General features: G+C 63.7%; 100 protein-coding genes, 1 tRNA gene and 1 pseudogene. 46 read left to right on the top strand and 56 right to left on the bottom strand.

What is annotated here, in order from left to right; genetic code table 11:
* Positions 1–110: 110 nt before the first annotated feature.
* From U5A67_RS35980 to U5A67_RS35945, 8 genes are all read right to left on the bottom strand, one after another.
* On the bottom strand, positions 111–1,823 hold the full coding sequence (locus U5A67_RS35980; protein WP_321818057.1) for a dihydroxyacetone kinase family protein: 1,713 nt from the start codon (positions 1,821–1,823) through the stop codon (positions 111–113).
* A gap of 150 nt (positions 1,824–1,973) precedes the next feature.
* On the bottom strand, positions 1,974–2,858 hold the full coding sequence (locus U5A67_RS35975; protein ID WP_321818056.1) for an alpha/beta fold hydrolase: 885 nt from the start codon (positions 2,856–2,858) through the stop codon (positions 1,974–1,976).
* Between the two features lie 71 nt (positions 2,859–2,929).
* A complete protein-coding gene (gene mhpT, locus U5A67_RS35970) occupies positions 2,930–4,168 on the bottom strand; it encodes a 3-(3-hydroxy-phenyl)propionate transporter MhpT (RefSeq protein WP_321818055.1) in 1,239 nt (412 codons plus the stop codon).
* A 112-nt stretch (positions 4,169–4,280) separates the two neighbouring features.
* Complete coding sequence (dmpG, locus tag U5A67_RS35965) at positions 4,281–5,312, bottom strand: 4-hydroxy-2-oxovalerate aldolase (RefSeq protein WP_321818054.1); 1,032 nt, start codon at positions 5,310–5,312, stop codon at positions 4,281–4,283.
* A gap of 4 nt (positions 5,313–5,316) precedes the next feature.
* Positions 5,317–6,267: an acetaldehyde dehydrogenase (acetylating) gene (locus U5A67_RS35960; RefSeq protein WP_321818053.1), complete on the bottom strand. Its 951-nt coding sequence runs from the start codon at positions 6,265–6,267 to the stop codon at positions 5,317–5,319.
* 13 nt (positions 6,268–6,280) lie between these two features.
* A complete protein-coding gene (gene mhpD / locus U5A67_RS35955) occupies positions 6,281–7,069 on the bottom strand; it encodes a 2-keto-4-pentenoate hydratase (protein WP_321818052.1) in 789 nt (262 codons plus the stop codon).
* Between the two features lie 36 nt (positions 7,070–7,105).
* Positions 7,106–8,053 carry a 3-carboxyethylcatechol 2,3-dioxygenase gene (locus tag U5A67_RS35950; RefSeq protein WP_321818051.1) on the bottom strand — a complete coding sequence of 316 codons (948 nt, stop codon included), beginning with the start codon at positions 8,051–8,053 and terminating at the stop codon, positions 7,106–7,108.
* Positions 8,054–8,079: 26 nt separating this feature from the next.
* Complete coding sequence (locus tag U5A67_RS35945; protein WP_321818063.1) at positions 8,080–9,909, bottom strand: bifunctional 3-(3-hydroxy-phenyl)propionate/3-hydroxycinnamic acid hydroxylase; 1,830 nt, start codon at positions 9,907–9,909, stop codon at positions 8,080–8,082.
* Positions 9,910–10,087: 178 nt separating this feature from the next.
* Here U5A67_RS35945 and U5A67_RS35940 point away from each other — a divergent pair, with 178 nt between their 5' ends.
* Together U5A67_RS35940 and U5A67_RS35935 are read left to right on the top strand one after the other, a co-directional pair.
* Positions 10,088–10,912, top strand: a complete 825-nt coding sequence (locus U5A67_RS35940) for a DNA-binding transcriptional regulator (protein ID WP_321818050.1) — start codon at positions 10,088–10,090, stop codon at positions 10,910–10,912.
* A 93-nt stretch (positions 10,913–11,005) separates the two neighbouring features.
* Positions 11,006–11,082: transfer RNA gene (locus U5A67_RS35935), tRNA-Val, on the top strand.
* Between the two features lie 118 nt (positions 11,083–11,200).
* Here U5A67_RS35935 and U5A67_RS35930 read toward each other — a convergent pair.
* The 3 genes from U5A67_RS35930 to U5A67_RS35920 all read right to left on the bottom strand — a co-directional run bounded on the left by U5A67_RS35930 (position 11,201) and on the right by U5A67_RS35920 (position 15,148).
* Complete coding sequence (locus U5A67_RS35930; protein WP_205986662.1) at positions 11,201–12,100, bottom strand: glutamate/aspartate ABC transporter substrate-binding protein; 900 nt, start codon at positions 12,098–12,100, stop codon at positions 11,201–11,203.
* Positions 12,101–12,176: 76 nt separating this feature from the next.
* Positions 12,177–13,424: a D-amino acid dehydrogenase gene (locus U5A67_RS35925; protein WP_321818049.1), complete on the bottom strand. Its 1,248-nt coding sequence runs from the start codon at positions 13,422–13,424 to the stop codon at positions 12,177–12,179.
* 113 nt (positions 13,425–13,537) lie between these two features.
* Positions 13,538–15,148: a methyl-accepting chemotaxis protein gene (locus U5A67_RS35920; RefSeq protein WP_321818048.1), complete on the bottom strand. Its 1,611-nt coding sequence runs from the start codon at positions 15,146–15,148 to the stop codon at positions 13,538–13,540.
* Between the two features lie 324 nt (positions 15,149–15,472).
* Between U5A67_RS35920 and U5A67_RS35915 the strand changes: the two genes are divergently transcribed.
* Positions 15,473–16,699 (top strand): YeeE/YedE family protein, encoded by a 1,227-nt coding sequence (locus U5A67_RS35915; protein ID WP_321818047.1) that lies wholly within the window; start codon positions 15,473–15,475, stop codon positions 16,697–16,699.
* A gap of 107 nt (positions 16,700–16,806) precedes the next feature.
* On the opposite strand, the gene U5A67_RS35910 is transcribed toward U5A67_RS35915, so the two are convergent.
* The 7 genes from U5A67_RS35910 to U5A67_RS35880 all read right to left on the bottom strand — a co-directional run bounded on the left by U5A67_RS35910 (position 16,807) and on the right by U5A67_RS35880 (position 24,310).
* A complete protein-coding gene (locus U5A67_RS35910; RefSeq protein ID WP_205986654.1) occupies positions 16,807–17,394 on the bottom strand; it encodes a YSC84-related protein in 588 nt (195 codons plus the stop codon).
* Positions 17,395–17,708: 314 nt separating this feature from the next.
* On the bottom strand, positions 17,709–18,668 hold the full coding sequence (locus tag U5A67_RS35905; protein WP_205986652.1) for a DUF2950 domain-containing protein: 960 nt from the start codon (positions 18,666–18,668) through the stop codon (positions 17,709–17,711).
* A 20-nt stretch (positions 18,669–18,688) separates the two neighbouring features.
* Positions 18,689–20,101 (bottom strand): DUF3300 domain-containing protein, encoded by a 1,413-nt coding sequence (locus U5A67_RS35900; RefSeq protein ID WP_415768112.1) that lies wholly within the window; start codon positions 20,099–20,101, stop codon positions 18,689–18,691.
* A 285-nt stretch (positions 20,102–20,386) separates the two neighbouring features.
* The gene (locus U5A67_RS35895) at positions 20,387–21,745 is read right to left on the bottom strand and encodes a TAXI family TRAP transporter solute-binding subunit (protein ID WP_321818046.1); all 1,359 of its coding nucleotides are present in this window, start codon (positions 21,743–21,745) and stop codon (positions 20,387–20,389) included.
* Between the two features lie 162 nt (positions 21,746–21,907).
* Positions 21,908–22,339: a MarR family winged helix-turn-helix transcriptional regulator gene (locus U5A67_RS35890; RefSeq protein WP_205986648.1), complete on the bottom strand. Its 432-nt coding sequence runs from the start codon at positions 22,337–22,339 to the stop codon at positions 21,908–21,910.
* Between the two features lie 64 nt (positions 22,340–22,403).
* Entirely contained in the window at positions 22,404–23,591 is a 1,188-nt protein-coding gene (locus U5A67_RS35885; protein ID WP_321818061.1) for a thiolase family protein, read from the bottom strand.
* Positions 23,592–23,773: 182 nt separating this feature from the next.
* Complete coding sequence (locus tag U5A67_RS35880; protein ID WP_321818045.1) at positions 23,774–24,310, bottom strand: carboxymuconolactone decarboxylase family protein; 537 nt, start codon at positions 24,308–24,310, stop codon at positions 23,774–23,776.
* 126 nt (positions 24,311–24,436) lie between these two features.
* Between U5A67_RS35880 and U5A67_RS35875 the strand changes: the two genes are divergently transcribed.
* On the top strand, positions 24,437–25,390 hold the full coding sequence (locus tag U5A67_RS35875; RefSeq protein WP_321818044.1) for an AraC family transcriptional regulator: 954 nt from the start codon (positions 24,437–24,439) through the stop codon (positions 25,388–25,390).
* 29 nt (positions 25,391–25,419) lie between these two features.
* Here the strand turns inward: U5A67_RS35875 and U5A67_RS35870 are convergent, their stop codons facing one another.
* The 7 genes from U5A67_RS35870 to U5A67_RS35840 all read right to left on the bottom strand — a co-directional run bounded on the left by U5A67_RS35870 (position 25,420) and on the right by U5A67_RS35840 (position 33,102).
* Positions 25,420–26,886, bottom strand: a complete 1,467-nt coding sequence (locus U5A67_RS35870) for an efflux transporter outer membrane subunit (RefSeq protein WP_321818043.1) — start codon at positions 26,884–26,886, stop codon at positions 25,420–25,422.
* A 16-nt stretch (positions 26,887–26,902) separates the two neighbouring features.
* Complete coding sequence (locus U5A67_RS35865; protein ID WP_321818042.1) at positions 26,903–28,546, bottom strand: DHA2 family efflux MFS transporter permease subunit; 1,644 nt, start codon at positions 28,544–28,546, stop codon at positions 26,903–26,905.
* Between the two features lie 18 nt (positions 28,547–28,564).
* Positions 28,565–29,662 (bottom strand): HlyD family secretion protein, encoded by a 1,098-nt coding sequence (locus U5A67_RS35860; protein WP_321818041.1) that lies wholly within the window; start codon positions 29,660–29,662, stop codon positions 28,565–28,567.
* A gap of 97 nt (positions 29,663–29,759) precedes the next feature.
* Positions 29,760–30,227 (bottom strand): MarR family winged helix-turn-helix transcriptional regulator, encoded by a 468-nt coding sequence (locus U5A67_RS35855; protein WP_321818040.1) that lies wholly within the window; start codon positions 30,225–30,227, stop codon positions 29,760–29,762.
* 101 nt (positions 30,228–30,328) lie between these two features.
* Positions 30,329–31,249: a LysR family transcriptional regulator gene (locus tag U5A67_RS35850; RefSeq protein ID WP_205986644.1), complete on the bottom strand. Its 921-nt coding sequence runs from the start codon at positions 31,247–31,249 to the stop codon at positions 30,329–30,331.
* A gap of 87 nt (positions 31,250–31,336) precedes the next feature.
* Positions 31,337–31,633 carry a helix-turn-helix domain-containing protein gene (locus U5A67_RS35845; RefSeq protein ID WP_415768108.1) on the bottom strand — a complete coding sequence of 99 codons (297 nt, stop codon included), beginning with the start codon at positions 31,631–31,633 and terminating at the stop codon, positions 31,337–31,339.
* Positions 31,634–31,644: 11 nt separating this feature from the next.
* Entirely contained in the window at positions 31,645–33,102 is a 1,458-nt protein-coding gene (locus U5A67_RS35840; RefSeq protein ID WP_321818059.1) for a PLP-dependent aminotransferase family protein, read from the bottom strand.
* 196 nt (positions 33,103–33,298) lie between these two features.
* On the opposite strand from U5A67_RS35840, the gene U5A67_RS35835 reads away from it, so the two are divergent.
* Complete coding sequence (locus U5A67_RS35835) at positions 33,299–35,614, top strand: FdhF/YdeP family oxidoreductase (RefSeq protein ID WP_205986641.1); 2,316 nt, start codon at positions 33,299–33,301, stop codon at positions 35,612–35,614.
* Between the two features lie 148 nt (positions 35,615–35,762).
* Here the strand turns inward: U5A67_RS35835 and U5A67_RS35830 are convergent, their stop codons facing one another.
* From U5A67_RS35830 to U5A67_RS35785, 10 genes are all read right to left on the bottom strand, one after another.
* Positions 35,763–37,304 carry an amino acid permease gene (locus U5A67_RS35830; protein WP_321818039.1) on the bottom strand — a complete coding sequence of 514 codons (1,542 nt, stop codon included), beginning with the start codon at positions 37,302–37,304 and terminating at the stop codon, positions 35,763–35,765.
* A 334-nt stretch (positions 37,305–37,638) separates the two neighbouring features.
* Positions 37,639–38,121, bottom strand: a complete 483-nt coding sequence (locus U5A67_RS35825) for a hypothetical protein (protein WP_321818038.1) — start codon at positions 38,119–38,121, stop codon at positions 37,639–37,641.
* Positions 38,118–38,792 carry a M35 family metallo-endopeptidase gene (locus U5A67_RS35820; protein ID WP_321818037.1) on the bottom strand — a complete coding sequence of 225 codons (675 nt, stop codon included), beginning with the start codon at positions 38,790–38,792 and terminating at the stop codon, positions 38,118–38,120. The genes U5A67_RS35825 and U5A67_RS35820 overlap by 4 nt, the downstream gene beginning before the upstream one ends.
* 63 nt (positions 38,793–38,855) lie before the next feature.
* Complete coding sequence (locus U5A67_RS35815; RefSeq protein ID WP_321959795.1) at positions 38,856–39,380, bottom strand: PAAR domain-containing protein; 525 nt, start codon at positions 39,378–39,380, stop codon at positions 38,856–38,858.
* Positions 39,381–39,794: 414 nt separating this feature from the next.
* A complete protein-coding gene (locus U5A67_RS35810; protein ID WP_027820075.1) occupies positions 39,795–40,160 on the bottom strand; it encodes a response regulator in 366 nt (121 codons plus the stop codon).
* A gap of 51 nt (positions 40,161–40,211) precedes the next feature.
* The gene (locus tag U5A67_RS35805; protein ID WP_205986631.1) at positions 40,212–41,201 is read right to left on the bottom strand and encodes a chemotaxis protein CheX; all 990 of its coding nucleotides are present in this window, start codon (positions 41,199–41,201) and stop codon (positions 40,212–40,214) included.
* A gap of 72 nt (positions 41,202–41,273) precedes the next feature.
* A complete protein-coding gene (locus tag U5A67_RS35800) occupies positions 41,274–41,804 on the bottom strand; it encodes a hypothetical protein (protein ID WP_205986630.1) in 531 nt (176 codons plus the stop codon).
* The gene (locus U5A67_RS35795) at positions 41,801–42,547 is read right to left on the bottom strand and encodes a methyl-accepting chemotaxis protein (RefSeq protein WP_321818035.1); all 747 of its coding nucleotides are present in this window, start codon (positions 42,545–42,547) and stop codon (positions 41,801–41,803) included. Before U5A67_RS35795 ends, U5A67_RS35800 begins: the two co-directional genes overlap by 4 nt.
* 17 nt (positions 42,548–42,564) lie before the next feature.
* A complete protein-coding gene (locus tag U5A67_RS35790) occupies positions 42,565–44,916 on the bottom strand; it encodes an ATP-binding protein (RefSeq protein WP_321818034.1) in 2,352 nt (783 codons plus the stop codon).
* A 180-nt stretch (positions 44,917–45,096) separates the two neighbouring features.
* The gene (locus U5A67_RS35785) at positions 45,097–45,612 is read right to left on the bottom strand and encodes an N-acetyltransferase (protein ID WP_321818033.1); all 516 of its coding nucleotides are present in this window, start codon (positions 45,610–45,612) and stop codon (positions 45,097–45,099) included.
* A gap of 148 nt (positions 45,613–45,760) precedes the next feature.
* Here U5A67_RS35785 and U5A67_RS35780 point away from each other — a divergent pair.
* Positions 45,761–46,590, top strand: a pseudogene (locus tag U5A67_RS35780) (AraC family transcriptional regulator).
* A gap of 8 nt (positions 46,591–46,598) precedes the next feature.
* Here U5A67_RS35780 and U5A67_RS35775 read toward each other — a convergent pair.
* Positions 46,599–47,186, bottom strand: a complete 588-nt coding sequence (locus U5A67_RS35775) for a LysE family translocator (RefSeq protein WP_321818031.1) — start codon at positions 47,184–47,186, stop codon at positions 46,599–46,601.
* A gap of 126 nt (positions 47,187–47,312) precedes the next feature.
* Complete coding sequence (gene metE / locus U5A67_RS35770; protein ID WP_321818030.1) at positions 47,313–49,616, bottom strand: 5-methyltetrahydropteroyltriglutamate--homocysteine S-methyltransferase; 2,304 nt, start codon at positions 49,614–49,616, stop codon at positions 47,313–47,315.
* A gap of 143 nt (positions 49,617–49,759) precedes the next feature.
* On the opposite strand from metE, the gene U5A67_RS35765 reads away from it, so the two are divergent.
* Both U5A67_RS35765 and cobF read left to right on the top strand, forming a co-directional pair.
* The gene (locus tag U5A67_RS35765; RefSeq protein WP_321818029.1) at positions 49,760–50,701 is read left to right on the top strand and encodes a LysR family transcriptional regulator; all 942 of its coding nucleotides are present in this window, start codon (positions 49,760–49,762) and stop codon (positions 50,699–50,701) included.
* A complete protein-coding gene (gene cobF, locus U5A67_RS35760; RefSeq protein WP_321818028.1) occupies positions 50,698–51,468 on the top strand; it encodes a precorrin-6A synthase (deacetylating) in 771 nt (256 codons plus the stop codon). Before U5A67_RS35765 ends, cobF begins: the two co-directional genes overlap by 4 nt.
* Positions 51,469–51,481: 13 nt before the next feature.
* On the opposite strand, the gene U5A67_RS35755 is transcribed toward cobF, so the two are convergent.
* A complete protein-coding gene (locus U5A67_RS35755) occupies positions 51,482–52,393 on the bottom strand; it encodes a DMT family transporter (protein WP_321818027.1) in 912 nt (303 codons plus the stop codon).
* Between the two features lie 101 nt (positions 52,394–52,494).
* On the opposite strand from U5A67_RS35755, the gene U5A67_RS35750 reads away from it, so the two are divergent.
* Positions 52,495–53,430 (top strand): LysR family transcriptional regulator, encoded by a 936-nt coding sequence (locus tag U5A67_RS35750; RefSeq protein ID WP_321818026.1) that lies wholly within the window; start codon positions 52,495–52,497, stop codon positions 53,428–53,430.
* Between the two features lie 9 nt (positions 53,431–53,439).
* Here U5A67_RS35750 and U5A67_RS35745 read toward each other — a convergent pair whose 3' ends face one another.
* The 3 genes from U5A67_RS35745 to U5A67_RS35735 all read right to left on the bottom strand — a co-directional run bounded on the left by U5A67_RS35745 (position 53,440) and on the right by U5A67_RS35735 (position 57,153).
* Positions 53,440–54,123 (bottom strand): PepSY-associated TM helix domain-containing protein, encoded by a 684-nt coding sequence (locus U5A67_RS35745; protein WP_205986619.1) that lies wholly within the window; start codon positions 54,121–54,123, stop codon positions 53,440–53,442.
* A complete protein-coding gene (locus tag U5A67_RS35740) occupies positions 54,120–54,803 on the bottom strand; it encodes a Fe2+-dependent dioxygenase (protein WP_321818025.1) in 684 nt (227 codons plus the stop codon). The genes U5A67_RS35745 and U5A67_RS35740 overlap by 4 nt, the downstream gene beginning before the upstream one ends.
* A gap of 145 nt (positions 54,804–54,948) precedes the next feature.
* Entirely contained in the window at positions 54,949–57,153 is a 2,205-nt protein-coding gene (locus tag U5A67_RS35735) for a TonB-dependent siderophore receptor (RefSeq protein ID WP_321818024.1), read from the bottom strand.
* Positions 57,154–57,650: 497 nt separating this feature from the next.
* On the opposite strand from U5A67_RS35735, the gene U5A67_RS35730 reads away from it, so the two are divergent.
* The 5 genes from U5A67_RS35730 to U5A67_RS35710 all read left to right on the top strand — a co-directional run bounded on the left by U5A67_RS35730 (position 57,651) and on the right by U5A67_RS35710 (position 58,977).
* Entirely contained in the window at positions 57,651–57,842 is a 192-nt protein-coding gene (locus U5A67_RS35730) for a hypothetical protein (protein ID WP_205986616.1), read from the top strand.
* 23 nt (positions 57,843–57,865) lie between these two features.
* Positions 57,866–58,090 carry a hypothetical protein gene (locus U5A67_RS35725; RefSeq protein ID WP_321818023.1) on the top strand — a complete coding sequence of 75 codons (225 nt, stop codon included), beginning with the start codon at positions 57,866–57,868 and terminating at the stop codon, positions 58,088–58,090.
* The gene (locus tag U5A67_RS35720; protein ID WP_205986614.1) at positions 58,087–58,395 is read left to right on the top strand and encodes a hypothetical protein; all 309 of its coding nucleotides are present in this window, start codon (positions 58,087–58,089) and stop codon (positions 58,393–58,395) included. Before U5A67_RS35725 ends, U5A67_RS35720 begins: the two co-directional genes overlap by 4 nt.
* 117 nt (positions 58,396–58,512) lie before the next feature.
* On the top strand, positions 58,513–58,695 hold the full coding sequence (locus U5A67_RS35715) for a hypothetical protein (protein ID WP_321818022.1): 183 nt from the start codon (positions 58,513–58,515) through the stop codon (positions 58,693–58,695).
* 93 nt (positions 58,696–58,788) lie between these two features.
* Positions 58,789–58,977, top strand: coding sequence for a hypothetical protein (locus U5A67_RS35710; protein WP_321818021.1), 189 nt, complete (start codon positions 58,789–58,791; stop codon positions 58,975–58,977).
* 10 nt (positions 58,978–58,987) lie between these two features.
* Here the strand turns inward: U5A67_RS35710 and U5A67_RS35705 are convergent, their stop codons facing one another.
* Positions 58,988–59,407, bottom strand: a complete 420-nt coding sequence (locus tag U5A67_RS35705; RefSeq protein ID WP_205986611.1) for a helix-turn-helix domain-containing protein — start codon at positions 59,405–59,407, stop codon at positions 58,988–58,990.
* Between the two features lie 411 nt (positions 59,408–59,818).
* On the opposite strand from U5A67_RS35705, the gene U5A67_RS35700 reads away from it, so the two are divergent.
* The 5 genes from U5A67_RS35700 to U5A67_RS35680 all read left to right on the top strand — a co-directional run bounded on the left by U5A67_RS35700 (position 59,819) and on the right by U5A67_RS35680 (position 66,767).
* A complete protein-coding gene (locus tag U5A67_RS35700) occupies positions 59,819–61,498 on the top strand; it encodes a methyl-accepting chemotaxis protein (RefSeq protein WP_321818020.1) in 1,680 nt (559 codons plus the stop codon).
* Between the two features lie 533 nt (positions 61,499–62,031).
* Positions 62,032–62,277: a hypothetical protein gene (locus tag U5A67_RS35695; protein ID WP_205986599.1), complete on the top strand. Its 246-nt coding sequence runs from the start codon at positions 62,032–62,034 to the stop codon at positions 62,275–62,277.
* A gap of 390 nt (positions 62,278–62,667) precedes the next feature.
* Positions 62,668–63,657 carry a DedA family protein/thiosulfate sulfurtransferase GlpE gene (locus U5A67_RS35690; RefSeq protein ID WP_205986598.1) on the top strand — a complete coding sequence of 330 codons (990 nt, stop codon included), beginning with the start codon at positions 62,668–62,670 and terminating at the stop codon, positions 63,655–63,657.
* Between the two features lie 58 nt (positions 63,658–63,715).
* On the top strand, positions 63,716–65,488 hold the full coding sequence (locus tag U5A67_RS35685; protein WP_321818019.1) for an FAD-dependent oxidoreductase: 1,773 nt from the start codon (positions 63,716–63,718) through the stop codon (positions 65,486–65,488).
* Positions 65,481–66,767 (top strand): winged helix-turn-helix domain-containing protein, encoded by a 1,287-nt coding sequence (locus U5A67_RS35680; protein WP_321818018.1) that lies wholly within the window; start codon positions 65,481–65,483, stop codon positions 66,765–66,767. Before U5A67_RS35685 ends, U5A67_RS35680 begins: the two co-directional genes overlap by 8 nt.
* Before the next feature lie 25 nt (positions 66,768–66,792).
* On the opposite strand, the gene U5A67_RS35675 is transcribed toward U5A67_RS35680, so the two are convergent.
* On the bottom strand, positions 66,793–67,068 hold the full coding sequence (locus U5A67_RS35675; RefSeq protein ID WP_321818017.1) for a hypothetical protein: 276 nt from the start codon (positions 67,066–67,068) through the stop codon (positions 66,793–66,795).
* Between the two features lie 558 nt (positions 67,069–67,626).
* Here U5A67_RS35675 and U5A67_RS35670 point away from each other — a divergent pair.
* Both U5A67_RS35670 and U5A67_RS35665 read left to right on the top strand, forming a co-directional pair.
* Positions 67,627–68,427 carry a class I SAM-dependent methyltransferase gene (locus U5A67_RS35670; RefSeq protein ID WP_321818016.1) on the top strand — a complete coding sequence of 267 codons (801 nt, stop codon included), beginning with the start codon at positions 67,627–67,629 and terminating at the stop codon, positions 68,425–68,427.
* Positions 68,428–68,511: 84 nt separating this feature from the next.
* On the top strand, positions 68,512–68,823 hold the full coding sequence (locus U5A67_RS35665; protein ID WP_205986593.1) for a thioredoxin family protein: 312 nt from the start codon (positions 68,512–68,514) through the stop codon (positions 68,821–68,823).
* A 68-nt stretch (positions 68,824–68,891) separates the two neighbouring features.
* Here U5A67_RS35665 and hpaR read toward each other — a convergent pair whose 3' ends face one another.
* Positions 68,892–69,287, bottom strand: coding sequence for a homoprotocatechuate degradation operon regulator HpaR (gene hpaR, locus U5A67_RS35660; RefSeq protein ID WP_321818058.1), 396 nt, complete (start codon positions 69,285–69,287; stop codon positions 68,892–68,894).
* Positions 69,288–69,479: 192 nt separating this feature from the next.
* Here hpaR and U5A67_RS35655 point away from each other — a divergent pair, with 192 nt between their 5' ends.
* The 7 genes from U5A67_RS35655 to hpaI are packed head-to-tail and all read left to right on the top strand — an operon-like array spanning position 69,480 to position 75,405.
* Positions 69,480–70,238, top strand: coding sequence for a fumarylacetoacetate hydrolase family protein (locus U5A67_RS35655; protein ID WP_321818015.1), 759 nt, complete (start codon positions 69,480–69,482; stop codon positions 70,236–70,238).
* Positions 70,235–71,008 (top strand): fumarylacetoacetate hydrolase family protein, encoded by a 774-nt coding sequence (locus U5A67_RS35650; protein WP_321818014.1) that lies wholly within the window; start codon positions 70,235–70,237, stop codon positions 71,006–71,008. Before U5A67_RS35655 ends, U5A67_RS35650 begins: the two co-directional genes overlap by 4 nt.
* 7 nt (positions 71,009–71,015) lie before the next feature.
* Positions 71,016–72,482: a 5-carboxymethyl-2-hydroxymuconate semialdehyde dehydrogenase gene (gene hpaE, locus U5A67_RS35645; RefSeq protein ID WP_321818013.1), complete on the top strand. Its 1,467-nt coding sequence runs from the start codon at positions 71,016–71,018 to the stop codon at positions 72,480–72,482.
* A gap of 41 nt (positions 72,483–72,523) precedes the next feature.
* Positions 72,524–73,387, top strand: a complete 864-nt coding sequence (gene hpaD / locus U5A67_RS35640) for a 3,4-dihydroxyphenylacetate 2,3-dioxygenase (RefSeq protein ID WP_205986590.1) — start codon at positions 72,524–72,526, stop codon at positions 73,385–73,387.
* A gap of 17 nt (positions 73,388–73,404) precedes the next feature.
* Positions 73,405–73,815 (top strand): 5-carboxymethyl-2-hydroxymuconate Delta-isomerase, encoded by a 411-nt coding sequence (locus U5A67_RS35635; protein WP_321818012.1) that lies wholly within the window; start codon positions 73,405–73,407, stop codon positions 73,813–73,815.
* The gene (hpaH, locus tag U5A67_RS35630) at positions 73,809–74,612 is read left to right on the top strand and encodes a 2-oxo-hept-4-ene-1,7-dioate hydratase (protein WP_321818011.1); all 804 of its coding nucleotides are present in this window, start codon (positions 73,809–73,811) and stop codon (positions 74,610–74,612) included. Before U5A67_RS35635 ends, hpaH begins: the two co-directional genes overlap by 7 nt.
* A 28-nt stretch (positions 74,613–74,640) precedes the next feature.
* Positions 74,641–75,405, top strand: coding sequence for a 4-hydroxy-2-oxoheptanedioate aldolase (hpaI, locus tag U5A67_RS35625; RefSeq protein ID WP_321818010.1), 765 nt, complete (start codon positions 74,641–74,643; stop codon positions 75,403–75,405).
* A 45-nt stretch (positions 75,406–75,450) separates the two neighbouring features.
* Here hpaI and U5A67_RS35620 read toward each other — a convergent pair whose 3' ends face one another.
* On the bottom strand, positions 75,451–75,897 hold the full coding sequence (locus U5A67_RS35620) for a MarR family winged helix-turn-helix transcriptional regulator (RefSeq protein ID WP_321818009.1): 447 nt from the start codon (positions 75,895–75,897) through the stop codon (positions 75,451–75,453).
* Positions 75,898–76,087: 190 nt separating this feature from the next.
* On the opposite strand from U5A67_RS35620, the gene U5A67_RS35615 reads away from it, so the two are divergent.
* The 3 genes from U5A67_RS35615 (at position 76,088) to U5A67_RS35605 (ending at position 80,974) form a co-directional block, all read left to right on the top strand.
* Positions 76,088–76,858: a class II aldolase/adducin family protein gene (locus U5A67_RS35615; RefSeq protein ID WP_205986585.1), complete on the top strand. Its 771-nt coding sequence runs from the start codon at positions 76,088–76,090 to the stop codon at positions 76,856–76,858.
* A 3-nt stretch (positions 76,859–76,861) separates the two neighbouring features.
* Complete coding sequence (locus tag U5A67_RS35610) at positions 76,862–77,875, top strand: 2-dehydropantoate 2-reductase (protein ID WP_321818008.1); 1,014 nt, start codon at positions 76,862–76,864, stop codon at positions 77,873–77,875.
* Between the two features lie 456 nt (positions 77,876–78,331).
* A complete protein-coding gene (locus U5A67_RS35605) occupies positions 78,332–80,974 on the top strand; it encodes a mechanosensitive ion channel domain-containing protein (RefSeq protein WP_321818007.1) in 2,643 nt (880 codons plus the stop codon).
* A gap of 785 nt (positions 80,975–81,759) precedes the next feature.
* On the opposite strand, the gene U5A67_RS35600 is transcribed toward U5A67_RS35605, so the two are convergent.
* The 6 genes from U5A67_RS35600 to U5A67_RS35575 all read right to left on the bottom strand — a co-directional run bounded on the left by U5A67_RS35600 (position 81,760) and on the right by U5A67_RS35575 (position 88,552).
* The gene (locus U5A67_RS35600; RefSeq protein ID WP_205987837.1) at positions 81,760–83,094 is read right to left on the bottom strand and encodes an AAA-associated domain-containing protein; all 1,335 of its coding nucleotides are present in this window, start codon (positions 83,092–83,094) and stop codon (positions 81,760–81,762) included.
* Positions 83,095–83,110: 16 nt separating this feature from the next.
* Complete coding sequence (locus tag U5A67_RS35595) at positions 83,111–84,862, bottom strand: ABC transporter permease subunit (protein WP_321818006.1); 1,752 nt, start codon at positions 84,860–84,862, stop codon at positions 83,111–83,113.
* A gap of 210 nt (positions 84,863–85,072) precedes the next feature.
* Positions 85,073–85,336, bottom strand: a complete 264-nt coding sequence (locus U5A67_RS35590; protein ID WP_321818005.1) for a hypothetical protein — start codon at positions 85,334–85,336, stop codon at positions 85,073–85,075.
* Between the two features lie 722 nt (positions 85,337–86,058).
* The gene (locus tag U5A67_RS35585; protein WP_205987840.1) at positions 86,059–86,523 is read right to left on the bottom strand and encodes a hypothetical protein; all 465 of its coding nucleotides are present in this window, start codon (positions 86,521–86,523) and stop codon (positions 86,059–86,061) included.
* 156 nt (positions 86,524–86,679) lie between these two features.
* Entirely contained in the window at positions 86,680–87,132 is a 453-nt protein-coding gene (locus tag U5A67_RS35580; protein ID WP_321818004.1) for a zinc-finger-containing protein, read from the bottom strand.
* A gap of 154 nt (positions 87,133–87,286) precedes the next feature.
* Positions 87,287–88,552: an MFS transporter gene (locus U5A67_RS35575; protein WP_321818003.1), complete on the bottom strand. Its 1,266-nt coding sequence runs from the start codon at positions 88,550–88,552 to the stop codon at positions 87,287–87,289.
* Positions 88,553–88,804: 252 nt separating this feature from the next.
* Here U5A67_RS35575 and U5A67_RS35570 point away from each other — a divergent pair, with 252 nt between their 5' ends.
* Both U5A67_RS35570 and U5A67_RS35565 read left to right on the top strand, forming a co-directional pair.
* Positions 88,805–89,335 carry a hypothetical protein gene (locus U5A67_RS35570; protein WP_321959794.1) on the top strand — a complete coding sequence of 177 codons (531 nt, stop codon included), beginning with the start codon at positions 88,805–88,807 and terminating at the stop codon, positions 89,333–89,335.
* A gap of 77 nt (positions 89,336–89,412) precedes the next feature.
* On the top strand, positions 89,413–90,756 hold the full coding sequence (locus tag U5A67_RS35565) for a DUF2325 domain-containing protein (protein WP_321818001.1): 1,344 nt from the start codon (positions 89,413–89,415) through the stop codon (positions 90,754–90,756).
* 21 nt (positions 90,757–90,777) lie between these two features.
* Here U5A67_RS35565 and U5A67_RS35560 read toward each other — a convergent pair whose 3' ends face one another.
* The 3 genes from U5A67_RS35560 to U5A67_RS35550 all read right to left on the bottom strand — a co-directional run bounded on the left by U5A67_RS35560 (position 90,778) and on the right by U5A67_RS35550 (position 92,407).
* On the bottom strand, positions 90,778–91,101 hold the full coding sequence (locus U5A67_RS35560; protein ID WP_205987862.1) for a winged helix-turn-helix domain-containing protein: 324 nt from the start codon (positions 91,099–91,101) through the stop codon (positions 90,778–90,780).
* A 209-nt stretch (positions 91,102–91,310) separates the two neighbouring features.
* Positions 91,311–91,952 (bottom strand): nitrogen fixation protein NifQ, encoded by a 642-nt coding sequence (locus U5A67_RS35555; protein ID WP_321818000.1) that lies wholly within the window; start codon positions 91,950–91,952, stop codon positions 91,311–91,313.
* A 26-nt stretch (positions 91,953–91,978) separates the two neighbouring features.
* Positions 91,979–92,407 (bottom strand): TOBE domain-containing protein, encoded by a 429-nt coding sequence (locus U5A67_RS35550; protein WP_205987846.1) that lies wholly within the window; start codon positions 92,405–92,407, stop codon positions 91,979–91,981.
* A gap of 151 nt (positions 92,408–92,558) precedes the next feature.
* Between U5A67_RS35550 and U5A67_RS35545 the strand changes: the two genes are divergently transcribed.
* The gene (locus U5A67_RS35545) at positions 92,559–93,443 is read left to right on the top strand and encodes an extracellular solute-binding protein (RefSeq protein ID WP_205987847.1); all 885 of its coding nucleotides are present in this window, start codon (positions 92,559–92,561) and stop codon (positions 93,441–93,443) included.
* A 13-nt stretch (positions 93,444–93,456) separates the two neighbouring features.
* Positions 93,457–95,319 carry an ATP-binding cassette domain-containing protein gene (locus tag U5A67_RS35540; RefSeq protein ID WP_321817999.1) on the top strand — a complete coding sequence of 621 codons (1,863 nt, stop codon included), beginning with the start codon at positions 93,457–93,459 and terminating at the stop codon, positions 95,317–95,319.
* 580 nt (positions 95,320–95,899) lie between these two features.
* Here the strand turns inward: U5A67_RS35540 and U5A67_RS35535 are convergent.
* Entirely contained in the window at positions 95,900–96,958 is a 1,059-nt protein-coding gene (locus U5A67_RS35535) for a hypothetical protein (RefSeq protein WP_321817998.1), read from the bottom strand.
* An 820-nt stretch (positions 96,959–97,778) separates the two neighbouring features.
* Between U5A67_RS35535 and U5A67_RS35530 the strand changes: the two genes are divergently transcribed.
* The 11 genes from U5A67_RS35530 (at position 97,779) to U5A67_RS35480 (ending at position 111,376) form a co-directional block, all read left to right on the top strand.
* Positions 97,779–99,146: a DUF2957 domain-containing protein gene (locus U5A67_RS35530; RefSeq protein WP_205987850.1), complete on the top strand. Its 1,368-nt coding sequence runs from the start codon at positions 97,779–97,781 to the stop codon at positions 99,144–99,146.
* A gap of 205 nt (positions 99,147–99,351) precedes the next feature.
* On the top strand, positions 99,352–100,566 hold the full coding sequence (locus U5A67_RS35525; RefSeq protein WP_241024837.1) for a DUF2957 domain-containing protein: 1,215 nt from the start codon (positions 99,352–99,354) through the stop codon (positions 100,564–100,566).
* Between the two features lie 238 nt (positions 100,567–100,804).
* The gene (locus U5A67_RS35520; protein WP_205987852.1) at positions 100,805–101,650 is read left to right on the top strand and encodes an OmpW/AlkL family protein; all 846 of its coding nucleotides are present in this window, start codon (positions 100,805–100,807) and stop codon (positions 101,648–101,650) included.
* Between the two features lie 136 nt (positions 101,651–101,786).
* On the top strand, positions 101,787–102,677 hold the full coding sequence (locus tag U5A67_RS35515) for a MerR family transcriptional regulator (protein WP_321817997.1): 891 nt from the start codon (positions 101,787–101,789) through the stop codon (positions 102,675–102,677).
* Positions 102,678–102,938: 261 nt separating this feature from the next.
* Positions 102,939–104,519, top strand: a complete 1,581-nt coding sequence (locus U5A67_RS35510) for an NAD(P)/FAD-dependent oxidoreductase (protein ID WP_321817996.1) — start codon at positions 102,939–102,941, stop codon at positions 104,517–104,519.
* Positions 104,520–104,554: 35 nt separating this feature from the next.
* Positions 104,555–105,493, top strand: a complete 939-nt coding sequence (locus U5A67_RS35505; RefSeq protein ID WP_205987855.1) for an SDR family NAD(P)-dependent oxidoreductase — start codon at positions 104,555–104,557, stop codon at positions 105,491–105,493.
* Positions 105,490–106,392, top strand: coding sequence for a metal-dependent hydrolase (locus tag U5A67_RS35500; RefSeq protein ID WP_205987856.1), 903 nt, complete (start codon positions 105,490–105,492; stop codon positions 106,390–106,392). The genes U5A67_RS35505 and U5A67_RS35500 overlap by 4 nt, the downstream gene beginning before the upstream one ends.
* 6 nt (positions 106,393–106,398) lie before the next feature.
* On the top strand, positions 106,399–107,328 hold the full coding sequence (locus tag U5A67_RS35495) for an alpha/beta fold hydrolase (protein WP_321817995.1): 930 nt from the start codon (positions 106,399–106,401) through the stop codon (positions 107,326–107,328).
* Between the two features lie 109 nt (positions 107,329–107,437).
* Positions 107,438–108,430 (top strand): alpha/beta fold hydrolase, encoded by a 993-nt coding sequence (locus U5A67_RS35490; RefSeq protein WP_415768117.1) that lies wholly within the window; start codon positions 107,438–107,440, stop codon positions 108,428–108,430.
* A 145-nt stretch (positions 108,431–108,575) separates the two neighbouring features.
* Complete coding sequence (locus U5A67_RS35485; protein WP_321817993.1) at positions 108,576–110,339, top strand: AMP-binding protein; 1,764 nt, start codon at positions 108,576–108,578, stop codon at positions 110,337–110,339.
* An 89-nt stretch (positions 110,340–110,428) separates the two neighbouring features.
* Positions 110,429–111,376 (top strand): DUF1571 domain-containing protein, encoded by a 948-nt coding sequence (locus tag U5A67_RS35480; RefSeq protein WP_321817992.1) that lies wholly within the window; start codon positions 110,429–110,431, stop codon positions 111,374–111,376.
* A gap of 292 nt (positions 111,377–111,668) precedes the next feature.
* Here the strand turns inward: U5A67_RS35480 and dsbG are convergent, their stop codons facing one another.
* Positions 111,669–112,283 carry a thiol:disulfide interchange protein DsbG gene (gene dsbG, locus U5A67_RS35475; protein WP_205987861.1) on the bottom strand — a complete coding sequence of 205 codons (615 nt, stop codon included), beginning with the start codon at positions 112,281–112,283 and terminating at the stop codon, positions 111,669–111,671.
* Between the last annotated feature and the right edge of the window lie 207 nt (positions 112,284–112,490).

The raw sequence follows: 112,490 nt of genomic DNA, 5'->3' as shown, positions 1-112,490 counted from the left end.
TGACTTCGAAAACAGCCGGGACTCAATACCTCAATCCCTTTCCTGGCACTCGATTGCGCCGATTCAGCCCGATATAACCAGCGGCCGTCTTTAGCCGCCGATCCTCGCGGCTACGTCCCCACATGGGGCTTTAACGCCGCCAGCCAGCAGACTACCGCCACCGCTCCGCCATCCGGCGCGCCAATCGCCCGCTTGCCCAGATAGCTCGCGCGCCCCACGCGCGGATGCATATGCGCCGTCGCCTGCGCCCCATGCTCGGCCGCGTTGACCGCAGCGCTCCAAGCCTGTTGCGCCGTCTGTCCTTTACCGATCGCCTCGTCGAACGCCTCGACCGCCGGCACCAGCGCGTCCAGCATCGTTCTATCACCGGCTTTCGCACCGCCCAATTCGCTGATCGCGTCGATCGCACCGCGCCACGCCTGCGCCCATTGCTGCGGCGTTGGCTCAGGTGCGTCGGCTAACAAGCGGGACGCGCGCAGCAAAGCCGTGGCATAGAAAGGCCCTGAGCTGCCCGCGATTGCACGCCGCAAGCTCGCGCCCAAAGCCGCGAGCGCTTGCGGAGCAGTCCCAAGCGCATCGACCGGCAGCGCCGAAGCCGCATCAGCCGCGCGCCGCATACTCGCACCGAGATCGCCGTCACCCGCTAGCGAATCGAGTTCAGCCAAGCGCGCTTCGCTTTGCGCCAACGCCAGCGCAACGGCATCCAGCGCCGCCTTCATTCGCCCCGCCCACGCCGCGCGCGATGCATCGATCGATTTCGCTATGGAATCCTCATGAATCGACGCGGACGATACCTCCAGCCGGATAGTCGGATTGATGCAGCCTTTCCCCGGCCACGCATGCGCGTCGGTAGCCGCATCGAGCAACGCCAGCCTGCCGTCGTCCACACGCATGAGCGATATCGAACAACCCGGCATATTGAGCGCCGATAGCAACGTGCCCGCCCACGCACGCTCCACACGCACCTCGCGGCGCTGCAGGCTCGCATAAGCCGCGCGCAACACGATATCGAGTTCCATCTGCGGCGTCGCGCCCAGACCGTTGACGAGCAGCACCACGCGCTCCCCACGCGTAATGGCCAGTTCTTCGAGAATATTCACGAGCAGCGCTTCAGTCAGCGCATCGGCCGGTAACGGCGCGCTGCGCTCCACGCCCTTTTCGCCATGAATGCCCAGACCCAGTTCGATTTCATCATCGGCGAGACTGAAGCTCGATTGCGCGACGCCCGGCAGCGTGCAACCGTCGAGCGCCACGCCCATCGTGCCGAGATTTTCCGCCGCCACGCGCGCCGTCGCCGCCACGACTTCGAGCGAGGCGCCGCGTGCCGCCGCCGCGCCCGCAATCTTGTGGATCAGCACCGTGCCCGCGATGCCGCGCCGCTGATGACGTTCGGCGTGGCCGCGCAGCGCGACGTCGTCGGCCACGGTCACCACTTCGACGGGAATGCCTTCCGCGCGCGCGAGTTCCGCGGCGAGGCCAAAGTTGAGCCGGTCGCCCGTGTAGTTCTTGACGATCAGCAACGCGCCTTTCGGGCCAGCGCTTGCGCGGATTGCCGCGAGCACGGCGTCGGTGGGCGGGGACGTAAACACTTCGCCGCACACGGCTGCGCTCAGCATGCCCGCGCCCACATAACCGCCGTGCGCCGGTTCATGACCACTGCCGCCGCCCGAAATCAGCGCGACCGCGCGCGCCTGTGCTTCGGGAATATCGCGGCGGATCAGCACGTTTTCGTCGCCGAGAATGACGACATGAGGAACCTGCAGCGCGAAGCCTTCGAGCATTTCGCGCACGACGTCGGACGGTTGATTGACCAGTTTCTTCATGACGATCCCGGTGAACGCGGTTGTACGTGCCGACCATCGGCGGCGCACATGCGATGTGCATAGCGCGTCTGGCGGCTGCGTCCAGTGTACGCCCGTCGTTCTGGCAGCGCGCCAGCGTGTCCACCGGCGCGCCAGATCGTCATCGCTTCCTTAATGCTGCAGGAAGTCGAGCACCATGCGATTGAACGCATCCGCGTGCTCCCATTGCGCCCAGTGGCCACAACGATTGAACACATGCAGTTGCGCGTTCTGCATGCCCGCGAGCAGACGCAGGCCGATATCCATCGGCACGAAGCGATCGTCGCGCCCCCAGATCACGAGCGTGGGCGCGGCGATTTCGCCAAGGCGCGGGCCGTAATCGGTGAACTGCTTCGGAAACGCCGCCAGGCTCTTCACGAAGTTTTCGAGGTGATCGCGGCGCGCGAGCATATTGTCGAGGCGCGCCTGCATCAGATCGTCGGTGAGCGCGCTGGCGTCGTAGACGAATACGTTCATCATGCGCTTGAGATTGTCGATAATCGGCTCGCGATAAAGGCCCTGCAACAGCTTGATGCCTTCGGTCGGCATCGGCGCGAAGTTGCTCGGTCCGCCGGTGCCGCCGCCCATCAGCACGAGTTTGCCCACGCGATTCGGGTTCGACAGCGCGAATGCCACGGCGCTATGTCCGCCCATCGAATTGCCAAGAATATGCACGCGCTCGATGTCGAGCACGTCGAGCAGGCCCTTGAGCACACGCCCATTCAGTTCCGAACGCGACGACGTGCAAACGATCGGATCGCTCTTGCTCCAGCCCGGGCAGTCCATCAGGACCACGCGATAGCCCGCCGCCACAAGCGGCTCGACGTTACGGTTGAAGTTGGCCCAACCGCTCGCACCCGGACCGGAGCCGTGCAGCATCACGACGGTCTCGCCATTCGCATTGGGCGCGCCCGCGCCGGTGTCGTTATAGTGGATCCGCAGTTCGAGTTCGCCGTCTTTCACTTGAGCAAACTGGCTCGTGGAGGCTTCGGTAATCGTCTGTGCAGCCGCAGTCATGATGAGATCCTTGCAGTAAAACACGCTAATTCGTTATGAAGCGGGCGCTTGCCCGCTCCGCCAAAAAATCCTTAAACGCCTTGTGCGCCTGTTGCATTGCGTTGCGCAAATCCGCCAACCACCGTCAATGCGGCGAGCGCGGCGATCACGCACAACGGAATGCTCGACGCCACCAGCATCGATGCGCTCTGCCCCAGCGCGAACAATTGCCCGGCCACGAGCGGCCCGAGTATCGATCCCAGCCGCCCAACCGCGACCGCTGCGCCCACGCCCGTGCCGCGCACTTCGGTGGGATAGGCGTGGCCCGCGAGCGCGTAGAGCACCGACTGGCCGCCCACCAGAAACAGCCCACACAACAGACCGCCGCAGGCCATCGATACCGCGCCGCCCGCGCTCGCCAGCGCGGCGAGCGCCAGCGCAATCCCCGCATACATGCCGATCACCGTGCGGCGACGGCCGAATCGATCCATGATCGTTGCGATCGCAACGGCTCCAATCCCGCCGCCGATGTTGAACATCATCAGCACGATGTTCGATTGCACACGCGTGAGGCCGCGCGAGAGCACCATCGAAGGCAGCCAGTTCATCAGGAAATACAGCACGATCAGCGTGCCGAGATAGCTGATCCACAACGCGATCGTGGTACGGGCACGGCCCTGACCCCAAAGCGCTTCGCTCACGCCGGGCACGCCCTCGCGCACGGTGCTCGCCGCGCGCGCAGCCACGAACTGATGCGATTCGCGCAGAAAGAGGCCGAGCAGCGGCACCATCACGATCGGCCCCAGACCGCCGACGTAGAACACATCGCGCCAGCTAGCCGGGCTGGAACCCAGCATGCCGATCACGGCAGCAATGGCCGCGCCGAACGGCATACCGCAGTACATCGCGCCAACCGCCGTGCTGCGCTGCTGCGGGCCGGCCGCCTCCGAACACAACGCGATCAGGTTGGGCATCGCGGCGCCCAGCCCGAGCCCCGTGAGGAAGCGCGCGGTCACAAGGCTTTCGAAATTCCACACCAGCGTGGTCGCAAGCGAAAACAGGCCGAATAGCGTGACCGACGCCATCAGCACGCGCTTGCGCCCGAGACGGTCCGCCAGGCGGCCGCCCAGCGCCGCGCCCGGCAGCAGGCCGATTGCGCCCGCGCTGAATGCCCAGCCCATTTGCGACAACGCGAGCGAGAATTCCTTCGCCATGCGCGGCCCGGCCACGCCCGCTGATTGCAGGTCCAGGCCTTCGAGCAAGGCCACGGCGAGACACAGGGCGATCGTCGCCTTGTTGTTGCCTCCAGCACCACTGATTCGTGACGTCATTTGAAAAGTCTCCAATGTTGGGTGTCAGCCGCTCTTGCCGGCGGCTAATCGTTTGTCCTGCAGGTACGACGTAGCAACGCCGCGAGTCGCTTCAGGCGACACGCGGCGTGCGTCAAGACTGGGATGTTGCGGCTTGGGCGCGCTGCTTCAGATCGAGCGCCACGTCCACGATCATGTCTTCCTGGCCGCCCACCATGCGACGCTTGCCCAGTTCGACAAGAATGTCCACGGTTTTCAGGCCATATTTCTTCGCGGCCACTTCTGAATGGCGCAGAAAACTCGAGTACACGCCTGCATAACCCAGCGCGAGTGTTTCGCGATCCACACGTACAGGACGATCCTGCAGCGGACGCACGATGTCGTCAGCCGCGTCCATCAGCGTGTAGAGATCGGTGCCGTGATTCCAGCCCATGCGTTCTGCCGCGGCGATAAACACTTCGAGCGGCGCATTGCCCGCACCCGCACCCATTCCTGCCAGCGATGCATCGATGCGGTCGCAACCTTCTTCAACGGCGACCAGCGAATTCGCCACGCCCAGCGAGAGATTGTGATGCGCGTGCATACCTGTTTGCGTTTCCGGTTTGAGCACGCTTTTCACGGCACGGAATCGATCACGCACATCATTCATCGTCAGTGCGCCGCCCGAATCGACCACGTAAATACAAGTCGCGCCGTAGCTTTCCATCTTCTTCGCTTCGACGGCGAGATTCTCCGGCGTGGTCATATGGCTCATCATCAGAAAGCCGACCGTATCCATGCCGAGTTCACGCGCATATTCGATGTGCTGCTTCGAGATATCGGCTTCGGTGCAATGCGTGGCCACACGCACGATGCGCGCGCCCGCGTGATACGCCGCCTTCAGATCGTGAATCGTGCCGATGCCCGGCAGCAGCAGCGTGGCGATTTTCGCGTGCTTCACCACGTCTGCAACCGCTTCGATCCATTCGAGATCGCTATGGGCGCCAAAGCCGTAGTTAAAGCTCGAACCTTGCAGACCGTCGCCGTGCGCGACTTCGATCGAATCGACCTTCGCCTTATCCAGTGCACGAGCGATGTCCTGCACGTTCTGAATCGAATACTGATGACTAATCGCGTGGCTGCCGTCGCGCAGCGTCACATCGGAGATATAGAGTTTCTTGCTCATCGCTTTACGCTCCCTGCACGCTCAAGAGCGTTTGCGCCATACGCTCGGCTGTTGCGAGCGCGGCGGATGTCATGATGTCGAGATTGCCGGCATACGCAGGCAGATAGTGCGCGGCGCCTTCCACTTCGAGAAATACCGAGGTTTTCAGACCGCTGAATTTTCCAAGGCCCGGAATATTCAACGGCGCGCTTTCAGGAATTTCGTCGAATTGCACTTGTTGCTTGAGTCGATAACCCGGCACGTAGGCGTGCACTTTCGCGACGGTTTCTGCGATCGATCGCTCCACGGCTTCACGATCTGCCATTGCGGAAAGCGTATAAACCGTGTCGCGCATCATCACAGGCGGTTCGGCCGGATTGAGCACGATGATGGCTTTGCCTTTTGCCGCGCCGCCCACCGCTTCAATCGCCTTAGACGTGGTTTCGGTGAATTCGTCGATATTCGCGCGCGTGCCCGGTCCCGCCGATTTGCTGCTGATCGAAGCGACAATTTCCGCGTAATGCACTTTCGCCACGCGGGAAACGGCGGCCACGATGGGAATCGTCGCCTGACCGCCGCACGTGACCATATTCACGTTGGGCGCGTCGATATGCGCGTCGAGATTCACTACCGGCACGCAATAAGGCCCAATCGCCGCGGGCGTCAAATCGATCACGCGAATCGACGGCTTCAATTTACGCAGCAGCGCATCGTTCTTGATATGCGCGCCCGCCGAAGTCGCATCGAATACGAAATCGATATCGTTGAAAACGGGCAAACGCGTGAGCCCTTCCACGCCTTCATGCGTGGTCGCCACGCCCAGACGCGCAGCGCGCGCGAGACCATCGGAGTTGGGATCGATGCCGACCATCGCCGCCATTTCCAGATGCTGGCTGTGGCGCATGATCTTGATCATCAGGTCCGTGCCGATATTGCCGGAGCCGATGATCGCGGCCTTGAGTTTTTCGGAAGCCATTTGAAGTCCTGTTTCAGGCGGTGAAAGTCGCGCGAACGCTGCCGAGGCCGTCGATCTGCGCGGTATAAGTGCCGGGTTCCTTCACGGCGACCATGGGTCCAAGCGCGCCCGTGAGCACCACGTCGCCGGCACGCAGCGGCGTGCCGAGTTGCACCATGCGGTCCGCGAGCCACACGGCCGCATTGAGTGGATTGCCCAGACACGCGGCGCCATTGCCGCGCGAGAGCACTTCGTTATCGCGCGAAAGTGTCATTGCGCAGGCGTTCAAATCGATTTGCGAAAGCGGCACGGGACGGCTGCCCACGACAAAACGCGCACTCGACGCGTTGTCCGCGACCGTATCGACGAAGCGGATATCCCAGTTCTGAATCCGGCTATCGACGATTTCGATGGCCGCCAGTGCATACGCACTCGCGCGCAGAATATCGACGAAGGTGTGCTTGTCATGCGTGAGATCGCGTTCGAGCACGAGCGCGATTTCCGCTTCCACTTTCGGCTGGATCAGTTGCGAAAGCGAAATCGGTTCACCGTCGCCGTATGCCATCGAAGCGAATAGCGCGCCGAAGTCGGGCTGATCGACGCCCAGTTGCTGCTGCACCGCGCGCGATGTGAGGCCGATCTTGCGGCCGACGATGCGCTCGCCGTTCTGCACGCGCAGATCGACATTGGCTTGCTGCACGGCATAAGCCGTAGCGATATCGTCGATGGCGATTTCGCCGCGCACCGGCTCGATCACCGCGCGCGAGGCTTCCGCTTCGCGCAAACGTGCGGCCAGCGCCGCGATGAGTGTTGGATCGGTCATGCCGTTCTCCAGGTTCTTCGATGCAGTTCGATACGTTCAGGCCGCCTGCGTAGGCGTGGCGTGCATGGTGGCGAAACCCGCAATCCATTCAGGAATCGCGCGGTAATAATCGAGCGACGCGCAATACGGCCCGAACGCCGCAAGCACGCCGAACGCGGCCACCCACGTGCGGATCTCGTGCGCGGACTTGCCGCCGTCACGCGTAATGGCCGCATTGGTCATGCCGTCCACGGCCGTCAATTCGCCCGAAGCCAGCAGTGCGAGAAACGCGCGATCCCATTCGGGATTCAGCGGATGCAAGTGGCTATCGCCTTTCGTGAACGCTTTCGCGGCGGCCACGGTGCGCGCCTCACGCGCGTCGCGCGAATCGGCGGAAGGATTGCGGCCCGCAATCAAACGCTCGGCAATTTCAGGCGTGGCGCCAAAGAGTTCGGGCACCGGCGGTTCGTGCGAGATGCCGCCCGATCCCACCACCAGCACGCGCTTGCCCGTGCTCGCCATGAAGCGTCCGATCGCTTCGCCAAGCAGACGCGCGCGGCGCAGCGTCGCCATCGGTGGCGCGACGGAGTTGATGAACACCGGAATCACCGGATAGCGATCGAGCCCGCCCGTGAGCACTTCGAGCGCTTGCGCGCAGCCGTGATCGACCTGCATACGGTACGAGAGCGCCACGTCGATATCGGCCGCCAGCACGCTTTGCGCGAGCGCGTGGGCCAGTTCTTCGGGCACCGGCAGCGGGCCCGCGAGGCTTTTGAAATCGCCGATCGCCTGCGCTTTCGCGCCGATGCAGAACGGCGGCATCATGTCGTAGAAGAAGCCGTTGAAATGATCGGGTGCGAACGCAACGATCAGATCGGGCTGGAATGCCTCGACGCGTGCGCGTGCTTCGCGGCCTACGCGCTCGACTTCGGCCACCACGTCAGGAGGCGGATCGAAGTAACCGTGCAGCGGCGTGTGCGAAAGGCACTCGAGGTGTATCGGCATGCTGGCGTTCACAATGCGGCTCCTGCTCATGCTGCCTGCGCGACAGCGACGTTTGCGCGCGCGGGGCGATGTGATGCAACGGCTTCGCGCACCGCGATATCGCTCATGCCCAGCTTGCCCGCGAGTTCGACGATGGCGCCCGAGACCTGCTGCGGCGTGCACACGCCCGCCACGAAGCGGTCCGGGCGCAGCAGCACGACCGATTCCGGCCGCTGGCTGAACCAGTCCTTGAGACGTCCTTGCACATCGCCGAGCGCGAGCACGCCTTCGGGCACGTCATCGGTGTAATCGAGTTGCACGTCGGGCTTGGCGAACGCGAAGCGCGCGCCCAGGCGTTCCCACACCGCACGCGCTTGCGGCGTGAGACCGAAGGTCGGGTCCGCGCCCCATGCGAGCACCACAAAGCCGTTGCCGATCGCATCGTCCAGACGCACGACGCGGCCATCGCTCGAACGCACGCGCGGCTGGATAAACATGCGGCCCACCGGCGAGGCCGCCAGCGGATCACGCCCATAAGCGAGGCGCCCGAGCAGCGAATCGCGTTTCTGGCTCATCAAACCCAGCAGACGGCCCGGCGCGGAATCGCCCGAGCGTTCGAGCACGCGTGCGAGCCAGCCGCCCGTTGGCTTCTGCGGCGGCAGCAGCACGACACCGGCCTCATAACGCGGCATCGGCTTGAAACGCATCTCCACGAAATAGCGCTTCACCGAGGGGAATACGTTCATCGACTTCACGAAGGCGTCGCGAAAGCGCGCGCCGAATCGCGTCGCCGGCGCGAAGATATCGCCGGCGACTTCGGAGAGATGAATCATCGACCGTGCGTGTGCGCGGCGCTCGACGGTATAGGTATCGAGCAGACGGCCATCGGCGAGACCCTTCGCGACCATCGCCAGTTTCCAGCCCAGATTGTTTGCGTCGCGAATGCCGCTGTTGTAACCCTGGCCCTGCCACACCGGCATGATGTGCGCAGCGTCGCCCGCCAGCAGAATGCGATCCACGCAAAAGGTTTCGGCCAGACGCGCGTTGTGCGTATAGACGCGCTTGCGGATGTAATCGACCTTGTCCGGGTCCGCGACCACTTTGCGGATCAGCGCGGCCATATTCGCGGGCTTCGAAAGTTCTTCCTCGGTTTCGCCGGGCATCACCATGAATTCGAAGCGGCGAATGCCGTGCGGCAGCGCCGCCGATACATAAGGGCGCTCGTGATCGCAATGCATATAGATATGCGGCGAGCCGATCGGATCGTTGCGCACATCCACGACGATCCATTGATTCGGCTTCGTGCGGCCTTCGAAAGGCACGTTGAGCGCACGGCGCACGAAACTGTTGCCGCCATCGGCGCCCACCATATAGGCGGCGCGAATCGTGCTGCGCTCGCCATTCGCAGCGCTCACGTCGATCGACACGCCCTGCGCGTCCTGCACAAAGCCATTGACCGTATGCCCGAACAGCACGTCGACATGTTCGAAGCGCGCGAGCCCTTCATACAGCACGCGATCGGCCAGCGGCTGAATGAAGGCATTGCGGCGCGGCCAGCCGAATTCATCGGTACGCGGCTCGATCGACGCGAAGCAATGGTTGTCCTTCGTGACGAAGCGCATCCAGTGGTCGGGCGTGGTGTGCGGCAACAGCGCGTCGGCAAGACCGATCGATTGAAACACGCGCAATGCTTCGTCATCCAAACCAATTGCGCGCGGATAGTCGATAATCTGGTCGAGCTTTTCGATGAGGGTGACGCGCACGCCCTGGAGACCCAGGATATTGGCGATCATGAGGCCCACAGGGCCCGCGCCGATGATGGCGACGTCGGTGGCACGCTGGCGCGAGCGAACCGTTTCCACGGCGGCCGTATCCACGGCGGCAACGTCCGCAGCGGCGGAAGAGGTGTTCATAGTGTCTCCGTGTCAGTCGCCCTTGGTCGGGGCGATCTCATGCAAGGCATGGAAGCGAGTCTAGATTCGCGGCGACACGCGCTCAACAATTTTAGAGAAATGTGCATAGAATGCACACACTTGATTTACAAGCGATTTTTCGATGACAAAGTATGCAAACGTACGTGGACTTGCACGCGGCCTGCAGGTGCTGCGGGCGCTCAACGCGATGGAAAACGGCCGTGCGACGAGCCAGCAGTTGAGCGAGGCGACGGGTCTGCATCGCACCACCGTGCGGCGTTTGCTGGAAACGCTGGTGGAAGAAAACCTCGTGCGGCGCAGCGCGTCGGACGACAGCTTTCGCCTGACGATGAACGTGCGCGCGCTGAGCGAAGGCTTCACCGACGACGAACTCATCGCCACCATCGCGCCGCCAATCATGGGTCAGATGATGCAGCGGGTCGTCTGGCCTTCCGATCTCACCACGCCCGACGGCGACGCGATGATCATCCGCGAGACCACGCACCGCTTCAGCCCGCTCTCGTTTCACCGCGCGATGGTGGGCCGCCGTCTGCCGATGCTGCTCACGGCCGCGGGCCGCGCCTATTTCGCCCACTGCCCGGAAGCGGAGCGCGACGATATTCTCGACATGCTGCGCGCGGGCGCAGGCGGCGAGCAGCAGCAGAAGCTCGCCGCGGATGCGGCCTTCATCCGCAATCTCGTACGGCAGACGCACGCGGATGGCTTCGGCTCGAATCACGGCGATTGGTCGGACCAGCGCAAGATCGGCGCGCTCGCGGTGGCGATCGGCGCGCATGGCCGCGTGATTGCGAGCCTCAACGTGATCTATCTGGAGCAGGCGATCAATCCGGCTGAAGCCGTGCGCCGCTTCGTGCCCGAATTACAGCGCGCCGCCCAGGAGATGGAGACAGCGCTGGAAGCCGCTGCAGAAGGGACAAAAGAAGGCACAAAGCGCACGGCTTCATAAGCGCCCCCAAACAGCCCTGCCAAAGTTTTTTCAACAATTTGCGAAAAAGGCTTGCAAGGCTCAAATACCCTCTCTATAATTCGCCCTCTCAACAGGCTCGTAGCTCAGTTGGTTAGAGCACCACCTTGACATGGTGGGGGTCGTTGGTTCGAATCCAATCGAGCCTACCAACGAATATGCAGTACCGCGCGGCTCAGTTCGCTGCGCAATGACAATGCCGCAATCCTTCACAGGACTGCGGCATTTTCTTTTTGCTTTTGCGAAAAGCGCGCTACGCGCAGGCGCAAATCAATCGAGCGCCTTGTCGTTCGGATGCGCAAACAGATCCTTCATCTGCTGCGAAAGCGGATAGTCCAGATTCATATTGGTCGGCGGAATCGGCTCGGTGAACCACTTGGTATAGAGCTTCGCCATTTCGCCCGACGTCTGCATCTTCGCCACCGTTTCATCCACCAGCGCCTTGAACTGCGGATCGTCACGACGCAGCATGCACGCGTAGTTCTCCGATACCGGTGGCGTCCCCGTCACCACATAATCCTGCGGGTTCTTCGTCTTCGCGCGCTCGCCGTAGAGCAGCGGCTCGTCCATCACGAACGCCACAGCGCGCCCGGTCGTCACGTTGAGGAACGATTCGGCGTGATCTTTTGCGCTGATGATCGTCATGTTCATGTGCTTCTCTTCGTTCATCTTGCGCAGCATGCGTTCATCCGACGTGCCCGCCGTGGTCGCCACGGTCTTGCCCGCGAGATCGGGAAAATCCTTCACGCCCGAATCCTTGCGCGTGATAAAGCGAATGCCATAGAGAAAGATGCTGTTCGAAAACGCGGCCTGATTCTGGCGTTCGAACGTATTGGTGGTCGAGCCGCATTCGAAGTCGATCGTGCCGTTTTGCACGAGCGGAATGCGATTCTGCGAGGTAATTGGAATTGTCTTGACCTTGAGGTTGGGCGTGCCGGTCTTTTGCTTCACCGCATCGACGATCTTCAGCGCGATCTCCTGCGAATAGCCGATCACGTTCTGGTTCTGGTCGTAATACGAAAACGGAATCGACGATTCGCGCGTGCCGAGCACGATCACGCCGCTGTCGTGCACTTTCTTGAGCGTGCCGGTGAGGTCGTCTGCGTATGCGGTACTTGCCAGCGTGGCCAGGCCTAGCGTCAATGCCGCGATCGTTTTGCTGGTGTTCATCGTGCGCTTCTCCCAACGTGGGTAAGTGAAGTCAATGATTCGCCGTGAAGGCGGTTGTTGTGGTGCGTAAACTCTTTTAGCGGCGCGGCGAAAATGCATCGCCGTTGATCGGCAAGCTTCGTTGCGCGAGCAGATCGGCAAGCAGTTGCGCGCTTGCGCACGCGAGCGTAAAGCCCAGCGCGCCGTGCCCCGTGTTCATCCATAGATTGCGGTAATGCGTTGCGCCGATCAACGGCTTGCTGTCGGGCGTGGCGGGGCGCAGGCCGGTCCACGTCTGCGCGGCGTCGTAGTCGCCGGCATCGGGAAAGGTTTCGCGCGCCTGGCGCGTGAGCAGCGCGATACGGGCGGGATCGGCGTGCGCGCTCATGCCCGTGAGATCGACCATTCCGGCAACGCGCAACCGCTCGCCCAGTGGTGCGTAGACCACTTTGTGATGTGCATCCGTCACGGAGACGCGCGGCGCGCCCGTTGCATGCGTAGCCGGCAATGTGAGGCTATAACCCTTGAGCGGATAAACCGGCACGCTCACGCCAAGCGAACCCAGCAAAGGCTGGCTCTGAATACCGAGGCAGACAACGAACGCATCCGCTTCGATTGCGCCTGCCGAAGTCATCGCCGCTTCGACGAGCTTGCCTTGTGTTTTTAGTCCCGAAAACTCCGTCGCCACCTGCAGATCGACGCCCTCTCGCTGCGCCGCGCGTGCCAGAGCGCGCGTGAAGCGGTCGCAATCGCCCGCTTCCTCGCCCGGCGTGTGAATGCCGCCCGCAATCTCGCCGCCGATATGCGCGAGCGCCGGTTCGAGCGCAACGCACGCCGCGCCATCGAGTGCATATTGTTCCGAACCGAATTGCGCCTGATAGTCGGCCTGACGGCGCGCGCCGTCAAAACTGTCCCGATCGCGAAACACCACGAGCTTGCCATTGCGCACGTAATCGAAATCGATCGTTTCGCGCGCAACGATCTCGTGCATCAGGCGCTGGCTCAGAAAACCCAGTCCGAGCAGTTCTTCAGTCGTGGCGCGGCTGCGGGCACGCGTGCAGGCGCGCAAAAACGCGACGCACCAGTGCCACTGGCGCGGGTCCAGACGCGGCACGAAACGCAGCGCGGCATCGCGGGAAAAAAGCCAGTGCGGCAGTTTGGGCAGCACCGAAGGGTCCGCCAGCGGCGCGACATAGTTGTAGCTCAACTGGCCGCCATTGGCATGGCTGGTTTCGCGCGCCACGTCCGCGTGACGCTCGACCAGCGTCACCTGATGTCCATCGCGGGCAAGAAAATACGCCGTCGTGACCCCGATCACCCCGCCGCCCAGCACGCAAATTCGCATATCCCGTCGTTCTCGCTATCGGTATTCCTTGCAGTCTCGCCGGGCAAAAAAAGGAACTCAAATGCGAATCGGACGGGGGATATAACCTCAGGTTAAGTCGATTGAAGTCAAATTCAGGCGTAGGCCGCCGGACTCACGCCGCGAACCGCCTCGCGCGCTCCGTGCGCCGCCGCGCCATCGCCGAGATGGAACACCGCCACCGCGTCGCGCAACACATCGGCCTGCGACTCCAGCGACTGCGCCGAAGCCGCCGCTTCCTCCACCAGTGCGGCGTTGCGCTGCGTGACTTCGTCGATCTGTGCGACCGCGCGATTGACCTGCTCGATGCCGTCGCTCTGCTCGTGCGTCGCCGCCGTGATCTCGCCCATGATGTGGCTCACGCGCGCAACGGCGTCGCGCGCCTCGCCCATCGTGTGCCGCGCTTCTTCGACTAGGCGCGCGCCCGTGCCCACCGTGGCCACCGAAGCGGCGATCAGTTCCTTGATCTCCTTGGCCGCCGTGCCCGAGCGCTGTGCGAGGCTGCGCACTTCCTGCGCCACCACCGCGAAGCCGCGCCCTTCCTCGCCCGCGCGCGCCGCTTCGACTGCCGCATTGAGCGCGAGGATGTTGGTCTGGAACGCGATGCCTTCGATGATCCCGGTGATCTCTTCGACCTTGCGCGACGACGACGAAATATCGTTCATCGTCTCGTTCACGCGCGCCACCACATCCGCGCCGCGCGAGACCGTGCTGAGCGCGCCCTGCGCCAGACCGCTCGCCTCCTGCGCGCCCGCCGTGTTCTGGCGCACCGCCGCCGAAAGCTGTTCGAGGCTCGCCGCCGTTTCCTGCAGCGCGGCCGCCTGCTGCGAAGTGCGGCTCGACAGATCGACATTGCCCGCCGCGATCTGGTTCGCACCCAGCGTGATTTCCTGAGTGCTGTCGCGCACGCGCGCAACCGTGCCGATCAACGCCTCGCGCATCTGCGCAAGCGCACCCAGCAACTGGCCCATTTCATTGCTCGAGCGCACGCGTACGTCCACGGTCAGGTCGCCGGCGGCAATGCGCTGGAAATGGCGAATCGCCGTATCGACGGGCTTGATCACGGCGGCCGTCAGCCCGCGCCGCGCGATCAGGCCGATCGCCACACCCACCACGCCGATCACACCGAACACGATGAGCGAAAGCCGGAAGCGCTTCGCCGCCGTTTCGGCGTTGCGCTGCTCGCGCGCGTCCTGCGAGGCTTCGAGCGCGTCGATGGCCTTCGCATATGCGCCGTAGAAACGATCGGCGGTTTCGCCCTGAATCGTGCGAAAGGTGTTGAAGTCGTTGTCGACCAGCGCCTTGTACTCGGGCTCGAGCGCCTGCTCGACCAGCGCCGTGCGCGCCTGCGCGACGGCCTGGGCAAGACGCGCTTCGTCGGCATCGGCGAACGGGCCGGCGCTGTAGCGCGCGAAATCCTTGTTCGAATCGGCGAGTACCTTGTGCGCCTGTTCCAGCATGCCCTCGGTGGATTTGCCGACGCTAAAGAGCGTCTCGTAGCCGCCCAGCGCGAGGCGCACCTGCAGCAGGCGCTCCGAACTGGACTTGAGCGTGGCGAGCGACTGCGCGCTTTGCTGCGTATCGAGCAGACTCTCGTTGGTCAGCTTCAGCGCGCCATAGGCCACGCCGATCACGACCAGCAAAAAGGCAACGAAGATACCGATAACGAGGGTAAGCCCTCCGCGGATGGTGATGTTCCTGAGCATGTGGTCCGGTCTCCTGGCGTATTTGTCTGCGATCGCGGCGGCCTTTTTGTGGCTCTTATTGCTGCTTTTTGCTGCGTTTTGTTGCGAATGCAACCGCTTTGCGTCGCTCGTTTGCGCTTGCGTATTTTTGCTTTTCGTCCTGTCCTATCGGCAGATCCGCGTAGTAAGCGCATAGGGGATATCCATGATGCCGATGCGGGTAGCGCGCCAGGCCGTGATGCGTTTCGTGCTATCGTTTTCCTTTCAGTGCCTCATTTTCAGGCAGCCGCGAGCCTCCCGGGCCGTCCAGGCAACATCACGGCTTCAAGCCTCTTCATTTCGACCATGTCCGACCTTTCCTCGCCGCTGGCGCGCGCGCCGCGCCGTCTCGACTCCATCAATCCCAAATCGCTCGGGCTCGCGCTACTGCTGGTCGCACTCGGCGCCGTCTATCTGGCGCAGACGGTCAGCGCGCGCCAGGCCGCGCTCTACATCGTGGGCGCGCTGCTCGGCATGACGCTCTATCACGCGGCGTTCGGTTTTACCTCGGCGTGGCGCGTCTTTATCGCCGATGGCCGGGGCGCGGGCCTGCGCGCGCAAATGGTCATGCTCGCCATCGGCGTGTTGCTGTTCTTTCCGGCGCTCGCAGCGGGCTCGCTGTTCGGGCATCCCGTGGTCGGGCTCGTTTCGCCTGCGGGGACGTCGGTGGTCGTCGGCGCGTTCATGTTCGGCATCGGCATGCAACTGGGCGGCGGCTGCGCCTCGGGCACGCTGTACACCGTGGGCGGCGGCAGCACGCGTATGGTCGTCACGCTGATCGCGTTTATCGTCGGCTCGGTGGTGGCAACGGCGCACATGCCGTTCTGGACGTCGATGCCGCAGCTCAAGCCGCTCTCGCTCGTCACCACGCTGGGCGTCGTGCCGGCGCTCGCGCTGAACCTCGCGGTATTCGCGGCGATTGCGGCGCTCACCGTCGCCATCGAAAAGCGCCGCCACGGCCGCCTCGTCAATCAGCCGGAACGCGCGCCGCATGCGTCGCCGTGGCTGCATGGTCCGTGGCCGTTGCTGGCAGGCGCCATCGCGCTCGCGCTGCTGAACTTCGCCACGCTCGCGCTTTCGGGCCGTCCGTGGGGCGTGACCTCGGCGTTTGCGCTGTGGGGCGCCAAGGGCTTCGCCGCGCTCGGTATCGACGTGGTCAACTGGAAGTACTGGATGGCCGGCCCGAACGCGGCCGCGCTCGCCGCGCCCGCCAGCCACGACGTCACCACGGTGATGGATATCGGCATCGTGCTGGGTGCGATGGCGGCGGCTTCGCTCGCGGGCCGCTACGCGCCGGTCTGGCGCATTCCGCTGCGCTCGCTCGCGGCGGCGGTGATCGGCGGGCTGTTGCTCGGCTATGGCGCGCGACTGGCGTATGGCTGCAATATCGGCGCGTATTTCAGCGGGATCGTGTCGGGCAGCCTGCATGGCTGGCTGTGGCTCGTGTGCGCGTTCACGGGCAACGTGGTGGGCACGCGTCTGCGCCCGCTGTTCGGGCTGGAAGTCGAACGGGTAAAGAATACGGGCTGCTGATTAATTTTTTGCAGTTCGTGCACTGCAAATAGCAAGGGCAAGGCCGATGGCCTTGCCCTTTTGTTTTTGCGGCGCGTATTCAGCACGCGCCGCGCACGTCGCATTGGTTAGATCTTCAGGCGCGTCACCTTCGTGCCTGCGAGCGAAACATCCGCCATCAAGCCGGCGTTGGTCATCACGAAGACTTCGACCGGATGCGTGGCCGTATTCGTATCGACCGCGCCGTTCGCGCCGACCGTCACGAGCGCAACCGATGCGTCCGCACCGGCTGCCCAGCCGTCCGTACCGCGGAATTTGTCGAGCGCATCCTGCGTCATGAAGCAGAAGATGATCGCCTTCGACTGCGCACCGGCCTGCAGGCCGAACGAGCCCGACACCGTGCTGTAGTAACCCGTGGTCGCGCCGCCCACGCGCAGCGAGCCCTCGCCGTACTGTGCGCCGACGATGAAACCCGCCTGCAGCACCGACGGGAACACCAGCACGCCGCGCGACTTCGCGACCAGCTCGCGCGAACCCTTGACGGTCGAATACAGCTTCGTCATGGCGTTGTCGACGCTGGCATCGATCGACTGGCGCTTCGTCATATCGGTTGCAGCGTTAGAGGAATTGCCCGGCGTGGTGGTGCAGCCTGCGAGCGCCATACCGCCGGAGGCAAGCGCAGCGGCTGCCGAAAGCATGAAGTTGCGTCGTTGCATGTCGTTATCTCCACACGAATAAGAGTTTGCGGAGGGATACAGCAACTGGCGTGCCTGAGCCTGAAACCGCATCGCGTTGCGCTTCTCCCCGACCGCTAAATGGTGACGGCCGCGCGCAGCCAGCCTCCACTTGCAGCCGATTGTGCCCGATTTATGAGATGGAAGCGTTCAAGCGTCGCAAAGCGGTACGCGACAGCAACGGGCAAAAGCGGGCAAAAAGAAAGGCGCCCGAAGGCGCCTCGCAGACCGGCGTGTGAATAAGCTGCCAACGCGCCATGTAGACGCTACACGCCACCAGATGCAACTGACGGCGATCAGGGCGTGGTCGCCTGCCAGGACGGATCGGGATCGAAGCGCTTGAGCGCGGCGGCGGTTTTCGCCCCGTTCGGCCCAAGATTCTTCTGATAAAGCTTGCCGTCCTGATTGACGATAAAGCTCATCACACCGGTTTTGCCGTATTGCGCCGGCCAGGCCACGAGCGCGAAGCCATTGGCCAGTTCGCCGTTCTCGATATAGCTGCGCGCGCCACCATCCGCATGCGCGCCCTGCGCCGTGAGAATGCGGAAGTGATAGCCGTGATAGCCCTCCTGCGGCGTGATCTTCGCATTCGCGGGCATGGCGGCGGCAAGCGGGCCGAGCGGACTTTCGGTTTCGCCGGGCTCGACGGGCCAGTAAAGGCCGTCATGCGTGCCGGGCGTGCTCAAGATGCGCTGGGCGTAATGCTGCGTGAGCTTGCGGTAGTCGTTCTGCGCGTCGACGAAAGCCAGCGAGGACAGCATGGCCGCGCGCTCGTTGCGGCCGATACGCCGCGTGAGCACTTCGGCCGCGCCTTCGCGCACATCGAAGCGCCAGCCGCTGCCGCTTTGCACCAGCGGAATCGGCAAGGTCCAGCCGCTGTCGCCCACGCTCAGATGGGCGCTGGCCTTGCCCGCGACGGGTTTGTCGTCCGGCACGATCTGGTGGCCCTTGGCCCAGGCGCCCAGATAGTCGTCGATATCGTCGGCGCCGATGTTCTGGGTGGGAATGAAGTGCTGAAAGTCGCTGCCGAGCACGTGCTTGATCGCGTCGTGGTCGTTGGCGGCGAGCGCGTCGGTCAAGGCTTGTGCGGCGGCATCCGGCGTGGCATACACAGCCTGCGCCAAGGCCACGCCAGCGCCGGGGACGGACAGCAAGGCAGGCGCGGCGAACAGCGCAAACGCCAGCGCCGCAGTGAGCCGGGCGAGCCCGGCAGGCCGTGCGCCTTGCGGCAGACGGCGTGCTTGAGTACGGATCATCGCGATGACTCCTCCAGGATTTACCGACGACCAAAGTGGCGTTCGCCGCCACCGCCACCACCCAGACGGCCACCGCCGCCTCCGCCACCGCCGCCAAACCCGCCGCCGCCTCCACCGCCACCACGGTTCTGGAACGCCGCGCGACTTTGCTGGCCGCGCTGCATATCGGCGCGCGCACCGTTGCCGTCGCCGGCGCCACGCAGCGCGTTGTCGCGATTGGCGTTCTGCGCGCGGTTGTTCAGCTCGTTCTGCCGATTGGTGTTCTGCGTACGGCCGCCAAGCTCGTTTTGCCGCCCGCCGTTCGCCGTACGCCCGCTGAGATTGTTCTGGCGATTGCCGTTCTGCGTGCGGTTATTCAGTTCGCCGCGATTGGCGTTCTGCGTGCCGCTGCCTCCCGCGCCCGGCCGCGTACCGCCGTGCTGGATATCCTGCAAACGCTGGCTGGCATTGCCCGACATGCTCTGACCGGTGCGATTCTGGAACGCCTGCGCGGCCTGCTGGCGCGACTGGTCATAGCCGCGATACTGATTGCGCTGACCGTTGAGGTTCCCGCCGTTCGCGTTATGGTTGAAGTTCTGGCGGCGCTCGACATTGTTGTTGCGATTCCAGTTCGCCGTCGTGCCGTTCCCGCTGATGTGGTTATTCACGTTGATATTGTTGTAGCGATTGACGTTGATGTTCACGTCATGCGAACCCCAGCCAAAACCGCCCCACAACGAATTGGCCACCGCCACGCCCGCGCCGAACGCCAGCCCGGTCATGAAACCCGTGGCGATCGCGTAGCCCGGAGGCGGCGGCATGTACACCGGCGGATAAGCCGGATACGGCCACGTTCCGTAGACCACCGTTGGGTTGTACGTCGGCACATAGACCACTTGCGGATTGGCCGGCTCGATCACGATCGTCTGCGTGGTGGTCGTGCTGCTGGCCGGTTGAACCACAACCTTCTGCTGCTCGTTCGACTTGAGGTTGCCGGCCTTTTGCGCCTGCGCGCGCAGACGCTGCACGGAATCCATCACGTCGTTGGGCTGCGCGAGAAACGCATTGCCGATCTGCGCGACCCAGTCGGGCTTGGAGTCCATGGTGGCGAGCACCTGCGGAAACGCCACCAGCGACTGCACGCTGGGGTCCCACGGCTGCGAGGCCACCGCTTTCACCGCATCGTCGCCCTGCATCTTGGGATTGGCCTTGGACCACGCAGCAGCGGCCTGCACATCCTGCGGAAAGGTGGCCGCCATCAGCACCTGCGCGAGCAGCGCATCGGGATAGAGCGCAACAGGCGCGGTAAGCGAATCGAGTTGTTGACTGGAAAGATGCGCAGCGCTCTGCGCAAGTGCGGCCGTGGGACCGGCTGGCCCGACGAACAACGGTGCGGCCGCGAGCGCGGCGCACATGAGCCAGGCAGCATGCTGGCGTACACCGGACGATTTCACGAATCGATCCTCCTCATTGCGGATGAGTCTTTAAGGACCTCGAAACGCCAGGCCCCGCTTGCGCGTGAACGTTGCGTGAACGTTTGCTAATGCCTCTCTTGAACCGCGCTTCGATGCAATCTCGTGCGAGATAGTAGCGAAAAATATCGGGGCATGACTGTAAGTGTCAACTATCGATTCGTTAAATCTTGTCCATTTACAAAAGCGAATCAATTAATCGAAAAATGCCGGAGTACGAAACAATTTGAAATGCATTTCAATTGGAAGAAGAAAGCCCATTCATCATCAATGGACAGCGCTTTCCGGCTGCTTTTTCGGCGGCGTCAGATGCATGCGCACGAAGCCAACGTGCTCGCGCAGCACATAAAATGCATCGGCATAGGCGAGCGGCATGCGCAAGGTATTGAGCGAATTCTCGATCTCGTCGAGTTCGTTGATGAGCGCCTGGCGCTCTTCTTCGCTCGTATGCTTGAGCGCATCGCGTTCGATGGCGATAAGCGCGCCGTAATAGCGATAAATCCGCGATCGCACGCGCCAGCGATACAGCGCAGGCACTGCGCGCAGCGCCGGAAACACCAGCACGGCCAGCGGCAGCAGCAGCACGATCAGGCGATCGGCAACGCTCGCGAGCCAGAACGGCAGCGTCCGGTAAAGAAAACTCTTGCCCGACTTGTAGTAACGCGTGGCATCTTCGCTGATGCGGAAATCGTGCGCTTCGGCACTCGGAAACTGGCCCGCGCGCTGTAGCAGACCCGGCGCGCCATTGACCTCGCTCGCGGCTTCGATGATCAGATCGGAAATCGCCGGATGCAGCGTATCGCGCGCGACGATCTCCACCGTCGGCGCCACCAGATGCACAGTTTGCGGCGGCAGGCGGCGGCGCAGATCGAGCACGCCGGGCGGCAGTTCGACATCTTCGAGGTACGGAAAAATGCGCGTATAAGCCGAGGCTTCCTCGAAACTCATCACCGAAATACCCGGGATATTGAGCAGCCGGAGCATGAGCGTGCGCGTGGTGGAATCGCCGCTTAGCATGGCGGCGTCGGCGCGATCCGAGACCAGTGCGGTGGCCGCTTCGAGACCGTCGAGCGGCAGGAAAGTGGAGTCGCCGCCCGGGTCCATGCCGTTCGCGTGCAACAGGCGCAGCGACAGTTCGCGCGTGCCGCTGCCCACGCGGCCGATGGCAATGCGTTTGCCGTCGAGTTCGGAAAGCTGCGTGAGCCCCGAGCCGCGATAAAACACGACGATCGGCAAATAGGCCACGCTGCCAAGCGACATCAGCGTATGCACATCGACGCCTTCGGCCACGCCGCCCTGCACGAAGGCGAGATCGACATGCGATTTGGGATTGAGCAGGCGTTGCAGATTTTCGACCGAGCCGTCCGATTCGAGGACCTTGAGCTTCACGCCGTTGCGCGCGAGGATCGTGCGATACGCATCGGCCATCTGCATGAAAGAGCTATCGCGCGGCCCAGCGCTGATCGTGATGGTGCGCGGCGGCGCCGGATCGACCAGCCACACGACCAGCGCGATCACGGCAATGCAGAACAGCGCGACCGGCAGCGTCGACAGCGCGATATCGCGCCACGCGGGATGCGAGGGGTCGCGCATGAAATGCGGCAAGGGCGGACGATGTCGTTTCATGAGAACCCGGCGGCGCGGCGTCGAACTCTGGAAACTGCATCATGCCATTTTCGCGTCAGATCGGGACGCTGGGGGTTGCCCGGTGAGTGCCAGGTCGTTGCCTGGTAATTCCGCGAATGGGGTCTCTGCTGAAAGCGATGTAAGCGCGCTTTAGCGCAAGCTTTACGCCGCCGCTTTCGTCAGCGCAAAAAGCTCTGCACGCAGCGCCTTCGCGCGATCGCGTTTCATGAACTGCTCGAATTCCGCCTGCGCGTCCTGCCAGAGCACATGAGCCTTGTCGTAACGGCGCAGACCGCTTGCGGATAGCCGATAAACCAGCGTGCGCGTATCGTGTTCCGCCGCCGCCGTGAGCACGAGACCATCGCGCTGCAAAGGCTTGAGCGCGCGCACGAGCGTGGTGCGGTCCATCACGAGATCGTCGGAGAGTTCGGCGGCGGTGGCATCGGGACGGCCCGCGAGACGCGAGAGAATCGTGAACTGCGCGGCCGTCACGCCCGCCTGCGAAAGATGGCGCTCGTAAAGCTGCGTGACGAAGCGCGCGGCCTGCCGCAGCGCAAAACAGTTGCATTCCTCGCGCGTCACTCGCTTCGTCATCGCCGTTCACCTTCTGTTTGCCGGGTATGTCATGGGCGCGCGCCAGCACGCGCGCGCCCGGCCATCATACTTTCTCGAGCGCAAGCGCGATACCCTGGCCGCCGCCGATGCACAAGGTCACCACGCCGCGACGCACGCCGTCACGCTGCATCGACCATGCGAGACGGGTCGTGAGAATCGCGCCCGTCGCGCCGATCGGATGGCCGTGCGCAATCGCGCCGCCTTCCACATTGACGATATCGTCGGGAATGCCGAGTTGCTTCATCACCGCGAGCGGCACGGCGGCGAAGGCCTCGTTGATCTCGAAGCGATCCACATCGCCGATCGACCAGCCCGCGCGCTGCAAGGCCAGTTGCACGGCCGGCACGGGACCGAGGCCGAACATGCCCGGTTCCACGGCCGCCACGCCCCAGGACACGAGCCGCACCATCGGCGCGAGTCCGCGCGCTTCGGCAAAACCGCGTTCGGCCACCAGCATGGCCGCCGCCGCGCTGTTCAGGCCGGGCGCATTGCCAGCGGTGATCGTGCCGTCCGGGCGGAAGGCGGGCTTGAGTTTCGTAAGCGTGTCGAACGTGGTATCGGGACGCGGCGCTTCGTCGGTATCGAAACGCTCGACGCCCTTGCGCCCCTTCACCTCCACCGCGACGATCTCCTCCCTGAAGCGTCCCACCGCCTGCGCCGCCGCGAAACGCTGCTGCGAGCGCGCGGCCCAGCGGTCCTGCTCTTCGCGCGTGAGTTCGGCCTTCGTGACGAGATCTTCGGTATGCCAGCCCGAATGCTGGCCCGAGAAAGCATCGACCAGACCGTCGCGCAACATGCTGTCGTGCACTTCGGCGTTGCCCATGCGATAGCCCCAGCGCCCGCCATCGAGCAGATACGGCGCGCGGTCCATGTTTTCCATGCCGCCGGCCAGCGCCACATCGGCGAGACCCAGCAGGATTTCCTGCGCCGCGCTGGCGATGGCCTGCGCGCCGGACCCGCAGACGCGGTTCACCGTGAGCGCGGGCACCTGCACCGGCACGCCGCCGCCCAGTTCCGCCTGACGCGCGGGATTCATCTTGTTGCCCGCCTGGATCACATTGCCAAGCACGACCGAGCCCAGCAGGGCCGGATCGAGTTTCGCCCGCGCGAGCGTTTCGCGCACCGCAATCGCACCCAGTTCCGTCGCCGCCACGCCCTTGAGCGAGCCATTAAACGCGCCGATGGCCGTGCGCACCGGCTGACACAAAACAATTTCCCGCGCTGCATTCATGCTGCTCATCGTGTTTTCTCCATGAGTTCGCAGTGGTACTGCCTTCACTGCTTCAGTTTATGTATGCATATGCACACATTCAAACGATTTCATCGAGGCGGCATTCGTCAGGCGTGGCATGGTTTATGTCGGGCAGGACGCGAATGGCACCAAAGCCGCATATCGCGCCCTGCGCCGCGCGCTTACTCCACTGCCGGGAAATCCAGCGTCGTATCGTTGACGCGATTCACCAGATTCGTGAACGTAATCGATGCGATCGCCAATGCCGTTTCCACGATCTGACGCTCCGTATAACCCGCTTCCTTCACGGCGTTCACCTCCGACTGCGGCACCGTGCCGTGCGTGCGCACCAGCGCGCGCACGAAGCGAACCAGCGCGTCGCGCTTCGCGTCGCCGGTGGCGTCGCCCGCGCGGATCTGCTTCATTGCTTCAGGCGACAAGCCTGCGAATTTGCCCGCCAGCGTGTGCGCAGCCACGCAATAGTCACAACCGGCCACTTCGCTTACGGCGAGCTTGATCGCCTCGATATCGGCCTTCGTGAGCGAGCCTGCGGCCAGCACGGCCTCCACACCGAGGATCGACGCGAGGCCTTCGGGGCTGTGCGTGCCGATGGTAGCGTAAGCGTTCGGCACCTTGCCGACGGCCTTGCGGATCTTCGCGAATACTTCAGCGGCGGCGCCGGTGGCTTCTGCGGGCTGGATGGCGAAAAGACGGGACATGTTCGACTCCTTGTTCAATGAGAGGGTGCCGGATGCGTTTGCCGGATCTGGCGCGCCATCGTCGATGGCATGAACGCAGTCTAGGCGCGCAGACTCGCGCTTTTAATGCCAGAATGGCGCGACTTCATGCTCATTCGTCTCATTGCGCCGACCATGGATATCCTCAGCCGCCTACTGTCGCTCATGCCCGTCGCGGGCCGCCTGGACGTGCGTTGCCACTTCGGCGCGCCCTGGCGGATCGATCAGCCCGACGCCGAAGCGCGCGAAATGCGCTATCACGTGCTGCTCAGCGGCTCGGCCGTCGTCGAAGATGCGCACGGCGCGCCCACCGCGCTGCATGCGGGCGATATCGTGCTGTTTCCCTCCGGCGGCGCACACCAGTTGCACGACGGCAGCGGCGCGCCGCCTGGCGCCATCGACAAACGCGTCGAGCACGGCCGCACCATCGAGACGAATCAGGGCGCAGGCGATATCGCCGATGTGCTCTGCGGCAGTTTCGTGCTGCCCGCCGTGCCCCAGCGCCTGCTGCGCGAAAACCTGCCCGCGCGCCTCGTGGTACGCAGCGCGCCCACGGGCGGCGCGGTGCCCGAACGGCTCGTGCGCCTGATCGCCCTGCTGCGCGACGAAGCGCTCGAAGCGCAGCCCGGCAGCGAATCGCTCGTCAATCACCTCTCCGGCGCGCTGTTCGCGCTCACGCTGCGCTACGCGAGCCACACCGACGCGCCGCCGCGCGGCCTGCTCGCGCTCGCCCAGCGCCCGCGCCTGCAACCCGCCATCGACGCGATGTTCGATACGCCCGGCAAGCCCTGGACGCTGCCCGAACTCGCCGGGCTTTGCCATATGTCGCGCGCGACTTTCGCGCGTCATTTCGACGAAGCCATCGGCAGATCGGCCGCCGATGTGCTCACCGATATCCGCATGACGCTGGCCGGGCGGCTGCTCGCGCAAGGCAGCCAGCCGGTGGCCGAGATCGGCGAATTCGTTGGCTATCAATCGGATGCCGCGTTTCAGCGCGGTTTCAAGCGGCACGTGGGCATGACGCCGGCGCAGTGGCGCGCGGCGGCGCGCCCCACGGCTTGACACGCGCGATTGATTCGTATGGCTAACCATTAGCCGCCTTTTGCGCTCTCGGTGCTTTGGGCGACCACATCGCCGCTCTGGCTCCAGCCGCCGCCCAGCGAACGGTAAAGCGCCACCGCCGCCTGGGCGCGCTCGCGCTGCGCGTCGTTGAGCAGATCGGCATCGGCGAGCCAGGTTTGCTGGGCGCTCAGCACGTCGAGAAAGTCGGCCGCGCCGCCCTTGTAAAGCTGGTTCGCGAGCTTGAGCGCCTGATCGGACGACGCCACCGCATCGTGCAACTGCTGAGTCTGGGTGGCCGTGCTCACGAGATCGGTGCGGCTGTCCTCCACTTCGCGCAGCGCCTGCAACATCGTCTGCTGCAGATTGAGTTGCGATTCGCGCATGCGGCTTTCGCTCTGCGCGATATCGGCCTTGATACGGCCCGCGTTGAAAATCGGGCTCGTTGCCCCAAGCGCGGCACTGAAGAGGTTATCGGTCAAAGTCGGCATGCCGAGATACGACGATGCCAGCACGCCATCCGTGAGATTGAGCGAGAACTTCGGATAGCGCTCCGCGCGCGCCACGCCCACTTCCGCCGCGCGCTGCTGCACGGTGGCGTAGGCAGCCTGCACGTCCGGGCGGCGCAACAACGCTTCGGACGGCAGCAGTTGCGGCACGCCAGACGGCGCGACGGGAATCGGCGCGGGCGTGGCCAGCGCGAGTTGCGCGACCGACTCCGGCGTGCGGCCCGTATACACCGCGATCAGATTCAACTGATGATCGATGCTGGCTTGCGCGCGCGGCATGCGGGCCTGCAATTCGCTCAGTTGCGTCTGCGCGCGCGTAACGTCGAGTTGCGTCGAAAGCCCATATTTCAGGCGATCCTGCGTGAGCCGCAAGGTATGCTGACGTATCGATACGTTATCCTGAAGAATCTTCAGTTCCGCTTGCGCCCAGCGCAGATCGACATAAGCCGATGCCGTATCCGCCGCCAGCGCAAGGCGCACCGCGTCGAGCGCATGCTGCTGCCCGACCAGATTCGCCTGCGCCGCCAGCAGATCGAGCCGTTCGCCGCCAAACACGTCGGGCGACCAGCTCAGCGACAAACCCGCGCCCGCCTGCTTCACATAACCGAGCGGCGGCGGCGTATTCTGCCGCGCATACGCGCCTTGCGCCGTGAAATCCAGTTGCGGCAGCAGCGCGGCGTGCTTCTGCGTGGTGATCGATTGCGCCTGCTTCACGCGCTCGGCGGCCGCCTGCAAGTCGAGGTTGCCCGCCAGCACGCCTGCGAGCAGCGTGTCGAGCGTGGCGTCGTCGAATTGCGCCCACCAGGCGCGCGCGTCGATGGCGTCCTGCGGCGCGTCGATGCGCCAGGCCGCGGGCGCGGTGGCTTGCACGGTGGCGCTCAGATCGGCATGCCCGGCGGGCTGCACGGCACACGCCGCCAGCACAGCGGCGGCGAGCGTCGACACAAGCAGCCGCGCCGGCCGTGCAAAGGTACGAATAAACGTGGACATGTTGGACCTCCAGGGCTCAATGGGCATCGGGCGGCGGTGCGGCGTTGGTAATCGGCCGCGAGAACAGCACGCAGGCGATCGCCACCACGAAGCACAGCGACAGCACGAAAAACGTATCGGAGAAAGTCATCACCAGCGCTTCGCGCAGCACCAGCGCATGCAGTTGGGCGATGCCGCTTTGCGCCGCGTCGAGCGTATTGCCCGCCATCGACTGCCAGTACGCCGTGCGCCCGGCGAGCAGCCCTTCGACTTGCGGCACGCCATGCGTGACGCTTTCATTCAGGCGCAGATAGTGAAAATTGAGGCGGTCGTTGAGCATGGTCGCGCTCACGGCAATACCAATCGCGCCGCCCAGATTGCGCATCAGATTAAAGAGGCCGCTGGCCGATTTGAGCCGCGAAGGCGGCAGCGAACCGAGCGACATCGTGACGATCGGTGGAATCGCAAACTGCTGGCCGATGCCGCGCAGCGCCTGCGGCAGCAGGAATTGCTGCCAGCCCCAGTCGTGCGTGAGCGGCACGTACAGATAACAGCCGAGGCCAAAGCACACGAGCCCGAACATCAGCAACGCGCGCATGCTGAAGAATCGCGTGCAATACGCGTAGACGCCCAGCGCGAGCAACTGGAACACGCCCACCGAAAGCAGCGAAAGACCAATCTGCAAGGAACTGAAGCCGCGCACTTCGGCGAGAAACAGCGGCGTGAGAAACACGGCCACGAAGATGCCGATGCCGGTCACGAACGACAGCACGCTGCCAATCCCGAAGTTGCGCACCGCCAGCGCACGCAGATCGACAATCGGATCTTTCGCGGTGAGCGCATGCACAACGAACAGAAAACCGCTGATGCCCGCAATCCACGCGCAGGCCACGATCGCATCGTCGCCGAACCAGTTCTTGCGCGGGCCCTCTTCCAGCACGTATTCGAGGCAGCCGAGAAACGCGCACATCAGCACAATGCCGATGTAGTCGCCGCGCCTGAGCAGCGGCAGATCGGGTTCGTCGATATGCACGTATTTCGGCACCAGCGCGGCCACGGCGATACCGGGCACGAGGTTCAGATAGAACAGCCAGTGCCACGACCATTGATCGGTGATCCAGCCGCCGATCACCGGCCCGAGCGTAGGCGCGAGCGAGGCCAGCGCGCCGATCGTCGTCGACGCCACGATGCGCTGCTTGCCGGGGAACAGCACGAACGCGGTGGTGAACACGGTGGGGATCATCGCCGCGCCCAACGCGCCTTGCAGGGCGCGAAAGAAGATCATCGACTGGATGTCCCACGCGAGGCCGCACAGCATGCTGGTGATCGTGAAGCCCACGGCCGAGGCCACGAACAGCCAGCGCGTGGAGAACACTTTCGAGAGCCAGCCCGACATCGGAATCACCATGATTTCGGCGATCAGATAGGCGGTCTGCACCCACGAGAGTTCGTCCTGGCTCGCGGAAAGTCCACCGCCGATATCGCGCAGCGACGACGCAACAATCTGGATATCGAGCGTGGCCATAAAGAAGCCGATGCACATCAGCGCGAAGGCAAAGGCGCGCTGGCCAAGCGGCTGGAGATGCGGCGCGAGCGGCGCGGGTGGCGCGGGAGGCGTCGCCGATGCAGGCGGCGCGGCGGTGATCTCGCCGACTTCGGCGGCGGAGGTCGGGGCGTTCATAGCGTTCTCGCCCGGGACTCAGTTCGAAGCCGCGGTGACGGGCTTGCCCTGCTCGCCCAGATGCACCTTCACGGTCGCCGAAAGGCCGGGGCGCAGCACACCTTCCATGTCCTGCGGCACGTTCACGTGAATGCGCACCGGCACGCGCTGCACGATCTTCGTGAAGTTGCCCGTTGCGTTCTCCGGCGGCAGCACGCTGAAGGTCGCGCCGGTCGCGGGCGCGAGGCTTTCCACCGTGCCATGCAGCGTGCCGCTTGCGGCGTCGAGTTCGATATCGGCGCGGTCTCCCGCGTGCATCTTCTTCAACTGGTCTTCCTTGAAGTTGGCGTCGACCCAGAGATCGCTCGCGGGCACCACGGTCAGCAGCGGCGCGCCCACATTCGCGAGCATGCCCACACGCGCCGTGCGATTGCCGATAAAGCCATCGACCGGCGAGCGGATCGTGGTGTATTCAACGTTGAGCGCGGCCAGGCGCCGGCTCGCTTCGGCCGTGCCCACGCGCGCCTGCGCATCGGCGATCTTCGCGGCCAGCACGTCGAGCTGACGCTGCGCCGCGACCACCGACGCGCCGCTCTGCGCCACCGAGGCCTGCGCTTTCGCGAAGTCGGCATCGGCGCGTTCGACCAGCTGGTTCGAAACCGCGTCGTCTTTCACGAGCGCGCGGTAACGCGTCTGGTCCTGCGAGCTGCGCGTGAGTTCGGCGTCCGAGGCGCGCACTTCGGCCTGATGCTGGTTGATCACGGCCGTCTGCAAGGTGCGCTGCGCTTCGAGTTCGGTGACGGCGGCGCGGGCGCTGGCGAGTTCGGCATCGGCCTGCGCGAGTCTGGCGTCGTAGTCGCGCGCATCCAGACGCATCAGCAATTGGCCGGCTTTCACGTACTGGTTGTCCTGCACGTCGATTTCCGCGACGAAGCCGCTCACGCGCGGCGCCATCACCGTGACATTGCCGCCGACATAGGCGTCGTCGGTGCTCTGTATGAAGCGCAGCACGAAGAACCAGTAACCGCCCGCTGCCGCGAGCGCCAGCGCCACCGCGCCAAGCGCGAGACGCATCCAGGGCAGAGCGGCGCGTCCGGCTGGCGCGGCACCCGTGGCAGGAGTGGAAGGACTCGACATGAATTTCACCTGTGTATATGCACTTGCGAAGTTAAAAAAATGCCGCCTTGCGATTGAAGCGACGTTTGAAGCAGCCTGAAACCCAACGTTCTTGCGTTCACACCGCGCGGGTTACGCGCAGCAGTTCGCGCCGCAACCAGGCCGCGCGCTGCGGCCCGAAACGGCGCTCGAATTCGTCCTGCGCGGCGCGCCAGTGCACATTCGCCTCGGTGAGCCGCGCGCGGCCTGCATGCGTGAGCGCGAGACGCCGGCGGCGGCAATCGCTCGCCTGCGCCAGATCCTCCACCAGCGCGCCGCGCAGCAGCGGACGCAGCGCGCGCACCAGCGTCGTGCGCTCCATCACCATCGCGCGGGAGAGCTGCGCCATCGTCAGCGCCACCTCGTTGCCCTGCGCACCCTCCACCGCCACGGCGCCCAGCGCGCCCAGGATGCTGAACTGCGTGGGCGTGAGGCTCGCCGCGCTCAGGTGACGCTCGTAAAGCTGCGACAGATGGCGCGCCGCCTGACGCACGGCGAAGCAGTCGTCGTGCTCGGGAAACGGTGCGGTATCGGCATAAGTGTGCATACGCACAGATTAGACGGCAGCACCGCCCGCCACAACCGCCGCGCGCGGCATCACTTTATGACCGCGCGGAGAACAATGTCCTTTTTAAAGGCCCGAAACTTTCAATCGACTTTCTGCACGGGATGCACCACGCCGCCGAAAAACGCCGTCGCGTGGTCGATGAACGCGCGCACCTTGGCGGGCAGCAGCGTGCGCGTGGTATAGGCGAGGCGGATTTCGATCTGCATATCGCTGATCGGAAAATCGTCGAGCAGCGTCACCAGACGCCCATCGTCGAGTTCCGCCTGCACGAGTCCTTGCGGCAGGATGCCGATACCGAAGCCTTGCAGCACCATCTCGCGATTGAACTCGGGGTTGTTCGAAGCGATCTCGTACTTGAGCGGCACGGTCACGTCTTCGCCGTCCAGGCGGAAGGTGAGCGTGGGTTTGCGCAGCGAAGGCGGCATCGGCACGAACACGTGCGAGGCGAGATCGGCGGGATGTTTTGGCGTCGACGTGGCCGCCAGATAGGCGGGCGTCGTCACCAGCGCGAGCGGAATGCGTTCCAGCAGCTTGGTCACCGTGGTGTCGGTGTTGAGCATGAAGGGCAGCACGAGGCCGAGATCGTAGCCGTCCGCGACCAGATCGACGGGACGCTCGGTCATCATCACGTCGAGCGTCACTTTCGGGTGCGCGCGCTTGAAGCTGGAAATCAGCGGCACGAGGCGGTTCACCGTGGCCGTGGTGTGCGCGACGATGCGCAGCACGCCGTTGGCCTCGCGGGTCTGCTCGGTGGCGCCCGCCTCCAGCGCGTCGAGGTCGTCGAGCACGCGGCAGCAGCCGTCGTAGAAGCGCTCGGCGGCTTCGGTCAGCGAGACGGCGCGCGTGGTCCGATGAAAGAGCCGGCTGCCCAGACGCTTTTCGAGCCGCGCGATGGCGCGCGAGACAACCGGCGTGGCGAGGCCGTGCATGTCCGCGGCGCGCGTGAAGCTGCGCGCTTCGACCACGGAACGAAAAATCCGCAGAGTGTCGATGTAATCCATGGCGATGACGATAAAGAGAGCAACGATCGGTGGCCTAGCTTAAAGCCCTGCGCACAAACGTGCTGAAACGTGCTTAAGCGCGCGGAGTTACGGCGTCGCGTTGCCGAAAACCTCGGCGCAGAACGTGCGGCCATCGTCGGAAAGACTGGCGCGGCCGGTGCCGTCCTCGGCGAGCGTGGTCACCACGAGGCCGCTGTCGACCAGCGCAGTCAACTGGCGGCGCAGCCCGCTCATCGGCACGCCGGCCTGCTTCGAGAGCTTGGCGAGCGACCACTCGCGATCCGGCGTTTCGCGATGCGCGCGCCAGAGTTGTTCGAGGATGGCCACCAGCACCGGATCGACGCCGCCGTCGCCGTCATCGTCCAGATTGTGTTCGTCGTTCATCGTTCGTCTCCTCACGCCATTTTCGCGATCAGCTCGCCGAGCGTCTTCAACGCCGCCTCGGTTTGCGCCGTCCACGGATAGCTATAGTTCAGGCGAATGTAGTGGTGAAAGTCGTTGCGCATCGAAAACATATAACCCGGCCCGATCGTGATGCCCTGCGCGAGCGCGGCCTGATAAAGCCGCATCGAATCGACGCGCGGCGGTAGCTCGACCCACAGCACGTAACCGCCCTGTGGATCGGACGTGCGCGTGCCGGCCGGAAAGAAACGCTCGATCATCGCACGCATGAGGCGCGCCTGTTGCCGGTAGAAACGCCTAAGCCGGCGCAGATGGCGGTCGTAGCCGTCGTGGCGCAGATAATCGGCGAGCGCGACCTGCGGCACCGAAGGCGTGGTCAGCGTATTGAGGAATTTGAGTTTTTCGACCTGCGCGCGATAGCGGCCCGGCAGCGCCCAGCCAATGCGATAGGACGCAGAAAGACTCTTCGAAAACGACGCGCAATGCAGCACCAGCCCGCGCGTATCGAACTGCTTGAGCGACGAAGGCCGCGTCTGCCCGAAGTACAGCTCCTGATAGACATCGTTTTCGATGATCGGCAGATCGTGCGCGGCCGCCAGCGCCACGAGCCGCGCCTTGTGCGAGTCGGGCATCTGGAAGCCGAGCGGGTTCTGGAAGTTCGGCATCACCATGCAGGCCGCCACTTTCTGGCGCGCGAGCACGCGTTCGAGCGCGTCGATGTCGATGCCGGTGTCCGGGTGCGTGCTCACCTCGATCGCGCGCATGCCCAGACGCTCGATCGCGTGCAGCATCGCGTAGTAAGTGGGCGACTCCACCGCCACCGTATCGCCCGGTTTCGCCACCGCCTGCAGGCTCAGATTGATGGCCTCGGTCGCGCCCACGGTAATGACGATTTCATCGGGATCGATGGTCGTGCCGTTTTCGGCGTAGCGGCGCGCGATCTGGCGGATCAACTCGGGATTGCCGGGCGGCAGATCGTCGATCAGGTTCCAGCTCGCGTGGCGCCGCGCGATGGCGTTGGCGTACTGGTTCACGCGCCGCCACGGATAAAGCGCGGGATCGGGGTACGGCGAGCCCAGCGGCACGGCGTCCTGCGCGCCGATGCTGCGCAAGGTCGAGAGCACGAGGCGGCTCACATCGACGGGCGCGGCGGCCGGCGCGGCTTTCGACGCCGGCGCTTTGGGCGCGGCAGGCGCAGTCGGGCGGCGAGCCTTGCTCGCGCCCGGCGCGACGTGCATCTTCGGCCGCGCCTTCACGAAAAACCCCGACTGCGGCCGCGATTCGATCACCCCGCGGCTTTCCAGCAGCGCATACGCGTGCAGCACCGTCTTGATGCTCACGCCATGCTGCTCGCTCGCGCGCCGCACCGAGGGAATGCGCTCGCCGGGGCCGAACACGCCGCGCTGCACGGCCGCCTCGATATCGTCGGCAAGCTGCTCGTAGCGAGGCACAGGAGGCACGGAAGACCCGGACAGCGGAGCGTTCATGAAAGCCTTTAAGCGGCGGCGTGGCGATCCCGAGAGTCTATGTCAAATCGTCGCAACTGTATCCCTTGCTTTTCCGATTTTCTGTGATCACCAGGTACACGGGAACACAGTAGTCTCGACACATCGGGCAGTCCGCCCAAACGAATCCGAAGCCAGCGCAATGAAGAAGCCTGAAGCCCGCATCGAGCCGTACCATCACCCCGCCGCCGGTTGGGGCGCCCTGAAACAGGTCGCGATCAATCTCATCAAGGAAAAGGTTTCAGGCGGAAACTACCGCACGCTGCTCAAGCAGAACCAGCCCGACGGCTTCGACTGCCCCGGCTGCGCGTGGCCCGACCGCGAACACGCCTCGACCTTCGAATTCTGCGAAAACGGCGTGAAGGCCGTGGCGGCGGAAGCCACCAGCAAGCGCGTGACGCCGGCGTTCTTCGAAGCGCACACGGTCACCGACCTGATGGCGCAATCGGATTACGAACTGGAACAGCACGGCCGCCTCACCGACCCGATGGTCTACGACGCGAAGCGCGACCGCTACGTGCCAATCGAATGGGACGACGCGTTCGAACTGATCGCGAAGCACCTCAAGGCGCTCGACGATCCCAACCGCGCCGCCTTCTACACCTCGGGCCGCGCGAGCAACGAAGCCGCGTTCCTGTATCAGTTGTTCGTGCGCATGTACGGCACCAACAACTTCCCCGACTGCTCGAACATGTGCCACGAAGCCACCAGCCGCGGCCTGCCGGGCACGGTCGGCATCGGCAAGGGCACGGTTACGCTCGACGACTTCGAACACGCGGATACGCTGCTGATCTTCGGCCAGAACCCGGCCACCAACCACCCGCGCATGCTGGGCGAGTTGCGCGATTGCGCCAAGCGCGGCGCGACCATCGTGTCGATCAACCCGCTCAAGGAACGCGGTCTGGAGCGCTTCGCGAGCCCGCAGCACACGCTCGACATGCTCTCGCCCAAAGGCGTGCAGATCAGCTCGGTGTTCATCCGCCCGCGCATCGGCGGCGACTTCGCGCTGATCAAGGGCGTGGCCAAGCGCACGCTCGAACTCGACGATCAGGCGGTGGCGCAAGGCACGGAACGCATTCTCGACGTCGATTTCATCGCCCAGCATTCGGTTGGCTTCGAGGCCTTCGCCGCCGATCTGCGCGCGGAATCGTGGGACACGATCGTCGCCGAAGCTGGCGTGCCGATCGAAGAAGTGCTCAAGCTCGCCGATATCTACGTGAAGGGCAAAGCCGTCATTTCGACGTGGGGCATGGGCATCACGCAGCACAAGAATTCGGTCGCGACGATCCAGCTGCTGTCGAACCTGATGATGATGCGCGGCAATATCGGCCGTCGCGGCGCGGGCCTGTGCCCGGTGCGCGGCCACTCGAACGTGCAGGGCGACCGCACCGTCGGCATCGAAGAAAAGCCGACCCAGGCGTTCCTCGACCGTCTCGGCAAGGCCTACGATTTCGAGCCGCCGCGCGAGCACGGCTACGACGTGGTCGAATCGATTCACGCGATGCTCGAAGGCCACGTGAAGGTGTTTATCGGCCTGGGCGGCAACTTCGCCAGCGCCACGCCCGACACGCCGCGCACCTATGACGCGATGCGTTCGTGCGCGCTCACCGTGCACGTGACCACCAAGCTCAACCGCAGCCATCTGGTGCACGGCGTCGACGCGCTGATCCTGCCGACGCTCGGCCGCACCGAAATCGACCTGCAGAACGGCGTGTCGCAAGGCGTGACCGTCGAGGATTCGATGAGCATGGTGCACATTTCGTACGGCATGAACCGGCCGGCGTCGCAGAATCTGCTGTCGGAAATCGCGATTGTCGCGCGCATGGCGCACGCGACGCTCGGCAGCGACAAGGTCGACTGGCGCGATCTGGCCGGCGACTACGCGAAGATTCGCGATGGCATCGAACAGGTGTTCGACGGCTTCCAGGACTACAACGAGCGCATCAAGAAGCCGGGCGGCTTCCACCTGGGCGTCGCCTCGCGCGACCGCGTGTGGAAAACGCCGAGCGGCAAGGCGCAGTTCGTGGTCCACGCGATCGCACTCGACACGCCGATCCATCGCGCGCGCGCCGAACACGGCCAGCACCTGATGACGCTGATGACGACGCGCTCGCACGATCAGTACAACACGACGATTTACGGCCTCGACGACCGCTATCGCGGCGTGTACGGCCAGCGCCGCGTGCTGTTCGCGAATCGCGACGATCTGGCGATGCTCGGCTTCGAGGCGGGCCAGCATGTGGATATCACGAGCGTCTGGGACGACGGCGTGGAGCGTTTCGTGGAAGACTTCCTGCTGGTGGAATACGACATTCCGCGCGGCTGCCTGGGCGCGTACTATCCGGAAACGAATCCGCTCGTGCCGCTTTCGTCGATCGCCGATGGCGCGGGTACGCCGACGTCGAAGTCGATTCCAGTGCTGCTCTCGCCTTCGAAGGCGGTGGCGAAGGCGGCTTGAAGCTGTTTGAAGCTGCCTGAATCTGGCGATAGATAGCGCAGTTTGAGCGCGCCAGATGTGAAAAAAGCCATTCCGGTTGCGCCGGAATGGCTTTTGTTTTTTGCGGGCGGGTTTCAAGGCGTTCGCGCACGAACGCCTTTTTGAACGCTTACGCCTTCTCACCCGCCTTCACAGCAACACGCTCGTCGCGCGTTGCCTGCCCCATCGTCGGGCTGATTTCCATCTCGTGGTAGCCGATGAAGCGGCTGCCCTTCACGAGGCGATAACCCAGCCACATCACCGCAAACAGCGGAATGCCGATATACGTCGCCAGCACGCTCGCCCAGTCGATCTTGTTCGACGTGAACGCCTGATAGTCCTGCCCGAGCATGATGACGAGGCAGACCACGAACGCGAAGATCGGGCCAATCGGGAACCACTTCGAGCGATACGGCAGTTGCTCGAACGACAGGCCCTGCGCGACGAAACCCTTGCGGAAACGGTAGTGGCTCACGGCAATGCCCAGCCACGCGATAAAGCCCGTCATGCCCGACGTGTTGAGCAGCCACATATACACGGTCTTGTCGCCGTACATCGACGACAGGAAGCACAGTGCGCCCACCGCCGTGGTCGCGTAAAGCGCGTTGCGCGGCACGCCGCTCGACGACAGCTTGCCGAAGATGCGGGGCGCACGGCCCTCGATGGCGAGGTTGTAGAGCATACGCGTCGACGCGTACATGCCCGAGTTGCCCGCCGACAGCACCGCCGTCAGGATCACCGCATTCATGACGCCCGCCGACAGCGCGAGGCCCGCACGGCGGAACACCAGCGTAAACGGACTCACGCCGATATCGGTCACGTCCGACTTCAGCAGATTCGGATCGGTGTGCGGAATCAGCAGACCGATGACGATAATCGCCAGCACGTAGAACAGCAGAATGCGCCAGAACACCTGACGCACCGCGCGCGGAATCGTCTTGCCGGGGTTTTCCGATTCACCGGCCGCGACGCCGATCAGTTCCGTGCCCTGGAACGAAAAGCCCGCGATCATGGTGACGCCCAGCAGCGCCGGCAGGCCGCCCACGAACGGGCCGCCTTCGGTGGTGAAATTGCCCCAGACGTGATCCGCGCCGCCCTTCATCACGCCGAGAATCATGAACAGACCCACGCCGATGAAAGCCACGACCGTCACGACCTTGATCAACGAGAACCAGTATTCCGCTTCGCCGAAGCCGCGCACCGAAAGCGCATTGAGCAGGAACATGATGGTGAGGAAGCCCGCGCTCCACCAGACGCCTGGCACGTGCGGGAACCAGTAGCCCATCACGAGCTGCGAGGCCACGAGTTCGACCGCGATGGTCACGGCCCAGTTGTACCAATAGTTCCAGCCAAGCGCGAAGCCGAAGCCTTCATCGACGAATTTCGCGCCGTAGGTTGCGAACGAGCCGGAGACCGGCATGAACGCCGCCATCTCGCCGAGACTGGTCATCAGGAAATAGACCATCAGGCCGATGACCAGGTACGCGGCCAGCGCGCCGCCGGGGCCCGCCTGCGAGATGGACGCGCCCGAGGCGACGAACAGCCCCGTGCCGATCGATCCACCGATCGCGATCATGGTCAGGTGACGGGCCTTGAGGCTGCGTTGCAACGAGGGCTGCTCGTTTCCGGGGCTGGATGAGCTCCCTGAAACGCGATGCGGTTCCGAATCCATATAACTCTGTTTCTTTCTGGCTAGTGTGACTGGGTGTTCCTGGCCTTGTCTCGTGAGGCCGGCCGGACGGCCCGGGGCGCGGTCATCCCGTTAAACGGGTGCCCGTTCCATTCTTTACGGATGGCTGACAAAAACCGGTGGCGAAGTCGCCGCCTGAAACGGGGCTGGACCCCGCAATTTGACGCAACGCCCGACGGGCGTGCCTACCCATTGATCGACCGAATGGACTGCTCGCCCTCAAAGGCGCAACCCGTCATTTTATCGCAGTGGCGCCTGGGGAGGGGAAGGGACGGATCGAAGTGCTTGCCGCAGCACATTGCGCCGATCTTCCCACCTAGCGGACGACCCGACTCTTCGGCGTCACACGCGGATCGTCACAAAGCCGCTCGCAACCGCCTTTGCATACGGGAACCAGTTCGATCGCGATCTGATGAAGATCTAAGGAGCCGTCTTCGTTCTTCACCATTTGATCCGTGAGCGTCTTGGGCTCGATCAGGACGTTTTGCGGTTTGATGCCCAACTGAACCAGATAGGCGCTAACGACTGCGCCGCGCTCAGTTTTCAGCTTCTCGATGTTCTGCTCTCTAACGTAAGCGCCCGCGATCACTACGGCTTGAATATCAACGTCGGGCCACTTTTTCGCTTCGACAACAATATTGGCAATCGATAAGCGGGCATCGTTCGTCAGGAAGGTGGAATTGAGAGGCAGGCGTGTCTCCATTGACTCGCCGATCGTACACGCGATAGACGATGCGCCGATCGACAATGCCGAAATGGCGATTGCAAGCGATATGGTGGAGCGAATTTTTCTTTTCATCGTGCGACGGTTTTATCGAAGGTTGCGATATATCCCGCAATGCTATCGGCGTTACGGATTGCCTTGTCGGCATTGCTTATCGCAAATGCGTACATGCCGCTCTCGGTGTTGCCATACATAATATCGTCCGAGTTGAAGGTGTCCGTGTAGTGAGTGCACTCGTGAATGATCGTCTTCACCTTCGCGCTGTGCCACAACTCGCCGTTCGAGTCCGAGCAAAAAGCGCTGTAAATAGCGATTACGCGCTTTTCAGAATCGGGTTTGCATACGCCAGCGCGGTTCTGACCGCTATCAGGAACAAGAGAACACGTTAAACTCCTGTTCATCGAATCGTCCCAACGAACAATCTTCTCAGGCACAAGCTCCTGAAGAGCCGCCAGCAATCGCGGCAGATTTCTCACCAGTGTGCTTCTGATTTCCTCATCGGCACGTCCAAAATACGTTGTCGCGCGTTTCCGCTCCTGAATATCCCACCTTGTGACCGCAGTGATTCGGTCTTTGACCAGCACAACGGCGGCATCCCGCACCTTCATTATCGTTTGTCGAAACTCCTGATTCGTCATGTTCGGACATATGGGTGCAGTGTTGATCGTGACTCGAACGAGAGAATCAGGATTCGTATTCGTCACCGCCGTATCGTGAACTGTTTCCCACTCAGATTGATCCGTCACGCTCCCCTCCACGTAAATTTAGAACCTGGACGCCGTGCGCTAACAAGGCGCGGATATTCCCCGCTAACGGATGATGTCAAGCCGCAAACCTCGCACATCGCTAGTCTTGATGCGTTGCGTGCGACCTTGCGGATCGGTTGTTCCGCTGACCAGAATCTGAGATCCCGCGAGAATGCGATAGCGAACACCGCGCATGGGCTCGCCGCTCTGATTCAGAAGCTCGAATTGCTCGTCGTATCGTTCAAGCGCAAACTCACTTGCGGGCGACGAGTCGTTAGAGGAACCGGCGGTCCATTCGTCAGCCTCAAAACAATGCCAGGCGAGATCTTGCGAAGCGATGCAAGTCGGCGGCGGGCTACATTTGCAGGCACATTCATCGCCGTCTAGCGCCTGCTGCCGTCCATTCATGGTTGATGTTTGATGAGGCCCCACCCAAGCAACAACGCCTTCAGAATTACACGCCGGACACCAGATGCGCGCACCAATAAAAGCTACAGGTTTGCCACAAACTGTGCGGTTTCCAATGCCCTCCTGCACTGTGCCGCCCGCCGTGGTGCGATCCCCCTCTCTCAATAATGCGCGCCTCATTTCCGAAGCTCGCAGCGACAATCCGTGATCTCGAACATTTTTCCTTCTCCCTTAATTGCTCAAAATCTGGGCCCGCGCGAACCCAGAACCCAGAGCAGGCCGAACGCCGCCCTGATTGGCAATAATCCGCAAATCGGAATCAGGAAGTATCAGTACGATCCGAAAAATCGAAATTCAGGCTGGTAGGCTTATGAAAATGCGCCGAATTTGATCAGCAATAAATAGCGGACAAGATCTCGAAATATTTGAATGGCTATCTTTTCACAGCACAAAGTCAACGATTCGCCAGGCCAAACACGTTGACGCAAAAAATAAAAAAGGCCAACCCGATACAAACCGGATCAGCCTTTTCCCATCAGCCTGAAACTCAACCAGACAAACGCCCAGCCGGATCACGCTACTCCAATACCGCGATCAACCCGCCAGCTTGCGGAACGTTTCCAGCACCGCCTCGCCCTTGAACGGCTTGACGATCCAGCCGCGCACACCGGCTGCCTTGCCGCGTTCCTTCATCGCCGGGCTGCTTTCCGTCGTCAGCATGACGACGTTCACGGCCGTGTTCGCCAGTTCGCTGCGAATCTTTTCGACCATCGTGAGGCCGTCCATGTTCGGCATGTTCACGTCGCTCACCACGAGCTTCACGCCCGGGTTCGCTTTCAGTTTCGCGAGGCCGTCCTTGCCGTCCACTGCCGTGTCCACGTCCAGACCGTTCTTGCGCAGAAAGCCCGCCACTTCGTCGCGCACCGTGCTCGAATCGTCCACTACCAGAATCTTTGCCATGTTGTCTCTTTCCTTCGCGCCATGACCGGCGCGCCTCTCAAAATCGGTTCGTCAAAACAGTTCGAGTTCGCCGCTCGCCTGCTCCACTTCGGCGGCGGCCGCGGCTTGTGCCGCCGTCTCGTCGAAACCCTCGCGCGACCAGCCCAGGCTGAACACGAAACGCTGGTCGATCACCACCTCGCGGCCCGTCGTCGGGCACGTAAGGCGATATTTGATGCAAAGCTGCGGATTGTCCGAGCCAAACGACAGGTAACGCCGCCGATGGTTGATGAGCAGCGGCACCTGCACCTGCGCGCGGCCCGCACCGGCTTCGTCGGTGTTGCTCGCGTTGCCCAGATAACGGTTGCGGAACGCGCCCCACACCAGATTCGTGAGCTCGCCCAGCACGCCGTTGACGTCGCGGAAATCGCTCGCTTCGTCGCGGCCCGCACGGGGCGGCAGCAGTTCGATCAGCGGCATTTCCTCGGTCTGCATCAGCAGCCAGCCGCGGCACCAGGCCGTCTCGATCGGGATCAGCGTCAGCACTTCGCCGAAGATGATGCGGTCGCGCACGACGCTCGGCGCGTCCCAGTTCACTTCGAGGCCCGGAAACAGGCCGCGCAGCCGCCCGAACGTCATATCGGTGATACCGTCGACGAGCGGGTCCGGGTAATCGTGCGAAAACACATGCGCATCGAGCGCTTCGTGCAGCGTGTGCGGCTCGTTCTCGTACCAGCTCGCGCGCGGCACGCGGCGCAGCGCTTCTGGCAAGGCGTCATCGCCCTCTTCACGCGCGGCGCGGCGCAGCACGATCGGCAATTCGGGGCGCTCGACTTCCAGCGCAACCGCCACGGCCGCCGCCGCTTCGGACGAGCCGCCGAAGTCTTCGCCAAGCAGCACGCCGCCTAGGTCGTAATGCGTCTGCAGCGCGGCCGCCAGCGCGTCGCGGCGCACCGGCACGCACGCGAGTTGCCGCGCAGCGCCAAACGCTTCGAGCGCTTCGACGCGCGCCGGATCGTTCTCCAGCAGCAGAATCTTGCTGACTGGCTTATTCGTGTTCATGCGTTGCTTCCCTGCGTCTGCAATGACTAACGTGCTTTCAGTTTGCTACGGACTTCCAATCAATTTTCGACTTCAGAACAATTCGAGTTCGCCCGCGCTTTCATGTTCGCCCACGAGTTCCACCGCGATGAAATCGAGCGGCACATGCGTGCAGATGCACAGCGTCGCGCCCAGCCGCACGCGGCCATCGAGCGTCAGCGCATACGACTTCACGCTGTCCGGCTTCAGTTCACGCAGATACGGCAGGCATTGACTGCCGAGCGAATACGGCGTGGACATGCCCAGATCGGGGAAATGCTCGACCAGTTGCTGGTTCATCGATCCGCAACACAGGTTGCCGAATTCCATGAACGTGTCCACCACGGAACGCTGGTTTTCGCCCGCGTAGTAATCGCGCGTGGCGTCGTCGTCTTTCACGTGCAGCAACAGCAACAGGCGAAACTGCATCGACGAAATCGTCAGCACCACCACATGCTCGCCCTGCGCCACCTCGTTCGAAGCCGGCGTGATTTCGCACGCATGCTGCGGATCGGTCACAAGACGCGTGCGCGCCGCGCCGAAAAAGATGCGCTCGAAGCTGTCCTGCGCATGCGTGCCGATCATGCGTGCGCCTCGGCGCGCGCGCTTTCGAGTTCCGCTCGCAGTTGCTGCGAAAGCGATTCCACGCTCGCCAGCGAAGCCGCGATCATCTTGCCGCCCGCCTGAATGTCCTGGAACGTCGCGGTCGTGATCAGGTCGTTGCGATGCAGGCTGTCGCGATAGCTCTTCGACAATTCCTGCGAGCGCGTCGCCAGCGTGCGCACTTCGCCCGCCACGATCGAAAACCCACGCCCCGCCGCGCCTGCGCGAGCCGCTTCGATCGACGCGTTGAGCGACACGATCAGCACATGGCTCACGATCGACGACAGCTCCTGATTCTTCTGGTGCATGTCGTGGTTCTGCGACATCAGCGAAATCATCTGCTCGTGCCAGCGCTCGAACGTCACCGACATCTGCTTGAGGCGCGCCGCCTCGCTCGCGATGCGCTCGATTCGATGCAAAGCGTCGGTGTTGCGTGCGCGTTCGGCGGCCAGCGCCGCTTCCATGGCGTCGGCGACCATACGACGTTGCGCGAGATCCGCGCGCAGCGAATCGATCTGCGACAACAGGTCTTCATGCTCGTGCGCCGCGCTTTCCTGCGCGTCCTGCAGGCGCGATTCCACCTGCGCGAGCGCCGCGGCGTGCGCGTCCTGCAAGACGAGTGCAGCCTCGTTCGCCAGGCTGCGCGTACGCAACCGCAGCACCGCCGCGCAGAGCGCCGCCAGCACGATGCCGGCGAGCGCGCCAATCAAATACGGAAACACCACGAATCCCCCGCTTAGCGCTATGCCAGCGCTTCCTCTTGCACGGCCGCGCGTGCAGGCGCCGCGGCGACTGCCCAGGTCTGCGGCAGATAGACGATCGTTTCGAAGTGCCGATAATCGGCGCCTTCGTGCTCGTCGGTGAAATGCAGCTCGATACGGCCGCCTTCGCGTTCGAGGAAGTCGCGCACGGCATCCATGCCCACGCCACGGCCCGATACTTCGGTCACGCTATGCGCCGTCGAGAAACCCGCGCGGAAGATAAAGGCCGCTACCGCAGCGTCGCTGATCGATTCATCGGCGTTCAGCCAGCCGCGTTCTGCCGCGATGCCGCGAATACGCGCAAGCGCGAGACCCCGGCCGTCGTCGGCCAGTGCAAGACGCAGCGCGTCTTCGGTCATCGTCAGCTTGATGTCGATATGTCCGGCCTCGTCCTTGCCTTGCGCGCGGCGCTGCGCCGGCATTTCGATGCCGTGATCGAGCGAGTTGCGCAGCAGGTGCGTGAACACATCGCTGACCGTGCCGGCCGCTTCGCCACGCAGACGATAACCGCCATCGTCGATACGCACGACCGGCGCAATCTTGTCGAGCTCCACCGCCAGCGAAGGCAGCGAATCGATCACGCCCGCCAGCGCATCCGCGACGGTTTCCGTACCGATGCCGCTCAACACCTTGCGCAATTCCTCGCGCATCGCACGCAGCGAGCCGATATCGTCCAGATCCGCGCCATCCAGCAGGCGCAGGCTCGCGTCGATCTGATCGCGCCCGATGCTCACGCCTTCGTCCTTCAAACGCATGCCGCGGCCCAGGCTCACTTCGTTGAGCGTCGCGTAGTGATCGACCGCTTCGCGCACGCGATGCAGATCGTCGATCAGCGCCTGCTGGTCCCATGCGTGGCTGGTGTCTTCGCGGCGCAGCGCGTCGTAACGCTGCTCGACTTCGTGCACGACGCCCGTGAGATGCTGCAGGCTGTACGTGCGCGCATTGCCCTTGATCGTGTGCATGTTGCGGAACAGCGCGTCGATCGCGCCCATGTCCGCGCAATCGTGCTGGCGAATGATGCGTTCGTTCTCGTGGATGAAACCCGTTGCGCCCTCAACGAAGTGATGGAACTTCTCTTCGCTGACCGCGAGAATTTCGCCGATCATCTGCAGGCGGCGCTTCTGTTCGCCCGCTTCGGCGGCGAGTTCGCGCAGTTCGGTCACATCGCGCACGCAGAGCATCAGGCGCACGACCACATCGTTTTCATCGGTAATGGCCGACCAGCTCAGGTCGAGCACTTTCTTGCGGCCATCGGGCATCGTGCGCGTGACTTCGTTCACCAGCAGATGCTGGTTGAACGCGAAGTTCACATCGTCTTCACCCAGGCACGCATGCACGGCGGCGTCGATCTGCGAGAGCGTGTCGGCGTCCAGTTCCGTGTGCGAGAACACGAGATCCATCAGCGAGCGGCCGGCGATCTCGTTCGATTCGAAGATCGCTTCCAGATATGCCGAGTATTCGTTGTGGATGGTTGCGCCTTCAACGATCGTCAGAATGCCCTGCTGCATGTTCTGCAGCATCGCCTGAATGTCGGCGGTCTTGCGCTTGAGTTGCGCGGAGCTATGCTGGATCTTCTCGATCATGCCGTTGAACGCGACGATCGAATGGCCGATTTCGTCCATGCGGCCCACCGGCACGCGGCGCGTGAAATCCTGATTCGACGCAATCTCGCTCATCTCTTCCTGCATACGCGAGAGCGGGAGCGTGATCTGGCGATACAGCAGCAGGCCGATTGCCGTGAGCAGCACCACAGCGCCGCCCGTCACGCCCGCAATCGCGCTCGTGGTGGTATCGAGCATGCCGTTGAGCGCGTTGATGGCGTCGTCTTTCTGGCGGTTCTTTTCGACACGCATCGTGGTGACGATGCCTTCGAGTTCGTCGCGATACTGCGCCACGTTGGCGAACAGATAGGCCTGCGCCAGCTCGTTCTTGCCGGCCGCCTTCATCTTCGCGGTGTCGTCGATCGCGTTGAAATAATTCGTGATGCTTTCCTGCGCCTGCGCGACCAGACCATCCTGCGCGTGGCTTGCAGCGGCCTGCTTCTGCACGTCGAGCGCGGCGCGCAGCGCGGTTTCCTTCTTCTTCAGATCGTCCTGCGCGAGTTGCGCCGTGGTCGCGTCCGGCGCGTAGACCAGCGTCATCGTCGCCAATTGCACATCCTTGACGAGCGAAACGAGATCGGAAGACGCCAGCGCGCTGGGCACGACGCCCTGCGTAACCTGGTGAACATCGGTGGCACTGCGGCGCGTCTGATAAACCGCGTAGCCGCCGATGGCGGACAGCGCGACGAACATCAAGACGATGAGTAGCGTGATGCGGTGACGAATGGTCATGTCGAAATCCCCGAGCCTGGGTTCGTGCCGGGCGCGCTATCGTTGCGCGCCTCGTGACACTAAGGCCAATTTATTCGAAGTGGATTATCGACTCAGCTGTATGACGAAATGATGAATGTACTTAATTAGTGCGTTAACGCACAGACAGATTCGGTCTATTCACATTCATTGTGCATCGATTCACGCGAGCATCAGCACCATCATTTCTTCGTCGAAATATGTATTCCCAATTCGCATGGCACGCGGTTCACAACCGTAAATCACGAAGCCTAGCGACGAGTACAACGTTTGCGCACGCGGATTTTGCGCTCCGACGCTCAGTTGCACCTGCTCGACGCCGCTCGCTTTCGCGCGCCCAATCGCGCTTTCCACCAGCCGCCGCCCGATGCCCGTGCGACGGTAAGCAGGATCGACGAACACGCCCCAGATGAGTGATTTATGCGCGAATTTCACGCGCTGCTCGCGCCGCCAGCCAGCGATGCCGATCAGCGTTTCGCCATCGAAAGCGCCGAATACGGCCTGCTGATCCGTCTCGCGCACGCGCGCGATGTTTTCTTCGCGAGTCCAGCGCGATTCCTCTTCGTGCGTGGGGACGATGGCAAACGGCGCATCCACGGCCGCATGCAGGCGCATGGCGTGAAAGGCATCGACATCGTGTTCGGTCAGCGTGCGGATCGTGAGCGTGGCGGCGTTCATAGGCAGTGCGCGTCCTGGTCGAAATGAATCGGGCCATCAAGCTATCACGACCGGCGTGTGCGCTCTCTCGTAATCAGTTAGGCGCGCTGCGTTAATATCGAGGCTTCATGCCATGCGTAATTGCAAGGCATCGCTTTCGAGGTTCGCCATGCCGCAATCGATCGACGCCACGCCCAGTTTCTGGCGCGACGACGCCTGCCCTTTATCGAAGTGCGCGCCATCGCCGATGGCCGCAAGGTGCGCTATGGCCGTCACGCGCACAGCACGTTTTCGATCGGCGCGATTTTAGGCGGGCGCAGCACCTATCTGAACGGCGATACGCTCGAACACATTCATGCGGGCGCGATTGTCGTGATCAATCCGCAAATGGTCCACGCCTGCAATCCCGCCGACGATGTGGCGTGGACATACCGCATGTTTCATATCGACGTGGACTGGCTCGCGCGTTTGCAGCACGAACTGGGCTTTGGCGCGCAGGAAGGGTTCAGTCCTTTCGAGCAGACGCTCACGTGGGACGAGGCCTTGTTTGCCGGCTTGAACAGCCTCTATGACGTGCTGGTCGATCCGCACGAAGACGTGGCGCGCAAGGAAAGCGCGGCGCGGCACTATTTCACGCTGCTACAGCAAACGCTCAATCCCGCGCCGGAGCACGCGGCCGTGCGCGCGCCCGATCGCCGTATTACGCGCGCCGCCGAGTTTATCGACGATAACTACACGCGCGCGCTCAAGCTCGAAGAGATTTGCGCGGCGGCTGAGCTTTCGCCTTCATATCTGATTCGCGCGTTTCGCGAGCAATACGGCCTCACGCCGCATGCCTATGTGGTGAACCGGCGCATCGAGTTCAGCCGCGCGCAATTGCGCCGCGGCCATGCCATCGCCGATGTCGCCGCCGAAGCCGGTTTCGCCGATCAGGCGCATTTGCAGCGCGCTTTCAGGCAGTTTGTGGCGGCTACGCCGGGGCAATATCGCGGGATCTAATCGCGACGCTATTCCAGAAGCAGCCAGAAAGCACTCGCCGCCAGCAACAGCGCCATGGCGCGATTCACAAAGCGCACGCGCGAAGGTTCGCGCAGCGCCTGGCGCAGCGAAGCGCCCGCCCACGCCCAGCACGCAATCGACGCGTAGCAAACCACGAAGTAAATCGCCGCGAACTGCCAGACGATCGCTTTATCGCCCGAAGCGGCATACGCGCCCATTCCCGCCACGGAAGCCAGCCACGCCTTGGGATTGAGCCATTGCATCGCGGCGCCTGTAAGCAGTCTGGGGCCGCGCGCGCTGCGATTCGAATCGATACGGCCATCGTCGGTGGCGAGTTTCCACGCGACGTAAAGCAGAAACGCAACGCCCGCGTATTCGATCGCATGTGTTAGCGACGGCCATTGCGCCAGCAGTTCATGCAGACCGAGGCCGATTAAAAGCAGCAGCAACGCAAAGCCCACCGTCGCGCCCGTGACGTGACGCAGGCTCGCGCGCAAACCATAACGTGCGCCCGCGCCCAGCGCGACGATATTCACAGGACCGGGCGTGATGGACGTGGCCAGCGCGAAAGCGGCCATCGAAAGTGCGGTACTCATGATGCTCGTGTTCTCCCCGATACGCCCAACAGCGATGATTCACCGTCGAGCGTACGCAAGGCAAAGGCGAGCGTATTGAAGAAAATTACTGTGGCGCGCTAAAACGCAATCGCGCGCAATCAAACCTTATGCCGCCACCGGCACCGCCGTCTCGTTCGCGTTCGCCGCATAACGCTCGCGCAACACACGCGCGGCGCTCACCATATTGCGCAGCGCCGCTTCGGTTTCCGCCCACGCGCGCGTTTTCAGGCCGCAATCCGGATTCACCCAAAGCCGTGCGGCGGGAATCGTTTCGCAGGCGCGCTCGATCAGGCGCACCATTTCGTCGGTATGCGGCACGCGCGGCGAATGAATGTCGTACACGCCGGGCCCAATTGCATTCGGATACTCGAAATCGCCGAACGCATCGAGCAATTCCATCGCCGAACGTGACGTTTCGATCGTGATCACATCCGCATCCAGCGCGGCAATGGAAGGCAGCACCGCATTGAATTCCGAATAACACATATGCGTGTGAATCTGCGTCGAGTCCGCAACACCGGACGACGCCACACGAAACGCACGCACCGCCCACGCGAAATACGCATCGCTTGCCTCGCGGCGCAGCGGCGCGCCTTCACGAAACGCCGGTTCGTCGATCTGCACGATGCCGATGCCCGCTTTCTCCAGATCGACCGCTTCGTCGCGAATCGCCAGTGCCAGTTGCAGCGCCGTGGTCGCGCGCGGCTGGTCGTCGCGCACGAAAGACCATTGCAGCAGCGTCACCGGGCCGGTCAGCATGCCCTTGAGCGGACGCGTCGTGAGCGATTGCGCGTAGCGGATCGCCTCCACCGTAATCGGCTCGGGACGATACACATCGCCGTAAATCAGCGGCGGCTTCACGCAGCGCGAGCCATAGCTCTGCACCCAGCCGTTTTCCGTGACGGCAAAACCCCACAATTGCTCGGCGAAATATTCGACCATGTCGTTGCGCTCGGCTTCGCCGTGCACGAGCACGTCGAGTCCCAGCGCTTCCTGGCGGCGCACCGAATCCGCAGTCTCCTCGCGCATCCGCTCCAGATAGTCGAGCGCACGCAGTTCGCCGCGACGGTAAGCAGCGCGGGTCTCGCGGATCAACGCCGTCTGCGGGAACGAGCCGATCGTCGTGGTCGGCATGAGCGGCAGACGCAGTGCGGTGCGCTGCAGACGCTCGCGCACCTCGAATGCGCTCTTGCGCTGCGCCATCGCATCCGTCACCGCTGCCGTTCGACGCTGCACCAGCGTATTCACGACCGCCGACGATTGCGCGCGTGCCGCCAGCGCCGCGCTCGCCGCATCGAGTTGCGCCTGCGCGGCGGCGCGATCGGTCAGCGCCAGCGCAACGGCGCTGACTTCCGCGAGCTTTTCTGTGGCAAAGGCGAGCCACGACTTGATCTGCGCACCGAGCTTGCGCTCGCCGTCGAGCGAAACCGGCACGTGCGCCAGCGAGCACGACGGCGCAATCCACAGACGCTCGCCCAATTGCACATGCGTGTCGAGCAACGTATCGGCGATTGCAGCGAGATCGGCGCGCCAGACATTACGACCGTCGATGACGCCTGCCGAAAGAACCTGATCGCCGCGCAGCGCCGCGCGCCATACGTCGAGTTGTTCCGGCGCACGCACCAGATCGACGTGAATACCGTGCACCGGCAGCGCGGCCACGCGCGCCGCATGCTGCGCCGCCGAGCCGAAATACGTGCCGATCAGCAGTTTGACCTCGCTTTCGCCGAGCGCTTCATACGCAGCGCCGAACGCCGCCAGCCAGTCGTCTTCGAGATCGCAGCACAGCGCAGGCTCGTCGATTTGCACCCATTCGATGCCGCGCGCCTTCAGCGCCTCCAGAATGCGCGTGTAACGCACCAGCAAGCGCGGCAGCAACCACAAACGATCGAAACCGGGCACGCGGCTTTTGGCGAGCCACAGCCACGTAATCGGGCCGATCAGCACCGGCTTGACCGCGCGCCCGAGCGCCTGCGCCTCGCCCACTTCTTCGTAAAACCAGTCCACGCCACCGTCAAAACGCGTATCGGCGTCGATCTCCGGCACGATGTAGTGATAGTTCGTGTCGAACCACTTCGTCATTTCCAGCGCCGGTTGCTGCGCGTTGCCGCGTGCGAGCGCGAAGTACTGCGCGAGCGTCAGCGTACGCGGATCGAAGCCGAAGCGCTCCGGCAAGGCGCCCAGCAGCGCGCTCATGCTCAGCATCGGGTCGTACCAGGCGAAGTCGCCCGCACACACGAAGTCCAGACCGGCGTCGCGCTGCATCAGTCCGTGACGCGCACGCAGGCCCGCGCCTACGTCATGAAGGCGGGCTTCGTCGATTTCGCCGCGCCAGAACGCCTCCTGCGCGAACTTCAGTTCGCGCTGCGCGCCGATGCGGGGAAAGCCGGAAATATGAGTGCGTGCCATGGTCGATCGGGTCTGCAAATGTCCTGTTTAGCGGGGCATTGTCGAAGTCGCGCTATCATTCTTCAAGCGACATGTTTTCATCGTTGTATGAGCCAAATTCATATCCAGTTTTTTGTCGGGCCGCCCGGCCCAAGCGAAGCCGCATGATCGAAATCCGTCATTTGCGCTCGCTCGTCGCCATTGCCGATTCGGGCAAGCTCGTGGCCGCCGCCGCGCGCGTGCATTTGAGCCAGTCGGCGCTTTCGCACCAGATCCGCGACATCGAAAGCCATTACGGCGTTTCGCTATTCGAGCGCACGCGTCAGGGGCTGCGCTTTACTGCGGCGGGCGAACGCCTGCTCGCGCTCGCGCGCGAGACGCTGGCCGGCGTGGCCGCCGCCGAGCGCGATCTCGTGCGCCTGAAGGGCGACGCGCGCGGCGAATTGCGCATCGTGCTCGAATGCCATACCTGTTTCGACTGGCTGATGCCGGTGATGGACGAATTCCGCCGCCGCTGGCCCGAGGTCGAGGTCGATCTCGTCGCGGGCTTTCACGCCGATCCCATGCGTCTGATCGCCGAAGGCAAAGCCGATGTGGTGATCGGCTCGAAGCCGCGCGCGCGCCGCGCGCTCACGGTCGCGCCGCTGTTTCGCTTCGAGATTCTCGTGGTGATGGCCAACGAGCATCGGCTGCGCAATCGCCGCAAGCTCAACGCGGACGACCTGCGCGACGAAACGCTCATCACCTATCCCGTGCCGGAATCGCGCATCGACTTGATCCGCGAAGTGCTGGAACCCGCGGGCATCAAGCTGGAGCGCCGCACGGCGGAATTGACCATCGCCATCATGCAGCTGGTGGCAAGCCGCCGGGGCATCGCGGCGCTGCCCAACTGGGGCGTGAAAAGCTATGTCGATCACGATTACGTGCTCGCGCGGCGCGTGGGCGCGAAAGGCCTGTGGAGCGAGCTTTACGCGATCGCCCCCAAAGCCATCGCCACGCGCCCTTATTTCGCCGATTTCGTGACCATCGTGCGCGATATCTGCGCCACACAACTCGACGCTATCGAACTCCTCGCGGACGACTCACTCACCGGAACTACGACGTGAAAAAGATTCTGATCATCGGCATTGGTGCGGGCGACCCGAACTATCTGACCGTACAGGCCATCGAGGCGCTCAACGCCGCCAATGTGTTCTTCGTGATGGACAAGGGCGCAGCAAAAGACAAGCTCGTGGCGCTGCGCAAGGAGATCTGCGCACGCTTCATACGGAATCCTGATTATCGGATCGTGGAAGCCACGAGCCCGGAACGTCGACGTGACGGCGTCGAATACAAGGCCGCCGTCGACGAACTCAATCGCGACAAGCAGCGCGTGTTCGAAGGGCTGATCGAGAACGAACTCGCCGATGGGCAATGCGGCGCGTTTCTGGTCTGGGGCGATCCGTCGCTGTACGACAGCACGATCCGCATTCTGGATGCGATTCTGGCCGAAGGGCGCATGACGTTCGATTTCGAGGTGATTCCGGGCATCAGCAGCGTGCAGGCGCTGGCGGCGAAGCATCGCGTGCCGCTGAACTTTATCGGCAAGCCTGTGAGCATTACGACGGGGCGCAGGCTGGTGGAGAACGGCTTTCCCGACGATGCCGACAGCGCCGTGGTGATGCTCGACGCACAGAACGCCTATACGCAGATTGCCGGCGAGGATCTCGACATTTATTGGGGCGCGTATGTAGGCACGCCCGATGAAATCCTCGTGGCGGGGCCGCTAGACGAGGTGAAAGACGAGATCGCGCGCGTGCGCGCCGAAGCGCGCGAAGCGAACGGCTGGATCATGGATACGTATCTGCTGCGCAAACGCGGCATGCAGGACTAAAGCGCTCGCGCATTCAGGCGCTGGCGGTTTCGCTGAGCGCCGCTGCATCGGTGCGCTTCCATTGCACCGTCGCCGCGACGATCAGCGCGCCGCCCATCCACGCGGCGGCGCTCAACCGTTCGCCCAGCCACACGCAGGCGAACAGCGCGCCAAACGCCGGTTCGCTGCCCATCAGCAAGGCCACGCGCGTCGGGCTGCTGCGGCGCACGGCGTAGTTCTGCACGAAGAACGCGAAGAGCGTGCAGGCCAGCACGAGCCACGCCACGCTCAACCAGAACGCGCCGTGGCCGGCGAATGCGGGTAGCGCCTGCCACTGCTGCGGCGCGAACGCCAGCGCAAGCGCCGTGCTGCCCAACGTCACGCAGCCCGCCTGCACGGCCGTCACGGCAAGCGGATCGAGCGCGGCGTCGCGCATCACGCGCTTGGTCACGCACACGGAAATCGCCCGCAGGAGCGCGGCCAGCAGAATGAGCGCATCGCCGGTATTCGGCACATAGGCGCCGCCGGTCAGCAGCCACGCGCCCGCAAGCGAAGCCGCGACCGCCAGCCACTCGGCGCGCGCGGGACGCCGCCGCAACATCGCCCACTCAACCAGCGGCGTCAGCACGACGCACAGGCTGATCAGAAACGCCGCATTGGATGCGCGCGTCAGCATCACGCCGAAGGTCTCGCACAAAAAGATGCCGAGCAACAGCGCGCCCGCGAGCAGCGCCCCGCCCAACGCACGCCGCGACGCCAGGCGCAGCGTGCGCAATGCAGGCGCGAGCAGCACGAACGTGATGCCAAAGCGCAGCGCCAGCAAGCCCAGCACCGGATAAAACGCCAGCGCGTGCTTGACCACGCCGTAACTCGTGCCCCAAACGAACGCGACGGCCAACAACAGCCAGTCGGCGAGATGCATCAGGCGGGCGAAGCGCGAAAACATGGCAGCGGACCTCATCGATGGCGGGAGCGGCCATTGTCCTGCTTTGCATTCATGGCGATAATCGGCCTGATACGAACATCTTTTATGTCGCCCACGCACAGATGAACCCAACGGACCTGTTCGCCCTGCTACCCGATCTCGCCACCTTTGCGCGCGTGGTCGAGGCCGGCAATTTCTCGGTTGCCGCGCGCCAGTTGGGCAGCACGCCATCGACAGTCAGCCGCCAGATCAAACGGCTGGAAGAGGCGCTGGGCGCGCGTTTGCTGGAACGTTCGACGCGCCAGATCCGCGTGACGGAATCGGGCGAGCAGGTTTATCGGCATTGCCGGGATATGGTCGGCGCGGCGGCGGGCGCCATCGACGCGGCGGGCCAGCTCGCCGCAAAGCCGCAAGGTCGCGTGAGCGTGGCCGCGCCCACGGCTTATGCAAAAACCGTGATTCATCCGCTGATTCCCGGCTTTCTGCGCGAATTCGCCGATGTGGACGTGCAGCTCGTCTTCACCGACCACGAAGCCGATCCCTTGCGCGACAACCTCGATCTCGTGATCCGTCCGACGCACACGCCGCCGCCGGGCCTCGCCGCGCGTCAGTTGGGCGCCGTGCGCTGGTTGTTGTGCGCGTCGCCCGCGTATCTGGCCGCGCGCGGCACGCCGCGCGAACCGCGCGAACTGGCGCAACACGATTGCCTATGGCTGGGAGAAACCGCCGACGATCATCGCTGGCGCCTGCGTCGGGGCGCACAAACGCAGACCGTGGAAGTGAAAGGCCGCTATATCGCCAATCACGCGGGCGCGCGCTGCGAAGCGGCGCTGGAAGACTGGGGCATCGCCTGCCTGCCGGAATTCACGGCGGCCGACGCGTTGCGCGACGGCCGTCTCGTGCAGGTGCTGCCCGAGTGGATTTTCGAGGCGCGCGCCTATCGGGGACCGGTCTGGCTGCTCTATCCGCCCAACCGTTTTTTGCCGCCCAAGGTGCGCGCGTTTATCGACTATCTTGCGCAACACCTGGGCAACACGACCCCGCCTAACCAAAGCTAAAACTCAAACTCAGGCGAGCCCGACACACACCGCCACGACGATCGAGCCGATCAACAGCACGGCCCCCACCGTCTTGCGCTTGTTCAGTTCGGTCCACAGCAGCACGCCGGTGAGCGAAAGCAGAATCAGCGCACCCGCGAAGGTGTCGATAAACAGCACCCAGCCGATGCTCATGCCCACGCCCTTGTGCAGATTCGTGATGGTCGCCATCAGCGAATTGTCGGAGCGCTTGAGCGTGATGGCATCGTCGCCGACCCAGTATTCGGCGCTCACGCTTTCATGCGGCGCCGCGAACATGATCTGCCAGTGTTCGGGCTGCATCACAGTGCGATCGCCCCACGCGACCTTGTGCGAGGGCTCCTTCTGCACGCGGCCCATGTGCGGCGGCAGTTTCAGATCGGGTTGCGACTTGAGCCACTTGACCATGTCGCGCGGCGTTTCGGGCGCGGGATCGGGCACGTCGAGCTGCATCGACGAAACCTGCGGTGCGCCCGGCGAAATCCGCAACGGCTCCATCCGGTGATTGAGCACGAAACCCGTCACGCCAAACAGCAAGCCAAGCGCCGCGCCCCACAAACCGACCCAGCCATGCACCTTGCGCAGCCACTTGATAAAGGTGGCGCGCCGCGAACGCTTCGTGCGCTCGCTACGTTGTTGATCGTCGATTAAAACGGCGTTGTCAGCAGAACTCACGTCTCACTCCAGATACGCAAAAGATTGTGATAGCAGCCCACGAGACTGCGGCGCGCCTGCGCGTCCGCGTCGCTCGCGTTGAGGCGTTGAATGGCGGTGTCCATGTCGAACAGCAGCGCGCGTTTCGTGTCGTCGCGCACGAGGCTTTGCACCCAGAAGAAACTGCCCACGCGCACGCCGCGCGTGACCGGATTCACCTGATGCAGGCTCGTGGCCGGATAGACGATCATGTGGCCCGCCGGAAGCTTCACTTCCTGCACGCCATAGGAATCTTCGATCACGAGTTCGCCGCCGTCGTATTCGTCGGGATCGGAAAGAAACAGCGTGATCGAAACATCGGTGCGCAGCTTCACGCCGTTGGGCAGCACGCGCACCGCGCCATCGACATGCGAGCCGAACGTCATGCCGCCTTCATAGCGATTGAACAGCGGCGGATAGACCTGATTCGGCAACGCCGCGCTGATAAAAAGCGGATTGCGCTCGATCGCGGCCAGCACGATATCGCCCAGTTCGCGCGCGATCGGCGTGTGCTCGGCAATCTGCTGATTGCGCTTGACCGGCGCGCCTTGCCAGCCGGCCGTCGCGCGACCGTCGACCCACGCGTCGCCCGCATGGTCGAGGCGCGCACGAATGGCCTGCACCTGCTCGGGCGTCAAGACGTTCGGGATAGAAATCAGCATCGTCGTTTCCTTCCTGGTTCCGCGTTGCACCGCTTTGATTACGCGGCATTACAAGGGGTTCGGACGCACAAAAGCCCGCAATCATGCGGGCTTTGCGTGACACCGGCGTGGCTCCATCATTAGCGCCGGTTACGAACGGTACAGCTTAAAAGCGGTAATCGACCGTGGCGAGGAACGTGCGTCCGACGCCTGGCACCGAACGTCCGCCGTCCGACTGGATCAGCGCGTCATAGTAGAACTTGTTGGTCAGGTTCAGCAAATTCAGGCGCACGTCCCACTTCTTCTCGTGATACTCGGCCATTGCATCCCAACGCGTATAACCGCCCACCTGCACGTAATTCGTGTTTGCTGCGTAACGCGACGACATATAGGTCGGCCCGCCGCCCACTTCCCAATGCGGCGTGAACGCATACGTGGTCCAGAGCGTGAAGGTATTGCGCGGCGTGTTCGCTGGCGTCTTGCCCTGGGTGCCGTCGGCGGCCTTGAGCACGATGCCGTCCATATACGTGTAGCCCGCGAACACCTGCCACTTGTTGGTGATGTGGCCGGTCGCGCCCGCCTGGAAACCGCGCACGCGAATATCGCCTTCGAGCGTGTATTCGCCGGCGGTCGTCTGCGTGCGCGCGTTATCCATTTCCTGCTGGAAGAACGCCGATGTCACCGAAAGATTGCCGTTCAGCAGATCCCACTTGCCGCCCACTTCATACGATTTGGTGTGCTCGGGCGCGAGACCTTGCGTGGTATTGGTGACGGTCATCGCCTCCAGCGACGGATCGAACGACGTGCCGTACGAGAAGTAATACGACTGCCAGTCGGTCGGCTGATAGATCGCGCCCGCGCGCACGCTGGTGAACGTATTGGTCTGCGCCGCATAGTTCGGAGCACTGATCGAATTCGTAATATGCGCCTGGAAGCGATCCCAGCGCACACCGCCAATCAGTTTCCAGTGCTCGCCCAGCGACATCGTTTCGTTGAAGTAAGCCGCCAGCGTCGTTGCGCCCGATTCCGCGTGATTGCCCACCGTCGTCGTGACGTTCGACGGCGTCGGAATATAGACGGGGTCGAGCAGCGAAACGATCGGCAGATTGTTGCGCGTGTAGGCCTGATTCGTGTAGCTGTCGTGGCCCACTTCCACGCCCGCGATCATCTCGTGCTTCACGAAGCCCGTGTTGAACTTGTACTGCGCCATCGTATCGTTGTAGATCGAGTGGTTCTCGATCACGCGATCATGGCTCTGCAGCTTCACATAGAGATCCGAAAGCGGCAGCGACGTGTAATTGCCGTTCTTGAGCGCCGTGCTGGTCGAAAGCGGCCCCGTGAGCACGGCTTGCGCCGCCGTCTCGCGCGCATCGGTGAGCGAATGCGAGAACTGCGTCTGGTTGCTGATCTTGAACTGATCGTTGAACTTGTGATCGATCCGCGCGGAAACGGTCTGCACGTCCTGGATCGTGCGGTCGTCGGTCAGGCCGTAGTACGTGCTCTTCGACGGCGAGAACGAATGGCCGTTGATCGACTGCACGCCGTAATCGGGCTGATCGTAGTTGTGCTGGATCAGCGCGGACAGCGTGACTTCGGTCGGCGTGCCGATGCCGAAACGCAGCGTCGGCGCGAAACCGTAGTCCTTGTTCATCATCTCGTCGCGCGTGGAACCGAGCGACTGGCCGAACGCGTTCAGGCGGAACGCCGCGTGATCGCCGAGCGGACGATCGACGTCGAGCGTCGCGCGATAGCGGTCATTGGTGCCGATCGTCGACGAAACTTCGGTGATCGGCTTGAGACCGGCCTGCTTGCTCACCTGGTTGATCACGCCGCCGGTGGAGCCACGCCCGAACAGCATCGACGAGGGACCGTAGAGCACTTCGATCGACTCCAGATCGAAGGTATCGCGGTAATACTGGTTGCGATCGCGAAAGCCGTCCAGGTAGATGTCGTTCTGCGCCGTGAAGCCGCGCAGATTGATGTTGTTGCCGATCTGCCCGCCTTCCGCGCCGCCGATGGTGATGCCGGGCGCGTTGCGCAGCGCGTCCTGGAACGAGGTCGCGCCTTGCGACTGCATCAGCGCCTTGTTGATGACGGTCACCGTCTGCGGAATGTCGCGCAGCGCCGTGGGCGTCTTGGCGCCCACCGTCGACTTCTCGGCCTGGAAATCCTGCGGCGCCGCCTCGGCGGAAACGGCGACGGCGGGCAGCGTGCCGTTATCGTCGGCTTTCGCTTTGGCTTGAGCGCTCGCCGCGGGCGCAGCAGCGTCCGAAGCGGCAACGGCCGGCGCGCTCTGAGCGAGCGCGGAGGTGGCAAACGGCAAGGCAAAAGCTAGCGCGAGGGCACTCGCGAGCGGCGTCCTGATCAACATGGTTCCCTGTGCGACGAAAGAAGATCCAGCCGGTGGAGCGCGCGAAGGAGACGCGTTCGGCCTGGATGGCGGTGGCTGGCTGGCGGCCCCTTGAAAATGCACAGGGATCGACGAGGCTGGCTATTTTTGAATTAAAGCCCGGACAACCATCGTGTGATTGGCCGAGGAATGAGAATCGCTATCATTCCAGAAGTTACCAACTATTTCAATCGATTGATGCATTTCAGCTACAACGCGTGATTTTCGGCGGCCTTTGTTATGAATAATGAAAATGTAATTTAATGGTTGGATTTTGTAATTTAATTTAGCTTTATTTGTCTGATTAATAAGTCACAGCGTTTGACTCGTTAATTGATTCGGCATCCTTATATTTTTTTTAGCGTACCTGGCATTGTATTGGCGGGCTCGTTCGTCCTCAGATTCGAACTTCTTTGATTGGCGTCAGTGGCGGGGATTTCTACGATGTGACTTAACCAACTCATTCAGGGAGTCGCATCGTGCCCTATCCCATTTCATTCCGGGCTGTCCTGCTACTTGTTCTCTTTCTGGCAGGCGCCACGATTCTGTTTATTCCGTCTTCCGACCCGCTAATCGAGCGTCGACGTGTGGCCTTGCGTACGGCGGGAATCGGCATTGTTTCGCTGGCCGTGGTGCTGCTCGCCATTGCTGCGTTATTGCCTGCTGCCTGAGTGCCGCACAAGGAGAACGCATCATGCCTGTTGCCGTCGTGCTCAGCGTCCTGGCTCCGTTTTTCGCTTTCTTCGGTGGCATTTCCGTGCTGCTCGTGCGCGGAGCCAGTTCACAGCCATTAATCAGATATGCCAGGTATAAAGGCAGCGATAAATTCGCATTCTTTCGATATCGACAGACGCGGCGCAAACCTAAGATTCATCGCGACACAGCCGGACGTTCCGGCAATAAGGAGTCGAACCGATGAAGCAGCGCAAGCCCTCTGTCAAACGTAATCAAGCCGAAACCCAAGGGCAGAACGACCAACCGGAAGCACAGAAGCCGGTAAGTGCAATCTTCGTCGATGCGCTCGCGCTTTCGCGCGTCGCAAACGCGGAAACCGAGCAAAGCCTCGTGACGAATCTGACGTTTCATCCTCACGGCAGCGCGACGATACATCTCAAGGAAGGCACCTTCGATATTGCCCTGAACGATTGCGCAATTTCGAAAATCGAAGCAGCCGATGGCGTGAGCGTGATTTTGATGCTGAGTCCTGCGCCGATGGCGGCTTGATGCCGAAGCGGCCGGGCGCCGTTCAAGCAAAAGCAAAAGCAGAATCAGATCGATCTGATACGCAGTCACAGGCTCGCGCTCTACGATGGATGTCATCCAATTGTGGAGCGCCATCTCATGCCGCATCTCACCAATGTCTGGGCGTTGTTTATCGTTGTTATCGTCATGCTCGCCATGACGCCAATGCTGATTCCCACTATCGACGCGATGCTGCAAAGGCGGCCGTTTGCGCTGCTGGTCTGCGCCACGGCCACCCTGATCGCGATGGCAGTATTGATTCTGGTCGCCGAACCCGGGTGAACGACAGCTCTAACGATGCTTGACGATCGGCCTATGCACAGCCGCATTTTCGCTTACTAGACTGACTCCGCCCTTCACCGCGGAGTCAGCACCATGCCCGTCGAATCGACGCTCCAGTTATTACTGGCGCTGCAAATCATGCTGGGTTACTTCGCAATACTGATTCTTCCGTTATTCAATACCGTGGACGGCCATGATCAGATGGACGATTTGCGCGTGGCGCCGTTGGCAGCGGTGGCGTTCGTGATGACAGTTGTTGCGGTGGTGGCGTTGGTGGTTTGAACGCAAATGACTAGTCGGGCAAACTGGTCAGCCGCGAAATCAATACTTCGACCAATGCGCGATCGCCTTTGTCGAGAGATTCGAACCTCGAGAGCAATTGGTGTGCGTGCGCAGGCGGTATGGTCGGCTCACGCATCGTGGCAGGCTGCGGCGAAGGCGGAAATTCCGGGCCTCGCTGGCCCGGCCCATATTGCAGCCAGTGCAGATCGACGTCGAACAACTCGGCAAATAACACGAGCGTGTCGTGAAGCGGAATGGTGGCGCCTTTCAACCACTTGTGAGCAGTTTGCGGCGATACGGAAATGGCGCCGTGACTGCGCTGTTTGAGCCAGTTCGCCAGTGCAGTGGGTCCTTCCAGCGACAGGGATTCGCGCCTCATGACAGCCCGCAGACGGGCGGCAAAGGCGGCTTTTTCGGTTCGCGTAGGCATGGGATAACCTTCGCTTAATTACGGGAGAATTGCCCTCAGAAAGGTCTGAAAAGTCGCGCCATCAGCCTCGACTCACATCACTTATCCACACTTTCCGTTGACAGCCTTGTGCGTAACTACTGGAAACCTGCGCTAACCCATTGAACGAAAATAGTTAACGCGCACAACGCCCGCCGCAGGCACTGCAGCGCCTCACCAACCTTATCCACAGAAATCGTGAGCAAGCCTGTGCATATCCTTCGGACATCCGCGCAAAGTCCTTGATCGTGCAAGCAATTCCGCCATCGCCCGTCACTTGATGCGCCATGAATCAGTCATCGAAAGCGCACAAAGACCCTAAAGAACAAGGGGAATTTGCCGTTAATCCCGACATGTTGTCGGGCCGTGACCGGCCGATCTGCAAGGAATCCCATGCGCAACAACCAACCCGTCACGCAGCAGGAGTTCGACTATCCTGCTTCGCAGATGCTCGTTTCGGCCACCGATCTCAAGGGCCGTATTCAGTATTGCAATCCCGCGTTCGTCGCCGTTTCCGGTTTCACGAAGGAAGAACTGATCGGCAAGGCGCATAACGTCATCCGCCATCCCGACATGCCGGCCGAAGCCTTCGCCGACATGTGGGAGACCATCAGCAGCGGCCGTCCGTGGACCGCGCTCGTGAAGAATCGCCGCAAGTCCGGCGATCACTACTGGGTTCGCGCGAACGTCACGCCCGTGTCCGAGCAGGGCACGGTGGTCGGCTATCTGAGCGTGCGCGTGAAGCCGGGCCGCGAGGAAGTGCGCGACGCCGAACAGCTTTACGCGCAGATGCGCGAAGGCCGTCTTCGCGGCATGCGTCTGCATCAGGGCGACCTCACGCGCACCGGCATCATCGGTGCGGCGAAGTCGCTCATGCGCCTGCCCATCGCCACGCGTATCGGTATCGGCTATGGGCTCGTGCCGGCCGCGCTCGCGGCGGCGGGCTTCGGCGCCTGGCAGGGTCTGCCGCCCACGCCGTTCTGGTGCGCGTTCGGCGCCGCAGCCGTGTGCAGTCTGGTGGGCTGGCGCCTGTCCACGCGCCATCTGGGCGCGCCGCTCGAGCAGATGTCGATGGCGTCCACGCGCATGGCCGCGGGCGACCTCACCGCAACGCTCGCGATCGCGTCGAAAGACGATCTCGGCGATGTGCTGCAGGCGCTCAATCAACTGCAGGCCAATCTCACCGCGATCGTCTACGACGTGCGCGCGCAGATCGACGGCATGCTCGACGCCGCGCACGAAATCTCCACCGGCAATCTCGATCTCTCGCGCCGCACGGAATTGCAGGCCGCTTCGCTCGAAGAAACGGCCGCCACCATGGATCAGCTCACGACCACGGTGCAGGCCAACGCCGAAGCCAGCACGCGCGCGCTCGATCTCGCCCGCGAGGCGCAGGACGCGGCCGCTCAGGGCGGCTCGCTCGCGGGCCGCATGGAGCGCACGATGGCGGGCATCACCGACGCCTCGAAGCGCATTGCCGATATCACCGGCGTGATCGACGGCATCGCGTTCCAGACCAATATTCTCGCGCTCAACGCGGCCGTCGAAGCCGCCCGCGCGGGCGAGGCGGGCCGCTCGTTCGCCGTGGTCGCGGGCGAGGTGCGCATGCTGGCGCAACGCTGCGCGGCATCGGCGAAGGAAATCAAACAGGTCGTCGATGCGAGCGTGCACGAGATCGCCCAGGGCACCGAACTGGTCGGCCACACGACGGCGCAGATGCGCGCCATCGACGAAGCGGTGAGCCGGGTTTCGTCGATCATCGTCGAAGTCGCCAATGCGAGCGGCGAGCAGGCCGAGGGCATTCGACAGGTCAATCAGGCCGTCGCGCATCTGGACAGCGCCACGCAGCAGAATGCGGCGCTGGTCGAACAGGCCGCCGCCACGGCGCAGCGTCTGGCCGATCAGGCCGATGTGCTCGACGAGGCCGTGCGCCTCTTCACGGTCGCGGGTACGCAATCGGGTACGCAATCGGGTACGCAGTCCGGCGCACAGGCGACTACGCGCAGCGCACCGGCCAGGCGCATCGCGCAACGTCCGGCCGCGCACGCGCGCGAAGAAACCGCCGAGGTCTGATAACCCGGCGCGCATGATGCGAAAGCCCGCTGTAAAGCGGCTGCGGGCTCGTATTAAGCAGACAGATCGGCATTTGTCCCATCTCGACAGCGCGCGCGCCAAACCGCACTATCACTCCCGTCAGCGCCCACTTTGTGGGTGTCTGATCCGAGTAACAACGGCGTTTCGACGGCTCCCCGGCCTCTACCGGGTGAGCCGTTTTTTCTTGCGGTTTCCGTCGCGCGCAAAGGTGAGGATTTACGGGACCCAAAGCGCATCTGCCCGCAAACCGGCCGCCACCGAGACCGCCACCGCATGCGACCTGGCAAGCACTATGCAGCCATTGCGTCACGCCCGTGACAAAGGCGCTGCCAGCGCAACAACTTCCGTGCACCGTTGCAGGGCGCGCAAAAATGCGCGTATCAGCGTGGACTCGCGTTAAACTGGCTAGCCAGGTCAGACGGCGGCGCGGTATGTGCGCCCGCGCTCACAGCACTGAGACGCCGCACGGCCGACCCCGTACAATGGTTCGACCAAACACGAGGACAACATCAATGCGCACGACCGGGTCTTCCGGAACCATGACCCTGCTCACCGAGCATGACGACGCCACTGGACGCGAAACGCGTTCGCTGCGCCTCGAATCATCGGCCGATGGCAAGAGCCTGCTGCTGATCGAAATCGACGAGCGCAAGCCGGGCATCCACCGCGAAGTGCGTTATGAAATCACGCCTGCGGAACTGATCGCGGCCATCCGCGCGCAGGGCGCCGAGCTACCGGGCGAGTCGCACGTTCGCTAAGCCGGGCTAAGCCAGGTCAAGCGGCAAGGCCGGGCGCTTCCGGCCAGCCGCCGTCACGGTTCATCCTCCACGCCCGCCAGCTTCGCGGGCCGTTTGCGCGAAGGCGCCGCCATGGCGCCTCGCGCGTTCTCACACGCTTTGTTCGTCGCTCCCGTGCAACGCCGCCGGTGCGTTCACACGCATGCCGCGCGCGCCGGGCATGCTGGCTCCTGCCTCACTTACGCTCCGGCGCTTACGCGCATCGAATCCGCATCGGGCGTATGCTCCCCAACTCGGGTTTCAAGGCGCTTGCGGCCTCGCTTGCACGCCTTCGAAATGCGTCCATAATCGTTACGTTAATCTTCCAGTTTGCGCTGCTCGCGCGGCGCTCAAGGCAAGGGAAGTAAGCCGATGCTACATGACCTCATCGCGCAGTACGGCCCTGCGCTCGTCTTCCTCAACGTGCTGGCCGGGGCGCTCGGGCTGCCGGTGCCCGCCATGCCGGCGCTCGTGCTGTTCGGCGCGATGGCCGCCATGCATCCGGGTTCGATCGGCCAGCAGGTCGCGCCGGTGCTCGGCCTCTCCGTCGTCGCCATGCTGATCGGCGACAGTGTCTGGTTCATGGCCGGCCGGCTCTATGGCGGCAATACGCTCAAGACGCTCTGCAAGCTCTCGCTCTCGCGCGATACCTGCGTGAAAAAGACCGAGCGCTTTTTCGGCCGCTGGGGCGTGCGCGTGCTCGCCATCGCCAAGTTCGTGCCGGGGCTGTCGCTCGTCTCCGTGCCGCTGGCCGGGGCGATGGGCACGCCTTATCGGCAGTTCGTGGGTTTCGACGGCATTGGCGCGGCGCTGTGGTCCGGCACGGGCTTGCTGATCGGCGTGCTGTTCGCTCCGCAGATCGACATGATGCTGGCAGGCGCGAGCCGCCTCGGGCGCCTCGCGGCGGTTGTCGTGGTCGTGTTGCTGCTGCTTTATGCGGCGTATCGCTGGACGCGCCGCCGCCAGTTGATCAAGAAGCTCGCCAATGCGCGCATCACCGTCGACGATCTCTACCGCGCGATGGCCAACAAGCCGCCGCCCGTGGTCTTCGACATCCGCTCGGAGGAAAAGCGCAAGCTCGATCCGTTCATCATTCCGGGCGCGCTGTTCGCCGACGAGCGCAAGCTCGACGAGATTCTGGCGAAGTATCCGCTCGAGCAAAAGCTCGTGATCTATTGCTCGTGCCCCAATGAAATTTCCGCGGCCTGGATGGCGAAAAAACTCGTCGAGGCCGGTTTCGTCGATGTCGTGCCGCTGCTTGGCGGTCTCGACGCGTGGCGCGATTCCGGGCGCACTCTCGAATCGCTGCTGGTGACCCAGCATCCCGAGGTGCCGGTCAACATCACGCCGAAAGCTGTCTGATTCCGCACGCCGGCAAGGCAAATGGGCCCGCCGGCGCGCGCATGAGGAGAATCGCCTGATGGGCTCTATTGCCACTGAGCCGCCTCCCTACGAGGCCTCGCAATCCACGCAGTCCACGCTTTCCGATACCCAGCCGCAACCCGCCGAGGCGCCGTTCTCGACGCTCTCCACGCGGCGCCACCAGATGTTTCCCCAACTCACCGACGACGAAATCGCGCGTCTCTCGCGTTTCGGCGAGCGCCGCCATTGGGAGCCGGGCGAGTTGCTGTTCCACACCGGCGAAACCGGCCCCGGCATGTTCGTGCTGCTCGCGGGCTCCGTGAAGGTGTTCCAGCGCGACGGACTCGGCCGCGAGCGCCTGATCGTCGAGCACGGCCGCGGACATTTTCTCGCCGAAGTCGGCCAGCTTTCCGGCGGCCCGGCGCTGGTGGACGGCGTGGCGCTCGAACCCGTCGATGCGGTGCTGATTCCGCCCGAGAAGCTGCGCGCGGCCATCGTCGCCGAAGCCGAACTCGGCGAGCGCATCGTGCGCGCGCTGATCCTGCGCCGCGTTTCGCTGATCGAAAAAGGCGCGGGCGGGCCGATCCTCGTCGGCAAGCATGACGATCCCGCACTGCTCTCGCTACAGGGCTTTCTCACGCGCAACGGCCATCCGTATTCGGTGCTCGACGAACGCGACGAAAGCAGCATGCTCTGCGTGATCGAGCGCTTCGCGGCGCGCTGCGAAGATCTGCCGCTGGTGATCTGCCCGGACGGTTCGGTGCTGCGCCATCCGTCCGCGCCCGAACTCGCCACCTGCCTCGGGCTGCTGCCCGAACTGAACGGCGAGCGCGTCTATGACGTGGCCGTCGTGGGCGCGGGTCCGGCCGGGCTCGCTACGGCCGTCTATGCGGCTTCCGAAGGTTTATCGGTGATCGTGCTCGACTCGCGCGCGCCCGGCGGCCAGGCGGGCGCGAGTTCGCGCATCGAAAACTATCTGGGCTTCCCGACCGGCATTTCCGGTCAGGCGCTTGCGGGCCGCGCGTTCGTGCAGGCGCAGAAGTTCGGCGCCCACGTGGCGATTCCGGTTTCGGTGAAAAAGCTTCATTGCGACGAACATCCGCGCCGCCTCGAAACCTGTAGCGGCGATGTGCGCGCGCGCACCGTCGTGATCGCGAGCGGCGCGATTTACCGCCGCCCGAGCATCGCCGGGCTCGATCGCTATACCGGTCGCGGCGTCTACTACTGGGCCTCGCCGGTCGAAGCCAAACTCTGCAAGCACGAGAACGTCGTGCTGGTGGGCGGCGGCAATTCGGCGGGCCAGGCGATCGTCTATCTCTCCACCCAGGCGCGCCAGATCGACGTGCTGATCCGCAAGGCCGGTTTCGAATCGACGATGTCGCGCTATCTGATCGACCGCATCGCCTCGCTGCCGAACGTCAACGTGCATCCGCGCAGCGAGATCGGCGGGCTCGACGAAGACGAAGCCGGGCTCGCCGCGATCCGCCTGAAAGCGCCGTGTCCCGAAGGCATCGATCGCTTCGACGCGCGCCATCTGTTCCTCTTCACGGGCGCGGACCCGAACACCAGCTGGCTGCGCGAATGCGGCGTGGCGCTCGACCCGAACGGCTTCGTGTTGACCGGCGCGGACGAGTCGTGCAGTCTCGCGACCTCGGTCGAAGGCGTCTATGCGATCGGCGATGCGCGCGCGGGCTCGACCAAGCGCGTGGCGGCGGCGGTCGGCGAAGGCGCGGCGGTGGTCGCGCAAATCCACCAGTTGCTGGGCGCGATGACGACCGCCGATGCGCAGGCCGTCACGCCCGTCGCCGCGATGGCCGGCCTGCATGCGTGACGACGCGGCGTTCGACGAGGACGCCGAACCCGCATCCACAGGCACTGCCGCGACACTGACGCTCCCGCTCGCGGCGGCGCGCACGCTGCATCTGGCGGCGCAAGGGCTGCTCGCGCCGCCGCGCCGCAAAGCCACGCCCGACGATGTGCTGGCCGCGATCCGGCGCATGGCGCAACTGCAGATCGACACGATTCACGTGGTCGCGCGCAGTCCCTACTTCGTGCTGTTCAGCCGCGTGGGCGCGTACGATCCGCGCTGGCTCGACGCGCATCTCGCCGAAGGACGCCTGTTCGAATACTGGTCGCACGAAGCCTGTTTCGTGCCGATCGAGGATTACGGCCTGCTGCGCCATCGCATGCTCGACCCTTCCGGCATGGGCTGGAAATACGCGGGCGAATGGCACACGACACATCGCCGCGAGATCGACGCGCTGCTCGAACGCATCCGCGCGAGCGGCCCGGTGCGTTCCGCCGATTTCGCGCGCGCCGAAGGTGCCAAAGGCAGCGGCTGGTGGGACTGGAAGCCCGAAAAGCGCCATCTGGAAGTGCTGTTCGCCATCGGCGCGCTGATGGTGGCCGAGCGGCGCAATTTTCAGCGCGTCTACGATGTGGCCGAGCGCGTGCTGCCCAACTGGAGCGACAAGCGCGATCTGCCTTCGCGCGCCGATGCCGAACGCACGCTGCTGCTGCGCACCTGCCAGGCGCTGGGCGTGATCCGCGCGGACTGGGCCGCCGACTACTACCGCCTGCCGCGCCGCCCTTATACCGAGGCGCTGCACGCGCTCGCCGATGCGGGCGAGCTGATCCCCGTGCGCGTGGAAGGCTGGAAGCCCGATGCGTTCGTGCACCGCGATCACGCGGCGTTGCTTAACACTGCGGCGGGCGGCACGCTGGCATCGACGGTCACGACCTTGCTTTCGCCATTCGATCCCGTGGTGTGGGACCGCAAACGCGCCGTGGCGCTTTTCGGCTTCGACTATGCGATCGAATGCTATGTGCCTGCGCACAAGCGCAAATACGGTTACTTCGTACTGCCGATCTTGAGCCGCGGAAAACTGGTGGGGCGCATCGATGCGAAAGCCCATCGCGCGCAGCAGATATTCGAAGTGAAGGCGTTGCATCTGGAGCCGGGCATCCGCGTGAGCGGCCGGCTGATCGACGATCTGCGGCGCGCGCTGCAACGTTGCGCGGACTGGCACGGCACGCCGGAACTGCAGATAGGCGATGCGCCCGAAGGTCTCGCCGATGCCTTGCTCGCTCAAGCGTCCGATGACAACTGAGGACGCCTGAGAAGCCCGTGATGAATCAACGCTCCAGCTTTACCCGCAGCTCGCGCGCGGCTTCGAGCAGGCCTTCATAGCCCGAGCGGGCATGTTCCGGCAGATCCGGGTCGCCGACCAGCGCGCCCAGCGTTTCGATCAGGCTGAACACCAGGCCTTTGGCCGCGCCCGCCGCGATATTGCCGCTCTTTACGCCTTCATCGACATGCGTAAACGCTGCGTTCAGATTGTCCAGATCGTTTTGAGGCACACTCGCGCCCGGCGCTTGAGCGTCATGCTTTTGCGTGTCGTCGCTCGTCATGATGAACTGTTTCCCCTTGCTGATACTTCGAAAAAAGAAACCCGCACTGCTGTTATATACCGATCGCAGGCAACCGTCCAATGGCCTGACGGCCGCCCCCGAATCTTCTCACCTTTGCGCGCTTTACGCTTTCGGGCGCGCTGTCGTTGCCGGATTCAGTTCACGCCGATAACCGATAAAACCGCCTGAAATCAGGTGTTTTTAGCGGTTTACGCAAATGACATCGGCATGACTGAACGAATTTTGGCATCTAATCATTGCGTTTACCGAATAGTCCCGCAAACGCTCACCTTTGAATGTTCGATACGCATTCCAGCACGCAGGCGATGAGATTCCAGTTTTTGCACAGAAAGCCGTAAAAATCATTTCATCGCTTGTTTCAAGGTGTTTTCTGCCGATTCAGTCACAAGCAAACGCACTACAAGAATCTCAAAGGTGCGCTTCAAGCGCGCGTGGCGCTCACTCCCGAAAACGCTCACCTTAACCGTTCTTGACGCCATCGCGTCACGTCTCCAGACTGTGCGCTTCCCCCTCCCGCCCCATCGCCCTGCCCGCGCCATGAGCCAGACCACGCCTTTTGTTGCCGATCGCTTCCACGACGCCGCGCCGCATTACCTCATCGGCCGTCCCGCTTACTCGCCCGCGCTGATTCGCCGCGTGGCGCAGCGCATGGGCCTGAACGGCACGCAGCGGCTGCTCGATCTGGGCTGCGGCCCCGGTCAGCTTTCGCTCGCGTTCGCCAGCTGGGTGGCAAGCGCCGTGGCCATCGACCCCGAACCCGCCATGCTCGAAGTCGCCGCGCAACTGGGCGCGGGCATCGCCCCGAACATCGAATATCGTCAAGGCAGTTCGTACGATCTCTCGCCGGCAACCGGCGCGTTTCACCTTGCTGTGATCGGCCGGGCGTTCCACTGGATGGATCGCGCCGATACGCTCGCGCGGCTCGATACGATCCTCGCCGAACGCGGCGCCGTGGCGCTTTTCAACACCACGCATCTGGACGACCCGCAGCGCCCGTGGGCCGCGCAATATCGCAATCTGCTCGACAGCTACGCAAGCGCCGATCCCACCCGCACGCTGCGCCGCTCGGCGGAGTGGGAAAGCCATACGGATGTGCTGGCGCGCTCGGCGTTTGGCGCCATCGAGCACATTTCGGTGATCGAATACCGGCGCGTGAGCGCGGCGCAATTGAAAGCGCGGCCGTTGTCGATGTCGAGTCTCGCGCGCGAACGGCTGGGCACGCGGCTCGATACGCTGCTCGCGGAAATCGACGCGATCGTCGCCGCGCACGGCAGCGATGGCTGGCTCGTCGAGCGCATCGAATCGACCGTGACGCTGGCGGCGCGCGAGGCCGCTTGAACCCGCGCAAGCGCGTTCAAGCCGCGTGGGTTATCGTATGAAGATGGTTTGAAACCGCAGACAACGAGCGCGAAAGGAGACGCGATGAGCTACGCCACAAAAGCCCCGGACCGCAGGGAAGTCGATGCCCTGCAAGGCCGCGCCGTGCTGGAATTCGGCACCGACTGGTGCGGTTACTGCCAGGGCGCGCAGCCGCTGATCGGCGACGCCTTCACGAAACATCCCGACGTGCGCCGCATCAAGGTGGAAGACGGTCCGGGCCGCGCGCTCGGCCGTTCGTTCCGCGTGAAGCTGTGGCCCACCCTCATCTTTCTGCGCGACGGCGCTGAAGTCGCGCGCATTGTGCGCCCCACTTCGGCGCTCGAACTCGACAACGCGTTCGACACGCTGGCCTGAAGCCGGGAAAGCTCCTGTAAATCCTCACCTTTGGCCGCCAGGCGGCCAGTTCTGCCTCTCAAGCGCGTTCATTCGAGCCCGGCCAGCAGATCGTCGATAGCCCGATAAACGCGCTCCACCACTTCCGGCCCCACCTCTTCCTCCAGCGCCTTGTAGCGCGCCTCCAGTTCCTTCGTGATCGCCTTCACGAGCTGATGGCTCTTCTTCGTGAGCGTGACCAGCACGCGCCGCTGATCGTCGGCGAAGCGCTCTTTGGTGACGAGACCCAGCGCTTCCATGCGCGCGAGCACGCCCGCCATGCTCGGGCTGGAAATCGTGCACAGATCGGAAATCTGGCGCGGCTCCAACGGGCCGCTATCGTTGAGCGCGCGAATCACGCGCCATTGCTGCTCCGTAAGCCCATGCGCGGTAATGAGCGGGCGAAAGCGCTCCATCATCTTTTCGCGCGCCCGCAGGAGCAGCATGGGCAGGTTGCGGTGCGCGAGGTGCGTGGAGGAGCGTGAGGAATCGGACATGATGGTTTCGTTCTGGATACCGCGGCGGGCACCTGCGAGACCAGGGGAAACCCGCGAAACCGGTATCGATGATTGACGCTGGATGATAGCAAGCGCAGAATCACTCACATATTAGTGTTTTCCGGGAAAGTGAACCGCACCATGTTTTCCGTAGACGATCATCTGCTGCATCTCGAAGGCGAAGCCTTGCCGCGCGACGTTGACGCGGCTCAGGCCCGCGCGCTGCTCGCCCATGGCGCACGCTGCCGCGCGCCCGTTTCAGGCGCCGTGTACGGCACGCTGCTCAACGACCGCCACGCCCTGGACGCGCTCGGCGACGCGGTCAATGCCGCGCCCTACAAAGCCCCGCCGCGCGCGCCCATTCTTTATCTGAAACCGCGCAACACGCTGGCAGGCCACGGCGCACGCGTCGTGGTGCCGGGCGCTGAAGGCGTGCAGGTGGGCGCATCGCTTGGCATCGTGATCGGGCGCACCGCCACGCGTGTCGCGGCGCGCGACGCGTTCGATTACATCGCGGGCTACACGCTGGTCGCAGACCTGAGCGTGCCGCACGAAAGCGTCTATCGGCCTTCCGTGCGGTTTCGGGCGCGCGACAATTTTTGCGTGATCGGCCCGACGATCGTCGCGCAGCATCACGTTGCCGATCCCGACAATCTGCAGATCCACGTCGATATCGAAGGCTCGGCGCGCTTTAGCGCCAGCACGGCAACCAGCGTGCGCAACGTCGCCCAGCTACTCGCCGATGTCACCGATTTCATGACGCTCGCGCCCGGCGACATCCTCACGCTCGGCGTGCCGCAGGGTTCGCCTGTTGCACATGAAGGTGCGCGCGCAACTATATCGATTGCAGACTGGCCCGCGCTAGCCGTCGAATTCATCGCACAAGGAGCCGCAGCATGATGCGAGGTCGCGTCGCCTATGCAGGCGCCATTCACGAAGCGTATCCGGAAGCCGGCAACCGCGTGCGTCTGGCCGATGGCCGCGTGCGCGCTGAAAATGAAGTCGTCTGGCTCGCGCCGTTCGAGCCGGGCACGATCTTCGCACTCGGCCTGAACTACGCGGAACACGCAAAAGAACTGCAATTCAGCAAGCAGGAAGAGCCGCTTGTGTTTCTCAAGGGACCGGGCAGCGTGATCGGCCATCGCGGCTTTACTCGCCGTCCCGCCGATGTCGTCTTCATGCACTACGAGTGCGAACTCGCGGTGGTGATCGGCCGCGCGGCGCAGAATGTGAAGCGCGAAGACGCCATGCAATACGTCGCGGGCTACACGATCGCGAACGACTACGCGATTCGCGACTATCTGGAGAACTACTACCGCCCGAACCTGCGCGTGAAGAACCGCGACGGCGGCACGGTGCTCGGGCCGTGGTTTGTCGATGCGGCGGATATTGCAGACGTCAACGCGCTCGATCTGCGCACCTATGTGAACGGTGAACTCAAGCAGCACGGCAACACGCGCGATCTCGTCACGGGCATCGCCGAACTGATCGAATACCTGAGCGGCTTCATGACGCTCGCGCCCGGCGACGTGATTCTCACCGGCACGCCCGAAGGCATCGTCAACGTGAATGCCGGCGATGAAGTGATTTGCGAAATCGACGGCCTCGGCCGCCTTGTCAACACGATCGCGTCCGATGCCGATTTCGGCCGCGCCACCCCGACGGAATGAACACGCCATGTCTACAGGCCGCATTGAACACCTGATCGACGGCCGCGCCCACCCAGGACGCGACTACTTCGAAACCGTGAATCCCGCCAATCAGGACGTGCTCGCGGAAGTCGCGCGCGGCGGTGCGGAAGAAGTGAACCTCGCCGTGAGCGCGGCGAAGAACGCGTTCCCCGCGTGGGCGGCTAAACCCGCTGCCGATCGCGCGAAAATCGTGCGCAAACTCGGCGAACTGATTGCGAAGAACGTGCCCGAGATTGCGCTGACCGAAACGAAAGACACCGGCCAGACGATTTCGCAAACCGGCAAACAACTCGTGCCGCGCGCCGCCGACAACTTCACCTATTTCGCCGAAATGTGCACGGCGGTCGACGGCCACACCTATCCCACCAGCACGCATCTGAACTACACGCTGTTTCACCCGACTGGCGTGTGCGCGCTGATTTCGCCGTGGAATGTGCCCTTCATGACGGCCACGTGGAAGGTCGCGCCGTGTCTGGCTTTCGGCAATACCGCCGTGTTGAAGATGAGCGAACTGTCGCCGCTTACGGCGTCGATGCTCGGCCAGCTTGCGCTCGAAGCCGGCATTCCCGCAGGTGTCCTGAACATTGTGCACGGCTTCGGCCAGGAAACGGGCGAGCCGCTGGTCGCGCATCCCGATGTGCGCGCGGTCTCGTTCACGGGATCGACGGCTACGGGCAACCGCATCGTGCAGAGCGCGGGCCTCAAGAAGTTCTCGATGGAACTGGGCGGCAAGTCGCCGTTCGTGATTTTCGACGACGCCGATTTCGAGCGCGCGCTCGACGCCGCCGTGTTCATGATCTTCTCGAACAACGGCGAACGCTGCACGGCCGGCTCGCGCATTCTCGTGCAACGCTCGATCTACGCGAAGTTCGCCGAGCGCTTTATCGAGCGTGCGAAACGCATTACGGTGGGCGATCCGCTCGACGAAAAAACCGTCGTCGGCCCGATGATCAGCCAGGGTCATATGGCGAAGGTGCGCAGCTATATCGAACTCGGACCGAAGGAAGGCGCCACGCTCGCGTGCGGCGGTCTCGACATGCCGGATCTGCCGGAAGCCCTGAAACAAGGCAATTTCGTGCAACCGACCGTTTTCGTCGATGTCGATAATCGCATGCGTATCGCGCAGGAGGAAATCTTCGGCCCGGTCGCCTGCCTGATTCCGTTCGAAGACGAAGCGGACGCCATCCGCATTTCGAATGACATCGCCTACGGTCTGTCGAGCTATGTGTGGACCGAGAACACCGGCCGCGCGCTGCGTGTGGCCGCCGCTGTGGAAGCCGGCATGTGCTTCGTGAACAGCCAGAACGTGCGCGATCTGCGCCAGCCGTTCGGCGGCAGCAAGGCTTCGGGCGTGGGTCGCGAAGGCGGCACGTGGAGCTACGAGGTGTTTCTCGAACCGAAGAACGTGTGCGTGTCGCTGGGCTCGCATCACATTCCGCGCTGGGGCGCTTGAGCCGTCCACACTCGCTGAAACAAGGCACAGGAGACACAGCGATGGGCAAACTCGCGCTGGCAGCAAAGATCACTCACGTACCGTCGATGTATCTTTCGGAACTCGACGGCCCGCACAAAGGCTGTCGCCAGGCGGCGATCGACGGGCATAAGGAAATTGGCCGGCGCTGCCGCGAACTGGGCGTGGACACGATCGTCGTGTTCGACGTGCATTGGCTCGTGAACAGCGAATACCACATCAATTGCGCGCCGCATTTTGCGGGCAATTACACCAGCAACGAACTGCCGCACTTCATCAGGAACATGGAGTACGCGTATCCGGGCAATGCCGCGCTCGGCCATCTGATCGCCGACGTCGCGAACGAAATGGGCGTGAAGAGCCGCGCGCACAGCGAAACCACGCTGGAGCTCGAATACGGCACGCTGGTGCCGATGCGCTACATGAACGCGGATCAGCACTTCAAGACCGTATCGGTCGCGGGCTGGTGCATGTGGCACGACCTCGCGACAAGCGCGCGTTTCGGCCTCGCGGTGCGCAAGGCTATCGAAGAGCGCTACGACGGTACGGTGGCGATTCTCGCCAGCGGCTCGCTCAGCCATCACTTCGCCAACAACGGCACCGCCGAGCAGTTCATGCACAAGGTCTGGGACCCGTTCCTCGAACAGACGGACCGCAACGTGGTCGATCTCTGGGAACGCGGCGACTGGAAGACCTTCTGCGAGATGCTGCCGCTCTACAACGAAAAGTGCTGGGGCGAAGGCGGCATGCACGACACGGCCATGCTGCTGGGCGCGCTCGGCTGGGACCGGTACGAAGGCCGCGCGGAAGTCATCACGCCGTATTTCGGCAGTTCCGGCACGGGGCAGATCAACGCCGTGCTGCCGGTCACGCCGCTGCCGCGCTGAACGCGAAGGAGTTCACCATGCCTCATCTCACCCTCGAATACAGCGCCAATCTCGCCGACGAAGCGAGCATCGGCACGCTCTGCGCCACGCTCGCGCAAGTGCTCGATGCGCAGCGCGACGCGCAAGGTGCACGCGTGTATCCGCGTGGCGGCATCCGCACGCGCGCGCTGCGTTGCGAACAGTATTTCGTTGCCGATGGCGATCCGCACAACGCCTTCCTGCACGGCTGCCTAAAGATCGGCGCGGGCCGCACGCCGGAAGTGCGCCGCGCCACCGGCGAGGCCTTGTTTGAAGCGATCAAACAGCATTTCGCCGCGGCGTTCGACGCACATGGACTCGCGCTCTCGCTCGAAATCGTGGAGTTCAGCGAAGAAGGCGCGTGGAAGCACAACAACCTGCACGCACGGCTGAGGAATTCATCATGCTAGAAGCGCACATCATTCGCGAACTGGCTGCGCAGCTCGACGAAGCCGAACGCACGCGCACGCAATTGCGCCACTTCTCGCGCGCCCATCCGGCCATGACGATCGACGATGGTTATGCGATCCAGCGAGAATGGGTCAAGCTCAAGCTCGCAGCGGGCCACACGATCAAGGGGCGCAAGATCGGCCTCACATCGCGCGCGATGCAGCGCGCTTCGCAGATCGACGAACCCGACTACGCGCCGCTGCTCGACAGCATGTTTATCGAGGCGGGCAGCGCGATTCGCGCGGATCGTTTTATCGCGCCGCGCGTCGAAGTGGAACTGGCTTTTGTGCTGCAAAAGCCGCTGCAAGGACCGGATGTTTCGCTGTTCGATGTGCTCGATGCCACCGCTTACGTGACGCCCGCAATTGAAATCATCGATGCGCGTATCGAGCAGTTCGACCGCGAAACCAAGGCTCCGCGCAAGGTGTTCGACACGATTTCCGACTTCGCCGCCAACGCGGGCGTGGTGCTGGGCGGGCGGCCCGTCAAGCCGCTCGACGTGGATCTTCGCTGGGTGGGCGCACTGCTTTACAAGAACGGTGGCGTGGAAGAAAGCGGCCTGGCTGCAGCTGTGCTCAATCATCCCGCTACGGGCGTGGCCTGGCTTGCGAACAAGATCGCGCGCCACGACGAACGGCTCGAAGCCGGCGACGTGATTCTGAGCGGCTCGTTCACGGCGCCCATCGCCGCGCGCGCTGGCGACACCTTCCACGCCGACTACGGCCCGCTTGGCGGCATTGGCTTCAACTTCGTCTGATTTTTAATTCACACTGCTAACGAATACGATGCCCGTACCCGTCAACACGTTCAAACATGCGCTGGCAGATGGCCGTGCGCAGATCGGCCTGTGGGCTGCGCTCGCGGATTTCTACGTCACCGAACTGCTCGCGACCACCGGCTTCGACTGGCTGCTGATCGACGGCGAGCATGCGCCCAACGATCTGCGCAGCACGCTCGCGCAATTGCAGGCCGTCGCGCCGCATCCCACGCATCCAATCGTGCGCCCCGTGCGCAACGACGCAGCGCTCATCAAACAGTTGCTCGATATCGGCACGCAAACGCTGCTGGTGCCGATGGTCGAAAGCGCCGACGATGCACGCGACGCCGTGGCCGCCACGCGTTATCCGCCGCTCGGCATTCGCGGCGTGGGCAGTGCGCTCGCGCGCGCGTCGCGCTGGAACGGCTCGCCCGATTATCTGCATGGTGCCGCCGACGAATTGTGCGTGCTGGTGCAAGTGGAAACGGCGAACGCGCTCGCGCAGTTGCAGGACATCGCCGCAGTGGAAGGCGTGGATGGCGTGTTCTTCGGGCCGGCGGATTTGAGCGCCTCGATGGGCCTGCTCGGCCAGCCTGGCGCGCCAGCGGTGCGCGAAGCGATCGTGGCCGGTATTCGCGCCGTGCGCGCGCTCGGCAAGGCGGCCGGCGTGCTGGCCGCCGATCGCACGATCGCGCGCGAATATCTGGAAGCCGGCGCGAATTTCGTCGCCGTGGGCAGCGACGTGTCCTTGCTCGCCCGCAGCGCGAGCGAACTGGCCGCGGCGTTTCGCTAATTAGCGCCCTTGAAACGGCTGCGTTCGTTCAAGCGAACGCGGCCGTTACGCTTCTTCTTCACCCTGCGCCACCAGCTTGGCCAGCGCGCCCTGCAACACCTCCCGCTCGTGCGCGCTCAGCGCACCGAGAATCGCCTCGTTCTGCGCCGCCGAAATCGCTGACGCGCGCCGATAAGTCGTGCGCCCCAATGCGCTAAGCTTGACGAGCACGCCGCGCGCATCCGCCGCATTCGACGCTTTTTCCAGCAGCCCTTTGCGCTCCAGCGCATCGGTGGCACGGCTTGCCTGGCTGCGGTCGAGATTCGACACCCGCCCGAGATCCGACACCGAAATCGGCCCGAACGCGCCCACGCTCAGCAGAATGCGCGCCTCGGTCAGCGACAGCGCGAGCGCCGACGAAAACGCCTCGTTCATCGTGCGGTCGGTTTGCTTCTTGAGCACGTGCAACCGGTAGGTGAACAGTTCTTCGATCTGATATTTCGCCGTGGCCATGAGTCGTCCTGCGCGGTTCGTTGCATGCGATTGAATGAATTTTCGTCAGCATACCACCGCAGCAAGTCCTTAAAAACATGACACTTCCGATAAAATTTGATGCTTGCGCACGCATTTATTTGCGCGTAGCATCGGCGTGTCGATGAGAGGAATGACGCCCCGTCGAGGGCCACCCCATGAGGAGACACCCATGAACGCAATTGCCGAAGCCACGCGCCCGCACTGGTGCGAACCGCAGGAATGGGACGCGCGCGTGAAGCTCGCGGGCACTTACCGCGTGTTCCATCAGCTTGGCTGGACCGAGTTGATCTTCAATCACATCACCTTGCGCGTGCCGGGCCCGGAAAAGCATTTCCTGATCAATCCGTTCGGGCTTGCGTATGACGAAATCAAGGCATCGAATCTCGTCAAGATCGATCTGCAGGGCCATATCCTCAGCCCCAGCGACTACCCGATCAACCCGGCCGGCTTCGTGATTCACAGCGCTATTCACGCAAACGTGGAAGACGCGCATTGCGTCATGCACACGCACACCACGGCGGGTCTTGCGGTGGCGTGCATGGAAAGCGGCCTCGCGTACACGAATTTTTATTCGGCGCAATTGCACGGCATGGTCGCGTATCACGACTTCGAAGGCATCACCGTGCACGACGATGAAAAACCGCGTCTGCTCAATTCGATGGGCGACAAGCGCCTGCTGATCCTGCGCAATCACGGTCTGCTCGCGCACGGCGAAAGTCTCGCGCACGCGTTCGCGCTATTGTGGACGCTCAATCGCGCCTGCGAAATTCAGGTCGTGACGGATTCGATGCGCGGCAATGCGCTGCCCATCGACCCGGCCATCACCGCGCGCTCCACACGCGACGCGCTGCAGTTTTCACCGGCGCACGGCGCGGGCGACAACATCCTCGCCGCGCTGATCCGGCGCGTGGATCGCCACGATCCCTCATACAAGGAGTAAGCATTGAACGCCTCGCAGCGCAGTATCACCGTGGTGGGCGCCGGCGCGATCGGCGGCCTGATTGCGGCGCGTCTCGCGCGCAGCGGCGCGCACGTGAGCGTGAACGTTCTGGCGCGCGGCGCGCAGCTTGAAGCGATTCGCCGCGACGGCCTCACCGTCGTCGAAGGTCCCGGCGACGATGAACGCATCACCGCACGCGTGAACGCCACGAACGACGCCGCCGCGCTCGGCGTGCAGGACATCGTGTTCATCTGCCTCAAGGGCCAGGCGCTCGCGCAATCGGCGGCGTCGCTTGCACCGCTCGTGGGGCCGCACACGCAGATCGTTTCGGCGATGAACGGCGTGCCGTGGTGGTTCCTCAGCGACTTCGGCGGCGCGCAGGCGAACGGCCGGCTCGAATCGGTCGATCCTGGCGGTGCGGTCTCGGCCGCATTGCCGCCCGCGCAGGCTTGCGGCTGCGTCGTGCATCTTTCATCGTCGATTGCGGCGCCTGGCGTGATCCGCAAAGGCCGGGGCAATCTGCTGATCGTGGGCGCGGCGTCGGCACGCATGGCCGCACGCGCGGAAGAAGCGCGCGCGCTGCTCGTGCAAGCCGGTTTCGACGTGCAGGCCGCCGGCTCCATCCAGGGCGAAATCTGGACGAAGCTCTGGGGCAACATGACGATGAACCCCATCAGCGCGCTCACGCGCTCCACCGCCGATGTGATCCTCGACGATCCGCTCACGGCGCAACTGGTTGCGTCGATCATGGCCGAAGCGCGGGCGATCGGCGAGGCGCTGGGGATCGGCATCAGCATGACGATCGAGGAACGCAACGCGATCACGCGCAAGCTCGGCGCGTTCAAGACGTCGATGCTGCAGGACGTGGAGGCGGGCCGCACGCTCGAAGTCGAAGCGCTGCTGGGCGCGCCTTATGAACTCGCGCAGCGCGCGGGCATTGCGGCGCCGTCGCTGGGCATGCTGTACGGGCTCGCGCGTCAGCTCGATGCGAATCTCGAAGCGGCGCGGCAACGGTGACGTCAGGTTTCGGCGTCATGTCGATGTCATGATTCGACGCGCTTGCCGTGCAATGCGGCAAGCGTTTTCAGCAAATCGTAAGCACTACGCAAGCTTCGGTGGGAGTCGGCGCCGCTCGATCGGGGTTCGGCGCATACTCTGGTACTTCAACACGCCTGCGCCCGTCATTCGACGCACGGTCTGACACCGTTTCGCTTCTCAGGAACCCAACGCCTGGGGCACAAAAATTGCGGCAGTGCGTCGAATGCTCAACCGGACAGCGCACAAGCTTGCGCCCGCTTCTGGCCTCCCGCTATTGCTGCGTCCGGCAGACCGCCAGCCACCCGATCGACACCGTTTTTTCCCATGCCAAGGATGCCCATCTTTCCCCGCTTCTTTGCCCTCCTCCGCTCCCGAACGACGCCGAATTCAAGCCGCGCGCGACGCTTCGATCCGCTGATTGCTGTCTTTGCTTGTGTGCTGCTCGGAATCGGTGCGCCGGTCTATGCGGCCGGTGCCACGACAAGCAGCGCGACCACGACTACCACGACGGCGGCTTCGGCCAACCCCGCTGCGCCCGTCATGCTGACACCCGCGCAGGCCAACGCCGCGCTCAAGGTGCTCGATGATCCGGTCCAGCGCGCCCATGTCGCCGACACGCTGCGCGCGATCGCCGCCGCCGGTGCGCTCGCCACGCCCGCCTCGAGTAGCGCGAGCGCCAGCGCGGCAAGCGCTGCGAGCGCGCCGGCTGCATCGGCCGCCAGCGCCTCGCCCGCCTCCGACGCGCTCTCGAATGCGCTGCGCTCGAACGGCCTCGTGCTGCAGATCGCCGATGGCGCGGCGCACGGCGCGCGCGTGATCGGCCGCCAGTTGCTGCGCGCACGCGGCGCGCTGTTCAACGTGCGATCGGCGCGCGACTGGTGGAGCGTGCGGCTGGGCACGCCGCAAGGGCACGAAATCCTGATCGGCCTGCTGCGCGTGCTGCTGCTCACGCTCGTGCCGGCGCTCGCGCTCGAAGCGCTGCTGCGACGTCTGATCGCCCGGCCGCATCGCGCGATCGTCGAACACGCGGCCGCGCATCGCGACGAAGGCAGCAGCAGTGCCACGCCGACCGCCGCCGCAGCCGCACCGGCACAGCCGCAAACGCCCGAAGCGAGCGGCACCGCCGCGGTCAAAGCGGCGCAGAAAGATGTCGATCAAGACGCCCTGCGCAGCGCCGCCGGCATGGGCACGGACGATCCCGAAGCGGGCGTCGATGCCAACGCCATCGCCGCGGAAAGCGCCGAAGTGCCCGCCGCAAGCGACAAATCCTATGTGCAAAGCGCGGCCGCGCTCGCGCGCGAAGCGCTGCAGCGCAGCCGTGGCGCGCACCATTGGCGCCTGCTCAAACGCCTGCCGATGGCCTTTGTCATCACGCTGCTCGAACTCGTGCCCGTGATCGGCTTCGGGCTGTGCGCCGCCGGCGTGCTCTCGCTATTCGGTCCCGAAGATGCCGCGCCGGCCGCCGCAGTCGGTCACGTGGTCGATGCCTGGGTGATCTGCCGCGTCATCATCGCGATCGGCAAGCTGTTGTTCGCGCCCGATTCCGACGACCTGCGTCTCACGCCGATGACCAGCGTCTGGGCCGAATTCTCGCAACGCTGGCTCACGCGCATCGTCGTGATTGGCGGCGTGGGCGGCGCGCTGGCGGGCGCGGTGCCGCTCGGCATGACCGAGGACGCGCACCTCGCGCTCGTGAAGCTCGTGATCCTGGTGGCGCACGTGGCGATCGCGATCATGATCCTGCAATGCCGCCATGCGGTGGCCGAGCGCATCCGCAATTCGGCGGCCTCGCGCGGCTCGTTCGCGTGGCTCGTGCACTGGTTCGCCGATATCTGGGCGATTGCCGCGATCTTCGTGGTGATGGCGCTGTGGTTCGTCTGGGCGCTCGACCTGCGCGGCGGCTACCAGGAACTGATTCGCGCGGGCGGCATCTCGCTGGGCGTGCTGCTGTGCGCGCGCATGCTGGCGATTGTCGTGCTGGGCGCGATCGGGCGCGTCTTCGACCCGAACGGCAAGGGCGAAAACCTGACCATCGCGCAACGCCGCGCGTATCGCTATTACCCGGCTGTGCGGCGCGTCGTCATGGCGGCGCTGTGGATCGTCATGCTCGACGTGTTGCTGCACGTGTGGGGTCTGCATCCGGGCCGCTTCCTGGTGAGCGCGCCGATCGGCCATCTGCTGGGCTCCGCGCTGCTGACGATCGCCGTTGCCATCGTAGTCGCGATCGTGATCTGGGAAGCCGCGAATGGCGCGGCCGAGCGCCGCCTCAACGCGTGGACCGACGCCGGCGATTACGTGCGCGCCGCGCGACTGCGCACGCTGTTGCCGATGTTCCGCACCACGCTCTTTGTGGCGATTTTCGTGGTGGTGGGTCTGACTGCGCTTTCGCAGCTTGGCATCAACACCGCGCCCTTGATTGCCGGCGCGAGTATCTTCGGCGTGGCGCTGGGTTTTGGTTCGCAGAAGCTCGTGCAGGACTTCATCACCGGTATTTTTCTGCTCACTGAAAACGCGATGCAGGTGGGCGACTGGGTGACGGTCGCCGGTGTGTCGGGCACGGTGGAATTTCTCTCGATTCGCACGGTGCGTCTGCGTGGCGGCGATGGCTCGCTGTATACGGTTCCGTTCAGTTCGGTGACGACGGTGAACAACACGAATCGCGGCATCGGCAATGCGGCCGTCAAGGTGATGATCGCCAATGGCGCGGATCTCGAACGGGCTATCGCTACGCTGAAAGACATCGGTGCGGAAATTCGTGGCGAGGACGCGTTCAAGAACGGGATTCTTAGCGATTTCGCTTACTGGGGCGTGGATTCGGTCGATGGTGCGAGTGTCACGCTGGTGGGGCAGATTCAGTGTAAGGATTCGTCGCGGTGGGGCGTGCAGCGTGAGTTTAATCGGCGTGTGCTGACTCACTTTGCCGAGCGCGGGATCGAGCTGGCTAATCCGCAGCGGAATTTTCTTATCGATATGTCGGGTGAGCGGGATGTTGAAGGGCGCTCGTTCGAGGATGATGAGGGTGGTGGGCGCGATGCGCGCAATGGTGGGCGGAATGCGGGGCGTGGGAAGCCTAACTGATGGTTTGCTTTTGGGGCCGGTGCAGGGGTTTTGGGTGCTGGCCTCACCGTTGGGGGTTTTGATTTTTGACCCCGGAAAGGCTCACCTTTGTGATTGATATCGGGGGGGAGAGCTGGGGTGGTGTTTGTTTTGTAGGCCTTTGATTAAGGGGCTTTTTAGATCGGTGTGGGCGCAACTTTCATGCGATTGGGTGGCTCCCGAATGTGCTCACCTTTTATTGGGTGGTTGGCACATTGCCTTGTGGTCGTGTCGGTCTATTAGCGTTGCCCCTGTGCGGGGCGGCACCTACTTTTCTTTGCAGCGGCAAAGAAAAGTAGGCAAAAGAAAGCCGCTCACCCCGCCAGTGTGACGCAGTTGGCAAACCGCCGTTCAGGGGGAAAGGTATAGGAGCATCCGACACTTCGCACCACGAAACAAAGTGACAAGGCGCCCGCCCACCCGGGGGCGCTACGCGCCCCGAGGGGCATAACGCAAACCGAAGGTTTGCTGGTTTCCGTGGCAGACCCAACCGTTGCACGCGCAGCGAGCAACGGGATGAATGACGGCTTTGTCACTAAGTTTGAAGGTGCGGGATGGCAGACGCCCCTATACCATTCCCCGCGTAAGGCTGGTTGTGGACTGCGTCACACTGGCGGTGTGAGCGGCTTTCTTTTGCTTACTTTTCTTTGTCGCTGCAAAGAAAAGTAAGTGCCGCCCCGCACAGGGGCGACGCTAATAGACCGACACGAAAACAAGGCAATGTGCCACCCACGCCAGAACGAGAAAAGCTAAAGGCTAAAAGGCCTTTAAGCCTCCACATCCTCAAGACTAAAAATCTCCGACTGATCGTTATACGAAAAAATCTCGCCATAACGCCCCCAATCGATCACCGTATCGAGCGTCTGCTCAGCGGCGACATCAGAAAGAAAGTCCTCAAGCTCCTGCTCAAACCGCACACGCGGCGCGCGATGCCCGGGCCGCTCATTGAGCACCTTCTTGATCCGCGCAGCCAGCGGCACATTCCTCAGCAGATGATCCGCAAACATGAGCTTGCGCGCCTGCGTCCCCATCTCCGCAAAAACACGCGCCGGCGGCGTCAGCAACAAATCGCCATCGCGCACATCCGCAAACCCAAGCTGCTGCAACATTTCGGCGACCGGAAACAGGTCGTCCACTTCCAGATGCAGCGAGCGCGCAATTTCCGGCATATCCGCACGACCGTGATACGGCGCCGCCGCCAGCGTTTCAATCAGACCGGCCATCAGGTTAGTCGACACATCCGGCAAACGGCTGCCCACTTCCAGACGCCGCGACGACGTTTCCGCCGCATCGCGCGCGGTCATCTTCGCGTAGATCTCGTCCACCAGCTTGCGGAACGCCGGGTCCAGACGGTTACGCGGATGCTTGAACGGCACCTTGATCTCGGCAACCACGCGCCCAGGATTGGACGACAGCACCAGAATGCGGTCGCACATGAACACCGCTTCTTCGATGTTGTGCGTGACGATCAGCATCGACTTGATCGGCATGCGGCCTTGCGTCCACAGATCGAGCAGGTCGGTACGCAGCGTTTCGGCCGTCAGCACGTCGAGCGCCGAGAACGGTTCGTCCATCAGCATCAGCATCGGATCGACCACCAGCGCGCGCGCGAAACCCACGCGCTGACGCATGCCGCCCGAAAGCTCGCGCGGGTAAGCGTTCTCGAAGCCGTCGAGGCCGATCAGGTCAATCGCCGCCAGCGCGCGTTCGCGGCGCTCGCGTGCGGGCACGCCCTGCGCTTCCAGACCCGCTTCCACGTTCTGCAGCACGGTCAGCCACGGGAACAGCGCGAAGGTCTGGAACACCATCGACACGCCCTCGGCCGGGCCTTCGAGCGGTTTGCCGCGCCAGTTCACTTCGCCGGAGCTCGCTTCGATCAGGCCCGAGATGATGCGCAGCAGCGTCGATTTGCCCGAGCCCGAACGGCCCAGCAGCCCGACGATTTCGCCTTCGCGCAGCGAGAGATTGACGTCGTCGAGCACGAGACGTTCGTCGTCTTTCTTCGCGAAGCCGCGCGACATGTGCTTGACCGAGAGCACTTCTTCGCCGAGCGTCGGGCGCACCGGCAGCAGGTCGGACGAGACGGTTTTGGGATTCAGCATGATGATCTACTCCATCTCAATCGAGGCGCAGCCGGGCCTCGGCGTAGGTGTACAGCGGACGCCAGAGCACGCGGTTAAAGAGCGTGACGAACAGGGACATCATCGCGATGCCCACAATGATTTTCGGGAAGTCGCCGGCAGCGGTCATCTGCGCGATATACGCGCCCAGGCCGTGCGCCTGGAGCTTCGTATCGCCCCACTGCACGAATTCGGAGACGATGCTCGCGTTCCATGCCCCGCCCGAAGCGGTGATCGCGCCGGTGACGTAGTACGGGAAAATGCCCGGCAGCATCGCCTGACGCCACCATTGCCAGCCGCGAATATGGAAATTCTTCGCCGCTTCCTTGTAGTCGTTCGGGTAGGCGCTCGCGCCCGCGATCACGTTGAACAGGATGTACCACTGCGTCCCGAGCACGATCAGCGGCGAGAGCCAGATGTCCGGGTTCAGGTGGAAGCGCACGATCACGATCACGAACACCGGGAACAGCAGGTTCGCCGGGAACGCCGCCAGGAACTGCGCGAGCGGCTGGAATTTCTCCGCGAGCGCGGGACGCAGGCCGATCAGCACGCCCAGCGGCACCCAGATTACCGAAGCAATCGCAATCAGCAGCACCACGCGCAGCAGCGTGATCAGACCTAGCACGAACACATGGCCGACTTCGTCGAGCGTCACGCCCGTGCGCACATACGAGAACACGCGCCAGACCACGAACGCCGTCAGCGCAATCACGCAGACACCCCAGACGATATCGCCCACGCGCGAGCGCTTGCTGCGCGTCGTGCTGATCGCAGGCATCGCCTTCGGCAGTTGCACGCGGATCGGAATGCGCGCCAGCGTGGCAAGCAGGAAGCCCATCGGCACCAGCAGGCGGTGAATCAGGCGCGTGCGGCGAATCAGGTCGAGCAGCCACGATTCGGGCGCATCGCCGGAACTCGTGTTTTCCATGCGGAATTTGTCGGCCCACGCAACCAGCGGTCGGAACAGGAACTGGTCGTACGCCAGAATCACGACCGTCATCGCCAGAATCACCCAGCCGATGGCGTGCATGTTCTTTTCAGTGATCGCCTGCGCCAGATATGCGCCGATACCCGGCAGCGTGATCGTGTTGTTGCCCACCGTGATCGCTTCCGAAGCCACCACGAAGAACCAGCCGCCCGACATCGACATCATCATGTTCCAGATGAGGCCGGGCATCGAAAACGGCACTTCGAGTTTCCAGAAGCGTTGCCAGCCGGTCAGGTGGAAACCCTTCGAGACTTCGTCCAGATCGCGCGGCACGGTGCGCAGCGACTGGTAGAAGCTGAACGTCATGTTCCACGCCTGGCTGGTGAAGATCGCGAAGATCGCCGCGAGTTCGGCGCCCAGCACGCGCGACGGAAACAGCGCGAGGAAGAACGTGACCGTAAAAGAGATATAGCCCAGCACCGGCACCGACTGAAGAATGTCGAGGATCGGCACCAGCACCTGGCCCGCGCGGCGGCTCTTGGCCGCCAGCGTGCCGTACACCAGCGTAAAGATCAGCGAGGCGACCATCGCCGCCAGCATGCGCAGCGTCGTGCGCATCGCGTATTCAGGCAGATTGGCCGGATCGAGCGAAATCGCCTGCGTCTTGAGCGTCGAGATCGGCGCCATGGTTTCGTGGAATCCCACAGCCGCCATCGCAATCAGGCAGATGATGAGCGGAAACGCGACGAAGTCCCAGCGATTGGGCAGCACGCGCCACGCCGAAGCGTTGGCCGTGCGGTTCAGGTTGAATCTGAACTCCATTAGCGGCCTCCCTGGGCAAAAACGTGCGCGACGCCGCAAGAGCGCGATGCGCGGCAGATCGTTCGCAGTGAGCGGTTGTACTGATTCATGTTTTGAAGCACCAGCGTTCTGGATGATGCGCAGTCCGCGCGCCTTGTCGGGATCGCCTTATCGGCAGCCCGGATGACGCCTGAGGCGCGGGACCGTTCTCGTCTGATTCTTGAAAGCCCGTCAGCCCCGCTCGCCACGGAACATACGCTCGCGCAGATCACGCCAGCGCGCGGCGAGTTTCGATGAACGGCAGGGCGGCGTGGCCGGCGCGCGCTGGCGGGCGCCGATCACATCGGGATGCAGGGTGTGCTGCGTTTGCGGCAGCTGCGGCAGAAGAAGGCCGAAGTTCATGCTGAATCTCCTCGCGTCACGCCACGCGGCGGACGCCTTGGCGAGGAAAGTCAGCAGACCCGGCTGCGCGCGATGGGTCGATTCGGCGCGCAACGACGGCTTACGTCTGCCAGCTTTCCTCAGGGAATATCGAAAGGAAGCGGCATAACGGATAACTGTCACTGTCGGACATCGGAACTCCTTATCGTCACGGCGGCGTGCGAGGCGAGCCCAATGGCCAGTCCCCGCGCGACGCGAGTGGCGGTCCGCACATCGGCTTCGTCGGGCGGGCGCGATGTTACGCGCGGGCCGGAATCGAAGGCATGAACGGACCGTGCCGGGAGCGCGAACGCTCACGGCGCGATATCGCTCCTGCGCGGCGCAAAGTGCGGCGGCGCGGGATCGACGCTAAAAAGAGTGCACGAGGATTTACTGCTGGACGCGCACCATCTGCCTGGCTGGCAAGACGGCGGCTGAAAGAAAGGGAGCGCGGACGTCCTGCCGGTCAGGCAGCGAAACTATTCGAAGATCGACAACTGCTACTGTCCAAGGCGTCAGCCCCTTTTGTTAAGACGGGCGAATTTTAGTCACGCACACTGCCTGAAGTCAACACGATTCGCGCCGCGCGTCAAATCCCGTGCCAATGCCGCCACAACGCCGCCGGGCGGCGCATCGGGCGAATCCGGCTGGATCGTCCCAGGTGGGTGGAAAAGCATTGCAACGCCCGGGGCCGGATCATCGAAAAGCACCCGGATTGTTGCGCAAACCGTGTACCTGCGAAGCTGCTTGCGTGTCTTTGCGTCTATTTACGTCGGTATGCGTCGGTACGCGCCTGCTCAGGCGCGTTTGCGGCTCTGCTGGCGCGTATCGCCTGCGCGCACACGCTCAAGGCGCTCGCTGGCTTCCGTGAGCACCCACAGCGGCGCGCTCTGCAATTGCTGGTCGTACACGGCGATCACGGTCTTGATGGCGTCGAACTGCGTATCGTCGATGCTCCATTCGCCCTGTGCGCCGCCGCGCGAGAAGCACGCGAGGATCGCCGCGTCGGCGGGACCGATCTGCTCGGGCGTCAGCGTGCCGTAGCCGGCTTCGGCGGTTGCCTGGGCCAGCCAGTGCGCGTGCAGGATTGCCTGCGCGTCATGCTGGGAGCCGCCCGCGCGCAACGCGGCCAGTGCCAGATGGACCTGCAGGGCGAGTTCGTCCGCGTTTGCGCGCGGCATCGGCAGCAAGTCGCCCTTGGCCCGATGCCGGCGGGCGCGGGCGGCCTGAATATGCTGCGGGAAGGGGATTGTCTTGGCCATGTCGCACAAAGGGAATCAGTTCAGGTGCAATAACGGCACCTCACGGCCAAGGTTGAGCGCCAATGTGCTACGGCAATGTAACGATTGGTGACAGCCGGTAAGGAATCGGCCCGGCGAAGCTTGCCGGGCGGGCCTGAAAGCGCTTCTGACTGCCGATCAGCCGGGCTGATCAGGCGCGCGGCGAGCGGCCATAAACGCCTCGACGTGACGAATTGCCGCTTCGCACTGTTCGAGTGTCAGATGATGGATCGACGGATTCGGCAGTTCGAACCCCAGTTCCTCGGCGATCCAGCGCAGCGCCCTGCCCCGCGCCTCGAATACGTTGACCTTGTCGCGGCGCACCTTGGCGGCAACCAGCGGTTCAAGCGCATCGTGCAGGCGGCTCTTGGCCTCGCGCAGCGCGCCATTGGCAAGCCGGCCGAGCGGCACGTTGCGCGTGCTGCGCGCAGGTACGCCGATCCACGCCTCGCAGGGCGTGCAGACCCACAGCGGGCCGTGATCGTCGCGGTAGGGATAGGCTTCGTCGCCGGAGCGGGCGAGCAGCGCTTTCGCGCCGCAATAGTCGCAGAGCGGCTGCGGCAGCGCCTTGACGGGACGGCCTACGCGCATGCGCGGCTCCTTCCGGTCGAGCGGGTGAAGGTTATCGGATACATCGTGTATTGCCTGTTCGTGGTGGATCGTGACTCGCGAAAGCGCGTCGATGTGCAAAAGCATAGCGAAAAACGGCGCGCTTTCGGCTTGTCGGACGGGCTATGCCGTCCGGTCAGCTTGCGCCGGCGGTGGCGCGCTCCGGCTCGCGTTCGAGCGAACGCGTGTCGCGCAGCGCAGGAAACAACCGCATCCAGACCAGCGCCACGCAGATCGTCGCCACGCCGCCCACCAGCACGGCGGGCTGCGCGCCCCACCATCCGGCCGTCAGGCCCGACTCGAATTCGCCCAGTTGATTCGATGTGCCGATAAACAGCGAATTGACCGCGCTCACGCGGCCGAGCGTCTCGCTGGGCGTGCGCAACTGCACGAGCGAGCTGCGCACCACCACGCTCACCACATCCGATGCGCCGAGCACTGCCAGCGCGATCAGCGAAAGCACGATGTTGTGCGACAGCCCGAACGCGATGGTCGCGAAACCAAACACGATCACGCCGCCGAACATCGCGAGGCCGGGCCGGCGCCGCAGCGGGAAATGCGCGAGCCAGATCGTGCCCGACAGCGCGCCCACCGCCGAAGCCGAACGCAGCAGGCCGAGTTCGAGCGGCCCCGCGTGCAGGATGTCGCGCGCGAACACCGGCAGCAGCGCGGTCGCGCCGCCGAACAGCACGGCGAACAGATCGAGCGAGAGCGCGCCCAGAATGACCGGCTGCGAGCGGATAAAGGCGATGCCCGAAAACACCGATTCGAGCGTGACGGGCGCGCGCGACGCGGGTTTGGTCTGCAGCGGAATGGTGGCCGACAACATCGCCGCGACGGCAAACGACAGCGTGCACGCCAGATAGGCCGCGCCCGCGCCGACGCCATACAGCAGGCCGCCGAGCGCCGGCCCGAGAATCTGCGCGGTCTGCGTGGCGGATGTCGACCAGGCCGTGGCGTTGGGCAGTTGCGCGCGCGGCACGACGCCCGGCAGCAGCGACGAAATGGCCGGCGACTCGAACGCACGCGCCGCGCCCACGCAGGCCGCCAGCGCGTAGATGATCGGCGCGCTCAACCAGCCGCCGAAGGTGCCGCACGCGAAGGTCAGCGCCGCCGCGCACTCGATCGTCTGGCAGACCGCGGCGATACGGCGCCGGTCGTAGCGATCGGCAACATGCCCTACGACGAGCGTGAGCAGGAACATCGGCAGGAACTGAGCAAGGCCGACCAGCCCGAGCGCGAAGGCGCTTTTCGTGAGCGCATAGATATGCCAGCCCATCGCGACGGCCAGCATCTGGAACGACAGCGAGGCCAGCACGCGCGCGCCCCAGAAACGTTGGAAACCGCGATTGCGCACAAGACTGCCGGTCGCAGCGCCGGAGTCGGATAAGGGTGTGGTCATGAGACGGCGAGTGAAGCACGGGCACGCGCGGCAAAGCGCAGGACGTGACGTGCGGTGCGGATGAAAGCCGACAATTTTAGTGCAATGCGCGCGGCGGCACCGGAAGGCCCCGTTGCGGGCAGGTCAGCCACGGTTCGCGCATTCTGCCCTATCGCCAACCGATATATCCATTAGAATATAACGATACATGGCGCGCCAGCGGTGCGCCGCCTGAATTCCCAGTTCGTTCCCAGGTTCGCGAAAGGTGGGTGTGTGAGCAGTCGGCCCTTGATGATGAATGCCGCCGTCACGGCGATCTCGGTCGCGCCGGCGCGCGCGAGCACCCCGCCCAGCGGCCCGCCGCTGGAGCTCACGACGCTGCGGCCCGCCTCGGGCCACGAGCGCGCGGAACGCATCCGCGATGTCGTCGATGCGTTCCGGCGGCTGCGCGAGAGCGTCGCGCGCTTCAACCGCATGTTCGCGGCGCGCGCGGGCGAGCAACCGGCGCAAGCCGAAGCCAGCACCGCCCTGCAACCGCTGCTGGCCACGCTGGCGCGCCATGTCGATAACGCGGATTTCGCGCGCCATCGCGAACTCAAACGCGCGATCCGCGATGCACGCCGTCTGGACAAAACCCGCGACGCGCTGTTCTCGGACGCCTTCTGCCTCGACAGCGAAGCGATGCGCAAGACCGCAGCGGAACTGGAAAGACTGGATACGGCGTTCGTCGGCCTGTGCGTCGAGCATGTGCTCGCGCAGCATGAGCGCGCCGCGCTGCCCGCCGGATCGCGCTATATTCCGTGATATATTGCGCTGTCGATCGATGCGCAACGTAGCCGCGCGTATCGCCGGCCCGCGCTCCTAACCGGACAGAGGACACCATGCACGCACCGCCGTTTCGCCTCGCCCGCACCTCGGGCGCCGCGACGCCGGACGAGGCGCCGCATCTGCGCGCCTTCGCTCCCGCCGCCGATTGCTGCGGCCCCTCGCAGGCCGAACTCGAACAGTTCGACCGCACGCGCCGCCGCACGCGGCTGTCCGAGCTCGACGCGCATCTGCATTGCTCGATCATCGGCACCTGTCTGTCCACCCATGAACTGCGCAAGCTCGTGCCGAAGTTCACGCCGCTCGACGGCGCGCGCGCGAGCGATCTCGACATTCACCACACCGCCGTCGAACTGGCGATCCAGGGCGGCGCGGGCGGCAAGGCGCTGCAAAAAGCGCTCGATACGCGCTATGCGGGCGCGCTGCGGCGCTTTTCCAGCGCGCGCGATGCCGAAGCCGTGCTCGCGCTCTGGAACGAAGCACGCGCCAGCGGCGACATTCCGCCCGCCTACTGGGCGCTGATGTCCCATCCCGAAACGACGATGGAAGTGCGCCAGGCCGCGTTCGGCGATCTGCATATGCTGTCGCATCTCGTAGGCGCGGCGAACCGCGCGGACCTGCGCCGCCTCGTTGTGCTCGAAGAAGACAATGCGGCGCTGCAGGCGAAGATCGACCGCCAGCAGGCGCGCCTGCACGAAATGAGCGAAGAGCGCGACGACGCACGCGCGGCGCTCGACGCCCACACCACGCGTGCGCTCGCGCAACGCGAATCGCACGATGAATCGGCGCTGCACGCCCAGATCGCGGCGCTGCGCGAAGCGCTGGCGGCCCGCGACGCGCGTCTCGCGCTCGAAACCAGCCGCCGCGAGGCCGCCGAACAACGCGCCATCGCCGATGAAAACGCGCTGCGCACGGTGCGCACGCAACTCGACGAAACCCGCGCGCTGATCGACACGCTGCGCGCGGAAGCGCACGCGCTGGAAACCGCCGCCCATCCCGACGACGATGACGACAGCGCCCGCGCCCTGCCGCGCGACGCGCTCAAGGGCCGGCGCATCGTTTATGTGGGCGGACGTCCGGGTTCGAATCACGCGCTACGGCGCTGGGTGACCGCGGCGGGCGGCGAATTGACGGTGCACGACGGCGGCATCGAAGACCGCAAGGGTTTGCTGGCGGCCGCGCTCGCGGGCGCCGATATGGCGGTGTTTCCGGTCGATTGCGTCGACCACGATTCGATGAACATGCTCAAGCGTGTCTGCGAGCGGCATCAGGTGAGCTATCACCCGCTGCGCACCGCCAGCCTCGCGAGCTTTGTCGAATTGATGTTGCGGCTGCACACCAATACCGCGCCGGTGCTGAGCGCCGTGCCGGTTTCGCGCTTCTGTCTGCGCCACGGCTAAAACGCGGTCGCGCTGACGCGATCAGCCTTTGACGAGCTTCGTCAGCGCTTCGATTTCAGGCGCGCAGGCCGCGGCCGCGCGCGCCTCGATGCCGCGATAAAGGCGGATGATTTCTTCCCCCACCGGCGTGAGCGTGCTGCCGCCGCCGCTTTGTCCGCCATGTTCGGACACCGTGGCCGGCGATTCGAGCGCGCGATTCAGTTCGTCCATCAACAGCCACGCACGCCGGTACGACATGTTGAGGCTGCGCGCTGCCGCCGAAATCGAGCCATGATCGCGCACGGCTTCGAGCAGCGAGACCTTGCCGGGACCGAGCGCAATCGTGCCGTCCTGGACGACGCGCATGCGAAAACGCACGTCGGGTTCGCGACGCGTCGACGGGCTGACGGCCTCGATCTGTTCGGGCACAGGCGGATTCGTTTTCACGTTGGAAGCCGGTTTTGATGCGGTGGTTTTCGGCGCATTGACGGGCGCCGGAGTGCGGACTTTGGCAGATACGGTCATGGGCGCAAGCATACACGATGGGTTTCGCGTCCCGCACGCCCGATGCAGCGTTAGCTGCGCGGATTAGTCGTGCGATTGGTCGTGCGATGAGTGGTGCGATTGGCCGCTGGGTCCGAGGGAAAACAGAAGCCGAAATCCTCGCAGCCAGGACAGCCCGGCGCCGGTCCGGGCACATCGCCACGAGCCAGCGCCAGTTCGCGCGCGAGCAGCTTTTTCCAGCGCAGATTTTCCGTATTGCGCGCGACGACTTCGGGGAAGAAACGCGTGAGCATCTGCGTGACGTCGTCGCGGCCGGAGAGGCCCAGATCGCGCCACAGATGATCGGGCCGCAAACACGCGTGCGCGAGGATCGTGGCGAGACAGCGGGCGTCATCGGCATCGACATTGCGTGCGGCCAGGCCGATCAGGAAATCGCGCATCGCCGCGACAAAGGCCGCGTGCGATGCGTCTTTAAGCGTGACGGCTTCATGCGTCGATAAAACGAGCGCGCCCGCCGCAAAATGCCGTTCGGCCAACGCCGCCAGCGCAGACGCCGGCAAACCCAGCAACGCCCGCTCGCCACGCACTTCGCGCGCCGCCACCAGACGCGCGAACAACCACGCGTCGGCGGAGCAGACTTCACGAGGCGCGCCGGTCAAGCGATCGCGGCAAGCCGCCGCGAGAGACTCGAAATCCGTTTGCGAGCCGGTCATGATCGCGCGACCTGACGCAACACGCCTTAAGCGTCGACGCCGATGATCACGCTCGACGCCTTGAACAGCGCCGCGGCCGTCTTGCCCGCCGCGAGACCCAGACGGTCCGCGCTTTCGTTCGTGACGATGGCCGCGACCTGCGCGCCGCCCGGAGCGGTAATCACGACTTCGGCGTTGACCGCGCCCTTCGTGACCGACGCGACCGTGCCGGAAATGACGTTGCGCGTGGACACCTTGCTCGCATCGGCGTCGACCATGACGATCACCGACGATGCCTTCACCAGCGCGAACGCCGGTTTGCCCGCCGCCAGGCCGAGCGATGCGGCGCTGCCGTGCGTGATGATGGCGACGATTTCGAGCCCGCCATCGGCGCGCAGCGTGATTTCGTCGTTGACGGCGCCAGCCTTGACTGCAGCGATCTGGCCGGTGAAATGATTACGTGCGCTGGTACGCATGACTGTCTCCTCGTAAGTTCAGTCGAACAGTGTAGTCGCGGCCGTCATTCATACGCAGGTGTTATCGCGAAGATTGTGCAAGCACGTACGCACATTGTTGTATCAGGACATCGTAATATAGGCACCTTTATAACGGTACGGGGTAGAACAGATGATCCGCAAATTGATCGCATCGGTCGTGATGATGTCGGGCGTGCTGGCCGCAAGTTCGAGCGCATTCGCCGCAGATGACAACGATGTGAACGTGCTCTACGCAGGCTCGCTCGTGAACCTGATGGAAAAGAGCGTCGGCCCCGCGTTCGAAAAGGAAACGGGCCTGCATTTCAAGGGCTATGCGGCCGGTTCGAACAAGATCGCCAACGAGATCAAGGGCAAGCTGCGTCGCGGCGATGTGTTCATCAGCGCAAGCCCCAAGGTCAATGCGAACCTGATGGGCGAAGCCAACGGCAATCATGTTTCGTGGTACGTGAATTTCGCCGAGTCGCCGCTGTTGATCGGCTATAGCGCGAAGAGCCGTTTCGCTGCCGACTTCAAGACGAAGAAGTGGGATCAGGTGCTGCAGGAACCGGGTATCCGCATCGGCCGCACGGACCCGAAGCTCGACCCGAAGGGCGCGTTCACCGTCGAACTCATGACGAAGGCCGCGCAGGCGTACAACCAGCCGGATCTGGTGCAGAAGACGCTGGGCACGCCGGACAACCCGGAACAGGTGCTGCCGGAAGAAACGCTCGTGGGCCGTCTGCAATCGGGCCAGCTCGACGCGGGCTTCTTCTATTCGACCGAAACGTCTGACCTGAAGATTCCGTCGATCCACCCGGCGCCCGAACTGAAGATCAAGGCCAACTACACGCTGACGATCCTCAACGACGCACCGAACAACGCGGGCGCCGCGCGCTTCGTGAACTTCCTGCTCTCGGCGGAAGGCCGCAAGCTGCTGGCCGAACATGGCGTCGATGTGACGAAGCCCACGGTCAACGGCAATGGTCAGGCGATCCCGCCGTCGACGCAGGCCGTGATCGACGCGGCCCAGCAATGAGCCCGATGCAGTCATGACGCAACCCGTGCAGCGCGCCGCAAGGCCGCTCTGGTGGCTGGGCGCGCTGCTCGCGGTGTATCTGTGCGCGCCCTTTCTCGCCAGCATTCCGCAGATCGGCCAGGCCGACTGGGCCAATGTCGACTGGCACGCCACGTGGTCGGCGGTCGGGGTATCGGCGGGCAGCGCGAGCGTCGCGGCGCTCGTGATTCTCGTGGGCGGCGTGCCGCTCGGTTACTGGCTCGCGCGCTCTCAAGCGCGCGGCGTCGCGCTGCTGGGTTTCGTGGTGCAGTTGCCGCTCGCGCTGCCGCCGCTCACGAGCGGCATTCTGCTGCTCTTCCTGCTCGGGCCGTATAGCCCGCTCGGCCTGCTGTTCAACGGCGCGCTCACCGATTCCTTCACCGGCATCGTGCTCGCCGAAACCTTCGTGGCCGCGCCGTTTCTGATCGTCGCGGCGCGCTCGGCGTTTGCCGCCGTCGATCCCGTTTATGACGACGTCGCCGCCACGCTTGGCCATCACGCCGTCAGCCGCTTCTTCCGCGTCACCTTGCCGATCGCCTGGCCCGCCATTCGCGCGGGACTCGCGCTCGCGTGGCTGCGCGCATTCGGCGAATTCGGCGCAACGGTGATGGTCGCGTATCACCCGTACTCACTGCCGGTCTACACCTACGTGGTGTTCGGCGGCCAGGGCCTGCCCGCGATGATGCCGCTGCTACTGCCGACGCTCGCGATTGCGGTCGTCTGCGCGGTGCTTTCGGTGTATTCGCGCGGCGCCCGCGCCACGCTGGCGGTGAGCGTCGATAACGGCGACGAACTCACCGCCATCACGCCCGCGGCCACGGCCCACGATCTCGACGACCTGCGTCTCGCGTTCCGGGCGAAGCGGCATCTGGGCGCGTTCACGCTCGACGTTGCCTGGCAGCCGCAGACGCGGCGGCTCGCGATCATCGGGCCTTCGGGTTCGGGCAAGTCGCTCGCGCTGCGCATCATCGCCGGGCTGGAAGCGAACGACGACGCCTTGAGCGCGGGCACGGTGACGCTCGGCGCGACCGATCTCGGCGTGCTGCCGCCGGAGCGCCGCCAGATCGGCTATATGCCGCAGGACTACGGCCTCTTTCCGCACATGACGGTGGCGCAGCAACTGGCCTTTCCCGTCGATGCCGATGCCGCCAGCGCGCGCTACTGGCTCGCGCATCTGGGCCTCGACACGCTTACCGAACGCCTGCCGCGCCAGCTCTCCTTCGGCCAGCGCCAGCGCGTCGCGCTCGCGCGCGCGCTGACGCGGCACAGCCCGCTGCTGCTGTTCGACGAGCCGTTCGCGGCGCTGGACACGCCGCGCCGCCGCAAGCTGCAGCAGTCGCTGCGCGCGCTTCAGCGCGAAATCGCCGCGGTGACGGTGATCGTCACGCATGATCCCGACGAAGCCGCCCTGCTCGCCGACGAAGTGCTCGTGATCGAGCATGGGCGCACGCTGCAGGCCGGCCCGATCGCCGAAGTCTTCGCGCGGCCCGCCTCGCTGCGGGTCGCCGATCTGCTCGGCCTGCATAACATCGGCGAAGGTGTCGGGCGCGGCGCGGGCGAGATCGAGACGGCGGGCGGTTTGCGGCTGCCTTGCAGCACGGGCGCGCTCGCGGACGGCTCGCGCGTGATGTGGCGAGTCGCGCCGCGCGCGCTGCGCGCCACGCCCGATGGCCGTTGGGCTGGCCGCATCGCCGGGACGTCGCTGCGCCATGGTGACCGTTATGTGACGATCGACCTGGCAGGCGAACTGTTCGACATTCCCGCCGACGATCTGCCGTTCCCCGACGACAGCGCACTCACGCTGCGCTTCGAGATCGACGCAGGCGGCGTGACGGCGTGGCCGTCGCAAGACTCCTGAAAACACTCACCTTTAGCCGCAAGGCGGCGGTACTCGCGTGCTGCCGCCTTGAGAAATAGCGCTTGTTTTAAGGTGTTTTTCTCACGTGGGGCAATTCGATCCGCGCCACAGCCGGCTTTCGCGCCTCCATCCCGGATAAGCTCACCTTAGCCGCCTGGCACGCCTTTGCGTGCGTGAACCGGAAAAAATATTCGCACCGTTTAACCTGGGAGTACCAGGAAATTTCTCCAGAAAATCGCCTCGAATAAAGCGTTTTTTCGTCGATGTCGCCTGGTTGCGCTAACGAGTGCGGTGAATCTCGAACGTTCCGGGTTCCTCACCACAGGACAATTTCCCGTCACCTCCCGAAAAGCCTCACCTGACGCATGGCCCGTCACCGCCTGGCGTCGCTCGGCAATCGCCTGGCGTGACCTGGGAGTCCCAGGAAATTTTTGGCCTGTGTTTACGGGAAAAACGTGCGATTTCTTGCGTGGGCGGTTTGTTTTCCGTGAGCGTTCTACCGGCTCAAATCTTCACCTCACGCTTCGCAGAGCCGATCAAATCCGCCTCCCGAATACCCTCACCGTTGAGTCATTAGCGTTCAAATCACGAAGCGGCTATCGGCATCCAGCACCTTCGGCAAGGGCACGAGATCGGCGCGCGCGAAACGCACCAGCGAGAACGCCCGCACGCCCTCCGGGCTGGCGGGAATATGGGCGAGCGGAAAGACGATCGACGCGCCGCCATCGGCCTGAGCGGGTTCGATCACCACGTTCATCGCGTTGAGCGTCACCGCGCGCATCTCTACGTTCGCATGCTGCGCCGGATGGCCGAGCACGTCGCAGATCACCGCCAGTTCGTGCTCGATCGCGTCCGTCTTGAGGCCAAGCGACGCCAGCGCGCGTTCGTTCGCCGCGATTTCCGCTTCGAGTTGCGCGAGTTCCCCGGCAAGTCCCACACCGCCGGCGAGCGCACGTTCGCCCACCATCCGCTGCGTGCCGGCGCCCTGACGCGTGAGCAACTGGCGGCGCGTGCGCAGCAGCGCCCGTTCCTCTTCGAGCGCGCCACGGCGCGATTCGTCCGCGGCGATGTGCGCGAGGCCTTCGAGCGCAATCTGCTCGACCACGCGCTGCACGATCTGCGCGCGCAGATCGGCTTCGGATTCGCCGCACACGCGCACCTGATGGTCGTCGAAACTCAGCGTGGTCTGGGCGACGTCGGTGTGCACCAGATCGCCGTGCTGCGCGGCGCCGAAGCCGCGCCGCTCGTTCATCGCCATACCAAGTACCGCCCAGGTTTCGCGCGCGAGCGGATGGCTGTCGAACCATGCGTGCAGTTCGACGGAGCGGCTCAGTACGTGGGAGATTTCGTCGGGTGCGGCAAAGAAAGCGTGGATATAGGGATCGGCCAGCCAGTTCGCGGCGCTGGCCTCGCGCGCGGGCGGCAGGCGCTCGACCAGTTCGCCGATATACGCCTGCGATTTCGCGAGCGCAGGCACGAGTCGTTCGCGATAGGCGCGCGCGAGCTTGAGCGACGGGCTGAGCACGGTCAGCCTTTCGACGAGCGCGCGCGTCTGCGCATTGTCCTGGCCTGATATGGCGCGATTGCGCGGCCATAAATGGTCGAAAAAGCGGTCGGATAAGCGGTCGAATAACCCCATTTCATGCGACTCCGTAGCGCGGCGCCAGCGGCATCGGCCGGCACGATTCGCGAATCACTATACCGGCTCTCAACATTGCGCCGATGACAAAAGGGCTTTCGAACGCTCCTGAAAATACTCACCGTTTGATTTTCCGCCAGCCACTTTTATTTAAAAAATCTGCGAAGCGACTTGCAGTCATTTGAAAACAGACGATTTTTAGCGTCAGGCTGGTCGATTTTTGCTCCCGCAAAGGCTCACCTTTGCATTTCGATATACGCATTGCGTATTGCTGCCGCGAATTCCGGCACGACTGGCGCGAAGGCGATCAGCATCCCGAAAATCCTCACCCTTCGCGAAACGTCGCGCCGACACCTAATCCCGTATTCCCTCACCTTCACACCAGAATGCCTGTTCGACACATTGATATTGCCCCCCACTCATTGATTCGGATACCGAAATAAATATCGATAAATCAGTACCGCTTCTTTTCTCCCATTCCGCATAGCTTTCTTACCGACCCGCACCTGGGGTTTGCCTCGATCCAACGGCAAGGAGATGACGCCGTTACACCGGTATCCGAACGATTTCCATTCAGCACGCCTCCCAATTAGCGGGACCATGCAGCGGGAACGTCGATTGCTCGGCGGCCCCGCTGCGCGGCCTGCGTGCGAGACGGACACATCGGGACAAACCCCTGTTGCGACCGCACCGAACCGCGACGGCGCAAGCGCTACGGCCGGTTGTTGCGGTTTTAGAGTGATTCGTTCAATTGACAGCGTGCAATGTAATGATCCAATCTTCAGCGCATAAATTATTACGAGACAGGGAGGGCAGACATATGTTGGAGAGCATTGTCCGCTGCGTCGCGCTGGCCGCAGCCGCAACGCCGCTTCTAGTCGCATGCGGTGGAGGAAAGGCGAGCGACCCGGGCGCCATTACGCCGACGCAATGCTCGGGATCGAGCTGCACGGGCCAGGGCGCGCCCAGCAGCGCAACCGCCGCGACCGCGCTCTGCCCGGCCGACGCCGATATCGCCAAGAACACGTATCTGGGCGGCGCCGGCAGCGGCGAGGTGGTGAGTCTGAGCATCGATCCCACCAAGATGACGTACTCGCTGACCTTCCTCGCCTCGCCGATTCCGGCGCAGGAAAGCTCGGTGCAAAACACGCGTGCGGGTCTCACCATCACGGGCGCGGTCCAGCATCCGCCCAGCGGCGCACTGCCCACCGCCGCGCAGATCGCCTGCGCATTCCAGCTCCAGCAAGGCACCGGCACGCTCAACGGCAGCACCTACACCACCGCGTACAACGCCGATAACCCGCCGACCATTTATGTAGGCTTCGGCGTGGCGGGCGGCGGCATTCCGGGCGCGACGGTGAACATCACCGGCGACAGCACGGCCGCCCTGCTCTTCAGCAACGTGAAGTCGCGCACCTTCGACTTCTATCCGTTCCTGGCTTTCTCATCGGTCAGCACCAGCATCGCGGATCTTCAAGGCAACTGGAACGCGCTGCTCTATCACATCGTCCCGACGCAGAACTTCGCTGCGGCCGCCACCACGGCGCAGGAAACCTACGACGCCAGCGGCAATTGCAGCGTGACGAGCGGCGGCACGAATACGCAATGCGATACGGCATCGTCGCAATGGGCCGCGGATTCCGCCGGCAGCTATTTCACCAGCGCCAATGCGCCGAAGATCCAGTCGCCGACGGTTTCGGCCGTCGCCAACGGTGCATCGAGCCACCTGATCCTCGGCAAGCTCAACGGCAAGATCGTGCCGGTGGTCGTGCGTACCGGCTACGTGAACGAGAACCTGCTTTCGCTGGCCGTCGACGACGAATCGGGTATCGCAATGATGGCGCCCGCGACCAATCTCACGTCGGGTTCGTTCGACGGCAGCTATATCGGCGCCGATTCGAACTTCGCCTACACGGCCACGCTCATCAACGGCCAGAGCGCCGGCTTCCTCAAGCCCTCGACGATGACGACGCAAAGCACCTTCACGCTCGATTACACGCAGACGCATCCGGGCCTGCTCGTCGCCACCGACAACAACGCCAAGACCGGCAACGTGATCGCAGTAGGCGGCCTCTACGGCATCTTCCTCAATGGCGAGGAAAACGGCGGCGTCACGTCCACTTCGGCGAACAGCGAAACGTCCAACTCACCGTACTTCGGTGTGGGTGCGCTGATCCAGCCGCAATAACCATCGATTGGCGATCGATTCATCATTGATTCGGATACCAAATCAAATGCGATCGACGCGCAAGATCGGCAGCACGCAGCAAGCCAGAACGGGGCGCCACGACAGGGAGCCGGCGCCCCGCCTACAAGAATGAATCTGGAGACGCGGTATGCAATCCAAGCACTTCGTGAAGCGCCTCGCCCTGCTCGGCGCGGGGGCGCCGCTGATGCTCACGCTCGGCGCGTGCGGCGGCGGCGGAAGCAGTAGCCCGCCGCTGGTCGAAACGGCCCTCTGCCCGACCTCGCTCGACTACAACACGGTCTACACCGGCGGCGGCGGCGACGGCGAACTCGTCAAGCTGCAGATCGACACGACGAAGAAAACCTGGCAGATCACCTACGTCGAATCGCCGATTCCCGCGACCACCGGCACCGTCACGCCCACGCGCAAGGGCACGGTGGTTTCCGGCACGATCACGCAGGAAACCGGTTTGCCCACCGCCAAACTCAACCAGTGCGCGTTCCAGTTGAACGGCGCGAGCCTCGATTCGAGCCGGCCGGCGCGCGTGTTCATCGGCATGGGCGTGGCGGGCGGCACGATTCCGGGCGCGGAAATCCAGTTCGCGGGCTCGGGCGGCATCGGCGTGGTGCCGGACACCAAGTTCCCGTATTACCCGTTCATCGCTTTTTCGTCGATCGAAACGAATATCGCCAACGTGGCCGGCACCTATAACCAGCTCGGTTATCACCAGGTCCCGTCGCAGAACTTCCTGCCCGCCGCCGTGGACGCAAAGATCACCATCAACGCCGATGGCACCTGGCAGGAGTGCGATAACAGCGGCGTGAACGCCGGCACATGCCAGCAGCCCGGCACGAACTTCGTGCAGTCGAGCGACGGCAGCGGCGCGTTCGAAACCGACAACTTCCAGGGGCAGGTCAAGCCCACGCTCGTGACCGGCAAGAACGCCGCGAAGGGCTTCATGATCGTCGGCAAGCTGCGTAACCAGCTCGTGCCGGTACTCGTGCGTACGGGCGTGGCGTATCCGACCATCGGCACCGATCCGCAGAGCGGCGCGACCGGCCCGGTCGCCGACGACGAATCGGGTATTTCGGTGCTCGCGCCGCAAACCGCCATCGCGCAAGGATCGCAGGACGGCGAATACATCAGCGTCGATAGCGAATTCGACTATCGCTCGCTCGCGCTCAGCGGCACCGAGGGCACGCTGCTCGATCCGTTCAACGCGTCGCAGGCGTCGCTCGCCACGGCACTCGATCTGAACTTCACGCAGAGCACGCCGGGCATCGTCACGACCACGCATGTGAATGCATCGACGGGCACGACGCCGACCGGAAAGATGACCTTCACGGGCGGCGTGTTCAGCTTCCTCGATCTGACGAACGCCTCCGCGCCGTACTTCACGGCGGGCGCTTTCGTCCAGTAGCGCACACGCGCCTGAACACAGCGACACAGCGACGCAACGACGCAGCGATCGACGAGGGAGCCGCTGCCCATAAGGTGACCGCACTGCGCCTGCGTGCGGGCGATGCCCGGCCTTGCCGCCAGCATCGCCCACGACGGCGCGCCGTAAGGCACGCGCAGGACCGGCCGTTCACGAGACGGTCGCCGCGCGCGGGCAGGTCGCCCGAACCTGAGAGCAACAGGTAGAACAGGGAGGAACAATGAGACGTACTGCAAAGGCGGCAGCAGCGGCCGCTGTGGCGACGTGCGCCGCCGGACTTTCCACGGCCGCTCATGCCCAGCATGCGGGCGACAACGTGGCCGTACTCGGCTGGTTTCACGTCATGCCGCAGCAATCGAGCACACCGCTCACCACGACGGTTGCGCCCACGCCGATCAACACGCCGCTGCGGCTGCCGAATTCGTTCACCTCGCCGGGCACCGGTCTGTCGACCAGCAAGGCGGATACGGTCGGGCTGGTCTTCACGCACTTTCTGACCGACCACATCGCGGTGTCTTCGGTGGCGGGCGTGCCGCCCACCTTCAAGCTCTATGGCCACGGCACCATCAAGCCGCCGGGACCGGCGGGCGCGCTCGGCAGCCAGAACCTGAGCGATGCCTCGACCAATCCGATCGTGACGAGCGTGCGCCAGTGGAGCCCGGCGCTGATCTTTCAGTACTACTTCCGGGATGGCGATGCGAAGTTCCGCCCGTTCGTGGGCATCGGCGTGTCGTATAACTGGTTCTCGTCGATCCAGCTCAATCCGAACTTCGTGAAAGCCACCCAGGACGATCTGGGCGCCGTGCTCGCCGCGGGCGCGGGCAAGCCCGGGCAGACGCAGGTGAGCGCGAAGGCGTCGTCGTCGTGGCAGCCGGTGTTCAATCTGGGTGCGACCTACAACGTCACCGCGCATTTCGGCATCGTGGCCTCGCTCACCTATATTCCGCTGAAGACCACGTCGTCCGTGATCGTGAAGGCCGCCGACGGCACCGAACTCGCCGTGAGCCGCGCCGAACTGAAGGCCGATCCGCTCATTTCCTATCTGGGCGTGTCGTACCGGTTCTGAGTCCGCGTGCGGCACAACGCCGGGGCAACGCAGCGTGCGCACGGTAAGACGCGTAAAGCAACGCCGGGTGGGCAAACGCACGTTCGCGCGGTGCGCCGTCTCGCGCTCGTGCGACGGCTCGCGCTAAAATCGGCGCATGCCGAAATCGCCCACGCCCCCCGAGACCGAACTCGCGCCCGAGCGCGCCACCGACAGCGAATACACCGTCGATGAACTCGCGCGCGTGGCGAATACGACCGTGCGCAACGTGCGCGCGTATCAGGACCGCGACCTGCTCATGCCGCCCGACAAGCGCGGCCGCGTGGGCATTTATAACGATTCGCACGTCGCGCGCCTCAAGCTCATCAATCACCTGCTCGCGCGCGGCTATACGCTCTCGAACATCCAGGATCTCATCAAGGCCATCGACGATGGCGGCGATCTGCGCTCGATCCTCGGGCTGGAGAACGCTATCGGCGGGCCGTGGTCGCATGCGCGTCCCAAGACTTATTCGCTGCCCGAACTGATCAAGCTGTTCGGCCCGCAGGCGCCCAGCAGCCTCACGCGCCTCGCCGAACTCGGTCTGCTCGAACGCAAAGGGCTGTCTTTCGTCGCGCGCAATCCGGCCATGCTCGATGCGGCCGCAGCGACCGTGCGCGAAGGCATTCCGGCGCGCGAGCTGCTGGACGTGCTCGAAGAAGCACGGCCGCATTTCGACGCCATCGCGCGCGTGCTAGTGGAGATGGTGGTACGCCATCTCGATCGTTACGACGCCGGCGCGCTGCCGCCCGCCACCGACATGCCTGCGCTCGTCGACGCCATCTGGCGGCTGCGCCCGCTTTCCACGGTGTTCGTGGAGAACGAGATCCTGCGCGCGCTGGAGGAACAGTCGAGCGACTATCTGGGCGGGCGCGTGGCCACCATCCTCGACCAGAAGCTCGGCCGGCGCGGCACGCCGGAGTTGGAAGCGCAAACCGCGGAAACCGCGCCAGCCGCCGCCGAAAAAGCGCCGCGCGCGCCCAAAAAGGCCGCCAGCAAGAAGCGCTGATATTGCGCTGCGGGATCTGAATAGCGCGGCTCAACACCGCGCTTTTTTCTTATGCCCCCGTTTTTTCTACGCTTTCTTTCTCCCTTCAGAACGCCCTTCAAAACCCTGAAACCCAATACAGTCGGGCGTTTTCGCGTGTCTTAAAGTCCGCGCGAAATTCTTGGAATGCTCCCTCTAGCCTCTTGCGCGCGGGCGTCTCGCGCACTATGTTTACATCATTCAATGTAACAGTTAAGAATGAACCATAGGGAGACGCTCCGGATGAACGCACCCACCCGGTTTTTCGATGGGGCCGGCGACGGCCGTTTTGCCGATTCTGGCGAGCCGATCGGCGTTGCCATCATCGGTACCGGCTTTGCCGGCCTTGGCATGGCGATCCGCCTGCTCCAGCGCGGCGAAACCGACTTCGCCGTATTCGAGAAAGCCGGCTCGGTGGGCGGCACCTGGCGCGACAACCATTACCCCGGTTGCGCCTGCGACGTGCAATCGCATGTGTATTCGTTTTCGTTCGCGCCCAACCCGCGCTGGACGCGCATGTTCGCGCCCCAGCCGGAAATCCGCGCCTATCTGAACCGTTGCGTCGACAAGTTCCGTCTCTCGCCGTGGCTGAACTTCGACCACGAACTGTCGAGCGCCCGCTGGGACGAAGCCGCGCACTGCTGGCGCCTTGCCTTCGCCAACGGACGGCGCGTTGCGGCACGCGTGCTGATTTCGGCGATGGGCGGCCTCTCACGCGCCGCGCTGCCCGCGATTCCCGGCGTGGAAACGTTTCAGGGCAAGGCGTTCCATTCGCAGCACTGGGATCACGGTTATGCGCTCGAAGGCAAGCGCGTGGCGGTGATCGGCACGGGTGCGAGCGCGATCCAGTTCGTGCCGCAGATCGCGCCGAAAGTCGACAAGCTCGCGCTGTTCCAGCGCACGCCGCCGTGGATCATGCCCAAGCCCGACCGCGCGCTCTCGAAGTTCGAACAATGGATGTTCCGCTCGCTGCCGTTCACGCAGAAGATCGCCCGCACCGGCCTGTACTGGATGCTGGAGTCGCGCGTGCTGGGTTTCGCGATCCATCCCTCGCTGATGAAGAACGTGCAGAAGATCGCGGTGCGCCACATCAAGCATCACGTGAAAGACCCGGCGCTGCGCGCGGCCGTCACGCCCGATTACACGATCGGCTGCAAGCGCGTGCTGATCTCGAACGACTATTACCCCGCGCTCACGCGCACCAACGTGGAGGTGGTGACCGATGCGATCGAGCGCATCGACGCCACCGGCGTGATCACCGCCGACGGCCAGCATCACGAAGTCGATTGCCTGATCTACGGCACCGGTTTTCAGGTGGCCGATCCGTTCGCGCCGGGCACGATTCTCGGGCGCGGCGGCGTGGATATCGTCGATACATGGCGCAACGGTGCGCATGCGTATCTGGGTACGAGTTTGCCTGGTTATCCGAACTTTTTTATGGTCGTCGGCCCGAATACGGGGCTTGGCCACAACTCGATGGTGTTCATGATCGAGTCGCAGATCGAATACATCCTCGGCGCGCTCGATGCGATGAAGAAAGATCGCGCCGATTCCATCGAAGTGCGCCCGCAGGTGGAAGCGCGCTACAACGAGCGCATCCAGCAGAAGCTCGATCGCGCGATCTGGTCGGTGGGCGGCTGCAAGAGCTGGTATCTCGATCCGCGCAACGGCAAGAACACCACGCTCTGGCCGGGCTTTACGTGGCGCTTCCGTCGCGCGACCGCGCATTTTTCCATCGCCGAGTATCAGGTGTTCCGCGCGCCGCAGCATGAAGCCGCGCCCGCGCCGCTCGCGGTGGCCACGCAAACGACCGAGGCCGCCTGAAGCGGCCCGCTGATCGACTCAGGGAGAGAACGGATATGAAGCACTTCGACAACAAGGTCGCCGCGATCACGGGTGCGGGTTCGGGCATGGGCCGCTCGCTGGCCGTGCAGCTTGCGGGCGCCGGCTGCCATCTCGCGCTGGCCGACAAGAACGCCGTCGGCCTTGCCGAAACCGAGCGCATCGTGCGCGCACTCGCGCCGAACGTGCGCGTGACGACCCGCGAACTCGACGTAGGCGATCGCGACGCAATGTTCGCCTGGGCCGATGAAACCGCCGCCGCGCACGGTCGCATCAACCTCGTTTTCAACAACGCGGGCGTGGCGCTTTCCAGCACCATCGACGGTATGTCGTACAGCGATCTCGAATGGATCGTGAACATCAACTTCTGGGGCGTCGTGCATGGCACCAAGGCCTTCCTGCCGCACCTGAAGGCCTCGGGCGAAGGTCATATCGTCAACACGTCGAGCGTGTTCGGGCTGTTTGCGCAGCCTGGCATGAGCGGCTACAACGCCACCAAGTTCGCCGTGCGCGGCTTTACCGAATCGCTGCGCCAGGAACTCGACATGATGCGCTGCGGCGTTTCCGCGACCTGCGTGCACCCCGGCGGCATTCGCACCAACATCGCCCAGGCGAGCCGCGTGGCGTCGAATATGGTCGGCTTCATGGTGGCGAGCGAGCAGCAGGGCAAGGACGAATTCGAGAAGTTCTTCATCACCACCGCCGACGACGCCGCCCGCACCATTCTCAACGGCGTGCGCCGCAATGCGCGCCGCGTGCTGATCGGCCGCGACGCACGCGCCGCCGACTGGCTCGCGCGCTCGCTGCCCGCCGCTTACCAGGCGCTCGTCGTGATGAGCGCGCGGCGCGAAGCCGCCAAGGCGCGCAAGCGCGCACGCCGCGCCGAACGCGAGGCCATGCTCAACGGCCGCACCATGAATAACAACGCAGGCAAAAATCAGGGAGAAACAGCATGATCATGCCAGTACGACGCGACGTCCGTTTCGCGTTACCGCCCGAACGGGCATGCGACTGGCACGTCGAAGGCGTGCCCGTGACGCACTTCTTCAACGCGCTTTCGCTGCTCTTTCCGGCAGGTGAGCGCTTCTTTATGGATTCGGTGCGCCACTATCGCGACCGTATCGAAGACCCGGAACTCAAGAAGCAGGTGATGGGTTTCATCGGTCAGGAAGCGATGCATACGCGCGAGCACGTAGAATACAACGATCTGCTGCAGTCCGCCGGGCTGCCCGCGCACAAGCTCGACAAGCGTCTGTGGGCGATCCTCAACTTCGCGCGCAAGGTGTTGCCGCCTTCGCTGCAACTCGCGCAGACCGTCGCGCTCGAGCACTACACCGCGATGCTCGCCGATCTGCTGCTGGCCGATACCGGCACGCGTATCGAAGGATCGGTGGAAGGCTACAAGCAGATGTGGCTCTGGCACGCGCTCGAAGAAACCGAGCACAAATCGGTGTCCTACGATGTCTGGAATCTCGTCATCAAGCCGGGGCCGAAGCGCTATCTGATGCGCACCGGCACGATGCTGGCGACCACGGTGCTGTTCTGGGTGATCGTGTTCGACTATCACCTCGCGCTGATGCGCCGGCACAAGCGCCGTATCGGCAAGTTCAGCGGTTACTGGAAGCTGTTCAAGTTCCTCTATGGTCCGCGCCATGGTGTGTTCCCCGGCATTGCGATGGAATGGCTGCGCTTTTTCAAGCCGGGCTTCCATCCGTGGGACCACAACAATCGTAAGCACCTCGAACGGATCAACGGCCTCATCGCACAGATCGACGAGACTAACGCGCAATATGCTGCGCAAGCCGCACCGCGTCGCGTGCCGTTGCATCCGGCCAGCACGCCGCGCGCAGCCTGAACGCTCATGCGGACCTTTAGCGATGGGCCGCGTGGCGGCGGGCGCGAGCGTGAAGCGCCCGCCGCCGTGCTGGAACGGCTCGACGTGGACGCTTCGGATGGCGTGCGGCTCGCCGTGTATGCGAGCGGGCCGCGCGATGCGCCGCCGTTGATCCTCGTGCATGGCTATCCGGATTCGGCGCGCGTCTGGGACGGCATGCGTCGCGAACTGGAAACGCGCTTTCGGGTGATTGCCTACGACGTGCGTGGTATGGGCGCATCGGGAGCGCCGCGCGCTCGCGCCGGCTACAAGCTCGCGCAACTCGCGCGCGATCTGATCGCCGTGGCCGACGCCACGTGCGGCGCACAGCCGTTTCATCTGGTCGCGCACGACTGGGGCTCGATCCAGTGCTGGGAAGCCGTGACCGATCCGGCCAACGCCGCGCTCATCGCCTCGTATACGTCGATTTCCGGGCCCTGTCTCGATCACGTATTTCGTGCGAAGTTCGGGCTCAAGCAATCGCTGCGTTCGTGGTACATCGCGTTCTTTCATCTGCCGCTGGTGCCGCAACTGGTGTGGCGGTTTGGTGGCGCGGCGCTGTGGCCGTGGTGGCTGCGCAAGACCGAAGGCGTGCGCGCCCAGCGCGATCCCGACCAGTTGCGCAACTGCATCAACGGCGTCCAGCTCTATCGCGCGAACTTCATCGAACGTGCGCGAATGCCGCGCGAACGCCGCACCGACGTGCCCGTTCAGATCGTCGTGCCGCGTTTCGATCGCTACGTCACGCCCGCCTTGACCGAGGGCGTGGGCCAGTGGCTCGGGCGGCATCGTCGTGAGTGGATCGACGCGCCGCATTGGACCGTGGTGCGCGATGCGCCGCTGATCGCCGCGCGCGTGCAGCGTTTCATCGCGTGGACGAAGCGCGAGGAAACGCACGCGGCCCAGCTCGATCTCTGAACGACCAATAACCATCCTGCCTGTGGAGAATCGCGTGAACGCAATCGCTCTGCCCGTGTTGACGGGAATCATCGTGATCGCTGCTGTCGGCGTCACGCTCGTGTTGCTCATGCTCTTCACGCGACGCGCCACGCGCCGCATCGAACAGGCCGTGCCGATGGACGGCCGTCTGATCGACGTGGATGGCGAACGTCTGCATTACGTCGAATTCGGCAGCCGCGACAAGCCGGCCGTCGTGTTCGTGCACGGCCTGTGCGGGCAGATGCGCAACTTCGCTTATCTGCCGCTTGAAGCGCTGGCGCGCGAGCATCGCGTGATTCTCGTCGATCGGCCGGGCTCCGGTTATTCCACGCGCAGTGCGCAGGCCAGCGCGAATATCCGCACGCAAGCCGCGCTGATTGCGCGCTTCATGCAGAAGCTCGATCTGCACGCGCCCGTGTTGGTCGGGCATTCGCTTGGCGGGGCGATTGCGCTCGCGGTGGCGCTCGACCATGCACACACCGTCGCGCGCATTGCGCTGATCGCGCCGCTCACGCATGTGCAGACGGAAGTGCCCAAGGCGTTTCGTGCGCTGGTGTTGCGCTCGAACGCAGTGCGCCGCTTTATCGCCCGCACGCTGGCGACGCCGTTCGGTCTCGCCACCAGCACTCCGACGCTCAGGCAGGTGTTCGCGCCCGAGCGTGTGCCCGAAGATTTCCGCACGCGTGGCGGCGCGCTGTTGAGCTTGCGCCCTGGCGGCTTTATCAATGGCTCGCGCGATCTTGTTGCGATCGAAGACTCCGACGATCTCGCGCAGATGGAACAACGCTATGCACAACTGAGCGTTCCTGTGGATGTGCTGTTCGGGCGCGGCGATATCGTGTTGAACTGGGCGCGCCACGGCGATGCGCTGCGCCGTCGATCGACGCGCGTGACGCTCAAGGTCGTGGAGGGCGGGCACATGCTGCCGGTCACCGCGCCTTCGACCACCTACGAATGGCTGCGCACGGCCATCGCCGGTACGACGCAGGCGCACGGCGAGCGCGCCATTGCAGTCGGCCAGAGCGACAGCGCCAACGCCGCGCTCGCGCCGGAGATGCTGCAACGTCGTGCCGCAATATAACTGTAAGCGCGCGGCTAGAGCGACTGCTCGGTCGTAAAGCGTGCGGATCGGGAGGTGAACTTGTTATCGTGAGTGGCGGCGGCGCACGGCTTTCCAGCAACGCGCGGCGTCGCGATTCACCACAAAAAACATATTGGAGACAGCCATGGCAGCCCAACTGCAAACGCAGACGGCGCCGGTGGATACTGCGCGCCACGCCGCGCCCGACACCGACGGCATCTGGTACGCGTCCTATCCCAAAGGCGTTGCGCCCGAAATCGACGTTTCAGAGTACGAAACGATTACGCACTACTTCGACGATTGCGTTGCGCAGTTTCGCGATCGCGTTGCGTACGTGAGCGTGGGATCCTCGCTGACTTATGGCGCGCTGGCTCGCAAGGCCGAAGCGTTCGCCGCGTGGCTGCAAGGCGTGGGTATCGCACCTGGCGAGCGCGTGGCCATCATGCTGCCCAATACGTTTCAGTATCCCGTTGCGCTGTTTGGCGCGCTCAAGGCGGGCGCCGTGGTCGTCAATGTCAATCCGCTCTATACGCCGCGCGAACTCGCGCATCAGCTCAAAGACAGCGGCGCGCGCGCCATCGTCGTGTTCGAGAACTTCGCGAAGACGCTGCAGGAAGCGCTGCCGGGCACGCGCGTCGAGCATATCGCCGTGACGGGTTTGGGCGATCTTCTCGCGGATGGCCTTAATTTCAAGGGTCGATTGCTTAATTTCGTGCTGAAGCGCGTGAAGAAGATGGTGCCGAAGTACGTGCTGCCGAACGCCGTGCGTCTGCGCGATGCACTGCAAACCAGCGCGCGCCGCACGCTTGCGCCCGCCTTGCGCACGAACGGCGATCTCGCCTTTCTTCAGTACACCGGAGGAACGACCGGCGTAGCCAAAGGCGCAATGCTCACGCATCGCAACATCATGGCTAACGTTTTACAGGCGAAGGCTTGGTCGGCGTCGCAATTGACGGGCGAAGTCGAAACCGTACTCACGCCGCTGCCGCTTTATCACATCTATTCGCTCACGGTAAACGCGCTTATTTTTCTGGGCCTGGGCGGACGTAATATCCTGATTGCGAATCCGCGCGACACGAAGCGCATGATGATGATCCTGCGCCGCGAAACGTTCACCGGTATCACGGCCATCAATACGCTCTACAACGCACTGCTCGACGACGCCGAGTTCTGCAGACGCGATTTTTCCGCGCTCAAACTGGCGATGGCAGGCGGCATGGCCACGCAGAAGGCCGTCGCCGATCGCTTCAAGGCCGTGACGGGACAGCCGATCGTCGAGGGTTATGGCCTCACCGAATGCTCGCCTATCGTGGCGACCAATCCCGTCGATCTCAGCAATATGCGCGATTTCGCGGGCTCGATCGGCCTGCCCGTGCCGTCCACGCAGGTGCGCTTCCGCCGTGAAGACGGTAGCTGGGCGAATGTGGGTGAAGCGGGCGAATTGTGCGTGAAGGGGCCGCAGGTGATGCTCGGCTACTGGAATCGTCCCGATGACACCGCTCAGGTGCTCGACGCCGATGGCTGGCTTGCGACCGGCGATATCGGCGTGATGGATGCGCAGGGCTTTATCCGCCTGATCGATCGCAAGAAGGACATGATCATCGTGTCGGGCTTCAATGTGTATCCGAACGAGATCGAGGAAGTAGTGGCGATGCATCCCGATGTGCGCGAAGTGGCGGCCATCGGCGTGCCCGATCCCGTGCAGGGCGAGCGCGTGAAGGTGTTCGTGGTCGCGCGCGATCCGTCACTGACGGCCGATGCGGTGATCGCCCACTGCCGCAAGCAGCTCACCGGTTACAAGGTGCCGCGCGCCGTGGAGTTTCGCGAGGCGCTGCCGCAAACCAATGTCGGCAAGATTCTGCGCCGTGCGCTGCGCGACGAGGAAATCGCGAAGCAACGCGCGCATTGAACGACGTCCTGGCCGTTCTGCTTTTTTCGCTTTGCGCTTTCGTTTGACTCACACAAGCACTGACAAGCATCGAAACAGGGAGACACATCATGAGCACGATCGCATCGAAACCGGTTGCCCGGGCGCTGCGCCTGGCCGCCCCCATCGCCTGCGCGGCGTTTGCTTTGGCTTGCGCCACGGCGTTCGCGCAGGACGACGCCAGCCCCAACGCCGAGGCTAACGCGCAGCAGGGCAGCGCGGCCGCTCCATCATCGGGTAACGCCGCGGCGGAGGTGAGCAAACTGTCCGTCGATCAGCAGGTGAAATGGCTGCAGCGCGCGCAGAAAAGCGGCGCGCTCGTGAAGATGGACGATGCGCAACTTACGGCGCTGTTCCAGACGCTCGATCCGCTTGTGGTGCCCACGGTGATCAAGCTCGGGCCGTCGGGTTATCCGTCGTATGAATTCACGCTGTCGCGCTGGGAGCGTTTGAACGGCAAATGGCCGAGCAAACCGGCGCATATGCTCGTGAAGCTCGAGCACGATCCGCTGCGGATCTACGCGAAATGGCTGCCCGACGGCGAGCATTCGGGCGAGGAAGTGATCTACGACGCGTCGAAGAAAACCGATGAGATGTATGGCCATCTGGGCGGCCTGCTCGGCGTGATGCCGATGTGGACGGCGCTCGACGGCACGCTCGCGCGCGCGCAATCGAATCACAAGATCACGGATCTGGGCACCGAATTTATCGTGAGCCAGTTCATGACCGACGCGAAGAAGTATGTGGAAGTGGGCGCGCCCTACAAGCCCGATGTCAAGGTGAAAACGGTCAACGGTGTGCGCGTGGTGGCGCTGACCTACGTGTCGCCGAGCGGCAAGCCGCAGTTCTACGCGAAGAAGCAGACGCTTGGGCTCGATCTGCGTCATCCGTACTTCCGCACGGTCGAAGCGTATGGCGACGATGGGCAGATGTTCGAGAAGATCGTGATCGACAACATCACGCCGAAGAGTTTCGACGCCGAGGCATTTGATCCGAAGAACCCCGACTACAAGTTCTAAGGCACGTTTGAGGTGAGTGTTTTCGGGAGCTTGATGACGGTGATCGAAGCGGTGCGCAGGGTCTTCACCGCTTCGAAATGCGCATGGATGGTGGTCGGCGCATATCGTTAGTTTCACAAATTGCCCGGTGATCGGCGCTACGGTGAGCGCGTGGTTGACTCGCGCGCTCACTTTGCATTTCCAGACACGCCGACTCCTGGAATTCCTCACCATCACCGGGTTGCGGTGACCTCACCATACGCCGATACGCTCACCATCGAGCGCTGCTCCTGGAATGACTCACCTCACGGGTTTAGCGGTACTTCTGCAGTTCCGGGTCCGTCACAGGCTGCGCCGGCAGATTCAACATGCCTGGCAGCATGCTGAGCTTGGGCACACCGTCGATATCGGCCCAACGACCACCCGATCCTTGATAGATGATCGTGGGCGTGCCCTGGAAGCCCAGGTCCTGAAACAGCTGCGTATTGCTGTCGATCTGCGCCTGTGCCGCTGCCGGAATGTGCGCGAGCGGCGCGATCCCGCCCGATTCGTCTTTCTCCGAGTAGTGCGTTTCCAGTTCGTTCAGGAGTGCTGCGCTATTCTTCGATTGCAGCAGCGCTGCCGCTTTGCCGGGCGAATCGGGCTTCAGAAAACCGAGTGGAATCCAGTGAACCTGCAGACCTGCCGCTTCATATGGCTGCAGCGCCTTCCAGACCAGATGACAGAAGATGCAGTTCGGGTCCATGAAGACGTAAAGCGTCGACTTGACGTTCGCTCCACTTGCGCCTTCGACGATCGCACTCGCACTTTGCAAACGCGTAGCGGCGGCAGCAGGCAACCATGCGGGTTCGTCGGCGGCCATCGCCGGGGCGGCGCCCCATGCGCTCAGCGCGCCGGCCGCGATCAGGCTGTAAATCCACTTCTTCATTGTTCACCTCGATAGTGCTCGCGCGGGCTTGCAGCGAACGCGAGCCCCGACGCGGAGCCACGTATCTTAGGGCGCAATCGTGGCGTGCCCCTGACGCCAATATGGCGTGCGTGTCAGGCGGCGTGGGAAAGGTGAGGGTTTGCGGGAGATGAGGAATGGCGTGCGGAGAACTCGCACGTTCGACGTGATGTGCGTCGTGCTTTTTCC

This window comes from Paraburkholderia sp. J69-1 (assembly GCF_905220255.1).
In the GTDB taxonomy this organism is placed as follows: domain Bacteria; phylum Pseudomonadota; class Gammaproteobacteria; order Burkholderiales; family Burkholderiaceae; genus Paraburkholderia.
The sequence above is the reverse complement of the archived record's forward strand: the minus strand, read 5'-3'. Positions and strand labels throughout refer to the sequence as shown.

Excerpts from the sequence above, each read along its gene's own strand:
- U5A67_RS35980 (WP_321818057.1), bottom strand. The coding sequence starts at position 1,823 with ATGAAGAAACTGGTCAATCAACCGTCCGACGTCGTGCGCGAAATGCTC.
- U5A67_RS35975 (WP_321818056.1), bottom strand. The coding sequence starts at position 2,858 with ATGACTGCGGCTGCACAGACGATTACCGAAGCCTCCACGAGCCAGTTT.
- mhpT (WP_321818055.1), bottom strand. The coding sequence starts at position 4,168 with ATGACGTCACGAATCAGTGGTGCTGGAGGCAACAACAAGGCGACGATC.
- dmpG (WP_321818054.1), bottom strand. The coding sequence starts at position 5,312 with ATGAGCAAGAAACTCTATATCTCCGATGTGACGCTGCGCGACGGCAGC.
- U5A67_RS35960 (WP_321818053.1), bottom strand. The coding sequence starts at position 6,267 with ATGGCTTCCGAAAAACTCAAGGCCGCGATCATCGGCTCCGGCAATATC.
- mhpD (WP_321818052.1), bottom strand. The coding sequence starts at position 7,069 with ATGACCGATCCAACACTCATCGCGGCGCTGGCCGCACGTTTGCGCGAA.
- U5A67_RS35950 (WP_321818051.1), bottom strand. The coding sequence starts at position 8,053 with ATGCCGATACACCTCGAGTGCCTTTCGCACACGCCGCTGCACGGTTAC.
- U5A67_RS35940 (WP_321818050.1), top strand. The coding sequence starts at position 10,088 with ATGACAAAGTATGCAAACGTACGTGGACTTGCACGCGGCCTGCAGGTG.
- U5A67_RS35930 (WP_205986662.1), bottom strand. The coding sequence starts at position 12,100 with ATGAACACCAGCAAAACGATCGCGGCATTGACGCTAGGCCTGGCCACG.
- U5A67_RS35925 (WP_321818049.1), bottom strand. The coding sequence starts at position 13,424 with ATGCGAATTTGCGTGCTGGGCGGCGGGGTGATCGGGGTCACGACGGCG.
- U5A67_RS35920 (WP_321818048.1), bottom strand. The coding sequence starts at position 15,148 with ATGCTCAGGAACATCACCATCCGCGGAGGGCTTACCCTCGTTATCGGT.
- U5A67_RS35915 (WP_321818047.1), top strand. The coding sequence starts at position 15,473 with ATGTCCGACCTTTCCTCGCCGCTGGCGCGCGCGCCGCGCCGTCTCGAC.
- U5A67_RS35910 (WP_205986654.1), bottom strand. The coding sequence starts at position 17,394 with ATGCAACGACGCAACTTCATGCTTTCGGCAGCCGCTGCGCTTGCCTCC.
- U5A67_RS35905 (WP_205986652.1), bottom strand. The coding sequence starts at position 18,668 with ATGATCCGTACTCAAGCACGCCGTCTGCCGCAAGGCGCACGGCCTGCC.
- U5A67_RS35895 (WP_321818046.1), bottom strand. The coding sequence starts at position 21,745 with ATGAAACGACATCGTCCGCCCTTGCCGCATTTCATGCGCGACCCCTCG.
- U5A67_RS35890 (WP_205986648.1), bottom strand. The coding sequence starts at position 22,339 with ATGACGAAGCGAGTGACGCGCGAGGAATGCAACTGTTTTGCGCTGCGG.
- U5A67_RS35885 (WP_321818061.1), bottom strand. The coding sequence starts at position 23,591 with ATGAATGCAGCGCGGGAAATTGTTTTGTGTCAGCCGGTGCGCACGGCC.
- U5A67_RS35880 (WP_321818045.1), bottom strand. The coding sequence starts at position 24,310 with ATGTCCCGTCTTTTCGCCATCCAGCCCGCAGAAGCCACCGGCGCCGCC.
- U5A67_RS35875 (WP_321818044.1), top strand. The coding sequence starts at position 24,437 with ATGCTCATTCGTCTCATTGCGCCGACCATGGATATCCTCAGCCGCCTA.
- U5A67_RS35870 (WP_321818043.1), bottom strand. The coding sequence starts at position 26,886 with ATGTCCACGTTTATTCGTACCTTTGCACGGCCGGCGCGGCTGCTTGTG.
- U5A67_RS35865 (WP_321818042.1), bottom strand. The coding sequence starts at position 28,546 with ATGAACGCCCCGACCTCCGCCGCCGAAGTCGGCGAGATCACCGCCGCG.
- U5A67_RS35860 (WP_321818041.1), bottom strand. The coding sequence starts at position 29,662 with ATGTCGAGTCCTTCCACTCCTGCCACGGGTGCCGCGCCAGCCGGACGC.
- U5A67_RS35855 (WP_321818040.1), bottom strand. The coding sequence starts at position 30,227 with ATGCACACTTATGCCGATACCGCACCGTTTCCCGAGCACGACGACTGC.
- U5A67_RS35850 (WP_205986644.1), bottom strand. The coding sequence starts at position 31,249 with ATGGATTACATCGACACTCTGCGGATTTTTCGTTCCGTGGTCGAAGCG.
- U5A67_RS35845 (WP_415768108.1), bottom strand. The coding sequence starts at position 31,633 with ATGAACGACGAACACAATCTGGACGATGACGGCGACGGCGGCGTCGAT.
- U5A67_RS35835 (WP_205986641.1), top strand. The coding sequence starts at position 33,299 with ATGAAGAAGCCTGAAGCCCGCATCGAGCCGTACCATCACCCCGCCGCC.
- U5A67_RS35830 (WP_321818039.1), bottom strand. The coding sequence starts at position 37,304 with ATGGATTCGGAACCGCATCGCGTTTCAGGGAGCTCATCCAGCCCCGGA.
- U5A67_RS35825 (WP_321818038.1), bottom strand. The coding sequence starts at position 38,121 with ATGAAAAGAAAAATTCGCTCCACCATATCGCTTGCAATCGCCATTTCG.
- U5A67_RS35815 (WP_321959795.1), bottom strand. The coding sequence starts at position 39,380 with ATGAGGCGCGCATTATTGAGAGAGGGGGATCGCACCACGGCGGGCGGC.
- U5A67_RS35810 (WP_027820075.1), bottom strand. The coding sequence starts at position 40,160 with ATGGCAAAGATTCTGGTAGTGGACGATTCGAGCACGGTGCGCGACGAA.
- U5A67_RS35805 (WP_205986631.1), bottom strand. The coding sequence starts at position 41,201 with ATGAACACGAATAAGCCAGTCAGCAAGATTCTGCTGCTGGAGAACGAT.
- U5A67_RS35800 (WP_205986630.1), bottom strand. The coding sequence starts at position 41,804 with ATGATCGGCACGCATGCGCAGGACAGCTTCGAGCGCATCTTTTTCGGC.
- U5A67_RS35790 (WP_321818034.1), bottom strand. The coding sequence starts at position 44,916 with ATGACCATTCGTCACCGCATCACGCTACTCATCGTCTTGATGTTCGTC.
- U5A67_RS35785 (WP_321818033.1), bottom strand. The coding sequence starts at position 45,612 with ATGAACGCCGCCACGCTCACGATCCGCACGCTGACCGAACACGATGTC.
- U5A67_RS35775 (WP_321818031.1), bottom strand. The coding sequence starts at position 47,186 with ATGAGTACCGCACTTTCGATGGCCGCTTTCGCGCTGGCCACGTCCATC.
- metE (WP_321818030.1), bottom strand. The coding sequence starts at position 49,616 with ATGGCACGCACTCATATTTCCGGCTTTCCCCGCATCGGCGCGCAGCGC.
- U5A67_RS35765 (WP_321818029.1), top strand. The coding sequence starts at position 49,760 with ATGATCGAAATCCGTCATTTGCGCTCGCTCGTCGCCATTGCCGATTCG.
- U5A67_RS35755 (WP_321818027.1), bottom strand. The coding sequence starts at position 52,393 with ATGTTTTCGCGCTTCGCCCGCCTGATGCATCTCGCCGACTGGCTGTTG.
- U5A67_RS35750 (WP_321818026.1), top strand. The coding sequence starts at position 52,495 with ATGAACCCAACGGACCTGTTCGCCCTGCTACCCGATCTCGCCACCTTT.
- U5A67_RS35740 (WP_321818025.1), bottom strand. The coding sequence starts at position 54,803 with ATGCTGATTTCTATCCCGAACGTCTTGACGCCCGAGCAGGTGCAGGCC.
- U5A67_RS35735 (WP_321818024.1), bottom strand. The coding sequence starts at position 57,153 with ATGTTGATCAGGACGCCGCTCGCGAGTGCCCTCGCGCTAGCTTTTGCC.
- U5A67_RS35725 (WP_321818023.1), top strand. The coding sequence starts at position 57,866 with ATGCCTGTTGCCGTCGTGCTCAGCGTCCTGGCTCCGTTTTTCGCTTTC.
- U5A67_RS35720 (WP_205986614.1), top strand. The coding sequence starts at position 58,087 with ATGAAGCAGCGCAAGCCCTCTGTCAAACGTAATCAAGCCGAAACCCAA.
- U5A67_RS35715 (WP_321818022.1), top strand. The coding sequence starts at position 58,513 with ATGCCGCATCTCACCAATGTCTGGGCGTTGTTTATCGTTGTTATCGTC.
- U5A67_RS35710 (WP_321818021.1), top strand. The coding sequence starts at position 58,789 with ATGCCCGTCGAATCGACGCTCCAGTTATTACTGGCGCTGCAAATCATG.
- U5A67_RS35705 (WP_205986611.1), bottom strand. The coding sequence starts at position 59,407 with ATGCCTACGCGAACCGAAAAAGCCGCCTTTGCCGCCCGTCTGCGGGCT.
- U5A67_RS35700 (WP_321818020.1), top strand. The coding sequence starts at position 59,819 with ATGCGCAACAACCAACCCGTCACGCAGCAGGAGTTCGACTATCCTGCT.
- U5A67_RS35695 (WP_205986599.1), top strand. The coding sequence starts at position 62,032 with ATGCGCACGACCGGGTCTTCCGGAACCATGACCCTGCTCACCGAGCAT.
- U5A67_RS35690 (WP_205986598.1), top strand. The coding sequence starts at position 62,668 with ATGCTACATGACCTCATCGCGCAGTACGGCCCTGCGCTCGTCTTCCTC.
- U5A67_RS35685 (WP_321818019.1), top strand. The coding sequence starts at position 63,716 with ATGGGCTCTATTGCCACTGAGCCGCCTCCCTACGAGGCCTCGCAATCC.
- U5A67_RS35680 (WP_321818018.1), top strand. The coding sequence starts at position 65,481 with ATGCGTGACGACGCGGCGTTCGACGAGGACGCCGAACCCGCATCCACA.
- U5A67_RS35675 (WP_321818017.1), bottom strand. The coding sequence starts at position 67,068 with ATGACGAGCGACGACACGCAAAAGCATGACGCTCAAGCGCCGGGCGCG.
- U5A67_RS35670 (WP_321818016.1), top strand. The coding sequence starts at position 67,627 with ATGAGCCAGACCACGCCTTTTGTTGCCGATCGCTTCCACGACGCCGCG.
- U5A67_RS35665 (WP_205986593.1), top strand. The coding sequence starts at position 68,512 with ATGAGCTACGCCACAAAAGCCCCGGACCGCAGGGAAGTCGATGCCCTG.
- hpaR (WP_321818058.1), bottom strand. The coding sequence starts at position 69,287 with ATGCTGCTCCTGCGGGCGCGCGAAAAGATGATGGAGCGCTTTCGCCCG.
- U5A67_RS35655 (WP_321818015.1), top strand. The coding sequence starts at position 69,480 with ATGTTTTCCGTAGACGATCATCTGCTGCATCTCGAAGGCGAAGCCTTG.
- U5A67_RS35650 (WP_321818014.1), top strand. The coding sequence starts at position 70,235 with ATGATGCGAGGTCGCGTCGCCTATGCAGGCGCCATTCACGAAGCGTAT.
- hpaE (WP_321818013.1), top strand. The coding sequence starts at position 71,016 with ATGTCTACAGGCCGCATTGAACACCTGATCGACGGCCGCGCCCACCCA.
- hpaD (WP_205986590.1), top strand. The coding sequence starts at position 72,524 with ATGGGCAAACTCGCGCTGGCAGCAAAGATCACTCACGTACCGTCGATG.
- U5A67_RS35635 (WP_321818012.1), top strand. The coding sequence starts at position 73,405 with ATGCCTCATCTCACCCTCGAATACAGCGCCAATCTCGCCGACGAAGCG.
- hpaH (WP_321818011.1), top strand. The coding sequence starts at position 73,809 with ATGCTAGAAGCGCACATCATTCGCGAACTGGCTGCGCAGCTCGACGAA.
- hpaI (WP_321818010.1), top strand. The coding sequence starts at position 74,641 with ATGCCCGTACCCGTCAACACGTTCAAACATGCGCTGGCAGATGGCCGT.
- U5A67_RS35620 (WP_321818009.1), bottom strand. The coding sequence starts at position 75,897 with ATGGCCACGGCGAAATATCAGATCGAAGAACTGTTCACCTACCGGTTG.
- U5A67_RS35615 (WP_205986585.1), top strand. The coding sequence starts at position 76,088 with ATGAACGCAATTGCCGAAGCCACGCGCCCGCACTGGTGCGAACCGCAG.
- U5A67_RS35600 (WP_205987837.1), bottom strand. The coding sequence starts at position 83,094 with ATGCTGAATCCCAAAACCGTCTCGTCCGACCTGCTGCCGGTGCGCCCG.
- U5A67_RS35595 (WP_321818006.1), bottom strand. The coding sequence starts at position 84,862 with ATGGAGTTCAGATTCAACCTGAACCGCACGGCCAACGCTTCGGCGTGG.
- U5A67_RS35585 (WP_205987840.1), bottom strand. The coding sequence starts at position 86,523 with ATGGCCAAGACAATCCCCTTCCCGCAGCATATTCAGGCCGCCCGCGCC.
- U5A67_RS35580 (WP_321818004.1), bottom strand. The coding sequence starts at position 87,132 with ATGCGCGTAGGCCGTCCCGTCAAGGCGCTGCCGCAGCCGCTCTGCGAC.
- U5A67_RS35575 (WP_321818003.1), bottom strand. The coding sequence starts at position 88,552 with ATGACCACACCCTTATCCGACTCCGGCGCTGCGACCGGCAGTCTTGTG.
- U5A67_RS35565 (WP_321818001.1), top strand. The coding sequence starts at position 89,413 with ATGCACGCACCGCCGTTTCGCCTCGCCCGCACCTCGGGCGCCGCGACG.
- U5A67_RS35560 (WP_205987862.1), bottom strand. The coding sequence starts at position 91,101 with ATGCGCGTCGTCCAGGACGGCACGATTGCGCTCGGTCCCGGCAAGGTC.
- U5A67_RS35555 (WP_321818000.1), bottom strand. The coding sequence starts at position 91,952 with ATGACCGGCTCGCAAACGGATTTCGAGTCTCTCGCGGCGGCTTGCCGC.
- U5A67_RS35550 (WP_205987846.1), bottom strand. The coding sequence starts at position 92,407 with ATGCGTACCAGCGCACGTAATCATTTCACCGGCCAGATCGCTGCAGTC.
- U5A67_RS35545 (WP_205987847.1), top strand. The coding sequence starts at position 92,559 with ATGATCCGCAAATTGATCGCATCGGTCGTGATGATGTCGGGCGTGCTG.
- U5A67_RS35540 (WP_321817999.1), top strand. The coding sequence starts at position 93,457 with ATGACGCAACCCGTGCAGCGCGCCGCAAGGCCGCTCTGGTGGCTGGGC.
- U5A67_RS35535 (WP_321817998.1), bottom strand. The coding sequence starts at position 96,958 with ATGGGGTTATTCGACCGCTTATCCGACCGCTTTTTCGACCATTTATGG.
- U5A67_RS35530 (WP_205987850.1), top strand. The coding sequence starts at position 97,779 with ATGTTGGAGAGCATTGTCCGCTGCGTCGCGCTGGCCGCAGCCGCAACG.
- U5A67_RS35525 (WP_241024837.1), top strand. The coding sequence starts at position 99,352 with ATGCTCACGCTCGGCGCGTGCGGCGGCGGCGGAAGCAGTAGCCCGCCG.
- U5A67_RS35520 (WP_205987852.1), top strand. The coding sequence starts at position 100,805 with ATGAGACGTACTGCAAAGGCGGCAGCAGCGGCCGCTGTGGCGACGTGC.
- U5A67_RS35515 (WP_321817997.1), top strand. The coding sequence starts at position 101,787 with ATGCCGAAATCGCCCACGCCCCCCGAGACCGAACTCGCGCCCGAGCGC.
- U5A67_RS35510 (WP_321817996.1), top strand. The coding sequence starts at position 102,939 with ATGAACGCACCCACCCGGTTTTTCGATGGGGCCGGCGACGGCCGTTTT.
- U5A67_RS35505 (WP_205987855.1), top strand. The coding sequence starts at position 104,555 with ATGAAGCACTTCGACAACAAGGTCGCCGCGATCACGGGTGCGGGTTCG.
- U5A67_RS35500 (WP_205987856.1), top strand. The coding sequence starts at position 105,490 with ATGATCATGCCAGTACGACGCGACGTCCGTTTCGCGTTACCGCCCGAA.
- U5A67_RS35495 (WP_321817995.1), top strand. The coding sequence starts at position 106,399 with ATGCGGACCTTTAGCGATGGGCCGCGTGGCGGCGGGCGCGAGCGTGAA.
- U5A67_RS35490 (WP_415768117.1), top strand. The coding sequence starts at position 107,438 with ATGCTCTTCACGCGACGCGCCACGCGCCGCATCGAACAGGCCGTGCCG.
- U5A67_RS35485 (WP_321817993.1), top strand. The coding sequence starts at position 108,576 with ATGGCAGCCCAACTGCAAACGCAGACGGCGCCGGTGGATACTGCGCGC.
- U5A67_RS35480 (WP_321817992.1), top strand. The coding sequence starts at position 110,429 with ATGAGCACGATCGCATCGAAACCGGTTGCCCGGGCGCTGCGCCTGGCC.
- dsbG (WP_205987861.1), bottom strand. The coding sequence starts at position 112,283 with ATGAAGAAGTGGATTTACAGCCTGATCGCGGCCGGCGCGCTGAGCGCA.